Origin of the sequence: Belnapia arida, assembly GCF_016773205.1 — a bacterium.
GTDB classification, from domain to species: domain Bacteria; phylum Pseudomonadota; class Alphaproteobacteria; order Acetobacterales; family Acetobacteraceae; genus Belnapia; species Belnapia arida.
Map to the genome: position 1 here is coordinate 327,732 of NZ_JAETWB010000002.1, position 109,913 is coordinate 437,644.

Here is a 109,913-nt window from a genome sequence, read left to right on the forward strand (position 1 = left end):
AGCGCCTCCGACGCCGCCTCGGCATCGGCGAAGAACAGCTCGAAGAAGTCGCCCATGCGGAAGAAAAGCAGGGCATCGGGATGGTCCGCCTTGGCGGCGAACCATTGCGCCATGGCAGGCGAGGCGCCCTCGGCGGTCGGCGGGCGGGGAGAGGGGTCAGGCAGGCTGTCCATCCCCTCTGTCTAGACCGGCGCCGGCCTCTTCGCAGCCGCAAACCCGCGGACTTCACGAAGCGAGCCATGGCTGCAAGACTGGCTCCTCACAGGGGGCAGGCGGATGCGCCGCCGCAACGGGTTTCGGGGAGAACGGCCATGGACGATGGGCACAAGGGCAGCCTGCCTCCCATTTCGCTGGCGGATGTGCGCACCGCGCGAGTGACGCCGGAGGAGGCGCTGGCGCTGCATGCCGAAGGGCGGCCCGGCAAGCTGGAGATCCGCCTCACCAAGCCGCTGATCACGGCGCGCGACCTCAGCCTGGCCTACAGCCCGGGCGTGGCAGAGCCCTGCCTGCACATCCACCGCGACCCGGCGCTGGCCTACGACTACACCTCGAAGGGCAATTTCGTCGCCGTCGTCTCCAACGGCACGGCGGTGCTGGGCCTCGGCAATCTCGGCGCGCTGGCCTCGAAGCCGGTGATGGAAGGCAAGGTCGCGCTCTTCAAGCGCTTCGCCGATGTGGACGGCATCGACCTCTGCGTCGATACCGAGGAGGTGGATGCCTTCGTCGACGCCGTGAAGCATCTCGGCCCCTCCTTCGGCGGGATCAACCTCGAGGACATCAAGGCGCCGGAATGCTTCGTCATCGAGCAGCGGCTGCGCGAGGTGATGGACATCCCTGTCTTCCATGACGACCAGCACGGCACCGCCATCGTCGCCGCCGCCGGCCTGCTGAACGCCGTCCACCTGACGGGGCGGGAGCTGCGCGACATCACCATCGTCATCAACGGCGCCGGCGCGGCGGCGATCGCCTGTGCCGAGCTGATGAAGGCGATGGGCGTCACGCCGCGCAACGTCATCCTCTGCGACACCAAAGGCGTGGTCTATCGCGGCCGCACGGAAGGCATGAACCAGTGGAAGTCGGCCCATGCGGTCGAGACCCCGAAGCGTACCCTGGCCCAGGCGATGGAGGGGGCAGACTGCTTCTTCGGCCTCTCGGTCAAGGGCGCGGTGACGCCCGAGATGCTGCGCAGCATGGCCGACAAGCCGATCGTCTTCGCCATGGCGAACCCGGACCCGGAGATCACGCCGGAGGAGGCGAAGGCGGTGCGGCCAGACTGCATCATCGCCACGGGCCGCAGCGACTATCCAAACCAGGTGAACAATGTCCTCGGCTTCCCCTTCATCTTCCGCGGCGCGCTGGATGTGCGGGCGAGCACCATCAACGATTCGATGAAGGTCGCCGCCGCGCAGGCGCTGGCGATGCTGGCGCGGGAGGACGTGCCGGAGGAGGTGAACACCGCCGGCGGCGGCCCAGGCAAGTCGCTGCGCTTCGGGCCGGACTACATCATCCCCAACGCATTCGACCCGCGGCTGATCTCGCGCGTGCCGGTCGCCGTCGCCCGTGCGGCGATGGAGAGCGGCGTGGCGCGGAAGCCGCTCACCGACCTCACGCGCTATGCCCGCACGCTGGCCGGGCGGCTGGATGCGACGGCGAATGCGATGGAGCTCATCACCGAGCGGGTGCGCGCCAATCCGCGCACCGTCGTCTTCGCCGAGGGCGAGGAGGAGAAGGTGGTGCGCGCCGCGCTCGCCTTCCACAACGCCGGCTACGGCACGCCGGTGCTGGTGGGGCGGGAGGACCGCATTGCCGCCGTGCTGCGGACGCTCGGCGTGCAGCTGCCGCCCGGCATCACCATCCGCAACGCGCGGAACTCCGACAGCAACCGGCGCTACGCCGAGTTCCTCTATGCGCGGCGGCAGCGCGAGGGCTTCCTGTTCCGCGACTGCCAGCGCCTCGTCAACCAGGACCGCAACGTCTTCGCCGCCTGCATGCTGGCGCTCGGCGATGCGGATGCCGTGGTGACGGGGGTAACGCGGAGCTATGCGGTGGCGTTGGAGGGCATCTCGGCCGCCATCGACCCGGCGCCGGGGGAGGTCACCTTCGGCCTGACGCTGATGCTGGCACGCGTCTCGGGCACCGTCTTCGTCGCCGACACCGCGATCAACGAGCGGCCGGACGCGGCGACGCTGGCCGAGATCGCGGTGCAGTCGGCGGCTGCCGCGCGGCGGCTTGGGCATGAGCCGCGCGTCGCCTTCCTCTCCTTCTCGACCTTCGGCGACCCGAAGGGGCATATCCCGGGGAGTCTCCGCGAAGCGGTGCGGCTGCTCGACGAGCGGAAGGTCGACTTCGAGTATGATGGCGAGATGGCGGCCGACGTGGCGCTCGACCCGGTGCTGCGCGCGCATCTCTATCCCTTCTGCCGCCTGACGGGCCCGGCCAATGTGCTGGTGATGCCGGGGCTGCACGCCGCGCATATCCTCACCAAGGCTGTCCCCCGCCTGACCAGCGCCACGACCATCGGCCCGCTGCTGATGGGCATGTCGCGCCCGGTGCAGATCGTGCCGATGGATGCGAGCGTCACCCAGCTGCTCGACATGGCCTGCCTCGCCGCCCATGCCGCGATCAACCGGTGACGCTCTTCACCATCGGCTATGAGGAGACGGTGCCGGCGCGGCTGATCGAGACGCTGCGCGGCGCCGGCATCACCACCCTGGTCGATGTGCGGGCGCTGGCGAACAGCCGAAAGCCGGGCTTCGCCAAGACCGCGCTCTCCGCCGCGCTGGCGGAGGCGGGCATCGGCTACCGGCATGTGAAGGCGCTCGGCACCCCGGCCGAGGGGCGGGCGGCGGTACGCGCCGGGCGGCCGGGGGAGATGCGGCGGATCTTCGGCGCGCATCTGGCGGGCGTGGAGGCGCAGGCGGCGCTGGCCGCGCTGGCGGACCAGGCAGGACGTGAAACGGTCTGCCTGCTATGCCTGGAAGCCGATCCGGCCCGTTGTCACCGGGCCCTGGTCGCGGAGGCGGTCGCCGCCACGGCCGGGGTGTCCGTCACGCATCTCTATTCGGCCTGAAGAAGGACCCACCGATGTCGCTCTGCCTCGTCCTGCATGACCTCGGCGCCGCCCCGGCCTCGGCCGAGAAGGTGTTCTTCGAGGCAATCTTCGAGATCGCGCCGGAGCACTGGCCGATCACGCCACGGGCGGTGCTGGTCGCCACCGGCGTCTCCCCCGCCTATCTCCGCGACCACCTGCTACGGGCGCTGAAGAAGGAGGATGCGCCGGATGTCGTGCTGACCATCACCCGCGTCCCGGTGGATGCGGCCTGGCACAACCTCTCGCCCGAAGGCGAAGCCTGGCTGCGCGACATGCTGGAGGAGTAAGGGCCCCCGCTTACGCCCGGCCCCGCATGTATCGCCGCTCCGGCCGGTAGGTGAGCCAATGACGGAGACGGGTGAACAAGGTCTGGAACATGACCGATGATCCGGCGAGCTTGTGTTCAGCGAGGGGCGATGGGGTTCACCTATCGTAAGGAAACGGGTCCATCGCTGAAGACACAATCACACGAATGTGTTTCGCGTTCCTTTCCTGAGGCGCGGTTGTGACCTTTTGGGACGGCTTCGAGACGAAGCTCAGCCGAGTGCGGCTGCGATCCTAGCCGCCAGCCGCGCGGCCACTTCCGCCTTCGCCATCTCCGGCCAGTCCTCGACGCCCGAATCGGTGACGAGGTGGATGCGGTTGGCATCGCCGCCCATGACATCGCCGGAGACATCGTTGGCGAGGATCCAATCGCAGCCCTTCCGCGCCCGCTTGGCGATGGCGTGCTCCACCACCTGCTCGGTCTCGGCGGCGAAGCCGATGACGAGGCTGGGCCGGCGGGCATGGCGGGAGATGGTGGCCAGGATGTCGGGATTCAGCGCCATGGTGAGGGAGGGAGCCTCGGCCCCAGGTTCCTTCTTCAGCTTCTGCGTCGCCTCCCGCGCCACGCGCCAGTCGGCGACGGCGGCGGCCATGACCGCGATGTCGGCGGGCAGGGCGGCCTCGCAGGCGGCGAGCATCTCGCGGGCGGTCTCGACATGCAGCGTCGTGACGCCGGGCGGGTCGGGCAGCGTCACCGGCCCGGCGACGAGGGTGACGCGGGCGCCGAGCCTGGCCAGTGCCGCCGCGATCGCATGGCCCTGCTTGCCGCTGCTGCGGTTGGCGATGTAGCGGACCGGGTCGATCGGCTCATGCGTCGGGCCGGAGGTGACGAGGGCGTGGCGACCGGCGAGCGGCCCGGCCTCCGGTGCCAGGATCGCCTCCATGGCGGCGTGGATCTCGGCCGGCTCGGCAAGGCGGCCGGGGCCGCTCTCGGGCTCGGCCATGGCGCCCACCCCCGGGCCGACGACGCGGACGCCTCGGCCCGTCAGCGCCGCCATGTTGGCGCGGGTCGCCGGGTGCTCCCACATCGCCGTGTTCATGGCCGGCGCCACCAGCACCGGGGCACGGGTCGCCAGCAGGATCGTGCCCGCCAGGTCGTCGGCCAGGCCCTGCGCCATCCTCGCCAGCATGTTGGCCGAGGCGGGGGCGACAACGACGAGGTCGGGCAGGCGGGCGAGGCGGATATGGCCGATCTCCGCCTCCGCCGCCCAGAGGTCGTCATGCACGCGCTGCCCGGTGATGCCGGCCAGCGCCTCCCGCGTCACGAAGCGCGCCCCGCCCGCGGTCAGCACGCCGGTGACGGCGGCGCCGGACTTGCGCAGCAGGCGCGTCAGCTCCAGCACCTTGTAGGCGCTGATGCTGCCGGAGACGATCAGCAGGATCCGGCGGTCGGCGAGGCGCATGTCAGACAGGACGCTCGCCCTTGATGGTGACGCGGTTGCCGTAGCGGCGGTGCGGCCAGTAGTCCCACATCGCCCGGTGCTGGGCGCAGCGGTTGTCCCAGAAAGCGACGGAGTTGGGCCGCCAGCGGAAGCGGCACTGGAACAGCGGGTTTTCCATATGCTCGTAGAGATAGCGGAGGATGCCGTCGCTTTCGTCGCGGGGGATGCCCAGGATGCGGGCGGTGAAGCCGCGATTCACGTAGAGCGCCTTCTTGCCCGTCACCGGATGGGTGCGGATGACCGGGTGTTCCGCCCGCGGATAGCTCGCCTTGTCGGCCACGCCGTCCTTGGCGAACATGCCGCGATAGACCGGCTCACCGTCATGCAGGGCGGTGAGGCCCTCGAGATAGGCCTTCATCCGATCCGACAGCGCGTCATAGGCGGCATACATGCTGGCGAAGAGCGTGTCGCCGCCATTGGGCGGGCATTCCTTGATGTAGAGGATGGAGCCCAGCGGCGGCTCCTCGTCGCAGGAGACGTCGGAATGCCAGCCCTCGCCATTGGCGCGGACGGAATTGGCATCGGCCTTGATGACCATCAGCTCCGGGTGGCTCGGCTCGTGCGGCGCGGCGGGATGGAGGTGTAGCGGGCCGAATTGCCGGCCGAAATCGAGGTGCTGCTCCTGCGTCATCGTCTGCTCGCGGAAGAAGATGACGAGGTGTTCCGCGAGCGCCCGCTTGATCTCCTCCATCTGGCGCGGGGCGATGGGGCGGCCGAGATCGACGCCTTCGATCTCGGCGCCGATCACGGGCGTCAACCGGTCGAGGCGGATGGTTTCGTAGGGCTCGCCCGCATTGCTGAGATGGCGGATGCGGGGGCCGTCCAGGGCGTTGAGGGCCATGTTCTCGTTCCTTGGCGGGCCGTGTGGCCGGGGAGGCTAGCCCCCCGCGCTGCCGCCCGCCAAGTCCCGGCTAGTCCTTGGCCGCCGCCTGGCGGATCGCGGCGGCCAGCGCCTCCGGCTGGAAGGGTTTTGCCAGGAAGATCTCTCGCCGCTGCATCCGGCCGCGCATCTCCTCGGACGGCGCGCCGCTGATCAGGATGACGCCGACCTCCGGGTGCCTGGCCCGCGCCACCTCGGCCAGGTCGAAGCCGCTCAGCCCGCCGCCGAGGCGGATATCGGTCACCAGTACGTCCGGCACCTGGCCGGCCCCCAGCAGGATCAGCGCGTCCTCGGCATTGGCGAGGCCCTGCACGTCGATACCGTCCTCGGCCAACCGGTCGGAAAGTACCATGCGCAACAGCGCATCATCCTCGATCAGCAGAACCCGCATCGCCTCCGTCCTGTACAATAGTCCAGCCGCATGACAACGGTTGAGCGGCCCCGGGGATCAGCCAGGCCACAACGGGCCGGTTCATTCCGTCCGTTCAGAGCATGCATGGCGCTCCGGCGGCGTTTCGTCCTGTCACGAAAAGGAGGGTGGATGACGGCGGGTAAGGCTTGGCTCGGGGCGTCGCTCGCCGCGCTGGCGGGGGCGGCGGTGGTGCTGGCGGTCTTCGGCCTCGGCCCGCTCAATCCGCATAACCAGGGCTGGCTGCTGGCCGGGCCGCTGGGGCCCGACCCAGTGCAGCTCTGGCTGGGCTGGAGCTACTTCCGCGCGGCGCCTTGGCTGCTGCCGCCGGGTGCCAATCCGGATTACGGGATGGAACTCGGCACGGCGATCTATTTCGCCGATGCCATCCCGCTGCTCGCCCTGGTGCTGAAGGCGCTGCGGGGAGTGGTGGAGGTACCGCAATATGTCGGGCCCTGGCTGCTGGCCTGCGGGATCTTGCAGGGAGTGCTCGGCTGGCGGCTGGTCGGCCTTGCCACGCGGAACATGCTGGCGCGGGTCTGCGGCGCGGGGCTGCTGGCCTTGCAGCCGATGCTGATCAACCGGATGGCAGGACATACCCCGCTCGCCGGGCAATGGCTGCTGCTCGCGGCGCTGCTGCTGGCGCTGGGGCGAGGGCAGGGGGCGTGGCACGCCCTGCGCTGGGCGGCGCTGCTGGCGGTGACGGCGCTGATCCACTCCTATCTCATCGCCATGGCGATGCCGCTCTGGGCGGCGGACTGGCTGCGGCGGGCCTGGCTGGCGCGCGGCCGCGTGCTGGTCGCCGAGGCGGCGGGCGTGCCGCTGGCGGTGGCGGGGGCGCTCTGGACGGGCGGCTTCTTCCTGCTGCGCGGCGGCTACGACAGCGGGCCGGGAAGCGGGGCCGGCGGCTACGGCACCTGGAATTTCGACCTGCTGGCCTATGCCGATGGCGGGCTCTGGTCCGGCCTGCTGCCGGACCTGCCCGACCCTGGCCATTGGGAGGCGGGGAGCAGCTATCTCGGCCTCGGCGGGTTGCTGCTGCTGGCGGCGGGGCTGGCAGCGCTGCTGCGCCGGCCCGTGGGGCTGCCGCGTCGGCTCTGGCCGCTGGCCGCGGCGCTGCTGGCGCTGCTTGCTTTCGCCATCACCCCGCATGTGACGGTGGGCGGCACGGGAGGGGTGCTCTTCGCCCTGCCCGACCGGGCGATGGCCGTTGCCGGGATGCTGCGCAACGCGGAGCGGATGGTCTGGCCGCTCTCCTATGCATTGATGCTCGGCGCCATCGCCCTGGTGGCGCGGGCCTGGGGCGGCCGGCGCACGGGCTGGCTGCTGCTCGGCCTGCTGGCGCTGCAATGGGTGGATCTGCAGCCGGGGCTGGAGCGGCGGCATTCCTTTGTCGCCGGGGCGCCGGCGGGGGTCCCGCCGCGGCTCTTCGACCCGTTCTGGGCCGAGGCGGCGGGTGCCTATGCGCAGGTGAGGGCGGTGCCGGCCGTCAATATGGGCGAGGGCTGGGAGTCCATCGCCCGCTTCGCCGCGCAGGGGGGGATGCCGACGGATTCCGTCTACATGGCCCGGGTGGACGAGGGCCGGGCCGCGGCGCTGCGCGCCAAGGTGGCGGAGATCCTCCGCTCCGGCGCCTATGAGCCGGGGACGCTCTACATCCTGCGCGATGCGGAGAGCCTGGCGCTGGCCGAGGCCTCGCACGACCCGGCGCGGGATGCGATCCTCACTGCGGATGGCTACCGGGTGCTGGCGCCCGGCTGGCGGGCGAGGCCGCTCGCCAGGCGCTGAAGCGCGGGGAGGATGGACATGGACGTGAAGGGGATTGCGGCGCTTGTCACCGGCGGCGGCTCCGGCCTCGGCGCGGCGACGGCCGAGGCGCTGGCCGCGGCCGGCGCCCACGTCGTGGTGATGGACCTGAAGCAGGAGGCGGCAGAGGCGGTCGCCGCCCGTATCGGCGGGGTGGCCGCGGCCGGCGACGTGGCCGATGAGGCGGCGATGGCAGCGGCGGTGGAGGCTGCCGCGGCGCTCGGGCCGCTGCGCCTTGCCGTGAGCTGCGCAGGCATCGCCCCGGCGGCGCGGGTCTCCGGGCGGCAGGGGCCGCATCCGCTCGGCCTGTTCGAGCAAGTGGTGCGGGTGAACCTCACCGGCACCTTCAACCTGCTGCGCCTGGCCTCGGCGCGGATGGCCTCGCTCGATCCGCTGCCGACGGGGGAGCGCGGCCTCGTCGTCAACACCGCCTCGATCGCTGCCTATGAGGGGCAGATCGGCCAGTGCGCCTATGCGGCGAGCAAGGCGGGGGTCGTCGGCCTTACCCTGCCGGCGGCGCGGGAACTGGCGCGCTTCGGCATCCGGGTGATGACCATCGCGCCGGGGCTGATCGAGACGCCGATGCTGGCGGGCATGCCAGAGGAGGCGCGGGAGGCGCTGGGGCGGCTGCCGCTCTTCCCCAACCGGCTGGGCCGGCCTGAGGAGGTGGCGGCGCTGGTTCTCGCCATCGCCGCCAACCCGCTGCTGAACGGCGAGACGATCCGGCTGGACGGGGCGCTGCGGCTGACCCCGTCGTAGTCAGCCGCCTCGGATCAAGCCCTGGCGCTGTAGGCCGGGGCAGGGATGTGCTGGAGCGGCGGCAGGGTCGAGCCTGGGCGGCGCCAGGCCGGTGCCTCGGCATTGTCGCGCCATTGCGGGGCGCCGAAGCTGTTCTCGGCGCAACCGGGCAAGGCGGCAGCCAGCAGAAAGGCCAGGACCCAATAGCGCATGGCAGCATCCCTGTCAGAGCATTGCAGCCACCCTGACATACCAGCCGGCCGGCTGTCGCTCCCGATTCGTCGCACGAAGTTTTTTCCGGACCGTAACGCACGGCTGGCGGAACCAAATCGGGCGCGCCGCGTAGGGACGCCGCTTCATGGCCGAAGGAGGACCCGATGCGCCAAGCCGTCCTGTTGATCCTAGCCGCCGTCAGCCTTGCCGGCTGCCTCAGCTTCAGCAGCAGCAACCCGAACCCGCCGCCGGCCGGCACGGTAGTCGTGCCCAGCCGCTACTAGGGTGGCCTCCGTTCGCACCGGCTTGCGGACCTCGCCGTAGCGCGTGGCCTGCTAGCGCACATCCTCCGACCGGAGGATGCCATTCCGATCGGAGCTTGCTCCGAGCACCTCGGCCGCTTGGCGGGCCCAGGCCATGGCCTGCCCGGCGAAGACCACGCCGGCGGGATCGATCGGCAGTCCCGCCGCGGCCAGGGCATGGGCGGTCCAGGTGTTGCAGGTATAGCCGGCCGAATAGATGATCGGCGACGCGAGGAAGACGCTGCCGGGATAGGGTCCCTCCGCCAGGGCCTGCCACCGGCCGCCGGGCAGTCTCCGGCCCTGGTCGAGACTGCCCGCCAGGTATTCCTGCAAGCGCTTCATTTGCCCCGCGGTGAGAGGGAGGCGGACGATATGGTCGGGTCCGAAGGCCGCTTCCGGCGGGGCGGCGAGGGCGGTGAGGAGGATGGCCCCGGCCCCCGGCAGCAGGGCCCGCAGCAGTGCGAGCGGCGACCGGTCCCGGTCGAGCAGCCAGCGCCGGTCGCCGAAGCCGAAGACCATAGTCGTCATGCCTGGAAAGTCCGCCGCCAGTGCAGCCAGGGCGGGGTGCAGCGGCGCCGGGCCGACCGGCAGTGCAATGTCGGTATGCCAGTCACGCTCGACGACGGCGATGCCGGCGACGCGCGGGCCTGGATCGGGCAGCGGCAGTGCGGCGCAGCCGGCAAGCGGAAGGCCCAGCAGCAGGGCGCGCCGGCCGATGCCGCCTGAACCCGCCCCGGCAGCGCCCAGACCGGCGCAGCCGACCGACCTCGCCTGGTGCCTGCCGCTGCTGCTCGCCGTCATCCTGTCCGCCGTGGCGACCATGCCTTACTGGTCGGCCGATGGCGCAACCCAGGGCGTCGGCTGGTACTGTGCGGCCATGCTGCTGGCAAGCCTCGGCCTCGTCGGCACGGCAGCGGTCATGGCGCGGCGGATGCGTCAGCTCGGCGCGGAGCTGGAGGCCGGCTCGGCGGCGCTGGCGGCAAGCGAGGCGCATCTGCGCCGGGCGCAACGCATCGGCCGGGTCGGCGGCTTCGAGATCGACCTGCGCTCCGACGTCAACCTCCGCTCCGGCGAGTACATGACCGTCCAGGGGCTGCCCGGCGAGGCGCGGATCGAGCGACACGCCGATTGGGTGGCGCGGCTCCACCCGGAGGACCGGGAGCGGGCGGAGCGGCGCTTCCTCGAGGCCGTGGCCGATGGTACCGGCATCACCGACTACGCGCAGGAATACCGCATCCGCGCCCCCGACGGCGAGGTGCGCTGGATCGCCGCCCGCGCCGAGATCGAGCGCGATGCCGCCGGCCGTGCGCTGCGCATGATCGGTGCGCATGTCGACGTCACCGCGCTGAAGCAGGCCGAGGCGGCGCGGCGGGCGAGCGAGGAGCGGCTGCACCTGGCGCAGGAGGCCGCGGGGATCGGCCTCTGGGAGCGGGACTTGGTGACGGGCGAGGCCATCTGGTCCGCGGAGCAATACGGGCTGACCGGCTTCGACCCGGCGGCCGGGCCGCCGGGACGTGAGGCCTTCGAGGCACGCATCCTCGCCGAGGACCGGCTGCATGCGATTGCGCCGCCCAGCGCGCCGGATGGCGGCTTCCGCCGGGAGTTCCGCATCCGCCATGCGGGCGACGGCAGCACCCGCAGCATCCTGGCCCTCGGCCGGGTGTTCCGCGACGCGGCGGGGCGACCGGTGCGGATAATCGGCGTCAACCTCGACATCACCGACAGGGTCCGCGCGGAGGAGCGCCAGGCGCTGCTGACGCGGGAGCTGGACCACCGGGCTAAGAATGCCCTGGCCGTGGTGCAGGCGGCGCTGCGGCTGACGGCGCGGGAGGATCCGGAGGCCTTCGCCCGCAGCGTCGAGGGCCGTGTCGCCGCGCTGACGCGGGCGCATACGCTGCTGGCCGAAGGCGGCTGGACCGGGGCCGAGCTACGCGTCCTGCTGCAGGGCGAGCTGGCGCCTTTCCTCGCCGGACCGGAGCAGATGCGGCTGGAGGGGCCGCCGGTGACGCTGGCGCCGGTGGCGGCGCAGCCCATCGCCATGGCGGTGCACGAGTTGGCAACGAATGCGATGAAATACGGCGCGCTCTCCACCGCTGCCGGCCGGGTGCGGCTGGGCTGGAGCGAGGAAGGCGATTGGCTGACCATCGACTGGGCGGAGGAGGGGGGCCCTGCCCCGGCCGGCATCCCGGCGCGGCGCGGCTTCGGCACGCGGGTGATCGAGGCGACGCTCGCCGGCCAGCTGGGCGGCGCGGTGGAACGGGACTGGCCGCCGGGCGGGATGCAATGCCGCATCCGCCTGCCGGCCGCCCGGGTCATCGCCCGGTCGCGCCCGACGGCGGAGGCGCCGCAGCTGACCTTCGAGGGGTTGGAGGATTGACCCCCGGGGTTACCGCGCGGCGCTGACCCGCCAGATGCGGTTGCCGACGTCATCGGCCACCAGCAGCCCGCCCTGGCGGTCGATGGCGACGCCGACCGGGCGGCCGAGCGCATGGCCGTCGGCGTCGAGGAAGCCGGTCAGCACATCGACCGGAGGGCCGTTCGGCTTGCCGTCAGCAAAGGGCACGAAGACCACCTTGTAGCCGCTCGGCGGCCGGCGGTTCCAGGAGCCATGCTGGCCAATGAAGGCGCCTTCGCGGAAGGGCGGCGGCAGGCGGCTGCCGGTGGCGAAGGCGAGGCCGAGCGAGGCGGTGTGCGGCCCGAGCGCGTAGTCCGGCACGATGGCACGGGCGACGAGGTCCGGCCGCGGCGGCTGCACCCGGTCATCCACATGCTGGCCGTAATAGCTGTAGGGCCAGCCGTAGAAGCCGCCCTCCTGCACCGAGGTCATGTAGTCCGGCACCAGGTCGCTGCCGATTTCGTCCCGCTCGTTGACCGTGGTCCAGAGCCGCCCCGATTCCGGCTCCCAGGCCATGCCGACCGGGTTGCGGAGGCCGGAGGCGAAGACGCGGCGCCCGCCGGTGCGGATGTCGACCTCGAGGATGGCGGCGCGGTCCGTCTCCGCCTCCATCCCGCGCTCGGCGACGTTGCTGTTGGAGCCGATGCTGGCATAGAGCTTCGTGCCATTGGCGCTGGCGACGATGTTCTTGGTCCAATGGTGATTGATCGGCCCGCCGGGGAGCGGGGCCAGCACCTCGCCGGGCGTGGCGATGCGCGTCTCGCCCGTGCGGTAGGGGAAGCGCACCACCGCATTAGCATTGGCGACGAAGAGATCTTCGCCCACCAGCGCCATGCCGAAGGGCGAGGTCAGCCCCTCCAGGAAAACCGTACGCGTCTCCGCCACGCCGTCGCCATCGGCATCCCGCAGCAGGGTGATGCGGTTGGCGCTCGGCACCCCGGCGCCGGCACGCGCCATCACCTGGCGCATCACCCAGCCGCGGATGCCGCCGCTGCCCTCCGGCTTGGGCGGGGCGTTGCTCTCGGCAACCAGCACGTCGCCGTTCGGCAGGAGGTAGAGCCAGCGCGGATGGTCGAGCCCGGCGGCGAAGGACTGGACCCGCAGGCCCTCGGCCGGCGCGGGTGCGGCGCCTTCGGGCCAGCCGCGGGCAGGGGCGATGTTGACGGTCGGGATCCAGCTCGACCGCGGCGCGGGCAGTTGCGGATTCGGGCCCGTGCCGGCGCCGACCGGCAGGCTCGCCTCCTCGCCGCAGCCGGCGAGGGCAAGGAGGAGGAAGGCGAGGAATGATGCGCGCATGGGGGCGGAACGTCGCCCTCGCTGCCGGGGTTCCCGCTGCCGGCATTCCACCAGGGCGCGAATTCGTCTAGACTGAGGACCTGTGGCCCAGTTCGTCGTCCTTTCCGATCCGACCTTTGCCCAGGATGTGCCCGGCTTCCTGCGGGTGGACGAGTTCCCCTACCTGCATGTCCAGACGGCGACGGCGACGCAGTTCGTCGCCACCACCATGGTGCCGAACCCGTACCCCTATCCCGGCGGGCCGGCGGAGGTGGAGGTCTCGCTTCAGTTCAAGGGCACGGGCCTGACCTTCGACGGCGCGGTCCCGACCGGCGGCACCATTACCGAGATCCTGCGCGTGCAGGCCGGCATGAGCGACGCCTTCCTCTTCATCGACCGCATCGCCGTCTCCGGCGCGGCGCTCGGCGCGCTGATCCGGGCGCGGGACGAGGCGGGCGTGGCGGCGCTGGTGCTCGCCGAGCACGACACCGTCACCACCTCCTTCCATGGCGATCTCGTCAGCGGCTATGCCGGCGACGACACCATCCGCAGCCGCGAGGGGAATGACATCGTCCTTGGCGGCGAGGGACGGGATTCGGTCGAGGCCGGGACGGGCGACGACCTGGTCTTCGGCCAGGCAGGGGACGACACCCTGCTCGGCGAGGCGGGCAAGGACAGGCTCGATGGCGGCGACGGCAGCGACGTCGCCTATGGCGGCGTGGAGGATGACGCCATCCTCGGCGGGCTCGGCGACGATACGCTCTTCGGCGAGGCGGGGCATGACCACCTGCTGGGCGAGGCCGGGGATGACAGCCTGCTGGGCGGCGTCGATGGCGATGTGCTGGAGGGCGGCGCCGGCCGCGACTTCCTCTTCGCCGATGCGGGAGATGACAGCCTGCTAGGTGGGGCGGGGGCGGATACCCTGTTCGGCGATACCGGCGCGGATACGCTCGAGGGCGGTGCCGAGGGCGATACGCTGCATGGCGGCACCGATGGCGACCTCCTGCGCGACGCCGAGGGCAGCAACCTGCTGTTCGGCGAGGAAGGGCAGGACCCGCTGATCGCCGGCGCCGGGCAGGATACGCTGGATGGCGGCGCCAACCCGGACGTGATGAAGGGCGGCGCCGGCGACGATGTCTATTACGCCGACGACGCTGTGGACCAGGTGGCCGAGCGCGCGGGCGAGGGCATCGACGAGGTGCGCGCCTCGGCCAGCTTCACCCTACCCGGCGAGGTGGAGCGGCTGACGCAGGTGCCGAAGACGGGCAACAGCGTCGGCACCGGCAATGCGCTGGCCAACATCGTCACCGGGAACGAGGGCGAGAACCTGCTGATCGGCGCCGGCCGGGGTGACACCATCAGCGGCGGCGCCGGCAAGGATGCGCTGCAGGGCGATGACGGGAATGACAGCCTCGGCGGCGGTGAGGGCAACGACTCGTTCGAAGGCGGCGCCGGGCTGGACCGGCTGCTCGGCGAGACCGGCCAGGACAGCCTGTGGGGCGGCGGCGGGAGTGACGTGCTGGTCGGCGGCGATGCCGAGGACATGCTCGATGGCGGCGCCGGTGCGGATGTGCTGATCGGCGGGGCTGGCGACGATACCTATGTGATCGACATCGCGGCGGATCGCGTGATGGAGGCGCCGTGCGCCGGGCGGGACGTGGTGCTGATCGCCATTGCCGGCGGCGGGGCGGCGATGCCAGCCCATGCCGAGGTCATGGTGCTGCTGGCCGGCAGCGCCTTCGGTCGTGGCGGGGCGAGGGCGGATATCCTCGTCGGCAATGCCGGGGCGAACTGGCTCATGGGCGGTGCGGGGGATGACACGCTGGACGGGGCCGGGGGCAATGACGTGCTGTTCGGCGAGGCGGAAGCGGACGTGTTCAGGTCGGCCCCGGCAGCGGCCGCGACCTGATCGGCGACTTCGTGCCGGGGATAGACCGGCTGCAGCTCACCGGCTTCGGCAGCTTCGAGGCGGTGCAGGCGGCGATGCGCGACGGGCCCGGCGGCGTCAGCATCCTCCTCGACGAGTCGGACGATGCCGTGGTGCTGCGCGGGGTCGCCGCGGCGAGCCTCGCCGCGGCGGATGTCATCCTGGCCTAAGCGCTCTTCTGCGCCAGGTGCGGGAACATCGCCAGCCTTGCCGCCTCGTCCATCTCCGCCTTGAAGGCGTGCCGGTCCTTCAGCGCCAGGGCGCGGCCGGCGGCGGGGCGGGCGTTGATCTCCTCCAGGTGGCGCTTCACGTTCGGCAGGGTGGCGAAGGCGTCCTCGCCGAGGACGAAAGGCACCAGGCGCGACCAGCCCCAGACGGCCATGTCGACGATGCCGTAGTCCGCGCCGAGCATGAAGCGGCGATCGGCAAGGCGGGCGTCGAGGATGCCCCAATGACGCCTGGCCTCGAAGACGTAGCGGCTGACCGCATACTCCTTCGGCTCCGGCGCGAAGCGAGAGAAGTGGACGGCTTGGCCGGAATAGGGGCCGATGCCGCTGGCGACGAACATCAGCCAGGAGAGCATCTGTCCGCGCTCGGCCGCTGGCGGCAGGAACTGCCCTGTCTTCTCGGCGAGGTAGAGCAGGATGGCGTTGCTGTCGAACACCACCTGGTCTCCATCGACGATGGCGGGGACCTTGGCATTCGGGTTGATCGTCAGGAAGTCGGGACCGTGCTGCTCGCCCTTGCGGGTGTCGACCGGCACCGGCTCATAGTCCAGGCCCATCTCCTCGAGGCCGAGGGCGACCTTGGTCGGGTTCGGGGCGAGGTTGTAGTAAAAGCGGATCACGGCCTTATCCTCCCTGTGACTGCGGGAGGATAAGGCGCGCCCCCTTGCGCCGAGGCAAGGGGGCGTGACCTCAGGCCTTGGCCGCCTTGCGCTTCGCCTTCTTCATGCCGGCCAGCGCCGCATCCTTCAGCGAGGGGCTGGCCTTGAAACGGACGGTCGCACCGGCCTTCACCGCCACCTTCTCGCCGGTGCGGGGGTTGAGCGCGGTGCGCTTCGCCGTCTCGCGCACGATGAAGGCGCCAAAATCGGGGATGGTGAACCGGCCGGTTTCGACGATCTCCCCCTTGATGGCGGCGATGATGTCGCTCGCCAGGGCATTGGCCTGGATGGTCGGCATCTCGGTTGACTTGACGATGACGTCGGTCAGGAACTTCTTCGACACGCACTGCACTCCTTTCGATTCGCCGGGAGATAGCGCGATCCGCGCCGTTTGTCAGGCATAACCTTGCATGGAGGGGACGCTTGCGGGGCGCCCCCGGCTCTGGAAGATTTCGCCCTGCACCGAGGGAATTGCCATGAAGCTCGCCTATTCGCCCGCCAGCCCCTATGTCCGCAAGGTCGTGGCCTGTGCCATTGCCCGCGGGCTGGACAGCCGTATCGAGCGCTGGAAAGTCCCGACCACGGACCCGGCCCTTTGGCCAGCGAACCCGCTTTCCAAGGTGCCCGCGCTCGTCACCGGGGAGGGGATGGCGCTCTACGACAGCCCGGTCATCTGCGAATTCCTCGACAGCATCGGCGATGCGCCGAAGCTCTTCCCCGAGGCCGGGCCGGCGCGCTGGGTGGCGCTGCGGCAGCAGGCGCTCGGCGACGGCATCATGGATGCGAGCCAGCCGCGCCGACGCGAGATCGCCCTGCCGCAGGACCAGGGGCGGCAGGAGTACATCGCGTTGCAACAGGGCAAGGTCGCCCGCGCACTGGACGTGCTGGAGGCGGAAGCCGATTCTCTCGGCCAGCTCACGACGATCGGCGAGATCACCATCGGCTGCGCGCTCGGCTATCTCGACTTCCGCTTCCCGCACGAGCCCTGGCGGCCGGGCCACCCGAAGCTGGAGGCCTGGTACGCCAAGGCCGTGGCGCTGCCCCCGCTGGCGCAGACCATGCCAGTCGGCTAGGTCGATGGCCCATTGGCTGGTGAAGAGCGAGCCGGATGCCTTCTCCTGGGACCAGCAGGTGGCGCATGGCGTGGAGCCCTGGACCGGCGTGCGCAACGCGCTCGCGGCCATCAACCTCCGCGCCATGCGCATCGGCGACCGGGCCTTCTTCTACCATTCCAATATCGGCAAGGAGATCGTCGGTATCGTCGAGGTGGTCCGGGAGGCCTATCCGGACCCGACCGACGGGACCGGGCGCTGGGTCTGCGTCGACGTAAAGGCGGTGCGGCCAGTGCCGAAGCCGGTGACGCTCGGCGCCATCAAGGCCGCGCCCGAACTGGCGGAGCTTGCGCTGGTGCGGCAGTCGCGCCTTTCCGTGATGCCGGTCTCCGACCCGCATTGGTCCATCCTCTGCCGCATGGGCGGCGTGGAAAAAGGGTGAGGGGATGCGGCTCGAAGGGTCCTGCCAGTGCGGTGCGGTGCGGTTCCAGCTGGAGAGCCCGCACCCCTATCCCTACCAGCGCTGCTACTGCTCGATCTGTCGCAAGACCCAGGGCGGGGGCGGCTATGCGGTCAACCTGGGCGGCGACAATGCCTCGCTGCGGGTCCAGGGGCGGCAGCATGTCACCGTCTACCATGCCCGGCTGAAGAGCCCCGAGGAGGCCCGTGCGCATCGCAGCCCGGCCGAGCGGCATTTCTGCGGGGCCTGCGGCAGCGCGCTCTGGCTCTATGACGCGCGCTGGCCGGAGCTGGTCCACCCCTTCGCCTCGGCCATCGACACGCCGCTGCCCGAGCCGCCGGAAAGCACGCATATCATGCTGGAGTTCAAGGCCCCCTGGGTGACGGTGGAGGCCGGGCCACGCGACCGCCAGCATGAGCGCTACCCGGAGGAGAGCGTCGCCGACTGGCATGAGCGGCTGGGCCTCGCCAGATGATCGGTCCCAGCGAGCGGGTGCTCTGCGCGGCCGAGGAGATCGAGGAGGGGGCGGCGCGTGGCTTCCCCGCGCCCCCTGGCCGCTTCACCGGGCTCTTCGCCGTCCGCAAGGGCGGTGAGGTCCGGGTCTACGTCAACTCCTGCCCGCATATCGGCCTGCCGCTGGAGCCGCTGCCGAACCGCTTCCTCGATACCCGCAAGGCGCATATCGTCTGCGCCGCCCATGGCGCCCGCTTCCGCATCGAGGACGGGATCTGCATCAGCGGCCCCTGCATCGGCCAGGCACTGGAGATGGTGCCGTGCCGGGTGGAGGAGGGGATGCTGGTGGTGCCGGCGGATGCCGGAGAGTAGCGGCCCTTCGGCAGAACCTGCGGCCTTCAGGCCCACCCCCTTAGCGCTGGCTCCAGCGTGCCATTCCCAGGCGCCGTTCGACCGATGGTGCGCGGCCGCGCCGGGAACGAAACGCCGCAGTCAGGGCACCGCTTGCCCGATTGACGCGGCTCAAGGCGGCATGGCCAAACTACCTCGATAAAGGCCCGCCCGAGGGGAGACGCCAACATGTCCGATGAACAACTGATCGCGGTGAAGCCGGCGGTCGCCGCCGCCGCTCATGTAACGCGCGAGCAGCACGCCGCCATGATCGAGGCCGCCGCCGCCGATCCGGGCGGCTTCTGGGCCAGGGAAGCGGGGCGCGTCGCCTGGATCAGGCCCCCGACCCGCATTAAGAACACCAGCTTCAGCGGCGATGTCTCGATCCGCTGGTTCGAGGACGGGGTGCTGAATGCCTCCGTCTCCTGCCTCGATCGGCACCTCGCCGGCCGCGGCGACCAGGTGGCGATCATCTGGGAGGGCGACGACCCCGACAGCGATGCCAAGGTCACCTACAAAGATTTGCATGCGCGGGTCTGCCGTCTCGCCAATGCGCTGCGCGAGCTGGGGGTGAAGAAGGGCGACCGGGTCTGCATCTACCTGCCGATGATCGTCGAGGCGGCGGTCGCCATGCTGGCCTGCGCGCGGGTCGGCGCCGTTCATTCCATCGTCTTCGGCGGCTTCTCACCGGACAGCCTCGCTTCGCGCATCCAGGACAGCGAGTGCTCCATCCTCATCACTGCCGATGAGGGCCGGCGCGGCGGCCGCAATGTGGCGCTGAAGACCAATGCGGACGAGGCGCTGGCGACCTGCCCGAGCATCAGGTCGGTCGTCGTGGTGAGGAACACCGGCGCCGCCGTGCCGATGCAGGAGGGGCGGGACCACTGGTACGAGGAGATCACCGCGAAGCAGCCGGCCGAATGCGCGCCGGAGCCGATGGAGGCGGAGGACCCGCTCTTCATCCTGTATACTTCGGGCTCGACGGGAAAGCCGAAGGGCGTGCTGCACACGACGGGCGGCTACCTCGTCTGGGCCAGCTACACGCATGAGCTGGTCTTCGATTACAAGCCGGGCGAGATCTACTGGTGCACCGCCGATGTCGGCTGGGTGACCGGCCACACCTATATCGTCTACGGCCCGCTTGCCAATGGCGCGACGACGCTGATGTTCGAGGGCGTGCCGAACTATCCCAGCGTCTCCCGCTTCTGGGAGGTGGTGGACAAGCATCAGGTCAACATCTTCTACACCGCGCCGACCGCCATCCGCGCCCTGATGCGCGACGGCGAGGCGCCGGTGAAGAAGACCAGCCGCAAATCGCTGCGCATCCTCGGTTCCGTGGGTGAGCCGATCAACCCGGAGGCCTGGCTCTGGTACTACCGCGTCGTCGGGGATGAGCGCTGCCCGGTGGTCGATACCTGGTGGCAGACGGAGACGGGCGGCATCCTCATCTCGCCGCTTCCCGGAGCGGTGGCGCAGAAGCCGGGATCGGCAACGCTGCCGCTGCCAGGCGTGCAGCCGGCGCTGGTGGATGGCGAGGGCAAGCTGCTGGAGGGGGCGACGGAGGGCAACCTCGTCATCCTCGACAGCTGGCCGGGGCAGGCGCGCACGGTCTATGGCGACCATGAGCGCTTCATCCAGACCTATTTCTCCACCTTCCCCGGCATGTACTTCACCGGCGACGGCGCGCGGCGGGATGCCGACGGCTACTGGTGGATCACCGGGCGCGTCGATGACGTGATCAACGTCTCCGGCCACCGCATGGGGACGGCGGAGATCGAGAGCGCCCTTGTCGCCCATCCGAAGGTCGCCGAGGCGGCGGTCGTCGGCATGCCGCACGACCTGAAGGGCCAGGGCATCTACTGCTACGTGACGCTGAAGACGGGCGAGGAGCCCTCGGAGGCGCTGCGCAAGGAGCTGGTGGCCTGGGTGCGGAAGGAGATCGGGCCGATCGCCTCGCCGGATGCCATCCAATGGGCGCCGGGCCTGCCGAAGACGCGCTCGGGCAAGATCATGCGGCGCATCCTGCGCAAGATCGCGGCGAACGAGACTGGAGCGCTCGGCGATACCTCGACGCTCGCCGACCCAGGCGTAGTGCAGGAGCTGGTGGCGAACCGCGTCGGCTAGGCACTGGAACAACTGGTGAATCTTGAGTCCAGGGTGCGAAAATTAGATGCCCTGGAATCAAGACCCTGGTTCGAGTCGCGCGAACGAATCGCTGACGGGCGACTCGGAGGGGCGGGAAAGCCTTTCGGCACAAGGGCTTGTGGTTCGCCGGTTCGGCCATCCACAAGCCCGTTCCCGCTCCGGTCAGGGACCGAATCGGGATCAGAAGTCGCTGACGCGGCCCTTCCGCTCCCAGTCGCCATAGCGCGTCGGCTCCGGTCCGGACGGGCCTCCGACCTCCTTCATGCGCAGCGGCTGCTCGGGCGGCGGGTCGCCGGCGGGCGGCATGGTGGGGTCGCCGGGGATCGGCATGTCGGGGCCGGTCGGGTCGGTCACCGGCGGGGGCGGGATCTCGGGGCCGGGCGGCGTCGTGGGGGTCGGCGGCACCGGAGCGGGCGGGTCGCTCGGGGGCAGCGGCGTCGGGTCGGACATCGGCATCTCCTTCTTGTCGCGTGACAGGGTCCAGCCTCATCTGGTGTCCTGCCGTGTGCATGCCAACGCGCAACGGAGAGGAGGGGTGGCACTCGATGGGCGGATATCTGCGCACCGCGATCCTGCTGGCGGGGCTGACGGCGCTGTTCCTCGCCATCGGCTACCTGCTTGGCGGGCGGCAGGGCATGGTCATCGCCTTCCTCGTCGCCTGCGCCACCAATCTCTGGTCCTGGTGGAACAGCGACCGCGTGGTGCTTTCGATGCACAATGCCGAGCCCATCGCGCCGGAGAGCGCGCCGCGGCTCTACCGGCTGGTGGAGGGGCTGGCGCAGCGCGCGGGGTTGCCGATGCCCGCCCTCTACGTGATCCATGAGGACCAGCCGAACGCCTTCGCCACCGGCCGCAACCCGGAGAATGCCGCCGTCGCGGTGAATACCGGCTTGCTCAACCTGATGTCGGAGGAGGAGGTCGCCGGCGTCGTCGCGCATGAGCTGGCGCATATCCGGCACCGCGACACGCTGCTGATGACGCTGACGGCGACGCTCGCCGGCGCCATCGGCATGCTGGCGCAATTCGGCTTCCTCTTCGGCGGACGGTCGGAGGATGGACGGCGCAATCCCTTCGGCCCGATCGGCGCGCTGCTGCTGGTGATCGTCGGCCCGATCGCCGCGATGCTGGTGCAGATGGCGATCAGCCGCAGCCGGGAATACGAGGCGGACCGCCTGGGCGCCGAGATCTGCGGCGATCCGCGCTGGCTGGCGAGCGGGTTGCAGAAGCTGGAGCACTACAAGCAGGGGCTGGTGAACCACACGGCCGAGGCGCACCCCGCCAGCGCCCACATGTTCATCATCAACCCGCTCTCGGGGATGCGGATGGACAGCCTCTTCACCACCCATCCGTCGACCGAGGAGCGCATCCGCCGGCTGCTGGCGATGGCGCCGCCGGCGCCCGCCTGGCGGCAGCCGGCCGCGAGCCCTTGGGGCACCGCGCATCGCCGCAACCCCTGGGGCTGAGCCGCGCTTGGCCCTCCGACCCATCCTTGATCGAGGGAAAGCCCGATGCTCCGCACCGCCCTGCTTGCCGCGCTGATGCTCGCCCCCGCCCTGCCCGCCATGGCGCAGGATGCGGCGGCGGGGCAGCGCGTCTTCAACCAGTGCCGCGCCTGCCACACGATCGAGCAGGGCGGCCGCAACGGCGTCGGTCCCAACCTGCATGGCGCGGTAGGGCGCAAGGCCGGCAGCATCGAGGGCTTCCGCTACTCGGCCAGCATGCGGGAGAAGGCGGGGGGCGGCCTCACCTGGGATGAGGACACGCTCCGCGCCTATCTCGCCAACCCGAAGGCGGTGGTGCCGGCCGGGTCGATGTCCTATCCCGGCTTGCGCAACGAGCAGCAGCTCAATGACCTGATCGCCTATCTCAAGGCGAATGGCTGAGCCTAGCCGATCGTCTTGGCCAGCAGCTCCGCGCTGCGGCCATTGGCGATAGTGGCCGCCCGCGCATCCCAGGAATGGCCGCCCATGCGGGCGAAGGCGTGGTCGACGCCCGGATAGACATGGACCGCGACCTGGCTGTGGCCCGAGAGCCCGGCCAGGATCTTCGCCTGCGCCTCGGGAGGCACGAACTTGTCCCGCTCCGCGATGTGCAGGATCAGCGGCGCCTTGATGCCGCCGGCTTCGCCGAGCAGCCCCTCGAGGCCGACGCCGTAATAGCTGATATTGGCATCCGCATCCGAGCGCGCCGCCATCATGTAGGCGAGCCGGCCGCCGAGGCAGAAGCCCATGGTGGCGGCCTTGCCGTTGCTGCCCGGCAGGGTGCGGGCATGGGCGACGGTGGCCTTCAGGTCCTCCACCGCCTTGTCCTGGTCCATGCCGTTCATCAGGGCGAAGGCGCGGTCCCATTGCGCCTGGCCGGCATCCGGGTCGAGCGAGACGCCCGGCTCCTGGCGCCAGAACAGGTCGGGGCTGATGGCGATGAAGCCCATATCAGCTACCCAGTCGGAAAGCTGCCGCATGGCGTCGTTCACCCCGAAGATCTCCTGGATCATCACCACGGCACCGGCCGGGGTGGTCTTCGGCATCGCCAGGTAGGCGCCGAAGCGCCCGTTGCCATCGGCTGCGGCGATTTCGATCTCGGGCATGGCTTGCTCCTTGTCTCAAACGGTTACGGCGGCATCTAAGCCAAGATGCGCAGGCTTGCCATGCCCCTGGCGATGACACTGGTGGCAGGGGCCGGGCCGGCCACGCCGCCCAATGCCCTGGAGGCCGCCGGCTGGCGCCACGCCGAATGGCATGGCGTGGCCCCGGCGCGCTTCCGCCCGCTGCCCGGGGGCGGCGTGGCGGTGGAGGGGAGGGGCGAGGGCAGCTTCGTCTGGCGCCGCGTGCAGGGCGGGGCGGAATGCCTCTCCTGGCGCTGGCGCGTCGATGCCGGGCCGCCGCCGACCGACCTTACCCGCGCCAGCGGTGACGACCGGGCGCTTGCCATCGCCGTCGGATTCGCCGGCTGGCCGACGCGCGTCACCTTCTGGCAGCGCAGCCAGCATGCCTTCGCCCAGGCGGCGGCGGGCAGCCATCCGCTGCCGCGCAGCGTGCTGCTCTATGTCTGGGGCGGGACGGGGCGGGAGCCGGCCGCCTTCCCCAGCCCGCATATGGCGGGGCTCGGCATGGTGCGGGTACTTCGCCCGGCCGCGACTCCGCCGGGCCGCTGGTTCGAGGAACGGGTGGACCTGGCGGCCGACTGGCGCGCCGCCTTCGGGGGCGAGCCGCCGCCCTTGCAGGAGATCGTGATCGGCACGGATGTGGACGACACCGGCAGCCGGGTCGAGGCGCAGGCAGAGGAGATACGCTTCCGCCCCTGCCGATGAGGCAGCGAAACACCGCGCCATGCGTTGCCCCGCCCGAGGAGACCCAGGCGGCATGCGCGACACCCCCGATTCCGGCCAGTTCAGCACCGACGTCCCAGCACGGCTGGATCGCCTGCCTTGGAGCGGCTTCCATTGGCGCGTCGTCATCGCCCTTGGCATCACCTGGATCCTCGACGGGCTGGAGGTGACGCTGGTCGGCAGCCTGGCCGGCGCCATCCACCAGAGCCCGAGCCTGGCGCTCACCGAGACGCAGATCGGACTGACTGCCTCGGCCTATCTGGTGGGGGCGGTGGTCGGGGCGCTCGGCTTCGGCTGGCTGGCGGACAGGATCGGGCGGCGCCGCCTGTTCTTCATCACCCTCATCGTATACATGCTGGCCAGCATCGCCACCGGCTTCGCCTGGGATTTCTGGACCTTCGCGCTCTGCCGGATGCTGACCGGGGCCGGGATCGGCGGCGAGTACGCCGCGGTCAACTCCGCCATTCAGGAACTCATCCCCGCCCGGTTGCGCGGCCGCGTCGACCTTTTCGTCAACGGCACCTTCTGGGGCGGCGCCGCGATCGGCGCCATCACGTCCCTGGTGGTGCTCGACCCCGCCATCATCGACCCCGAGATCGGCTGGCGCGCCGCCTTCATCGTCGGCGGCGCGCTCTCGCTGGTGGTGCTGCTGCTCCGCCGTCACCTGCCGGAAAGCCCCCGCTGGCTGATGCTGCACGGCAAGCCGGAGGAAGGGGAGCGGATCGTCTCGGCCATCGAGCGGGACGTGGCGGCCGAGAAGGGCCCGCTGCCGCCGACCACCTATGGGCCGACGGTGCTCAACCGCCGCGGCGCCGCCAGCCTCGCCGAGATCTGGCACACCATGTTCCAGACACACCGCGACCGGGCGATCCTCGGCCTGACGCTGATGTCCTGCCAGGCCTTTTGCTACAACGCGGTGTTCTTCACCTATGCGTTGGTGCTGACCAAGTTCTACGCGATCCCGGCCCATCACGTCGGCTGGTTCATGCTGCCCTTCGCCCTCGGCAACCTGGCCGGCCCGCTGATGCTCGGCCGCTTCTTCGACACCATCGGCCGTCGCCAGATGATCACCGCGACCTATGGCCTCGCCGGATTGCTCATGGCGGCGACCGGCATCGCCTTCGCGCAAGGGTGGCTCTCCGCCTGGGAGCAGACGGCGGCCTGGACGCTGATCTTCTTCTTCGCTTCAGCCGCCGCCTCGGCCGCCTACCTGACGGTGGGCGAGAGCTTCCCGCTGGAGATGCGGGCCATGGCCATCGCGCTGTTCTACGCCATCGGCACCGCGGTCGGCGGCGTGGTCGGTCCGACGCTGTTCGGCTGGCTGATCTCGAGTGGGGAGCGGGGCGACATCCTCTGGGGCTACCTGATCGCGGCGGCGCTGATGCTGGTGGCGGCGGCGACCGAATGGCGGCTCGGCTTCGCCGCGGAGGGGCGCTCGCTGGAGGATGTCTCGACACCTCTGTCCGCCTCGGTAAAGAAACTGTAAGGCGAGCATCCTTGGGAGTGGCACAACGTTGTTGAAAGTGGTTAATATCAATTCCACAACCTAAGATTGCGTCTCAGGGAGCAGGCAGTATGGCTGCGAGCATCCAGCCCCGGATGGCTGATGACGAGTGGGAGAGCGTCTGGCAGGACTACGACCGCCGCGCACCCGCGCCCGTTGTGTCCCCTGTGCCTTCCCTGATGCCTAAGGCCGGGGCGCGGCGGCGGAAGCCGGTGCTGCTGCTGGTGCTGGGCCTCAGCCTCGTCCTGGCGCCCCGGCTGGCCTCGTTGCAGGCCGGTACGGCCATGGACGGGATCGATGGGTTGTCGATGGTCGCCTCCTTCTCGCCGGCCGAGGCGGGGTTGCCGCCCCTCTCCACCTCCGTCTCCCGCCTCGCCGCGCATTCGACCGATGCCGCCTGCTGGGTGATGCAGCTCGACCCGCGCCGTCCGGCCTGTCCGTAGCCCGGTTTCTTGCGGCACGGCGCGTGCTTTAATCGGGGCCTTCAGCAAGGCAGGCTCCCTGATGTCCGTGACCAAGCAGGAATTCCGCGACGCCATGGCCCGGCTGGGCGCCGCGGTGAACGTCATCACCACGGGCGGCCCGGCTGGGCGCGGCGGCTTCACCGCCAGTGCCGTCTGCAGCGTGACCGATGAGCCGCCGACCTTGCTTGTCTGCATGAACCGCAATGCCACGGCCGCGCCGGTGCTGAAGGCCAACGGCAATGTCTGCGTCAACGTCGTCGCCGCCGGGCAGAAGGAGGTGGCGATGGTCTTCGCCGGCGTCACCAAATGCACGATGGAGGAGCGGTTCGACGCCGGCACCTGGGCGAGCCTCGCCACCGGGGCGCCGGTGCTGCAGGGGGCCGTCGTCTCCTTCGACTGCCAGGTCGCCGAGATCGTCGAGAAGGGCACGCATTGCGTGGTCTTCGCCGAGGTTGCCGGCATCCGCGGCGGCAGCCATCACGAGCATGGGTTGATTTATTTCGGCCGGGACTACCACCCGGTGGGCAAGGACGCGGGCTAAAAGGGCGATGCCGCCGAGGCCCGAGGAAACGGAGCTCCGCCGGCTCGACCTCAACCTGCTGCCGGTCTTCGCCGCGCTGATGCGGGAGCGCAGCGTGACCCGGGCGGGGGAGGCGCTGTTCCTGTCGCAGCCGGCCACCTCGGCGGCGCTGGCGCGGCTGCGCACGGTCTTTCGTGACGAATTGCTCGTGCGCAACGGCAAGCAGCTGGAGCCGACGGCACGGGCCGAGGCGTTGCTCGCTGCCCTCACCCCCTCGCTCCAAGCGATCGCGGCGACGTTGGCCGGGGCTGTGCCCTTTGACCCGGCGACGGATGAGCGGGTCTTCCGCGTCGGCTGGACCGACGATGTGGGGATGGCGGCGAAGCCGCTGCTGGCCCGCATCTGGCAGCAGGCGCCGCAGTGCCGGCTGGTGATCCGGGCCGCCAACTACCGCACCATCCCGGGGATGCTGGAAAGCGGGGAGATCGGCCTTGCGCTCGGCTTCATGGGGGATGACCTGCCGGCGCTGGCGAAGCAGCGGGTGCTGCGGCGCGGCGGCTTCCAGGTGCTGCGTTGCGCGAGGACGAAGCCGGTCGACCTGGAGGCCTATTGCGCGCGGCCGCATGTGCTGGTGACGCCGCGCGGTGACCTCAGCGGCTTCGCTGATGCGGCGCTGGAGCGGCTGGGGCGGGGCCGGCGGGTGGTGCTCGGCGTGCCGGAATTCGGCCTGCTGCGCCAGGTGCTGCTGGGGACAGAGCTGCTTTGCACCGTTTCCGATGCGCTGGTGGAGGCGCTGATGGCGCCCGAGGCCGGCGGCGGCCTGGCGGCCGACCCTCTGCCCATCGACTCGCCGGATTCGGTGTTGCGCATGGCCTGGCGCACCGCCCTCGACCATGACCCGGCGGAGGAGTGGCTGCGCGCCCAGGTCGTGGCGGTGCTGGCCCGGCGCTGAGGCCTATTCCGCGGCGGCCGCCAGCGGCAACCTTGTACCGTCTTGCGATGTAGGCCGGCGAGGCCGAGGTGGAACCAGGGGCGGGCAGCGACATCGACACCTTCCAGCAGGCTGCCGGTGGCGGCGATGACGCGGCCATCGGCGCTGGTGAAGCCGATCCAGGACAAGGCCCGGAAGCGGGTCTTCAGGTCTTTGAGCAGGCGACGGGCCGTGGCAGGCTCCGGCGGCTGGCGCTCGAAGGCCTCGAAACGGGCGATCAGGCCGACCTCACGCGCCCACTCGGCGAGGCCGTAATCGAGGCGATGCGCCATCACCCGGCGAAATCGGCAAGGCGCGCACCATCCTCCTCGACGAGCCGGTGTCGTTCGGACCGCAGCAGCAGGGCGGAGCCGGCCAGGCCGAGCAGGGCGCACAGGAACCCTATCGCCAGACCGTATCGCCAACCGGGACCGGACCCGCCGAAGAAAGGGCATCACGATCGAACTCAGAGGCTGTACTGGATACTGTTCATCTTTGCGGTCAGCAGCTTCGTCCACAGCCGGAACGAGAGGTTTGGCTGGCGTTTCGTGGTGCGGGATGCTGCTTGATCGGAACGGAAGTGACCGGCAGACATGCGAAAGGCCCGGGGGTATCCCACCCGGGCCTTTCCATTGCTGCAGCCGTTGCCGGCCTAGGCAGGGCTCAGGAAGCCATCTCCGCAGTGGCGGTGACGATGATCCAGGCCGCAGGCAGGGCACGCGGCATATGGCAATGAGACACTGGATCACCTCCTTTCGGTTGTTGACGACAGAGGTCAAGATGGGCCCGCGAGGGGGCCCATTTCAAGCACTACATCTGCACGTAGTCTCCATTCCGCCAGACGTAGAAGACGTAATCGGGAACGGTGACATCGCCCTTCCGGTCGAAGGCGATGTCGCCGAGGACGGTCTGCCAGGGACCGCTCGCCTTCATCGCCTCCGCCACCTTCCTGGCGTCGACGCTGTTGACCTTGGCAACGGCGGCGGCCCAGATCTGCACGGCGGCATAGGTGTAGAGGACATAACCCTCGGGATCGATGTTCTTCGCCTTGAAGGTTTGCACCACCTGGGCGGCGCTGGCGCGCCGGCGCGGGTCGCTGCTGAAGGTCATCAGCGCGCCTTCACCGGCCGCACCAGTGATCTGCCAGAAATCCTTGGTGACCAGGGCGTCGCCGCCGATGAGCGTCACGTTCATCCCCTGCTCCTTGGCCTGGCGCAGGATCAGGCCGGCCTCGGTGTAGTAGCCGCCGACATAGATCACCTCGATGCCGGAACTCTTGAGCCGCGAGACGAGGGCGTTGTAGTCGCGCTCGCCCGGATTGTAGGCGGTGTAGACGGTCTCCTGGATGCCGCCGGCGTTGAGCGCCTTCTTGGTCTCGTCGGCCAGGCCCTTCCCGTAGGCCTGGTTGTCATGGAGGATCGCCACCTTCTTGCCTGGGTAGGTGCGGGCGATGTAGGTGCCGGCGATCTGGCCCTGCTGGTCGTCCCGGCCGCAGACGCGGAAGGTGTTCCAGGCGCCGTCATCGGTGAATTTCGGGTTGGTGCTGGCCGGGCTGATCTGCAGCACGCCCTCCTCGGCATAGACCTTGCTGGCGGGGATGGAGCTGCCCGAGCAGTAGTGGCCGGCAACCATCGCCACCTTGCGGCCGGCGAGCTGGTTGGCGACCGAGACGGCCTGGCGCGGGTCGCAGGCATCGTCGGCGATCTCGAGGGCGAGCTGGCGGCCGAGCACGCCGCCCTTGGCGTTCATGTCGGCGACGACCTGCTGGGCGCCGGTCTTCATCTGCTCGCCGGCAGCGGCGTTGGAGCCGGTCATCGGCCCGGCGCAGGCCAGGCGAATCGGGCTGCCCTGGGCGAAGGCCGGGTGGATCAGGGCCGGGCTGGCGAGCACAATGCCGGCAGTGCCGGCGATCAGTCCCCTGCGATTGAGCATTGTCTGCTTTCCCTGTCGATGCCGCTGCCGTCGGGGCAGCTTGGTTGCGATGTTAGGCGAATGAACACGGCCGCTCCAATGCTCTAGCCGTGGCCCCCGCCGAGATAGGCGTCGCGGATCTCCGGCCGGGCCAGCAGTTCATGCCCGCCGCCCTCCATGGTGATGCGCCCGTTGACCAGCACGTAGCCGCGATGGGCGAGGCGCAGCGCCTGGTTGGCATTCTGTTCGACCAGCAGCACGGTCAGCCCCGTGCTTTCGTTGAGCTGGCGGATGGCGCCGAATATCTGCCGCACGACGAGCGGGGCGAGGCCGAGCGAGGGCTCGTCGAGCAGCAGCAGCCGCGGCTTCGACATCAGCGCCCGGCCGATGGCGAGCATCTGCTGCTCGCCGCCCGAGAGCGTGCCGCCGCGCTGGCCGAGGCGCTCCTTCAGGCGTGGGAAGAGGGCGAAGACCTGTTCCAGCTGCGGCGCCGGGTCACCCTTGAGGAGCGCCTGGGCGCCCATCAGCAGATTCTCCTGCACCGACATGCGCGGGAAGATGCGCCGTCCCTCGGGCGACTGGGCGACGCCGCGGCGCATGGTGAGATGCGTCGCCTCGCCGGTGATGTCCTCGCCGCCGAGGACGATGCGCCCGGCGCGCGGCCTCGGGGAGCCGCAGATGGTCATCAGCAGCGTCGACTTGCCGGCGCCGTTGGCGCCGATCAGCGTGACGATCTCGCCCGGCATGACCTGGAGCGAGACATCGGAGAGCGCCTGCACCGCGCCATAGCCGGCGGAGACGCAATCGACTTCGAGAAGCGGAGTGGTCATGGGTTGCTGCCGCTCCGATTGAGGCCTGCGGCGCTCGCCTGCGGCATCGCCCTCCGGTCATCGGCAGCGGCCACCTCCTCCTCGTCCTCGCCGAGATAGGCGGCGATCACCTTGGCATTGCGGCGCACCTCGGCCGGCGTGCCGTCGGCGATCAGCACGCCATGGTCGAGCACCACGACGCGGTCGCTGATGCGCATGACGACGCCCATGTCGTGCTCGATGAGGAGGATGGAAGTGCCCTCCGCCCGGATGTCGAGCAGCAGTCGCGCCAGCTCGTCCGATTCGCGCGGGTTGAGGCCGGCGGCCGGCTCGTCGAGGCAGAGAAGCGCCGGCTCGGTGCACATGGCCCGCGCGATCTCCAACCGGCGCTGCTGACCATAGGGCAGGGCGCCGGCCGGGTCGTCGGCGCGGTCCATCAGGTCGGTGGCGGTGAGCCAGCGCTTCGCCAGCTCCACCGCCTGCCGCTCCGCCCTGGGATAGCCGGAGAGGCCGAGCACCGCGCCGATGCCCCAGCCGGTGGAGGCCATCAACCTGTTGTGCTGGGCGATCAGCAAGTTCTCCAACGCCGTCATGCCAGGGAAGAGGCGGATGTTCTGGAAGGTGCGGGCGACGCCGGCGCGGGCGATGCGGTGGCCGGCCAGGCGTTGCAGCTCGGTCGGCGGCTCGCCCGGTTTGTGCAGGCGGATGATGCCTTCGCTCGGCCGGTAGAAGCCGGTGACGCAGTTGAAGAGCGTCGTCTTGCCGGCGCCGTTCGGCCCGATCAGCGCGGTGATCTCCCCGCTCCGGGCCGCGAAGGAGACGCCCGAGACGGCGGTGAGGCCGCCGAAGCGCATGGTGAGGCCCTGGACCTCGAGGATCGGGCGGCTCATCCATGCCCCTCCCCGACCAGCTTGCCGTCGATCGCTCGTCGCTTGCCGAGGGCGATGGAGGGGGTGCGCGTCCCCACCAGCCCGCGCGGCCGCAGCACCATGATGACGACCATGGCGCCGCCGAAGACCAGCATCCGCCACTCCTGCAGGTCGCGGAAGATTTCGGTCCCGCCGATCAGCGCCAGCGCGGCGATGGCGACGCCGATCTGGCTGCCGAGCCCGCCGAGGACGACGATCGCCAGGATGATGGCGCTCTCGATGAAGGTGAAGCTCTCCGGGCTGATGAAGGCCTGGCGCGTGGCGAAGAAGGCGCCGGCGAAGCCGCCGAACATGGCGCCGAGCGCGAAGGCCGTGAGCTTGGTGACGGTGACGTTGATCCCAAGGGCCCGGCAGGCGATCTCGTCCTCGCGCAACGCTTCCCAGGCGCGGCCGAGCGGCTGGCGACGCAGCCGGATCGTCACCCAATTGGTCAGCAGGGCGAGCGCCAGGATCAGGTAGTAGAGGAAGATGACGCGGTGGGTGGAGGAGGGCTCCAGCCCGAAGAAGCCGGCGAAGGTGCCCTCGCCGCCCGCCATGCTGAAGGGCAGGCCGAAGAAGGAGGGGCGCGGGATGCCACTGATGCCGTTCGGCCCGCCGGTCAGGCTCACCCAGTTGAGCAGGACGACACGAATGATCTCGCCGAAAGCGAGCGTGACGATGGCGAGGTAGTCGCCCCGCAGCCGCAGCACCGGGAAGCCGAGCAAGATGCCCCAGAAGGCAGCGAGGACGCCGGCCAGCGGCAGGCAGACCCAGAAGGAGAGGCCGAAATACTGCGCCAGCAGCGCATAGGAATAGGCCCCGACGGCGTAGAAGGCGACGTAGCCGAGGTCGAGCAACCCGGCGAGGCCGACAACGATGTTGAGCCCCCAGCCGAGCATCACATAGGTCAGCACCAGGATGCCGAGGTCGAGCCAGTAACGGTCGATGCCCGGGATCGCCGGCAGCACCAAGGCGACGGCGAGGAAGGCCGGCGCCGCCAGCTTGCCAAGGCGTTGCAGCCGCAGCGTCCAGGGCCCGGCGGAAGTGCTGGGGCGCAGGCCGTCGCGCCCCATCCAGAGCACCAGGGCCAGGCGGCCGATGAAGACGAGGCCGATGAGGATCGCGGCATCCGTCCACCGGTAGCGCAGCGTCAGCGCACCAGTGCTGCCGACATCGGTACGAAGCGCCACGAGCGGGACGAAGAGCAGGGCGGCGACCACCGCCCCGACCAAGGCATCCTTCAGGGCCAGTTGCAGCCTCATACCTTCTCCACCTCCTGCCGGCCGAGCAGCCCGGTGGGCAGGAAGATCAGCGTCAGCACGAGGATGGAGAAGGCGGCGACATCCTTGTACTGCACGCTGAAATAGGCCGACCAGAAGGTCTCGATCAGCCCGATCAGCAGCCCGCCGAGCACCGCCCCGGGCAGCGAGCCGATGCCGCCCAGCACCGCCGCGGTGAAGGCCTTCACTCCGGCGAGGAAGCCGATGTAGAAATCGATCACGCCGTAACGCAGCAGGTACATCGTGCCGGCGACGGAGGCGAGCGCGGCGCCGATGACGAAGGTGAGGCTGATGGTCTTGTCGGTGTCGATGCCGAGCAGCGAGGCCATCTTGCGGTCCTGCTCGCAGGCGCGCATGGCGCGGCCGAGCGGCGTCCGCGTTACCAGGATGGTGAAGACGGCGAGCACGGCGAGCGTCACGCCGATGATCATCATCTGCGTATAGGCGAACTGGACAACGAAGCCTTCCTCGCGCATCACCTCGATGCCGCCGGGCACCAGCGTCTCCATCGGCTTCACCCGTGCGCCCTGGCTGACCTGGACGAAATTCTGCAGCACGATGGAGAGACCGATGGCTGAGATCAGCGGCGCCAGGCGGAAGCTGCCGCGCAAGGGCCGGTAGGCGATGCGCTCGATCGCCCAGCCATAGACGCCGGTGATGACGACGGAGAGGAGCAGCACCAGGATGATGCCCGCCGGCCCGCCCATGACCCCGCCCATGGAGAGCAGCAGCACCGCGATCAGCGACAGGAAGGCGCCGATCATGAACACGTCGCCATGGGCGAAATTGATCATGCCGATGATGCCGTAGACCATGGTGTAGCCCACCGCGATCAGGCCGTAGATCATCCCCAGGCTGATCCCGTTGATCAGCTGCTGCAATGCATAGGCCAAGCAGTCCTCCAGCCCGTGTTTCCCTGTTGCCCCGAAGCTAGCCATGCCGGCGGCCCGGGCATAGGGGAAGTTGCCCTCCCGGGACGGCGGGGCGATGATCCCTGCCTGAGCTTTGGGCGGAGGAAACAGGTCAATGGCTTCCGATTCGGCACTCCCACCCGATGACGGCCGCAGCGGCCGGCTGCCGCCGATTCCGGAGGAGCGGCTGACCGAGGCGCAGCGGCGCGTCGCGGCCGGTATTTCGGGTGGGCCACGCGGCGGGCTGCGCGGTCCCTTCCCGGCCCTCCTGCGGAGCCCGGACCTGGCCGACCGCTTCCAGAAGGTCGGCGAGTATCTCCGCTTCAACAGCTCCATCCCGACGGCGCTGAACGAGCTGGCGATCCTGGTCACGGCGCGCAGCTGGTCGGCGCAGTTCGAGTGGTATGCGCACCACCTGCTGGCGATGAAGGCCGGGCTGCCGCCCGCCATCGCCGAGGCCATCGCCGAGGGGCGTCGGCCGGAGGGCATGGATGACGACCAGCGCATCGTCTACGAGTTCTGCACGGAACTGCACAGGAGCCATGCCGTCTCGGACGCCACCTATGCTGCGGCGCGGGAGCGGTTCGGCGAGCAAGGCGTCGTCGATCTGCTCGGCGTCAGCGGCTATTATGTCGCCGTGGCGATGATCCTCAACGTCGCGCAGGTGCCGCTGCCGCCGGGCGTGCCGGAGCCGCTGAAACCCTTGCCCCAGGGTTGACCGGGGCAGGGCCGGGGCTAGGCTGACGCCCGTCCAAGGGAACCGCCGCGAAGGCGGGACAGCAGCGGGAGGGGCGTTTGCAGCACCACGACACGGATGGCCGGGCCGGGCCCGAACCCCTGCGCGACCCAGCCAGCCTGCGCCGACTGCTCTCGCCCCGCAGCGTCGCCGTGGTCGGCGTCTCGGCTGACCCGATCGGCTTCGGCGCGCGCAGCATCGGCAACATGCGGGGCTTCACCGGCCCGGTCTGGGCAGTGAACCCGAAATATGCCGGGCAGGAACTACACGGCTTCCCCTGCGTCGGCAGCATCGCCGACCTGCCGGAGGCGCCTGATTGCGTGCTGCTCGCCCTGCCGCGCACCGGCATCATGCCGGCGGTGGAGGCCTGCATCGAGAAGGGCGCGGGCGGGATCATCGCCTTCGCCTCCGGCTATGGCGAGACCGGCCTCGCCGACCGCGTCGCGGAGGAGGAGGCGCTGCGCGAGCGCTGCCGCGCGGCGGACATGCCCCTCGTCGGTGTCAACTGCCTCGGCATCGTCGACCATGTGCTGAAGGCCGGCGTCACCTTCATGCCGGAATACGTGCGGCTGACGGCGCCGCCCGGCGGCGTCGCCATCACCAGCCAGTCGGGGGCGCTCGGCTATGCGCTGATGCAGGCGGCCGAGCGCGGCTTCTCCGTCTGCCACATGACGACGGCGGGGAACGCGACGGACCTCGATGTCTGCGACCTCGCCGCCTACCAGCTCTCCATGCCGGAATGCCGCGCGGTGGCGCTGGCGGTGGAGGGGTTGCGCGATGGGCGGCGGCTGGCGCTGCTCGGCGAGGCAGCGCGGCAGGCGGGCAAGCCGGTCGTCGTGCTGAAGCTCGGGCGCGGCGAGGCGGGCGCGGCGGCTGCCGTGTCGCATACCGGCTCCCTCGCCGGCAGCGCGGCGGCCTGGTCGGCCGCCTTCCGCCGTGCCGGCATGGTCGAGGTGGAGGATTTCGACGCATTGCTGGAGACGGCGGGGATGTTCGCCAAGGCACCGCCGCCGACGGCGCCGGGCGTTGCGATCATCACCCCCTCGGGCGGCGCCGGCATCATGGCAGCCGACCATGCGGAGGCGCTCGGCCTCGCCATGCCGCAGCCCATGCCGCAGACGGAGGCGGTGCTGCGCCAGGCGATCCCGGATTTCGGCGCGCCGCGCAACCCCTGCGACCTCACCGCGCAGGTCGCCTCCAACCCGGCCAGCTACGATGCCTGCATGGAGGCGATGCTCAGCGACCCGCAATATGGCTGCGCGGTGATGCCGGTGGTCTATTCCCACCACGCCTCGACCCAGGTGCGAATGGAGCAGCTTCGTCCCTATGCGCGGAAATTCGGCAAGCCGCTGTTGATCGCCTGGATTCCCGAGCAGCTGGAGGGGCCGGGCGCCGTCGTCGCGGATTCCGTGCCGGAGCTGATCCTCTTTCGCTCCATGCGCAGGCTGATGAACGCGGTGCGGCTTTGGCTGGAATATTACGGGCAGATGCCGGCTGGCACGCCGGCGCGGCCGCCCGGGCTCGAGGCGGCGCTGGCCGGCCTTCCCGCCGGCGAGGCGGTGCTGATGGAGGCGGAGGCCAAGGCGCTCTTCGCCAAGGTCGGCGTGCCGGTGGTGGAGGAGCGCCGTGCCGCGACGGCCGCCGAGGCGGCGGAGGCCGCCGCCGCGCTCGGCTTCCCCGTGGTGCTGAAGCTCGACAGCCCGGACATCGCCCACAAGACCGAGGTGGGCGGGGTGAAGCTGAACCTCGCCGACCGGGCGGCGGTGGAGGCGGGTTTCGCCGCCATCAAGGCTTCGGCCAGGCAACACGCGCCCGAGGCACGGCTCGACGGCGTGCTGATCCAACGCATGTCCCGCCCGGGGGTGGAGCTGATCCTTGGCGCCCGGCGGGACGGGCAGTTCGGCTCCCTCGTCCTGGTCGGCACCGGCGGGGTGCAGGCGGAGCTCTGGCGCGACGTGGCGCTCGACCTCGCCCCGGTCAGCCCCGAGCGGGCGGAAGAGATGCTGCGGAGCCTGAAGGGCTTCCCGCTGCTGGACGGGTTCCGCGGCGGACCGCGCGCGGACATCCCCGCCATCGCCCGTGCCGTCTCCGCCTTCTCGGTGCTGGTGGCGGAGGCGGGGCCGCGCATCCAGGAGGCGGAGGTCAATCCGTTGATCTGCGGTGATTGGGGCTGCCTTGCCGTCGACGGATTGGTGCGGTGCAGCGGATGACATACCAACCCACCATGGCGTAGCATCCGCCCGCGCCAGCGGGGGAGCCGCACCGGATGAAGGTCTATGAGGGCGGCCGCGGCCTGGCCGGCGCGGAGGTGACGGTCGATGGCGCGCCGCTTGATCCGCGCTTCGACCTGCGCCGCTTCTCCCCGATGGGGTTCGAATGGACCTATGAGGGCGACGGGCCGTGCCAGCTGGCGCTTGCCCTGCTGGCAGACCACCTGGGCGATCCGCAACGCGCCCTGGCGCTGACGGAGCCTTTCATGCGCGAGGTGGTGGCCGGGCTCGACAATGCCTGGCTGCTGACCTCTGAGGATATCGATGCGGCACTGTCGCGCCTATGAGTTCGGCGCTATGCCTTGCGCAAGGGAGCGCACGACTGGCAGCATCGCTGCCAACCGCACGCTCGACCCGCTGGACCACCCTCCCTAAACCCGGCTTTCCGCAGGGCGGATATATCAATGGCGCATTCGACGGGCAGTGACCTGCCGCTGATATGTGGCTTGATATATCTCTTGCATTCAGTGTCGCCGGGCAGCCGTTTCCTGTCAACCGGGCATGTTCTGTCCCTGGCCATATCGCGTAGAAGCTGACCCATGCCCGACCATTCGCCACCCCGCCGTGCCCCCTCGGTCCGCCGCCGGCGCAGCAGCGCCGCCGATGCTGCGGCGACCATGACTGAACAGGCCTACCGCGCCATCGAGGAGGCGATCGTCACCCTTGCGCTCCAACCGGGCGAGGTGGTGAGCGAGGCGCAGCTTTCTGCCAAGTCCGGCTTCGGGCGAACGCCGGTGCGTGAGGCCCTGCAGCGCCTGGCGCGGGAGCGGCTGGTGCGCATCCTGCCCCGGCGGGGGATTGTCGTCGCGCCGGTCGATATCCGCGAGCAGCTGCGGCTGCTGGAAGTCCGGCGGGAGATCGAGCGGCTCACCGCCCGCGCCGCGGCCCGCCGTGCCGATGCCACGCAGCGTGAACGGCTGCGCGCCATCGCCGATGCAATGGAGGTGGCGGCGGCGACCCGGGACGAAACCGGCTTCCTCCGCCTCGACCGCGAGCTGAACCTGCTGCTGCTGGATGCCGCGCATAACGAGTTCGCCGCGGCTGCGATGGCGTTGATGCATGGGTTGTCGCGGCGCTTCTGGTTCATCCATTGGCGGCGGAGTGCCGGGTTGCCGGAGGCTGCGGCGGCGCATGCGCGCCTCGCCCGCAACATCGCCGATGGCCTGGCGGAGGAGGCGGCGGCGGCTTCCGATGCGCTGGTCGACTATATCGAGAGCTTCACCCGGGCGACGGTCGGCCCGGAGCCTTGATGTGTATGCCTTGACCCCAATCTCCGCCGCATGCTGATATATCAGTAATGGACGGAGGAACGGCATGGCGGACAGCGCATCGGGCGCGGCCTTGCGGCGCGAGCGGCTCTCTCGGCGGCAACAAGCCTTCCGCGCCGATTTCCGGGCGAAGATCGGGCGACTTTACCATGGTTGGGCGCATGTCGCGCTGATCTATGCGATCGGCGGCGCGGCCATCTGGTATGCGGCGCGGCAGGTCGTGGCGCCGGCGTGGTACGAATGGCTGGTGGTGCCCGCGGCCTTTCTCGGTGCCAACCTCTTCGAATGGTGGATCCATAAATACGTGATGCACCGGCCGGTGCGAGGCTTCGTGGGTATCTACAAGCGGCACACGCTGGCGCACCACCAGTTCTTCACCGAGACGGAATACACCATCGACGATGCGCGCGACTTCCGCATCGTGTTCTTCCCGCCCTATGCGCTCATCACCTTCCTCGCCCTGTCGCTGGTGCCCTGCCTCGTGCTGCGGGCACTCGGCGTCCCGGAAGCGGGCTGGCTGCTGTTGATCACCAACACGGCGCTTTACCTCAACTACGAACTCTTCCATTTCTGCTGCCATGTGAAGGACGATCGGCTTGTCCGGCACATTCCCTTTATCAACACCATCCGCCGCCATCATGCCGCGCATCACGACACGGCCATCATGATGGAGCGGAATTTCAACCTGACCTACCCGATCGCCGACTGGTTCTTCGGGACCAGCGACCTGCGGCGCGGGCTGCTCGGCCACCTGCTGAACGGCTACGACGCCGCGCATCGGCGTCCGGACCTGAAGCGGGTGCGGCATGGCACCGACGACCCGCAGGCCGGCAAGCCGCGGCTGATGGCGGCGGAGTAGGACGATGGCCGCGCTCACGTCGTTGGATGGCGGACAGATCAAGACATCCCGCGCGTCGCTGGTAGGCGGCATCGCGGTCGGGATCGGCGTCGCGGTGCTTTGGGCGGCGTTGGCGCGCGACCTGGGCGCCGGGCCGCTTGCCGCCTTGCTGCCCGCCATCCTGGCTGGGCTGTTGGCCGGCCTCTGGGTCTGGCGCGCGGATTTGTAGCGGCCAATCTGCAACAGGCGGAACAGTTCCCTCGCCGTCCGCGCAACCGATCCTACCTCTCGTCGTTTCCTGATTGGGCGGAAAGGAACAATCGTGGACCAGGTGGCGCAAGCGGATCCTTTGGCATCCCGGGCCGGGCCGGAACAGCGACTGCTGGCCGCGCTGCCGCCTGGATGGCGGGCAGTAGGGCGCTGTCGCCTCGGCCTTGGCGGACCGGCCGGGGTGGGAATGGGGTGCATGGCGCTCGCCCATCCCGCCGTGGGGCTGGCGCTGATCGACCTCATCCCCAATGCGACACCGAATGCCGAGGCCAGGCTGCGCCGGGCACTGGAAGCGGCAAACTTCCCCGAGCGATGCCCAGGCACGCTGCCGGTCTGGCATGGCCGGGTGGACCCCTCGATGCTGCGCACCTTGCCGAAAGTGGTGGCCGAGGGATTCGATGCGCTGCCGCCGCTCGGCCTAGGTGGCCCGGAGGGCTGGATCGGCGCGGTGCAGGCGGCGCTCGCCAGGGATCCGGCCTGGGAGGTGCCTGGCCGGCCGCGCGCCGCAGCGCCGACACCTTCCGCGCCGGATGTGGCCGAGGAGGATGAACCCGGCCTGGCACCGCGCCGGCGCCGGAGGCGGTGGATCGGGGGTGGCGTGGTCCTGGCCTGCTGCTTGGCAGCCGGCATCGCCTTGCTGCCAGCCGCCCCGGCGCCGACGCCGCCCAGCCCGCAGCCGTTGGCTGCGGCGCCTGCGCCCGAGTCTCAGCCGGTCCTGGCCGCCTTGCCGCCGCTACCGGCGCCGCCCGCGCCCGCGCCCGAGCCCGAGCCACCGGCGGCGCAGAACCTGCCGCCGATCGAGCGGGTGGTGCTGCCGGTACTGCGCCCCGTGGAGCCGCCACCGAAGCCGGCTGCCGAGCCGCCGGCTTCGGAGCCGGTGGTGGAGGAACCCGCGCTGGCCACGCCGCCCCCCGCGCCACCGCCCCCGCCACCGCTGCGCCAGGCTGCGGCGCCAAGGCCGCGCATCGACCCGAATTGCAGCCGCGCCCTGTTTCGTTTCCAGCAGGGCGAGCGGCTGACCGCTGCGGAGGAAGCCTTCGTCAGGACGGGCTGCGCCACCCGCCGCTGACCGGGGCGCCTATCGCAAGCCGGTGTTGATGGCCTCCAGCGCCGCCGCCCCGGGTACCAGCAGCGCATCGCCCAGCCGGTTGAGCGGCCGCGCGACGGTGCCGAGATTGGCATGCAGGTCCCGCGGGTCGGGGTCGATGAAGAGCAGGCCGGTGACGATCTCGCCGGCGGCCTTTCGCTCATGCAGGTGGTGCATGGCGGCGACGCGGTCGGTGGGGTCGTACTCGGCGTGCAGCTTGCGGAGCCGAAGGATGGAGCCGTCATGCTGCTCCACCTCCCGCACCTCGCCCGGCGCATAGTCGGCGGTGATCGGCGCGCGGCTGGTGATCACGTCGAGCCGGTTCATCGCCTCGTTGTGCTCGCGGACGAAGTCGTAGCTCTTGGTCGAGCCCTCGTGGTTGTTGAAGGCGACGCAGGGGCTGATGCAGTCGATGAAGGCCGGCCCGTCATGCCGCATCGCCCCCTTGATGAGGGGGACGAGCTGGTCCTTGTCGCCCGAGAAGCTGCGCGCGACGTAGGTGGCGCCGAGCTGCAGCGCGATGCCGACGAGGTCGATCGCCTCGTCGGTGTTCACCGTGCCCTTCTTCGCCTTGGAGCCCTTGTCCGAGGTTGCTGAGAACTGCCCCTTGGTGAGGCCGTAGACGCCGTTGTTCTCGACGATATAGGCCATGTTCACGCCACGGCGGATGCTGTGGGCGAACTGGCCGAAGCCGATCGAGGCGCTGTCGCCGTCGCCCGAGACGCCGAGATAGAGCAGCTCCCGGTTGGCGAGGTTGGCGCCCGTCAGCACGCTCGGCATCCGGCCATGGACCGAGTTGAAGCCATGCGAGGCGCCGAGGAAGTAGTCCGGCGTCTTCGACGAGCAGCCGATGCCGGACATCTTGGCAACGCGGTGCGGCTCGATATCCAGCTCGAAGCAGGCCTGGATGATGGCGGCGCTGATGCTGTCATGCCCGCAGCCGGCGCAGAGGGTGCTGATCGCCCCCTCGTAGTCGCGCCGGGTGTAGCCGAGCGCATTGGTCGGCAGCTTCGGGTGGTGCAGCTTGGGTTTCGGGAGGAAGCTCATTCCGCGGCTGCTCCGGCGAAGGGAAGGATCTGGGCCAGCACCTTGTCGCCGATGGCGGCGCGGATGAAGCGCGCGGTGATCGGCGTCCCGTCATAGTGCAGCACGGGGATGAGCTGCTGCGGCACGATGCCGCACTCGTTCATCAACAGGGTGCGCAGCTGGGCGTCGCGGTTCTGCTCGACGACGAACACCTGGTCATGGTCGGCGACGAACCGCTCCACTTCCTGGTGGAAGGGGAAGGCGCGGATGCGCAGCGCATCGACATGGATGCCCTCCGCCTCCAGCGCCGACAGCGCCTCGCGCATCGCGGCGGAGGAACTGCCGTAGTAGATCACGCCCGTCCGCGTCGGCTCGGCCGCCTGGCGCAGCACGGGGCGGGGGACGATGCCCTTCGCCGTCTCGAATTTCTGCAGCAGGCGCTGCATGTTGTCGACATAGGCGGCGCCCACCTCGGTGTACTTGGCGAAGCGGTCGCGCGAGGTGCCCCGCGTGAAGAAGGCGCCCTTGCTGGGATGTGTCCCCGGATAGGTACGGTAGGGGATGCCGTCGCCATCGGCGTCGAGGTAGCGGCCGAAGACGCGGCCGGCCTCCAGCTCCTCCGCCGTCATCACCTTGCCGCGGTCCATCCGCCTGCTGTCGTCCCAGGCGAAGGGCTCGCAGAGCCAGTCATTCATGCCGATATCGAGGTCGAGCAGCACGAAAACCGGCTGCTGCAGCCGGTCGGCGATATCGAAGGCATCCGCCCCGAAGGCGAAGCACTCATGCGGATCCTCGGGGAGAAGGACGACGTGCTTGGTGTCGCCATGGCTGGCATAGGCGGCGGCCAGCACGTCCGACTGCTGGGTACGGGTCGGCATGCCGGTGCTGGGGCCGGCGCGCTGCACGTCGAAGATCACCGAGGGAATCTCGGCGAAATAGGAGAGGCCGACGAATTCCTGCATCAGCGAGATGCCCGGGCCCGAGGTTGCGGTGAAGGCCCGTGCCCCGTTCCAGGCAGCGCCAATGACGATGCCGATAGAGGCCAGCTCGTCCTCCGCCTGGACGATGGCGTAACGCTTGCGGCCGTCCGGGTCGGTGCGGAATTTCTTCGCGTAGCGCTCGAACCCCTCGGCCAGCGAGGTCGAGGGGGTGATCGGGTACCAGGCGCAGACCGTCGCGCCACCATAGACGGCGCCGAGCCCGGCCGCGCTGTTGCCATCGACATAGATGCGGTCGCCGACCTTGTCGGCGCGCTCCAGCGTCAGGCCAAGCGGGCAGGGGAGGTTCGCCAAGGCCCAGTCGCGGCCCATCTGGAAGGCCTCCTGGTTCGGCTTCGCCAGCTTCTCCTTGCCCTTGTACTGCTCGGAGAGCAGCGTCTCCACCACCGCCGGGTCGATCTGCAGCAGGGCCGAGAGCGCGCCGACATACATGATGTTCTTGAACAGTTGCCGCTGCCGCGCATCGGTGTAGGCCGCGTTGCACATCGCGGTCAGCGGCACGCCGATGACATGGACGTCCTCGCGGAAGCGGCTCTGCGGCACCGGCCGCGTGCTGTCGTAGAACAGGTAGCCGCCCGGATCGATCTCGGCGACGTCGCGCTCCCAGGTCTGCGGGTTCATCGCCACCATCAGGTCGACGCCGCCGCGCCGGCCGAGATACCCCTCGCCGGAGACGCGCACCTCGAACCAGGTCGGCAGGCCCTGGATGTTCGAGGGAAAGATGTTGCGGGACGCGATGGGGATGCCCATGCGCAGGATCGCCTTGGCGAAGAGCTGGTTGGCGCTGGCCGAGCCCGAGCCGTTCACATTGGCGAATTTGACGACGAAGTCGTTGGTCGCAGTCACCGGGCCGCGCATGCGTGCACCCTTTCGGCCTTGGGCCTCGCGCTTTCGAGGAGGAATTTCTGCATGTCCCAGGCGCCGGTCGGGCAGCGCTCGGCGCACATGCCGCAATGCAGGCAGACATCCTCGTCCTTGGCCATCACGCGGCCGGTCTTCAGCCCGTCCGCGACGTAGATCGCCTGCTCGAGGTTATGCGCCGGCATCTTGAGCCGGTCGCGCAGCTCCATCTCCTCGCCATCGGCGGTGAAGGTGATGCAGTCGACTGGGCAGATGTCGACGCAGGCATCGCATTCGATGCAGAGCTTGGCGCTGAAGACCGTCTGCACGTCGCAGTTCAGGCAGCGCTGCGCCTCCTTGAAGGCCAGCTCCCGGTCGTAGCCGAGCTCCACCTCGGTCTTGATGTCGCGCAGCGCCACCTCGTTCTCGGCATGCGGCACCTTGAAGCGCAGGTCGAGTGAGACCGCGCTGTCGTAGCTCCACTCGTGGATGCCCATCTTCTGGCTGGACATCACCACATCCGGCGGCGGCCGCTGCGCCACGTCCTCGCTGCGGCAGAACAGGTCGATGGAGACGGCGGCCTGGTGGCCATGCGCCACCGCCCAGATGATGTTCTTCGGCCCGAAGGCCGCATCGCCGCCGAAAAAGACCTGCGGCAGCGTCGACTGCAGGGTCTCCTCGTTGAGCGTCGGCAACCCCCAGCGGTCGAACTCGATGCCGAGATCGCCCTCGATCCAGGGGAAGGCATTCTCCTGGCCGATGGCGACCAGCACGTCATCCGCCTCGATGACGACGTCCGGCTCGCCGGAGGGCACGAGCTGGCGGCGGCCCTTCGCATCGCGCTCGGCCTTCACGGCCTCGAAGACCATGCCGGTCAGGCGCCCGTCCTCGTGCAGCACCTCCTTCGGCACCAGCCAGTTGCGAATGGGGATGCCCTCCTTCAGCGCGTCCTCCTTCTCCCAGGGGCTCGCCTTCATCTCCTCGAAGCCGGAGCGGACGACGACCGTCACCTGCTCGCCGCCCAGGCGCCGGGCGGAGCGGCAGCAATCCATCGCCGTGTTGCCGCCGCCGAGCACGATGACGCGCCGGCCGACCTTCTCGATATGCCCGAAGGAGACGGACGAGAGCCAGTCGATGCCGATATGGATATTGGCCGCGGCCTCCTGGCGCCCTGGCACGTCGAGGTCCCGCCCGCGCGGCGCTCCGGCGCCGACGAAGACGGCATCATAGCCTTCAGCGAGCAGTGTCCGCAGGCTGCCGACCCGCTGGTCGTAATAGGTGACGACGCCGCCGCGGCCGGTGATGTAGCCGACTTCCTCGTCGATCACGCTCTCCGGCAGGCGGAAGCGCGGAATCTGGCTGCGGATGAAGCCGCCGCCCTTCGCCTGTTCGTCATAGACATGCACCTCGTAGCCGAGCGGGGCGAGGTCGCGCGCGACGGTCAGGCTCGCCGGCCCGGCGCCGATGCAGGCGATGCGCTTGCCATTGCCGACGGCCGGGATGGGCGGCATCCGCCCCAGCACATCCTCCTTGTTATCGGCGGCGACGCGCTTGAGGCGGCAGATGGCCACCGGCTCCTCCTCCACCCGCCCGCGCCGGCAGGCCGGCTCGCAGGGACGGTCGCAGGTGCGGCCGAGCACGCCGGGGAAGACGTTGGAGTGCCAGTTGACCATGTAGGCGTCGGAATAGCGCCCGGCGGCGATCAGCCGGATGTACTCGGGCACGGGCGTATGGGCCGGGCAGGCCCATTGGCAATCGACGACCTTGTGGAAATAGTCGGGATTGTTGATGTCGGTCGGCGTCACGCGCGCGACTCCCCTGGACGCATTTCGAATTCCTCCTGTCGGCCTCTGCGGGCCCGTGGCAGGGAGCTTGCCCCAAGCCCGGTAGCCCCGCAACGACCTGATCGCAGCCGTGCCGAAGCCCCGCTTGCGGCCCTGCCGGCCCCCGCCGATGATGCGGCATGGGCCAGGGGAGGGGGCAGCGAATGAAGCTCATCAGCTTCGCAATCGGCGGCGAAGCGCGCTATGGCGCGGTGGAAGGGGAGACGGTGATCGACTCACCGCCCGGCTTGGAGGGCGTTTCCCGAGCCTCCTGGCACTGATCGAGGCGGAAGCGCAAGCGGCCCTCGCCGCGCAAGGCCCGCGCCATGCGCTCGCCGACATCACTTGGCGCGAGCCGCTCCCCGAGGCCCACCGCATTTTCTGCGTCGGCGCCAACTGCCCGAAGATCCATCCAACCGGCGGCGTGGTCAGCGGCCCGGAATTCCCCCGCCATCTTCCAGAAGCCGGCCGAGACGCTGGTGCCGCACAAAGCGCCGTTGCGGACGCCGGCCGCCTCTCGCCAATTCGACTATGAGGGGAACTGGCCTTCGTCATCGGCCGCGGCGGAGCCGATATTCCGCCCGGCGAGGCCCTCTCCCACATCGCGGGCTATACTTGCCTGAATGATGGTTCGGTGCGTGACTTCCAGAAGCACAGCGTCTGGGCCGGCAAGAATTTCGTGCGCTCGGCGGCTTCGGCCTCTGGATGGTGACGGCCGACGAGGTGAGCGACCCTGCTGCGCTGACGCTGGTGACGCGGCTGAACGGCGAGGAGGTGCGGCGCACAGGCCTCGACCGCATGTTCTTCAGCGTTCCTGCGATCATCACCTATCTCTCGGCAGTGACGCCGTTGCTGCCAGGCGACGTGGTCGCCACGGCTCACCCGAGGGCAGCGGCGCCACCCGCACCCCGCCACGCTGGCTGGTGCCCGGCGACCGGATCGAAGTGGAGGTGGAAAGGGTCGGGGTGCTGGAGAATATCGTCGGCCGGTAAGCCTACAACTTAAGGTAGAAATTCTGATGGAATATTCGTCGTTCCAGGCAAGGTTCGCACGCCTCCGTCAAACACGGAATAGTTTCAGGATTCGCGCTGTCTCTTCCGCTACATCATCGAACGCTGGCTAGTTGCTCAGGGGCCGGTCTGTTCCACCGATGCGTGATGAAAGAGGAAGGGATGCGTCTCCTGCTCCTGTTGCCGGCGCTTGTCCTCGCCGGCTGCGCCATGTCCGAGGCCGACCGCCAAGCCGAGGCGGAGCTGGCCACCGTCCGCCAGGCGTCGATGTCCGGCCCCTCCCTTACCTGGGAGGAGCTCAACATCCACCCGACGCTCGTTGCCCACCCCTGCTCCGTGGGAACGCTGGTGAATGCCAGCCGCCAGGTCGTCGGCTACTGCCGCGCCGGCCGCCAGTGCCGGACGATGGACTGGCGCCCCGTCGCCGCCGGCTGCACGGAACCGCAAATCCGCCAGACCAGCGCCCCGGCGCGCACCGCCGCTCTCGATACGGGCCGGTAATCTCCATTGCGGCCCGCCCCCGGCGCGGTACACCGGGGGCGTGCTGCACCTCATCAAGCTCTCGGTCGGCCCCAAGGATGTGGGGCAGCTCCGGGCCATCCAGGCCCGGCGGGCGGTGGTCGAGCCTCCGCTCCGCCATCAGACGCGGATGATGCCGAAGCGCGCCGCCGAGATCCTCGCCGGCGGCTCGATCTACTGGGTGGTCGCCGGCTTCTTGCAGGTGCGCCAGCGCATCATCGACATCATTGAGGAGGAATGGGACGACGGCTCCCGCTGCGCCGGTCTGGTGCTGGACCCGGAGCTGGTCGCCGTCGCCGCCCGGCCGGTAAAGCCCTTCCAGGGCTGGCGCTACCTGGAGCCGGAGGCCGCCCCGGCGGATGTCGTCGCCAGCATCGAGGGCGAGGGGGCCGAGGCCATGCCGGAGCGCCTGCGCGCCGAGCTTCGCGCCCTCGGTCTGCTGTAGCCGGATGACGCGGCGGTAAGCCGCTGCGCGCGGGGTCGACGGACTACGCCGGCACCCCTTTGAAGCTTCGCCGAGCCCGCCATCCCGGCGCGTCCCCAAGGTCACCACCATCGCCTCGCAGCAAAGACGGCAGGATGACGGCACCGACAGCGCCTGCTTCTTCAATGCCGAGTTCTTCGTCCCGCCGAAGCTCGAGAAGGACGTCGCCCATGTCGCGCCGCCGCCCGGCTACCGGCTGGAATGGAGTTGGCGATTTCCGCAGATTGCAGGATGCCATCGCCGGGCTGAAGGTGTTGGTGCCGGTGGCCCTCGTCTGCATCGGTGCTCGATGCATGAGGCTTATTCGGCATCACGACGATGGTGGGGACGCCTTGCTCTCGCATTTCCCATGGCCTGCGGGACGAGGGGATGCCCTGGCGCCAGGCGTTTGGCCGGGACGGGCTGGACCGGATGTGGCCGGTGGCGATGACCTGCTTCGCTGCCATGGTCGGCCTGCAGCGTTGCGGCGGCGAGGGCGCGGCTAGGCGCCTCAGCCGCGGAGCAACGCGTTGCGCAGGCGGCTGGCCTCGTCGCGGAGGCGGCTGAGCTCTGCTTCCGTCATCCCGGTCGCGGCCTGCATACAGGCCGGGATGCCCGCCGCCCGGTCGCGGAACGCCCGGCCTTGCGTGGTGAGCGTGATGCTCAGCTGCCGCTCATTCGCCGGGTCGCGCTGCCGGTGCAGCAGGCCCTGTGTTTCCAGCCGCTTCAGCAACGGGGTCAGCGTGCTGGAATCGAGAAAGAGGCGCTCGCCAAGGGCGCCGAGCGTCACCCCATCCTCCTCCCAGAGCGCCACCATGACTAGGTATTGCGGATAGGTCAGGCCCAGCGGCTCCAGTAGCGGCTTGTAGGCGCGGCTCAGCGCATGCCCGGCCGAATGGATGGCGAAGCAGGCGAAATCCTCAAGGGTTGGGCAGGCTTTTGGCATCGGGTCTCCACCCAATAGGATAGATCGCGCACCAAGGGATCGCGCGCCCATAAAATGCATGACGGTCATGCAAGCTTATCCATCGCGCACCAACAAATCGCGTGCAAATGATGCCTTGGTCCAAGGCCACAGGAGCCGCAGATGTCCATCAACGTCCTCTACCGCACCCAAGCCACCGCCACCGGCGGCCGCGACGGCCATGCCGCCACAGCCGATGGCAGCCTTGATGTCCGCCTCGCCACCCCGAAGGAGCTTGGCGGCGCCGGCGGCCCGGGCAACAACCCGGAGCAGCTCTTCGCAGCGGGTTATTCGGCCTGCTTCCTTGGCGCGATGAAGTTCGTGGCGTCCCAGGGCGGCCCCAAGGTGCCGGCCGATGCCAGCGTCACTGCCCAGGTCGGGATCGGCCCGCGTTCCGAGGGCGGCTTCGGCCTCGAGATCGGCTTGACCATCGCCCTCCCCGGCCTGTCGCGCACGGAGGCCGAGGCGCTGGTGCAGAAGGCGCATCAGGTCTGCCCGTATTCCAACGCCACCCGCAACAACATCGACGTCAAGCTGACCGTCGCCTGAGGCTTGACCGCCATGGTGGGTGGCAGACACCCTCCGCCCGCCATGGCTGATGCCTCACCCGACCCGCCCCAGACCCCGGCCGACCGGGCCCGCGCCGAGCGCGAGGCCCGCCTCGCCGCCGCCCTCCGTGCCAATCTCCGCCGCCGCAAGGCTCAGGCTCGCGGCCGGGAGGAGACGCCGGCCCCTCCACCGGCTCTGGAGGACAAGGCCGACTGAGCCCTTCGCCGATCCAGCGCATTCCGCTAGAGGAGGGGCCTTCAGGCCGCCTTCGCGGCGCCTCTGCGTGGGACCTTTCGGCATGAGCATCAAGAACGACCGCTGGATCCGCCGGATGGCTCAAGACCATGGAATGATCGAGCCCTTCGAGCCTGGCCAGGTGCGCGAGGTCGAGGGACGCCGGGTGATCTCCTACGGCCTGTCCTCCTACGGCTACGACATCCGCTGCTCGCGCCACTTCAAGATCTTCACCAATGTCTATTCGGCGATGGTCGATCCCAAGCACTTCGACCCGCGCAGCTTCGTCGACTTCGAGGGCGACGAATGCATCATCCCGCCCAACTCCTTCGCGCTCGCCGCGACGGTCGAGTACTTCCGCATCCCGCGCAACGTGCTGACGATCTGCCTCTCGAAATCGACCTATGCCCGTTGCGGCATCATCGTGAACGTCACGCCCTTCGAGCCGGAATGGGAGGGGCAGGTGACACTGGAATTCTCGAATACGACGAACCTTCCGGCGAAGATCTACGCCAATGAGGGCGTCGCCCAGGTCCTGTTCCTGGAATCCGACGAGGTCTGTGAAACCTCCTACCGCGACCGCCAGGGCAAGTACCAAGGCCAGCGGGGGGTGACCTTGCCTCGGACCTAAACAAGATCCGCAGCCGGGCGTGTCCTGCTTTTGCGATGCATGTGCTGCCGTTGTCTGCCCTGCTATGAACACTGCCGCCAGCCTGGGCTCCGTGGACGCTGCACGACATTGCCCAGGGCATCTTGACCGGGGCGGTGCCAGCATCGACGCCCATATGAGCCTCGAAACTGCGAGCCGCCATGTATCGCTGACGGCTGGCGCATGTCATCGCCCGGGCAGCGGCCGCGACCAGATCACTGACGTCGTGCTCGATAGGCAAGCGGGGTGATGAGGCCGAGAAGCATGTTTTCCGTATGACGCTCGGCCCGACGCATAGGATGCCCCCACGCCAGGACGATCCACAAGGCCCCCGCATACATCGGCGGCTCAACGGTGACGAAAGAAGACGGCGCCCTGTAACGCTTCGCCTGTCTCCGACGATGCTGGTTTCAGCATGGTGGTCCGAGAGCAACCGGCGCCTGAATGCGTCTGATCAGCTCGGGGCCGGGCTTCGGCGGCTTCCGCGCGTCGGAACGAACGCCCGCCACTGTGCAGCGTCAAGGCCACAACCACGAGCAGCTTACCGGCACCGGCGGATGCCCCATGCGGCATCGGGCCCACCTCTTCACCGAACGTGTCTGGCTGGTTGCCTGACACATGGCGTCGTCGCGCACGCATAGCGTGCCAAGAGCCCACCACCATCACGAACGAACTGGGTTTGGCGAAAATCCATCTGATCGCTGCTGGCGCTTCCGCGACGGTCGCCTATATCGTCCCATATCGTACAATCTGGCATCGGTAAAATTCTTTCCGAACTCGGATTAGATTGTGGTCGGCCACGACTGCCCACAATCTATGCTTGTCTAAAAAAACAAAACCACACGCAATGCGCGCAGAAAAAGCACTGGCCCCATTGACACAAGAAAACCAACAACGGGATGTTCTACTTTCGATTAAAATTATCTAACGTATTCGTGTAAAAGACGGCAACAGATTGACGCCAGCCACCGGTTCTCGGTAGCTTTGCGTTACAGAAAAAACGCCCACAGGAACCAAGTGGAGCGTGTTTAGGGAGCGTCAACCACGCATCTTTCATCGATGCGATTTTCACAATCATCCGCCGAGCTTGCGTCTTCGAAGTCATGGGCTTCGTCATGCAAGGTCGGGCTATCAAGCGATCAGGGCTTGCTACGCTGTCTACGTAATGCAGACGGAACTCTGAGATGATTTATGTCGAAGCATCAGTAAGCGCGACGAAATCTTATGGTGACCATATGTCCTTGCCGAGGAAAGATGGTGATGTGGCTTTCGCGCATTACTCTTCCCGGCCTGCTGGGACTTGGCGAGAAGTTCGGCGCTACTTCGGATGTTTCGGGGCTAGCTAAGGGTAAGCCAAAAAAATTGGCCGGTGCGTCCGAAGACGCCCTGCCCAGGAGATGCAGTGCCGCAAGGTATTGCATGTGAGGGCGCATGCCCACTCGCCTCAGATAATGAGGCACAACGAAGGAAGAGACTTATGAGCACCATCACCACGCTGACCTCTGCCGAGCTCGATGCCGTCAATGGCGGTTCTTATGTGAGCATCAAGAAGATCTATGTTGCCGTTGGTGGCAACGGCGGCACCGCGATCACCGGCAGCGTCACCGGCAACACCAAGTTCGGCAAGTCGATCTCCGTCGCGGTCAACACCGGCGATGCCAGCGCCAACGGCGGCAACGCGACTGCCGGCTAAGTAGGCTTTGATGTAGCCTGCGGTTGTGTCAGCAACCGCAGGCTACATCTTTTCATGAGCACCAAGTTCACGCTGACAGTGCCTCAGGTGTGAACTGAACCTGAACCTATCACGGGCAAGGCATTTTTGTCACAAAAATAACGAGGCAGGTTCATGGGGGTTCCATCCACGCGTCCCCTTTTCCGCCAGGAAGTCATCGAGTTTCAGCAGAGCAACCGGCAATGGGGCCGGGTCGTGCCGCTGCAACCCCTGTCGGTTCGGCTGACGGTCTGGTTTGTCATCTTATCTGCCGCTGCCATCATCGCCTTTCTCTTCTCCGCCCATTACGCTCGGAAGGAGACGGTGACGGGCTATCTGATGCCGGCATCCGGCACCGCCAGGGTCGTCGCGCCGCAGCCGGGCACGGTCAGCGCCGTCTATGTCGAGCAGGGCCAGCACGTCGAAGAAGGCCAGCCGCTCCTGGCGGTGACGACCAGCCAGATCGCCACCGATGGCGAAGACGTCCATGCAAGCATCATGAAGAGCCTGCTGCAGCAGAGAGAAGCCCTCACCCGCCAGATCGCCGCGGAGGAGCGCCGCACCGCCTCCGAACGCGAGCGGCTGGCCGCTCAGATGCAGGGGCTGACCACTGAACTGAGCCAGATTGAGGACCAGGCCGCGGTGCAGCGCGACCGCATCCGGGTGGTGGAAAGGTTGGTCAACTCCGGCTCGCAACTGGCCTCGCGCGGCTTGGTGTCGGAGGTCGAGCAGCGGCGACGGGAGGAAGGCCTGCTGGAACAGCGGCAAGCCTTGCTCGCGCTGAGCCAGCAGCTGACCACGCGGCGCAGCCAGTTGGTCGAAACCCGCTTCAACCTTGAGCAACTTCCCTTCGTGCAGGCTGAGAAGATCCAGAGTCTCCAAAACGAGTTGTCCACGACCGAGCAGCGCATCCCGGAGGTGAACGGCCGTCGCGCCTACGTCATCCGCGCTCCGATCACCGGGCGGATTTCCTCCCTGCAAGCTTCGGTCGGCCAACCTGCCGACCCGCAGCGGCTTCAGCTCCAGATCGTGCCGGCCGAGAGCCCCCTGCAGGCGGAGGTCTTCATCCCTGCCCGGGCCATCGGCTTCGTGGACATCGGACAACCCGTCAGACTCCTCTACGACGCCTTCCCGTACCAGCAATTCGGCACCTACCGGGGCCGCATATCCAAGGTCTCGCAGACCATCCTCATCGGCACCGACATCGCAAGCCCCGTCACGCTCAGGGAGCCGGCCTATCGTGCGACCGTCTTGCTTGATCGGCCCGATGTCGATGCCTATGGCAAGAAGGTTCCGTTGCAGGCCGACATGCTGCTGCGCGCCGACATTATCCTCGAGCGCCGCACGCTGGTGGATTGGATCCTCAACCCGTTGCTGAGTGCGAGAATCCAGGGATGATGGAAGGAATTCTCGATTTCCGCGGTGGGCGCCGGCTGCCCAGTATCCTGCAAACGGAGGCGGCGGAATGCGGCCTCGCCTGCCTCGCCATGATCGCCGGTTATCATGGCCATCGCATCGACCTGAACTCGCTTCGGCGCCGGTATCCCGTCTCGATGAACGGCGTGACCTTGCGTGGCCTGATCCAGGTGGCGAACCAGATGCAGCTCGCTAGCCGCCCGCTTCGCTTCGAGATCGACGACCTGTCGCAACTCAGCCTGCCGGCCATCGTGCACTGGGACATGAACCACTTCGTGGTGCTGAAGGGGGTGACGTCGAAGGGGGTCGTCATCATGGATCCCGCTTCGGGGATGAAGACCTACTCCATCGCCGAAGCCTCGAAGCACCTGACCGGTATTGCCCTCGAACTTTCGCCGGCCGAAGGCTTCGTTGCAAGAAACGAGAGGGCGCGCCTGCCGTTCCGGGTGTTCTGGGGACAAATGCCGGGGATGAGCACCCCGCTTGCCCAGATCTTCGCACTCTCGGTGATCCTCGAACTGCTCGTGATCGCTGCACCCTTCTATATGCAGATCACCGTCGATGAGGTGATCGCGCGCGGTGACGTCGACCTCATGCTGGCCTTGGCGCTGGGCTTCGGACTGCTCACGCTCATCAACATCATGACGTCGGCGCTGCGGTCGCACATCGTGCTGGTCGTGCAGAACGCAGTACACTTCCAGATCGGTGCCCGGTTGTTCCACCACTTGATCCGATTGCCGCTCGGCTTCTTCGAGAAGCGGCATATCGGCGATGTCCTTTCGCGCTTCAACTCCATCGAGCCGATCCGCAACGTCCTGGCGGAAGGCCTGATCCTCGCGGTGATCGACGGGATCATGGCCCTCGCCACCTTGACCATGATCTTCATCTACAGCGCCAAGCTTGCGCTCGTCGTACTGGTTGCGCTGCTGCTCTACCTCGTCCTTCGCATTGCTCTGTACCGGCGCTTCCGCGATCTCAGCGAAGCCGCCATTCAGGCCGAGGCACACGAGAATTCGAATTTCATAGAGACCGCCCGCGCGATCCAGAGCGTGAAGTTGTTCAACCGCGAGGCCGACCGGGAAGGACAGTGGCTCAACCGCCATGCCGATACGGTCAATGCCCAGGTTCGCCTCGGCCGGACGCAGATCCAGTTCCGCACCATGAACACGGCGATCTTCGGTATCGAGAACATCGTGACGGTCTATCTCGCTGCCATGCTGGCGGTCGGCAACGACATGACGATCGGGATGATCTTCGCCTTCATGGCCTATAAGATGAACTTCACCGGAAAGGCCTCCACCCTGGTGGAGAAGGTACTTGAGTTCCGGCTGCTCGATCTGCATCTGGAGCGGATCTCGGACATCGCGCTGCATCCGCTGGAGCCAGGCCACGATCGCCCGCTTGCCTTTGCCACTCCGATCCGGGGGACGATTGAACTCCGCAACGTCTCCTTCCGGTATGCCGAAACCGAGCGTTTCATTCTCGAAAACATCAACATAAAGGTGGAGGCCGGACGCTTCATTACCATCATGGGGCCCTCGGGCGGCGGTAAGACGACCCTGCTGAAGATCATGCTCGGATTGCTCGAGCCGACCAGTGGCGAGGTCCTCATCGACGGCATTCCGCTGAAGACGATCGGTGTCCGGGTGTACCGCGAGCAGGTGGCGGCCGTGATGCAGGAGGATCAGCTGCTGTCAGGTTCGATTGCTGATAACATCTGCTTCTTCGACCCGTCCTTCGACCATGATCGAATGGTCAGTTGCGCCCAGATGGCCAGCGTCCATGAGGACATCATGGCCATGCCCATGGCCTACAACAGCCTCATCGGCGATATGGGAAGCTCGCTCTCCGGCGGCCAGAAGCAACGTGTCCTGCTCGCGCGCGCGCTGTACAAAAGCCCAAAAATCCTGTTTCTCGACGAGGGCACCGCGCATCTCGACGTCGAGAAGGAGAAGCAGATCAATGAGCGCCTCCGGCGCCTTTCCATTACCCGCATCAGCGTCGCTCATCGTCCGGAGATGATGAACGGGACTGACACTATCCTCCGTCTGGGGCATGATGCGGATTAGATGACCAAGCCCGTGACCGCACTGACCGGAGCTTGGCCTCTTCTTGACGCGGTAGTTGTATACTCGGATTTCGTGTAAGTTCAGCCTCGGCTGAGGCAGGAAGTGTCATGCGCCACGATCCGGCAGAAGCGGGTATGTTCACCCCGATAGCGGATGTCGGGTCATTCGACCTCCGGGCCGGGAAAGCTGGACCCGTCCCCTCAGGCGATTTTCTTGCCGCGACCCTCGCCGCTGTCGTCGCCGAGATGCAGCCCGGATGGGTTGTCCTGCGGGATTGCCTTCTTGAGGCCGACGGCACCTACGGACCAGGGCTGATCCGCTGCGCACTGCTCCATAACAAGGTTGGGATCGCGTTGCTGGACTTCGTCCCCGGCGACGTGACTCCGGATGCTGGGCTTCGACTGAGGACGATGTTGGATGCCGCCGGCTTCAGGACCAAATTCGGCAGATACCCGCCGATCATCTATCTCTGCATCCCGAAGCGGACGGTGCCCGGCCTCGCCTGGGTGCTTGAGCACGAGTTCAGCAAGCAAGAGTCAAAGGCTGTTCCCCGCGACGGTGCTTGGACCCATTTGGCGCAGCAAGTTCTGGCAGGAGAGTGGAAACACCGACCGCTGGCCCCAGCGGCAGCCTCAGGCGCGGGACAGGACATCATTTCACCGAAGGTCCGGCGGCAGCCTGCAGGCGGTCGCCGCTCCCGTTGGCTCACAGGGTTTGCATGCCTGCTGGCGCTGACGCTTGCGGGCACTGCGGTCCTGCACTTCGAGGCACCAGCAGGAAGCCGCATGGCCATGCCGGGCCCTGGCGCTCCGGATGGCGCTGCTGGTCCGCTTTCCCAGCTCCCGCATACCGACAATGACGGACGCCTGGCGTCGGGTCTGGCCGCCGCTGAACCACCCGGGACTGCGTCCGCCAGCCTCGACGACAGCCTGTTGACGTCACGCATGGCCGAGGAGCCAAGGCTTGCGGCACCCTACACGTCCGGCTTGCAAGAAGACCCGAATGATGGATCATCATCTCCTGCACCATTTAGAGAGGCGGATCCGCAAGCGGCACATGTCGCCGCGTCGGCCTTACCTTTGTGGGAAAGGCCCACAATAGTTGGTCCCGGCGATGATCAGATGAGTGGTGCCGATCCCACCAGGATGGCCGCCTCGGTCCCTGATCTTTCGGATATGCAGGTTCAGGCCGAAACCGTCCAGGCACTAGGAGTCACGCCACCTGCCGACGGCGATGGCGCCAATGCCCCCTCGCCTGCGCCGGTCCCGTCGCCCTATTTGGCCAACCTCGAAGTGTGGCCGGCGCAAGCGGCGGCAACCAACACTGCCGCATCTGAGCCAGCGGAGAGGCCGCAGCCCCCAGATCCATCTGCATCCGGAGGCGCTTCCAACGAAAACGCGGCGGTGGCCGCTGATCGTGCCGTCCTGCCTGCTGGTGACGCGCCACCGGTCGTCGGAACGCCAGTCGAGCGCGTACCCGGCCAAGTGGCGGAGAACCCGACGGCAGCTCCTGCCGATGAACCTGTCGAGAGCAGGGATCAGCCACCAATCCCAACCGCCATGGCGCCGCGCCCGGATGTCCCTACTTCGACCGGTGCCTCCAGCGCTGACCTCGACATTCAGATGCAGTTCGGTGTTTCCACTGCCCGGATGCGCGACGATTCGGCTCCGTTGCCGCCCGCAGATGTATCCGTTGGCATGTCTAAAGCGGAAGGCGTGCTGCCCGGCTCCGCCAGCTTGCGGGGTTCGGGCGACGAAGCCGCTGGCGCCAGTGCCGAAGCGCATCGCAAGCCAGCGGACGGAGCCGAAGTCGGGCCTCCACCGGACTCCCGGACGCCGGAGCGGCAGAGGATCGGTGATGCGCAGCCTCAGCCAGAAGCAGCGCTCTCTCAAGCTTCGCCCCCTATGATCGCATCCACCCCAGCCCGCCACGCCGAGCAGCCGTCAGCGGTTACGGCCGCGATGACAAGCCCCTCGACGACAGAGCCGCAAGCTGCGCCTCCTCCTGGCAACCCAGCACTCGCGAGGGCGATCATTCAACGGGGAGATGCGATGATTCGACTGGGTGACATCTCCGCCGCGCGGCTTTTGTACCAGCGCGCCGCCACGGCAGGCAGCGGGCAAGCCGCGATCGCCATGGGCCGAACCTACGATCCCGCATTTCTGGCCTCGACCCGTGCACAAGGCATCCAGGGCGACCGTGCGCTTGCGGCGACCTGGTACCGCCAGGCGCTTGCGCTTGGCATCACCGAAGCAAAGGACCGGCTTGCAGAGCTTGGGATACACGACTAGCCGGTGCAGCAGGCAGAACGCTGCCCCTTTATCACAGCTGATGGACGGCTTCTTCGCACGCCAACAACTCGGCACCATGCCGTAAGATGCCTGCCATGGAGCTTGGGCCGGTGCCGGCAAGGCAGCCAGTGCAGCCACGGTTCCATGCCGGTATCAGCTCATGGCTCCTTGGCTTCGAAGCCCAGTATTCGGATGCAGTGGCCCAGCCATGTGCGCACAGCGTCGTTCAGGACCCTTTTTAAAGGCGGAATGCGTTTACGAGTAGAATTGCAGCAAAACGCTTTTAAAGTCGCAGCGTCTTGCACGGGAAAAGGGCGCCGGGAACGTCCTGCTCGACCTCGTTCCAAGCCATGAGAAGAGGCTAATGAACCCGACCAAAGAAGCGGAAGCAGGTAGCTGGTTCCCGACATCCTTCGCACAGCGCATGTTCTGGCTGCTGGAGCAGATCGAGCCCGACACCCCTGCCTACAATCTTCCTCGGATGCTGCGGGTCAGAGGCAAGCTCGACACCGAGGCGTTGCGCGGAAGCTTCCTCGGCCTCATCCGCCGCTATGAGGCTTTACGCACGAACTTCATCGAGCAGGACGGCGAGATCTTGCAGGAAGTGCATCGGCACGTTTCCATCGATCTGCCTTGCCGTGACCTTTCCCACCTGCCCGCTGCCGAAGCCAGGGCCGAGGCGCTGCGGCTGGCAGCGGAGGAGGGACGCAAGGTCTTCGACCTCGGACGCGCCCCCTTGCTGCGCCTCCTGCTGCTCCGCCTCGGTCCGGAGGAGCATCTGCTCGTGCTGGTCATCCACCATATCGTCACCGACGGATGGTCGATGAGCATCATTTTTGAGGAGATAGCGGAGTTCTACGAGAGCTGTGCGACAGGCCGCCAGCTCGACCTGCCCTCGCTGCCGCTGCAATACTCCGACTTCGCCCGTTGGCAGCAGGAGCATCTCACCGACGAGACCCTGGCCGCCGACATTGACTATTGGAAAGGCAATCTCCGAGGTTCCCCCGATCTGCTGGAATTGCCGGCCGACCACAGGCGGCCGGCGATCCAGACCCATCGCGGATCGCTGCACAGCTCTTCCATCGCTGCGCCTCTGACTGCCCGCTTGAAGGATGCCTGCACGCGAGAAGGTGCAACGCTTTTCATGGGCCTGCTGGCCACCTTCCAGATGCTGCTATCACGGTACAGCGGCAGCCAGGACATATTGGTGGGCACCCCTGTTGCCGGACGCAACGATCCCGATCTCGCCAAGCTGATCGGATGCTTCGTCAACACCCTGGTCATGCGTACGGACCTGTCAGGCGCCTGCGACTTTCAGCAGGTACTGAAGCGGGTCCGGGAGATGGCCCTCAGCGCCTACGCACATCAAGATTTGCCGTTCGAGCGACTGCTCACGCGCCTCAGGCCGGAGCGCAATCGCAGCCACACTCCGCTCTTCCAGGTGATGTTCATTCTGCAGAACGCGCCGAAGCAGGTCGTGCGCATGCCTGGACTGGAGATCGAGGAACTCGAGTTCGACAGCGGCCTGGCCAAATTCGACCTCACGCTCGAGGTGGTGGAGCAGGAGGACGGGCTCTACTGCCAGTTCGAATACAGCCGGGATCTGTTCGAGCCGCCAACCATCGCGCGGATGGCACAGCACTTCGTCAATCTTCTCTCGGCTGCCCTCGATGCACCGACGGTACCGGTTTCCCAGCTGCCGCTGCTGACCGATGCTGAGCGGGAGCGGATGCTGGTGGAATGGAATCGCACCGAGGCCGATTACCCCCGGGATCTGCGGCTTGAACACGCGTTCGAGGCGCAGCTTCGTCGCACCCCGGACGCTGTCGCGCTGATCGATGCGGGCCGCTCGATCACCTATGCAGAGCTCGATCGCCGCGCCAACAAGATTGCCCATGCACTGCTCAACAAGAACATGCCCTCCGATGCGCCGGTCGGCGTGCATCTGGGCCGATCGGCCGAAGCCTTCGCGGCCATCCTGGGCATCCTGAAAACCGGGCATGCCTATGTGCCGCTCGACGTGTCGCAGCCAGCCGCCAGGCTCCGCCGTCTGGTCGCCGATTGCGGCTGCTGCCAGATCCTGACAATGCGGGATCTGGTCAAGGCGCTGCCCGAAACTGTCGAGACCATCCTGTTGGATCCGGATTCCGCCGTATGGACGGGGCACCGGGAGACGCCGCTGAGTGCCGGTGCGAACAGCGGGCTTGCCTATGTCATCTATACCTCGGGCTCGACCGGTGAGCCCAAGGGCGTCATGGGCACGCATCGCGCGACCATCAACCGGTTCGAATGGATGTACCGCGCCTATCCGTTTGCATCCGGGGAGGTCTGTTGCCAGAAAACGGCGCTCGGCTTCGTCGATTCCATATGGGAAATGTTCGGCCCGCTGCTGCGCGGGGTTCCGAACCTGATCGTGCCGGACGACCACGTCGTCGATCCCGAAAGGTTGCTTGCACTTCTGGCCAGGGAGGGGGTGACGCGCATCGTGCTGGTGCCGACCCTGCTGCGCGTGCTGCTGGAGCATGCGCCGGATCTCGGGGCGCGGGTGCCACGGCTGAAGCTTTGGACCACAAGCGGCGAATACCTCCCCGACGATCTGGCGCGGCGGTTCCGTACCGCCTGCCCAGATGCCGTCCTGCTCAACCTCTATGGCTCCTCCGAAGTAGCCGCCGATGTCACCTGGCATGAGGTGAGGGCATTGGGTCACAACGAGCCCGTGCCCATCGGCAAACCCATCTCCAACACCCAGGTCTATATTCTCGACCAGTATGGCGCGCCGGTGCCGATCGGCGTGACAGGCCAGGTCCATGTCGGCGGCGACTGTCTCTGTGCCGGCTACTGGCGCCGCCCCGACCTGACCGCGGAGCGGTTCCCGCCTAATCCATTCGGCAAGAACTCGTCTGTTCTCTTCGCCACAGGCGATCAGGGCCGCTTCCTGGCGGATGGCAGCATCGAATATCTCGGGCGCCGCGATGGCCAGGTAAAGATCCGTGGTTATCGCATCGAGCTTGGCGAGGTAGAGGCGCATTTGGCCGCGCATCCGGGCGTCCGGCAGGCCGTGCTGGCCGCCTTGGCTGGGCCGGAGGCGGATTCAAGGCAACTCGTGGCCTATGTCGTGGGTCAGGACGGGACCATGCCCGCCGCCGAGGAACTGCGCGCCTTCCTGCGTGGCCGACTACCACAATACATGGTGCCTGCGGTCTTTGTCGACATGCGCGAGCTGCCTCTGCTGCCGAGCGGAAAGATCGACCGTCGCGCGTTGCCGCCGCCCGCCGCCGACGCGACCTCGGCACCCCGGCCTGTCGCGCCACGGAACGAGACGGAGACAAGGTTGGCGGCGATATGGTGCGAGCTGCTGCACCTTCCCGAAGTCGGAGTGACTCAGAATTTCTTCGACCTCGGCGGGCATTCGCTGCTGGCCATGCAGGTTCTGGCGCGGATTCGGAAGCAGTTCGAGGTCGATGTCTCGATCCGCAGCCTGTTCGACGCTGCGACGATCGAGGGCCTTGCGTTGGAGGTCGAGAAGGCGAGGGTCAGCGGCGCCGCGCCGCGCCTGCGTGCGATCCGGCAACGGCATGAGCCGAGGATGGATGCGCTGGCTGCAGAACTGGGCAAGCTTTCGCCAGAGCAGATCGAGATGCTGCTGCAGCAGGTGCGGCGGACTTGAAGCCGTGCCCGCCCGAACGCCTGAAAGCAACAATGCCGGACATGCGCGGTTCAGCCGAGCATCTTGCGCATGAAGCAGCGTTGGCTGCCCCGGGGGTGATCATCGAGCGCCCCGAAGACCTCGTAGCCGCGCCTTTCGTAGAAGCGCCTGGCCTGAAAGCCATAAGTGTCCAACCAGATCCCAACGCAATTGCGCCGGACCGCCTCCGCCTCCGCCTGGCTCAGCAGCTGGGTTCCCCAGCCGGCGTGCCGGACATGCTCGGGCACGAACACCAGTTCCACATAGAACCAGTCGTAAAAGGACATCCCCGCCAGGCCGCCCAACGTCCTTTTTCCGGCTTCCTCCTGCAGGAGGATAACGTAAGGCCTGAAGCCAGACGGTCCCGCTTTGCTTTCATTAAAGGCGACCAGGCGATCCAGGATCCACTGGCGGTCCTTGTCTGGGCTGCCCGACGGGACGACGCTGAGATCGGACGAGTGCGACTGCAAAGCGGTCCAGCGCTTCATCCAAGCCTTCATCGGGCCGCTCCCGTAATTCGCCTGATGGTACGCAGGTTGCGCAGCCATGCAGGCCGAAAACGCACCGCATCCAGACGCGTTGTCCCCAGTGAGGGAACGAAGGCGTCCTTTGGCACCGGACTTGTACAACCCGGAACGGCGACATGGCTGGCAAGGGCCGCATATGCGGTTTGCGCTACGAATGCGACCTCACGGCTTGTCAGGCAGCGGTGCCTTGCCCTTCGCGCTCGGCTTGCCACCGGCTCATGCTAGGAGGACCGCCGATTCTCGAGCATGAAACAGACAGTACTGGGTTTGCTGCCGGACCTGATGCTCCGGAGGCCTTCCCGATGTCTTCCGGGCAGGTCCGAATATGGCTTACCGAGCAGTTCATCGGCGCGTCCGCGGCCAATAATCTCAGTTTCGGCCTGCGCCTCGGCGGCGCGCTGAATATCGCTGCGCTGGAGCTCGGCCTACGGGTCGTCATCGGCCGGCACGAGGCGTTGCGTACCACCTTCGATATTATCGGTGGCGAACCTGTCCAGCTGATCCATCGGGACAGCCCCAAGGTCCTGACTGTCACGGATCTGACCGAAGCGCCCGAGCAAGAGCGAGCGGCCTACGCTGCCGCACGCCAGGCCGCCCATAGTCCTTTTGACCTGAAAGGCGGGCCGCTGCTCCGCGTGCTGCTCATCCGCTTGGGCCCGGAGCACCACGTCCTGCTGGGTACCCTGCACCACATCATCTCGGATGGTTGGTCGCTTGGGGTGTTCGTGCGCGAGCTGGTCGCCTGCTATGCCGCCTTCTGCCAGGGCGTGCGGCCGGAGCTGCAACCCCCGCCCCTGCAATATGCCGATTGTGCCATTTGGGAGCAGGAGTGGCTCGAAAGCGCGGAATTCCAGCAGCAGCTGGCCCGTTATGCCAGCCTGCTGACGGGCATCCCGGCGCGACCCTTCTTGGCTGGCACCTCAGAAGGCGGCAGGCATTCAGCAGCGGGCGCAAGCCGTGCCGTCTGGCTCTCCTCGGACACGATATCGGCACTGAAATCAGCCGCGTCACGGCAAGGCGCGACTGTCTTTGCGCTATCGTTGACGGTCTTCATGATCCTGCTCTGGCAGATGTCCGGTCGGGAAGAGCAGGTGGTCGGGGTTCCGGCGGCGAGGCGCAACCGCGTCGAGTTCGAGGATGTCATCGGGCTCTTCACCAATATCGTCGTCGTACCCGTGGATCTTTCCGACAATCCCGTCTTTGCTGAATTGCTGGGGCGGACGAAGGAGGCCCTGCTCAAGGCGCTGGCGCATGAGGACGTGCCCTTCGATCGGTTGGTGCAGGCGTTGCACCCCGTCCGGAGCGCTGGCGGAAACCCGATTTTCGATACCTTGTTCGCTTCGGTTCCCGCCGCAGCGCCTATGGAATGCTTCGGGCCTTTGACGGCCACTCCTTACGTCGTCGAGGCTGCAGCGGCACCCTTCGCCCTAGGCGTCAGCGTCATCGAGGAGCCATCGGGTGCCGGCTGGGTCCGTGCCGAATACCGGACCGAGATCCTCACGGTCGAGCAGGTTGCCAGCCTGCTGGACCACTACGTCCGATTGCTGACGGAGGTGGCCGCGCTGCCAGAGACGCGGATCGCGGAACTCGGGACTCCATCCGGGCCATGGGCGATGCCGCGGCGGGTGGCACCGCAGCCGCCGGCGGCGTCGCCGCCATGGCGAGCAATCGTCAGGGGCGCTTCGGACCCGGCCCTGGAAGAGACCGTGGCCCGGATCTGGGAGAAGGTGCTGCACCGCCGGCCGCCCGGTTCCGCCGTCGATTTCTTCGACCTGGGTGGCCACTCGCTGCAGGCGATCGCGGTTGCGCATGAGATTGGCCAAGCCTTGGGTCGGCCAGTTCCCGTCTCGCTGCTGTTCCAGGAGCCCACGGTCGAGGGGATGGCGCGCCGGCTTCGCACCGAAGGCCGGCCCCGATCAGCAACGATTCCGGTTTTCGAAGGAGGAACGCGCCCGCCGCTTTTCGTCTGCGGCTCCACGCCGCAATTCCGCGACCTCAGTCGGGCGCTCGAGCCGGAGCAACCCTTCTTCCAGCTCGACATCTTCGCCTTGCAGGAGCAGCGGTTGCTCGCGGGCACAGCGCTGCTGGCGACGATCCCTGACATCGCGGCCGAATGCCTGCGCGATATCCTGCTCATCCAGCCGGAGGGGCCATACCTCCTCGCTGGCCAGTGCGATGGCGGCATCCTGGCGCTCGAGATCGCTTTGCAACTGCAGACAGAAGGGCGGCAGGTCGCATTGCTGGCACAGTTCGACACGCCCGTGAACGGCTACTACGAGCGGGTCCATTGGGCGAGGCGGCTCAGCGGGCGCCTGCGGCGCGGCATCGAGATTACGGTGTCCGGCCAGATCCCTCAGAGGATCCGCCGCCTCCTGCGCGAGCGCCAGGAGAGGAGATTGCCAGCCCCAGCGGAGGAACAACAGTATCTCCACATCTGGTCGGCCATCTGGCACGCGGTGCGGGATTACAGGCAAGCCAGACGTTATGCCGGGGAAATCCAATTTTTCCGTGCCGAGGACCGGATCTGGTTCTACCGTGATGTTGTGCAAGGCTGGGGCAAGCGTGCAGAGCGCGTGCGCGTGCACGACGTACCTGGCGGCCATCTCACCCTTTTTTCCGATCCTGTCAGCCAGTCACGGATTGCGAAGGAAATCGGGCGGGCGCTCAACACCGTGGTCTCCGGCTGAGGACCGCATGCATAGCGACGTGAAGATCCCGAGCGCCATGGGCTCCAGCGATGAGCCTCGCCGCCCCAGGACGGTGATCCGGCCAACGCGGCCTTTTCTCGGTTCCATCCCCGATGATCTAAGGTCCCTGGCTCGCTACACTGGCCTGTTCCGTGCCATGACCGCGACCCGGATGAAGATCCGCTACCGGCAATCGGTGCTGGGCTGGCTCTGGGCCGTCCTGCAACCTCTGGCATTGATGCTGCTGTATGTGGCCATCTTCTCGCATTTTGCCGGCTACAACACGGCTCCGCTGCCTTATCCGCTCTACGTCCTGGCAGGGCTCTTGCCATGGAGTTTCTGCTCGACCGCCATGAGCACGGCCGCGGGTGGAATGCTGTCGCACCAGCCGCTGATGGCGAAGGTCTATTTCCCGCGCGAGATCGTGCCGCTCTCCTATGTCGCGGCGGCACTGTTCGACTTGGTCATCGCCCTTCTCGTAATGCTGGTCATGGTGCTGGCCTACGGCCTGCCGGTATCGCTCTGGGCGCTGTCCGCCATACCGGTCGTCGCAATCCTCACCCTTCACGTCGCCGCGCTCTGCCTGCTGATCTCAGCGATGCAGGTGCGCATCCGCGACATCAATGTCGCCTTGCCGCTGCTGCTGCAGATCTTGATGTTCACGGCGCCGGTCGTGTATCCCGCCACGGCGGTGCCCGAATGGCTCCGTTCGGCCTATTGGGCCAATCCCCTTGCCATCCTGGTGAACGACTTCCGGCATGCGGTACTGGAGGGTCGCCTGCCGGGGGCCAGCGGCTTGGTGTATTGCGGGGTCACGGGCGGCGTGTTTTTCCTGCTCGCCTACTGGTCGTTCAAGCGGCTGGAGGCCAAGATCGTTGACGAGATGTAGCCGGCGGCCGGAACCAGGATGCGGGGCATGATCGATGTGCGCGTCAGGGACGTCTCCAAGCGCTTCCGGATGCCGGATCACAGCGAAGGGCGGCGGCGCCTGTTCGGCCTTCTGCCAGGGCATGAGTTGTTCTGGGCCCTCCGGAACGTGAGCTTCGAGATAAAGCGCGGCGAGGCACTCGGGATCATCGGCCCGAACGGGTCGGGCAAGACCACCCTGATCAAGCTGCTCTCGGGCATCACGGCGCCGACGGAGGGGGAGATCGAGATCACCGGCCGGCTTGCCTCGCTGGTGGAAGTCGGCGCCGGTTTCCAGCCGGACCTCACCGGCCGTGAGAACATCTTCCTCAACGGCGCGATTCTCGGCATGAGTTATCGCGAGATCGCGCGCAAGTTGGCAAGCATCGTCGACTTCGCGGAGATGGGACCCTTCCTGGACGTGCCGGTAAAGCGGTACTCCTCCGGCATGTTCGTGCGGCTCGGCTTTTCCATCGCCGCTCACCTCGATGCGGACATCCTGCTGCTCGACGAGGTCCTCGCAGTTGGCGATGTGTCCTTCCAGGCGCGCTGCTTCGAGCGCATCGAGGAATTGCGGCAGGCAGGAAAGACCGTGCTCCTGATCTCGCATGATCTCGCGGCCATCGAGCGGATCTGCAGTCGGGCCATCCTCCTCAGCGGCGGGCATATTCTGGAGGAAGGCGACCCGCGCGACGTGATCGAAGCTTATCAGGCTTCAGTCCAGGGATTGCTCGCGCAGGCCCAAGGCGAGGCGCCGGGCCCTGTCGTCGCCACCGGACTAGCCTTTGACGCTGCAGGGGCCGGGCCGGTCGCCACCGGCAACCCCTTCCGGTGCTGCCTGTCCTATGAGGCGAAGGAAGCGCTGGACGATGCCGTGGTGCGGCTGTCGTTCAACTGGCCGAGCGGGTACCTCTGCACCGAGCTATCCACCGAGCCGGGGTTTCGGCTGGAGCAAGGGCCAGGACAACTCGAGTTCGAATGCCCCATGCTAACCATGCAGCGTGGCCTCTACAGCGTCGATCTCTGCATCGAGCGGCGGGGTGAGATCCTCCTGTGGCGACCTCGCTGCGTCATGCTGCGCGTGGGCGCCGGGAAGGTCCTTCGCGGAGATTTCTACCTCGAGCACAGCACTCGCGTCCGCACCCCGCCGCTTGCGGCATCGGGCTGATGCACGTGCAAGCCTGCCCGAACCCGGCGGCGTTGCCCGTGGCGCCGAACCGTGCGGTGCAGCTCTGGACTGCAAGCCTCGACTGTCCAGCCTGGAAGGGGTTGCTTCCCTTGCTCTCGGCGGACGAGGTGGATCGCCTGAACCGCTTCTCTTTCGAGCGTGATGCGCGGCGGTTTGCAGTAAGCCATGCAGTTTTGCGATGGCTACTGGGACATCTCCTGAACAGACCGCCGGAAGATGTGGCGCTACGAGTCGAGGCCCATGGCAAGCCTGTGTTGAAAGACGGCGTCAGAGCGCTGCATTTCAGTCTCTCACGCTCGGCGGAGCGTACTCTGGTCGGGGTCGCCGCGCAGCCCCTTGGGGTGGACATCGAATGTCTGGCGACGCCGCTCGATGTCGAGGCTCTGGCTGAGCCAGTCTTCTCGTCGCGTGAGCGCGAAGTCTTCGAGCAGACGAGGCCTGAAACCCGACGGGAGGTTTTTTTCCGCAGTTGGACGCGCAAGGAAGCGGTCCTGAAGGCGACCGGGCAGGGGCTGTCCATCCCACCTGCGGCAGTCGAGGTGCTGCTTGCTTCGGGCGATGGCATGGCGCGCCAAGCCGCTGTCACCTGCCTTGGATCACGCTGGCAGGTGGATACCTTGCTGCCGGAGCCCGGCTATGTCGGTGCCGTGGCCACTGCCTTTTCGCATGAGGCGCCACGCGCGCTGGCCGAAGCTGGACTCCAACCGCGGATTGCGACGCTGTGCTTGGAGGCTATCCTCCCGTCACCTCCGCCGGGTTCCTGAAGCGGCGAGGCTGCTGCTGAGGCTGCGGGCGCGGCGGCTGGGTGCCGAATTTTGTCCATCCAGGCACAGTTGCCGCGAGGTTCACGTCGCGCCATTTCGGATGCCGCGGAGGCCGCAGGAATGTGTCGAACTTCAGGGCCAAAGCGCGGGAAAACCGCGTGAGCCTGTCGCGGCGCTCGGCATTCTGGTGGTTGTAGGCTGCCAGCACCGCGCCCACCGCGATGGTTTCCACCGTCTGCCCGGGCGGCACCACATTCGGATAGTCCGCCGAGGTGAAATTCGCCGGAAGATAGGTTTCCAGCAGCGCATCGGATAACGGAACGGACAGAAGGCGCGCGCCCTCGGGCAATGGCGTGGTGAAGCGCGCCGGCTTGCCTGTGACGCGAACCATGGCGGCAATTTCGCCGCGACGGAGCCTTTCGGTCGCATCCACCGTCGCATCATAGACAGGCTGGATCGCAACGCCGAGCAGGGAGAACAGCAGCGTCGCGGTCATGGCCGTGCCCGAGCTCCGGTTGTCCATGCTGACCAGCTTGCCGGCAAGATCCTCGAGCCGCTCGATGCCCGGCCCGGCAAAGACGTGGACTTCCTCGTCATAGAGCTTGGTGACGTACTGGACCTGCTGTTCGATGCCGGGGAAGGCCTTCTGCTGTGCGGCCGCGGCCAGGACATCCGACTGGACGATAGCGAGATCCACGCCTCGCAGGTAAAGGAGGTCGGAAATGTTCTGAAGCGATCCCTTGCCGATGATCGGCAGGATGCGGAGGCTGTCGACGCCATCCAGCACCGCGGCAAGGTCGGCCGCGAAGCGCGTGTAGGTCCCGTCCAGGCCGCCGGAGATCACGCCGAGCGTGTTGGCATTCGCCGCATTGACCGAGTTGGAAACCAGCTGCGCCCTGGCAATTCCAGGGGCCGAAAGGCCGACGGTGGCGGCAGCGAGACCAACAAGCAGATCGCGGCGAACCATGTGAATGCTCCTCAATCCTATTAAGCCCCAGCGTTACCGAAGTGCCGCGAGGAGTGCGGCGGCGGCAGGATCGCCGAGGGCGCGTGCGCGCTGGTACCATTCGCCGGCCTTCACGGGGTCGGCCAGGCTATTGCTGCTGCCGAAGATCGGCAGGAAGTTCGGATCGTAGGTCTTGCCTGCCGCGATAAGCGCCGCCGACGAGCCAGGATGGATCGTCGCCGCGCGCTCGTACAAGGCACGAGCCCGCATGACGTCTCCGCGCACCATTGCCGTGTCTCCCATTTGCATCAGGGATGCAAACATCGGCGGTGCGGTTGAGGTACTTGGAGGCAGGTCGAGTAAGGGCAACCTCGCTGTCGGGGCACTCTGGGCAAGAAGGAATGGCTGGCCAGCAAGGCTTTGTGTGCCGGCCCGACCGATAATGCCGGCATCGAGCGTTGGCAGCACCCCATACGGGGTCTCCGCGGACGGTCCGAAGCCTTGATGCTCCGTGAGCCATGACGCCTGGGCCAGCGCGCCGGAAAACATGATGGCAAGCAGGGCGGAACATGCCCGAGCCGGGATAGAGAGCGAGCTTCGGGTCGGGCGCACTGCCGGTGTCGGCGCGTGGGACAGGATGCCACGCATGTGCGGCGGACCGGTCATGGCTCGCCCGACGATGGCGGCAGCGAGGCGCCATGAAACTCCAACGCTCGGCTGTTCCGCACCGAAGCCTCCGCGTACGAGAAGCGAGGCCCTGACGCCCGTTGAATGACGAGGCCGGACCACATTCCCCGTGACCATAGCTTGTCATTTCCGTGGAGGGCGTCGTGAATATAGCCTCTTTCGCTCACGAGAGCTTGTGGCAGCGAAGCCTTGCGCGGAGCTTATTGCGCCCTGTCCGGCATGCGAAGCTTCGGGATTAGGAGAATGCCAGGAGTTCATATGCGCATAACACGTCGAGTCTTGGCGCTCTCGCTTGGTTCTGCGGCGCTCCCCGCGACGAAAGCATCTGCACAGCAGCGCGCCGCCAGACCGAAAGATTGGCCAAGTCAGACGGTACGCCTGGTGGTGCCCTTCGCGGCAGGCGGCTCCACCGATGTTGCAGCGCGCATTCTTGCCGAAAGGTTGGGCCAGACGCTTGGTCAATCCGTCGTGGTTGAAAACCGCAGCGGCTCCGCCGGCTTCATCGGTGCCGAATCCGTGGCAAAGGCACCGCCGGACGGATACACGCTGCTGATGGCGACGACCGGGCTGCTGTCGATCGCTCCGCATCTCTATGCACAGATGCCATTCGATCCGGCACGGGATCTCACTCCGGTCTCCCTCGCCTTTGCAACCGACCTCGTCATCGCCGTGACCAACGGCGTGCCGGTGAGGACGCTGCAGGAACTGGTGGGCTATGCCAAGGAGCGGCCCGGTTCCATCTCCTACGCATCGTCCGGCGCAGGCACGACCACGCATGTCGCCACGGAGCTCTTCCGCCTTACGGCAAATGTCGATCTCCTGCACGTTCCCTACCGCGGTAGCGGTCCGGCGATGAATGACCTGGTTGCCGGAAATGTCCAGATGATGGTTGACCAGATCGCAAGCTCGATCGGCCAGATCAACGACGGCCGGATCCGTGCCCTCGCGGTCACCGGAGCCAAACGGCACCCCCTGTTGCCGAATGTGCCAACCGTCGCGGAGGCGGGACTTGCAGGTGCCCAGGCGACGTCCTGGGGCGGCATCATGGCGCCAGCCGGCACCGCCAGCTCGGTTGTCGACAAACTCAATGACGCCATCCGCGAGGCTTTGGCGCAGCCCACAGTCCGGCAACGCATGGCAGGCGCGGGCGCCGATCCCGCAGCCTCAAGCCCCGGCGAGTTCATGAGCTTCGTCAAGTCGGAAAGCGAGAAGTGGGGCAGGGTGGTCAGGGAGGCGCGCATCACCGTCGGTTAGCCGAACCGCCGATAGAGCCGGAAACGGCAGCGCGCTCGGTCGTTGGTGGGCGACCCTTGGCATTGTTGGTGTCCGGCGAGCTATGCTGCCATGTCCCGCCGAGGTTCGCTTCGAAGGTGAGCTTCGCCGGCCGGGTGACCCTGCCGTTTGGCCAGGGTCCCCGCCGCTAGTCCCAGCACCAATCAGTGGGAAGTAGCGGCGAGAACCCGAGCCGGTCACGTCAAAGGCTTGCCGGCTGAGGAGACCGGCTCATGACTACGCCCAGATCGTGTCACCAACATAGATGGTGCCATAGTTGTGCAAGATATCGATCTTGCTCAAATCCGTCCCGATGCTGAAGTAGATCTGGCCCCAATTGTCCTCGATCTGAAAATCGCCGCAGTCCATGACGTCGTCAAAGCGGATGATGCCGTGGTTATCCTCCACCTCGAACCTGCCGTAGTTCGTCAGGTCGCCGAAAGTGACGGTTCCGCAGTTTTCCTCGATTTCGAAGAACCCTTTGAACAGATGCGAGTAGGTTTCGCCGACAACGGCGCCCAGCCCTCCGGTAATGTCACCGATATGGATTGAGCCGACGTTGTCGTCGATCTCGAAAGCTCCTTCGAACAAATGCCCGTATGCGTCGCCGCCGGTATGGCCGCTGCCGCCGGTCACATTGCCGAACAGGATGGTGCCCCGGTTGTCGTCGATATTGGAGAAGCCGGTGAAATAGTGGCCATAGGCGTCGCCGCCAAAGCTTCCCGCACCGCCGGTCACGGACCCGAAGGAGATGTTGCCGAGGTTACCACCGATCGAGACTCCGTCTGCGATCAGATGTCCATAGGCGTCTCCTCCGATCCCGGCCCAGGCATGGCCATTCGCTCCACTGGCGCCACCGTCGCCGCCGTCGCCGCCGTCGGCGGTAGCGTCCCCACTGGCGTCGACGAAGAGCTTGATGTTGGACGCCACGTTGTCGCCGGCGAGGATGCCGCTGACCGCGGTGCCACCGTCACCCCCATTGCCGCCGTTCCCGCCGGCGGCATGGCTCGTGGCGGTCTTGGCGGCACCGCCGGCGCCGCCGGTGACGTCGCCCAGTTGGACCAGGCCATGATTGCCATGGATGACCAGGCCGCCCTTGATGGCATGGCCGAAGGCGTCGCCGCCGTCGCCGGCCCAGGCATTGCCCCCTGCGCCGCCATGTCCGCCGCCGCCGCCATCGCCGCCTATTGCATTGGCGTCTCCGGTATGGAAGGCGGCGAGGATGGCGGTGGAGCTTTTTGCGTCGCCGCCCACGATGCCGCTGATCGCGGTGCCGCCATCGCCGCCATTGCCGCCGGCACCTCCTGCGCCACCCGCGCCGGCGATGCCGGTGCCGCCGGCCCCGCCCGTGACGTTACCCAGATGGATCTGACCCCAGTTGCCGTTGATGGCCAAGCCACCCGCGACGAGGTGGCCATAAGCGTCGCCGCCATCACCGGCCCGGGCATCACCACCCGCGCCGCCATGGCCGCCATCGCCTCCGTTGCCGGCCGAGGCCTCCGCGTGGCCTGTCTGCTGAACTGTCAACTTCACCTGGGAGTTGCGCATGTCGTCGGCGAGGATGCCGCTGATGGCAGCGCCGCCCGCGCCGCCCGCACCGCCGGCGCCGCCCGCACCGCCCGCGCCGGCAATCCCCGCGCCGCCCGTGCCGCCGGTGACATTACCCAGATGGATCAGGCCTCGATTGTAGTTGATGTCCAAGCCACCCAGGATGGCGTGGCCATAGGCGTCACCGCCGTCGCCGGCCCGGGCATCGCCACCTGCGCCGCCGCTGCCGCCATTGCCACCCTCGCCGCCGCTGGCAATGGCTTTCCCGCTACGGCCGGCGGCAATGGTGACGAAGGAGTTGACCATCTGGCCGGTAAGGATGCCGCTGATGGCGAGGCCGCCATCGCCGCCCGCACCGCCGGCCCTGCCGGCGCCACCAGCACCGGCCATGCCCGTGCCGCCGACGCCACCGGTGACATTGCCGAAGTATATCGAACCGCAGTTGTTGCCGATGGCGACGTTGCTTGTGAAAAGGTGGCCATAGGCGTCGCCACCATCTCCGGCCCGGGCATTATTGCCGACATTGCCCTGCCCGCCGTGGCCGCCCGAGCCACCCATGGCGCTTGCGTCGCCGGTACGGCTGACCGTGACACTGACGCGGGAATAGGCCGCATCACCTATCAGGGCGCCACTGATGGCGGTGCCGCCGTCCCCGCCTGCGCCACCGGTTCCGCCATGGCCGCCCGCGCCGGCGCTTTTCGCACCGCCCGCACCGCCGGCGACGTTGCCGAATGAAAAGAGGCCGTGGTTGGCGTTGATGGCGACATCAGGGGAGATGTGACGCCCATAGGCGTCGGTCCCGGCGCGGCCCAGGCGTCCGTCGTCGGTGAAGGTCGGCCTCGAATCGGAAAAGGAATCCTTCGATTGAAAACCCGTTTCGTTGCCGAGCAAAGCGCCTCCCCTCGCGCCGTTCGACGAAGAATTCGAGTTTGCAGATGGCGAGGAGTACTGAGGGAATTTTGAAGCCGTTTCTGCGATAGCCATTGTTTCTGCTCCCAGCAATGCGAAGGCGGCAAAGCAGTTTGGCTACTCATCGAGCACGCGGGCGCAGGCCAATGCTTGGGCCATCTGCTGATGTGCCCAGCAAAACCATAGCGATATCCGCGGGATCTGCGTGATCTAGCCAGTTGCTGGTTCGAACCTAACTGGTAAGACATCCAGCTTGGAATACGCGCAAGAAACAAGAATACGTTACGATTTGATTGTATACGATCTACTTCACATGCAACTGAGAACAAGCCTTTTAGTATATTTATTTCTACTTATAATATACCATAAGTTGAGAAAATGGGTATGGCCTTGGGGTGCAGCTATCTTCCTGACCGTCTGCGGGAGGTCAGGGCTGTGCGACGGGCTGAAGAGAAGCGCATCCACCTCGAGGCGCGTCGGCCTCGCTGACGTGCTGGTCGGCGCTCAGGGTCCTCGCCACCGCCTGGCGGCAAGGCAGGCATCAGGACCAGCAGGGCGTGACCTTCCTGCGCGGCGGAGCGGGAACTCGCGGCCTCGCCACAGGGTTGCCCCCGCAGCAGGACGGGACGCACCCAATGACCAAGGCCGTGATCTTCGATGTCGACGGCACGCTCGTCGACACCAACGACCTGCACGCCGCCTCCTGGGCCGAGGCATTCCGCCGCTTCGGCCATGCCGTGCCGGAGGCCGAGATCCGCGGCCAGATCGGCAAGGGCAGCGACCAGCTCATGCCCGTCTTCCTGCCGCCGGAGGTAGTGGAGCGCGAGGGCAAGGCGATCGCCGAAGCTCGCAGCGCGCTGTTCATGCAGGACTATATCGGCCGGGCACGGGCCTTTCCCGGCGTGCGCCCGCTGTTCGAGCGGCTGCGCGCGGAGGGCCAGCGCATCCTCCTCGCCAGCTCCGCGAAAGGCGAGGAGCTGGAGCGCTACAAGGAGATCGCTGCGATCGGCGACCTGATCGACGGCGCCACCAGCGCCGACGATGCCGAACATTCCAAGCCCTACCCGGACATCTTCGACGCCGCGCTCGCCCAGCTTAAGCCGCTGCCGGCCGCGGCGGCGATCGTGGTCGGCGACTCGCCCTATGATGCCGAGGCGGCCGGCAAGGCCGGGCTGCGCTGCGTCGGCCTGCTCTGCGGCGGGTTTCCCGAGGCAGTGCTGCGGGAGGCCGGCTGCATCGCCCTCTACCGCGACCCGGCGGCGCTGCTGGCGGATTATGCGCGCTCACCCCTGACGACCGGCTGAGGGTGGCCGTCCGCGGGCGCATTATCGTCTCTCCATGGCATCGGTTTTGCGGCTATCCTTTCCGCACCAAGGGGAAGGATGGGGGGCATGGGCAGGCAGGCGGCGTTGCTTCTCCTGCTGCTGGCGCTCGGCGGCTGCGCGGGCGGGCAGCAGGCTTCGGTCTGGGACGGCAGGCGCGGCTATGACGGCAATGGCGACTACGGCTACGACCCGGCCGCCTCCCGGGCCGAAGCGCGGGGCTACCGCGCCGTGGCGGCGCCGGCCTATGCCGCCCCCGGCACGCCGCAGGACCCCTGGGGCCCCTACATCCGCGAGGCGGCGACGCGCTTCGGCCTGCCGGAGCGCTGGATCCGCGAGGTGATGCGCCAGGAGAGCGGCGGACGGCTGACCGGCGCGGACGGGCTGCCGATCACCTCGCCGGTTGGGGCGATGGGGCTGATGCAGGTGATGCCGCGCACCTACGACATCCTGCGGCCGCGCTACGGTCTGGGCCCCGACCCCTATGCGCCGCGCGACAACATCCTCGCCGGCGCGGCCTATCTGCGCGAGATGCATGACCGCTTCGGCGCGCCGGCCTTCCTCGCCGCCTACAATGCCGGGCCGGACCGGGTGGCCGATTTCCTCATCGGCACGCGTATCCTGCCGGACGAGACGATGCGCTACGTCGCGGGGATCGCGCCGCGGCTCGGCATGCCGTCCTATGGCGGCGGCGCAGTCGCCGAGGCCGACCGGGCCTATGCGGGCGGCGGGCTGCGGGGCGACGCCTATGCCGCCGGGCCGCAGCTTGCGCTGATGCCGGCCGACCCGGCGGACCGCGCCTTCGACGGCGGCGGCCTCGTCACGCCCGATGCGCCGACCGGCCGGCTGACCCGGCGCTGAGGCCGGGGCTCAACCCCCGGTCCGGTTCCAGCCGCGCCCGGCATCGCCCATGGCCTCGTAGCCGGTGGCGGTGACGGCGACGGTGTCCTCGAGCTTGATGAAGCCGCGGCGGGGATGCAGCAGCGTCGTCTCGACCGAGAGCACCATGTCGGCCTCGAGCGGCCGCTCCGCGTCATGCGCCTGGTAGGGGATAGGGCCGGTCGCGGTCAGCCAGGGCGCCTCGTGCTGCACCAGCCCCATGCCATGGGCGAGGAATTCGATGTGCTGCGCATGCGGCGAGGCCGCCGCCGCCCGCTCGCCCGCCGCCTGGACCTCGCCGCCTGGCACGCCGGCCCGCACCCGCTGGCGCGCGGCCTGCTGGATCGCCTCGACCTCGGCCAGAAGCTCGGTCAGCTCGGCATCCGGCTCGCCGACGATGCCCATGCGGCAGAGGTCGCCGATATAGCCGCGGTAGCGCCCACCTGAGTCGAGCGAGAGGATGTCGCCCGGCGCGATCCGCTGGTCGGAGGCGGCGCGGTTCAGCCCGGTGCCGGCGGTGATCAGGCAATACTCGAAGGTGAGGCCGCGGCGCACCTCCTCCTGGCGGAGCCGCTCCACCAGCTCCGCCTTGGTGACGCCCGGCTCGCAGGTGGCGAAGGTGGCGAGCATCGAGGCCACCACGCGCTCCGAGGCCTCGCGCAAGAGGGCAAGCTCGGCTGGGCTCTTCCGCGCCCGCAGCCGTTCGAGCGGCTGTGCCACATCGACCAGCGCCGCATTCGGCAGCCCGTCGCGTAGCACGGCGGCGGCGTCGGAGGGCAGGAAGGCCGGCTCTACGCCGATCCGCCGCAGCAGGATGCCGATCCGCTGGAGGTGCCGCACCGCATGGCCGACCGCATCGGTGGAGGTGCCGGAGACGGTCTCCACCACCGGCGTCCAGAAGCGGCCGAGCTGGTGCTCGTGCTTCTCCAGCCGGTGCGCGACATAGGCGCTGAGTTCCGGCTTGCCCGGCACGTAGACCATCACCGGCAGGTAGCGGCTGAGGCCGATGGCGTCGCGGTGGTCGAAGAAGGGAAAGCTGTAGCCGCCGAGCATGTAGTGGGAAGCTTGGCGCGAAGTGGTGACCACCGCATCGACATCCGCCTCGGCCAGCAGCCGGTCGAGCCGCGCGGTGTCGAAGGGCGGGCGTTGGGTGGAGGCGGGGCTTCCCTCAGGCGCTGGCGCGGCGGTCGACATGGCTCGTCTCCTTGGTTCTTCTCGCCCGGACGGCCGCCATCAAAGCATGGCCCGCGGGCGCGGTCTGTGCCGTTCCGCCGCCCGCTTGCCAACTTCCCGGGACTGGTCAGGGCGTGGCGGGCAGGGGCTGCCGCGCCGGCTCATGCGCCACCTTCCGCAGCAGCCAGCCCGCGGCCAGCAGGCCGGCGCCGAGGTTGCCGATCAGCAAGCCGGCGAAGGTCCCCGCCTCCCCACCGAGACGCCCACCGATCCAGGCCAGCGGCACGCCGAGCACGAAGGTCCGCACCAGCGAGATCGCCACCGCGGACATCGGCCGTTCCAGCCCGTTGAAGGCGGCGCAGGCCACCGCGATGGCGCCGATCGCCCCATACCCCCAGGGCAGGATGCGCAGATAGAGCGTGGTCGACGCCGCCACCGCCGGATCGGCCGTGAAGGCCGCCGCCACCCAGGGTGCTGCGACCACCAGCGGCAGCGCGACCGCCAGCCCATAGGCCAGGCAAAAGCTCATGGAGGCCCGCATCCCCGTCTGCAACCGGTCGAGCCGCCCCGCCCCGGCATTCTGTGCGGCGAAGGGATTGACCACGGCGGAGAGGGCGAAGAGCGCCGTCATCGCCATGCTCTCGACCCGGGAGCCGAGGCCGAACCCCGCCACCGCCGCGCTTCCCTGCACCGCCAGCATGGCGGTGAAGAGGCCGTTGGCGACCGGGATGATCGCATTCGTCCCGGCCGCCGGCAGCCCGACCCGCAGCACCCGCCGCGTGGAGGCAAGGAAGCCGTCCATCACGGCCCCGCCCGTGCCGAGCAGGCCGAACCGGCGCAGCCGCTGCAAGGAGACCAGGAGCATCGCCAGCCAGGAAAGGTCGGCCGCCACCGCCAGCCCCGGCAGGCCGAGTCCCGGCACCACCCCCGGCAGGCCGAAGGCCAGCGGCCAGTCGAGCAGGAAGCCGAGGATGCCCGCCCCCGCCAGGGCGGAGCCGCCGAAGCGCATGTCGCCCGCCGCCCGGACGATGCCGAGCGCGACCATTCCCGTCAGCAGCGGCACCGCCCCCAGCAGCCAGCTTCGCAGGTAGGCCAGCGCCAGGAGCCGCGTCTCTCCCTCCGCCCCGAGCCAGCGGAGCAGAGCCTCCGCCCCGAACCAGCAGGGCAGGGCGAGGCCGAAGGCCACGGCGGCCGCCAGCAGCAGCGCGTGCAGCGAGAGCCGCCCGGCTTCCTCCCCCGCCCCGAGCGCCCGTGCCACCACCGCCGTCGCCCCGGCGCCGAGGCCGATGCCGAAGCTCATCACCGTCATCGCCACGGGGAGGACGAAGCCCAGCGCCGCCAGCGCATGCGGGCCGAGCAGGCCGGTCAGCCAGGCTTCGGCCAGTTGGATGCCGAACATGACGACCAGTGCCATGGCGAGCGGGGCGGTGGCGACGGCCAGGCCCCGCGCCACCGGCCCCTCGGACAAGGTCGCGCGGTTCCCCTGGCGGGTGGCCCCTGCCGGGGTGGTCTGCTGTCTCGGCATCGGCCCTCAATCGGTGTGCGGCGGCACCCTGGCACGGCCGCGCGGGGGCCGCCACGCCTTCCCAAAGCTGGCATGCGCCCCATAACAGCAGGGTCCTTATGTGAAATTCCCGATGCCAGCCGGTTCCGCCAGTTCTTCGCTCGTCTCGCTGCCGCAGGCTTTCGCCCGCCCGATCAGGCAGCGGATCGCCGCCGAGGTCGCCGCCATCTTCAACGACCGCGCCCGCGGCGAGCAGCCCGTCGTGCCGCGGCCTGACGGGCTTTTCGGCCCTCGGGCCGTTGCCTGGCGGGTCCATGGCGACGTGACCTCGATGATGGTCGGCGGCATCGCCGGCCTCATGCTGCAGATGCTGCACCCCGCCGTGCTGGCGGGCGTCTGGGACCATTCGAATTTCCGCGCCGACATGCTTGGCCGCCTGCGCCGCACTGCGCGGTTCATCGCCCTCACCACCTATGGCGGGCGCGCCGAGGCCGAGGCGGTGCTTGCCCGCATCCGCGGGATTCACGAGCAGGTACGGGGGACCCTGCCCAACGGGCGGCCCTACGCCGCCAACGACCCGTCCCTGCTGGCCTGGGTGCATGTGACCGAGGCGACCAGCTTCCTCGCCGGCTGGATCCGCTATGCCGAGCCGCGCATGCCCGGCGCCGACCAGGACCGCTACTTCGCCGAGATGGCGCGGATCGCCGAGGCGCTCGGCGCCGATCCCATCCCGCGCAGCCGGGCCGAGGCGCAGCGCCTGCTCCAGGCGATGCGGCCGCAATTGCGTTACGACGCGCGCACCGCGGAGGTCGCCCGGATCCTGTTCAACCAAAAGGCGCCGAGCCTGGCGGCCGAGCCTTTGCAGGCCCTCACCATGCAGGCCGGCATCGACCTCCTGCCAGCCTGGGCGCAGCGGATGCACGGCATGGAAAGCCCATTCGGCGCCCGCCCGCTGGTCCGCGCCGGCACGCTCGGCATCGCCCGCACCCTGCGCTGGGCCTTTGACCGGAGCGCCGGCTAGGCACGGCGCCGCCTGGCGATGCCTGATTGCATCCCTGGAAAACTCCCTGTATCCCGCCCCGACCGTTTTCCGGACGGCCCGGCTCAGGGGTAAGGCTCGAGGGTCCTATGCATCTTCGGCCCCGCCCGGCGGCTGGCCGTAAGAAGCTGGCAGGCAAATCCGGGCACCAAATCGGCTTCCCTTTGCCGATATCGTAAGGAATAGCCGCGATCATGGACCGCATCCGCATCCGCGGCGGCCAGCCGCTCCAGGGCAGCATCCCGATCAGCGGCGCCAAGAACGCCACCCTGCCGCTGATGGCCGCCGGCCTGCTCGCCAGCGGCCCGCTGGTGCTGCGCAACGCGCCCGACCTGGCCGACATCGCCACCATGCGGGCCCTGTTGATCCAGCACGGGCTGACGGTGGAGCATGACCGCGAGGCCCGGACGCTGACCATCGCCGGGGAGGCCACCAGCCTCGAGGCGCCGTATGACCTGGTGCGGAAGATGCGCGCCTCGGTCCTTGTCCTCGGCCCGATCGTCGCCCGCCATGGCAAGGCCCGCGTCTCGCTGCCCGGCGGCTGCTCCATCGGCACCCGGCCGGTGGACCTGCACCTCAAGGGGCTGGAGGCGATGGGTGCCACCATTACCCTCGATGCCGGCTATATCGAGGCGGAAGCACCGCACGGTCTCAAGGGCGCCCGCATCATCTTCCCCGTCGTCTCGGTCGGCGCCACCGAGAACCTGCTGATGGCCGCCTGCCTCGCCGATGGCGAGACGGAACTGGTCAACGCCGCTCGTGAGCCGGAGATCGAGGACCTCGCCCGCTGCCTGGTCGCCATGGGCGCCGAGATCGAGGGCATCGGCACCGACCGGCTGCATGTGGTCGGGCGCCGCAGCCTCGGCGGTGCGGTGCACGACATCGTCCCCGACCGGATCGAGGCCGGGACCTATGCCTGCGCCGCCGCCATCACCGGCGGCTCCGTCCTGCTCCAGGGCGCGCGGGCCGAGCATCTCGGCTCGGTCGCCCGCACCCTGCGCGAGGCCGGCGTCGCCGTGGAGCCGGAGGGCGATGCGCTCCGCATCTCCCGCCTCAACGGGTTGCACGGGGTCGATGTGATGACGGAGCCTTTCCCCGGCTTCGCCACCGACATGCAGGCCCAGTTCATGGCGCTGATGGCCGTCGCCGAGGGCGCCTCGATGATTACCGAGACGATCTTCGAGAACCGCTTCATGCATGTGCCGGAGCTGAACCGCATGGGAGCCCGCATCAACGCCCATGGCGCCTCGGCCATCGTCCGCGGCGTGCCGAAGCTGTCAGGCGCGCCGGTGATGGCGACCGACCTGCGCGCCTCCGTCTCCCTCATCCTCGCGGGGCTGGCGGCAGAGGGGGAAACTATCGTCAACCGCGTCTATCACCTCGACCGCGGCTATGAGCGGGTGGAACAGAAACTCGCCGCTGTCGGGGCCGATATAGAACGGCTTCCGGGCTGAGCTGCATGGACCTTCCGATCCCCGACTCCAACCCCGCCACGGCCGCCGGTGCCGCCCCCATCATCCTCGCCGTGCCCAAGGGCCGCATCCTCGCGGAACTCGGCCCGGTGCTGGCGCGCGCCGGCATCCAGCCCGCGGCCGACTATACGGACGAGGACAGCCGGCGCCTGCGCTTCGAGACCAGCGACCCGAGCCTCGACGTGGTGCGCGTCCGCCCCTTCGACGTCGCCACCTTCGTCGCCCATGGCGCGGCGCAGATCGGCATCTGCGGCGCCGACGTGCTGATGGAATTCGACTACCCCGAGATCTACGCGCCGCTCGACCTCGGCATCGGCCGCTGCCGCATCAGCGTGGCCGAGCCCGCCGCGACCGCCGGCCAGGACGACCCGAGCCGCTGGTCGCGCATCGCGGTCGCCAGCAAGTACCCGAACGTGGCCGGCCGCCACTACGCCGCCCGCGGCATCCAGGCCGAGATCGTCCACCTGAACGGCGCGATGGAGCTGGCCCCCTCGCTCGGCCTCGCCCGCGTCATCGTCGACCTGGTGCAGACCGGCAGCACGCTGAAGGCGAACGGCCTGGTCGAGACGGAGGTGATTGCCCATGTCACCTCGCGCCTCATCGTCAACCGCACGGCGCTGAAGACCATGCCGGAGCGGATCGGCGCCTGGATCGCCCGCTTCCGCGCGGCGCTCGCCTGATGCTGCGGCTCGATACCAGCGCGCCGGACTTCGAGTCCGGCTTCGCCGCCCTGCTCGACATGGCCCGGGAAACCACGGCGCAGGTCGACGACGCCGTCGCCGGCATCATCGCCGAGGTGCGGGCCGGGGGCGATGCCGCCCTGCTGCGGCTGACCACCCGCTTCGATGGCTGGGCGCCGATCGATGCCGGGGCGCTGCGCGTCACCGCCGAGGAGATCGAGGCGGCGGCCGCCGGCATCCCGCCCGCGCTGCTGGCCGCCCTCGACCTCGCCGCCGAACGCATCGAGCGTTTCCACGCAGCCCAGCGCCCGGCGAACCTCGAACTGCCGGACCCGGCGGGGCTGACCCTCGGCATGCGCTGGACGCCGCTGGATGCGGTCGGCCTCTATGTCCCGGGCGGCAAGGCGGCCTATCCTTCCTCCGTGCTGATGAATGCGCTGCCGGCGCGCGTCGCCGGCGTCCGGCGCATCGCCATGGTGGTGCCGACGCCGGGCGGGCAGCTCAACCCGCTGGTGCTGGCTGCGGCGCGGCGGGCGGGGGTCAGCGAGATCTACCGCATCGGCGGCGCGCAGGCGGTGGCGGCGCTCGCCCATGGCACCGCCTCCATCGCCGCGGTCGACCGCATCGTCGGGCCGGGCAATGCTTATGTCGCGGCGGCCAAGCGCCAGGTCTTTGGCCGCGTCGGCATCGATTCCATTGCCGGCCCTTCCGAGGTGGTGGTGGTCGCCGATGCGTCGAACGACCCGCATCTGGTCGCCATCGACCTGCTGGCCCAGGCCGAGCACGACGAAAGCGCGCAGGCAATCCTCATCACCGACGACGCGGGCTTCGCCGCGGCGGTCGCCGCGGCGGTCGAAGCCGAACTTGAGACGCTGCCCCGCGGCGCCATCGCCGGCGAGAGCTGGCGGCGGCATGGCGCCACCATCCTGGTGCGCGACTGGGCGGAGGCGCAGGCCGTCACCAACCGCCTCGCGCCCGAGCACCTTCAGGTGATGCTGCCCGACCCGCGCGGCTGGTTCGCCGGCATCCGCCATGCCGGCGCCGCCTTCCTCGGCCGCTGGTGCCCGGAGGCGCTCGGCGACTACGTGGCCGGCCCCAACCATGTCCTGCCGACCGGGCGGACGGCGCGCTTCGCCTCCGGCCTCTCGGTCTTCGACTTCCTGAAGCGCACCACCTGGGTGGAGGCGAGCCAGGCCGGCCTCGCCGCCATCGGCCCCGCCGCGGTGGCGCTGGCCGAGGCGGAAGGGCTGCAGGCTCATGGGCTCAGCGTTGCGCGTCGCCTGGGTTGACCCGGCCCCTGCCGACCATCATCTTGCCCGGAAGAAAATAGGTTATCGAAGTCAACCCCCCAGCGCGTGCCCAAGGGCCTGACGCCGTCCGATCCGGACAGGGCGCGGCCCCGGCACGCCGTTTCAGCATGAAGGTTCCTGATGTCAAAAGAGGACATGATCGAGTTCAGCGGCACCGTACAGGAGCTGCTGCCCAATGCGATGTTCCGCGTGAAGCTCGACAACGAGCACATGGTCCTGGCCCACACCAGCGGGAAGATGCGCAAGAACCGCATCCGCGTCCTCGCCGGGGACCGGGTGAATGTCGAGATGACGCCCTATGACCTGACCAAGGGCCGCATCACCTTCCGCTTCAAGTAACACTTGAGCACAGGCAAACCGCCCCTGGTGCTGGCTTCCGCCAGCCCGCGGCGGCTCGATCTGTTGGCGCGCATCGGCATCGCTCCGGACCGGGTGCAGCCCACCGATATCGACGAGGCACCATTGAAGGCGGAGCTGCCGCGCCTGCTTGCTGCCCGGCTTTCCGCCGCCAAGGCCGAGGCAGCCGGGGCGGTGGCGCCTGGGGCCCTGGTGCTGGCGGCCGATACGGTGGTGGGCGTCGGGCGCCGCATCCTCGGCAAGCCGGCGGATGCCGCGGAGGCGCGGCGCTTCCTCGCCCTGCTCTCCGGCCGGCGGCACCATGTCTATACCGGGGTGGCCCTCCGCACGCCGGACGGCAAGCTCCGCACCCGGCTGGTCGATACCATCCTCGCCTTCCAGCGCCTGACAGAGGCGCAGATCGAGGACTACGTCGCCGGCGAGGAATGGCGCGGCAAGGCGGGCGGCTATGCCATCCAGGGCCGGGCCGAGGTTTTCGTCCGGTTTCTTTCCGGCTCCCATTCCAATGTCGTCGGCCTGCCGCTGTTCGAGACGGCGCAACTGCTGCGGGGCGTCGGCTGGCTGGCACCGTGAGGATCCTGGTTTCCGTCTCCCCGGGTGAGGTCCGCACCGCATTGCTGCGCGGCGACCGGTTGGACGAGGCCTGGATCGAGCGTCCTGCCCGCCCCGATGGCGTCGGCGATCTGCACCGTGCCCGCGTCACCGCCCTCGCCCCCGCCATGGCCGGCGCCTTCCTGGTGCTGACCGGCGGCGAGACCGGCTTCCTTCCCGAATCCGAGGCCAGTGCCACGCGCCAACCCATCGCCCGCTCGGTGCAGGAGGGGCTGGTCCTGCCCGTCCGCGTCACCCGCGCCCCGCAGGGTGGCAAGGGCGCCCGCCTCACCGCTCGCCTCACCCCTGCCGAGCAGGCCCGTGCCGCTGCCGCCCCGCCCGGCAACGCACCCCTGCTGCTGGCCCGCGGCCCAGACGCCGCACTGCGCCTCGCCCGCGCCCATCCTGCCGCCGAGTTGGTGACCGATGGCGCTGGCCTCGCCGCCCGGCTGCGCGGCACCTATTCACCCCGCCCGGTCTTCGACGAGGCGGTGGAGGCCGAGTTCGACGCGCTCGCCAGCCCCGAGGTGCCGCTCCCCGGCGGCGGCCGCATCCTCATCCACCCGACGCCGGCGCTGACCGCCCTTGATGTCGATGCCGGAAGCGCCGCCGGCGCGCGCGACCCGGAGGCGCAGCGCCGCGTCAACGAGGCGGCCGTGGCCGAGGCTGCCCGACAGATTCGCCTCCGTCAGCTTGCCGGCCCCATCCTACTCGACCTGGCCGGGATGACGGCGAAGCGCCGCGCCGCCCTCGCCGAGCCTCTGGCCCAAGCCCTGGCGCCCGACCGGCTGGCCCGGCTGCTCGGCCTTGGCCCGCTTGGCCTGTTCGAGATCCTCCGCCAGCGCATCCACCCGCCGCTGCATGAGGTGCTGGCCGGACCGCTCACGCCCGGCCTCGCCGCCTTGCGCCAAGCGGTGCGCGAGGCCGCCTCTCGCCCCAGCCGGCGCCTGGCCCTCGTCGCCGCCCCGGCCGTGCTGGCAGCCCTGGAGACGTTCCCCGGTGCGCTCGGCGAAGCCTCCGAGGCGATCGGCCAGCTCCTGCAACTCCGGCCCGATCCTGCACGTCCCTGGTCGCACTGGACCATCGAGGAGGCCCCCCATGGCGGATAAGCCCCCCGCACCCCGCTGCGCAGTCTGCGGCAAGCCGGTGGAGCCGCCTGCGCCGCATCGGCCCTTCTGTTCGGCCCGCTGCCGGCAGGTCGATCTCGGCCGCTGGCTGGCTGGCGACTACGTCATCCCGGGCGAGGATCTCGACCGACAGGAAGATGACACGGAAGACCGCTGAACGGGTGGACAGGCGCCCGGGCTTCCGCTACATCCCCGGCCCTCTGCCGCGCCCCCGATGCGGGGGCTGCTTGGGCCCAGGTAGCTCAGTTGGTAGAGCATGCGACTGAAAATCGCAGTGTCGGTGGTTCGATTCCGCCCCTGGGCACCATTTCTTTCAAATGACTCTTACAGACGCTTTCTCGGGGGCACTTCGCTCCGCGTGGGCGGCCACAAATTGGGAGACGTCTTGGCAAACTCCCCGCTACCGTAGGTGCTGCTATCGCTGGTGGCGGATGGCGATCGATAGGTCCTGCTGCTTCCCAGTAAGCACCGAGCACGAAATCACCCCACCTCGATCGGCAGCGTCTCATCCTTTGCCCATTCACTCATTGAAGCGTCGTAAACAGCGATGTCCTGATAGCCAAGCTGATGTAGGAGAAAGGCGTCGAGCGTTGCCGCGATGCCGCCGCCGCAATAAAGTATGATCCGTTTCGACAGGTCCGCGCCTACACTGGTGAAGATCGCAGCAACTGACTTGGGCGTCTTGAGGGTCAGTGACGCTGAATCTATCACTTCTGACACGGGCACGTTGACGCTTCCCGGAATACGCCCAGGCCTGCCATATCGCGGGGTATCTCCGCGGTGAAGGTCCGGCGCGAGTGCATTAATCGTGCAGGCGCCTGGATCGCCGATGGCGGCCTTGACCTCCTGTTTTCCAACAAAAAGGCCCGAGCGAGGCGCGGCCGCCAGCTTCGCCGCTGGATAGCGCGCCTCTGCCGCCTCGACCGGCCGAGCTTCGGCGCTCCATTTGTCGAAGCCACCATCCAGCACCGCCGCATTATCGAAGCCGACGGCGCGCAGCATCCACCAGACCCGTGTGGCCCACTGAATGTTTTTGCGGGAATAGAGAATGGCGCGTGTGCCCTCACCAATGCCCTTCGCTGCGAACCGCGCGGCCAGATCCTCTGGCGCTGGCATCATGAAGTTGGTCGGGGCTGAGATGTCGGATAGCTCGCCCTGCAAGTCGAGGAAGGCGGAGCCCGGGATATGGCCCTGCTCGTAGTCGGCGCGGCCGCTCTCCACCCGATAAGGCCGGCCAGTGCCGGTCTCGTAGCGAAGGTATGTCGTGCAATCGAAGATGCGCAGCGCCGGATCGTCGAGGTGCTCAGCCAGCCAGGCAGTGGTGACGATCGCCTCCGGGTGGACGTAACGCGGTGTCGCGGTCATTGGGGCTTTCCTCCAGCTCGGCGTTCTATCTTCAGCCTTCATGCCTAGGTAGAAGCTGCACTCTCCGACCTGGATAATAAAGGGTTGGTTGCCAGCGAGGTTGGGGCTTGCTGGCGCCTGCAGCCGAGCATCGGCCTGCGCTATAAAGAACTCGGCCGCAACCAGCTGACCGAGAGCGGGGGCGGTGCCCTGGCCCTCGCGGTGCGCAGCGACGAATTGTCGAGCCTGCGCAGCATGGCCGGTGCACGGATCGAGCGGCGCTTCGATCTTGGCAACGGCTATCGCCTGACCCCGGCCGGCCGCCTGTTCTGGACGCATGAGCTGTCGGACGTGACGACGTCCACGACGGCTGCCTTCGTCAACAGAGGTGCCGCCATGCGGACGACCAGCGCAAAGAGCGGCCGTGACGGAGCCGTTGTCGGCATCGGCACGAACCTCGAACTGCCTAACGGCCTAGTTGCCTATGCCAACTACGGTGCCCAGGTCCGTGACAACACCACGGCGCAGGCGATCACGGCTGGCCTTCGCTTCGCTTGGTAAGGAGAGGACAGAAGCCGTAAGCGGGCCATCCGGTTTGGCCTGCTTGCTGACACCAAATGCATGGGCTCTGGCCCCGTTCGGGGCCAAAGCTTTTTTATGGATGAGAAGTCGCACCCGAGTCACGGTGCCGGATTGAACGCGGCTTCCGTGCAGACTACGGCAAAGGTCGCCTCGGCCGTGAACCTTGGGCTTCGCCTTACCAAGAGGAACCTGCCCAGTTGCGGGACTCGCGCAACAGGGCAAGGCATCCCTTAGCCCTTGTCCGACCCCGTTCCGAAGTTCAGCACCAGCTCGTGGATGCGGGCCGGGTCGGACTGCTCCATCACCCGCCGGGCGAAGCGGGCACAATCGGCAATGTCGAGGGCGCGGATCGCCTGCTTCACGCGGGGGATCGCGCTGGCATTCATCGACAGGCAGCGGATACCGAGGCCCAGCAGCAGCGGCACCAGCCGCGGATTGCCGGCCATCTCGCCGCAGACGGAGACGGGCATGCGAAGGCGGAGCGCCGCTTCCGTTGCGAACTGCATGAGGCGCAGCACGGCCGGGTGCAGGCTATCGTAGAGGTGGCTGACCTCGGCCTCGGCGCGGTCCACCGCCAGGGTGTACATGGCGAGGTCGTTGGTGCCGATGGCGAAGAAGTCCGCCTCCAGCGCGATGGCATCGGCGGCCAGCGCGGCGCCCGGCGTCTCAATCATCACGCCGAGCTCGGGCAGCTTCTCCGGCAGCGTCACGCCCTTGCGCCGGAGGCGACGGGCGACGCGCTCGTAGATCTCGCGTGCGGCCTGCACCTCGGACGGGTTGGTCACCATCGGGAGCAGGATGCGGACCTTGCCGCGCTCGGCGACGCGGAGGATCGCGGCGAACTGCGCCTCCAGCAACTCCGGCCGCTTCAGCAGCAGGCGCAGCCCGCGCAGCCCGAGCGCCGGATTCGGCCCGGAATGCGTCGGCGCTACGCCCTCGCTGAGCGCCTGCATATCCTTCTCGCCGCCCCAGTCCAGCACGCGGATGGTGACCGGGTCGCCGCCCATCGCATCCACCACCACGGTATAGGCGGCGAGCTGGGCCTCCTCGTCGGGGAGGTCCTCGCGGTTCATGAAAAGGAATTCGGTGCGCAGCAGGCCGATGCCTTGGGCGCCGGCCTGGGCGATCAGCGGCAGCTCGGCGGGAATCTCGAGATTGGCCTGGAGCTCCACATGCTCGCCATCGGTGGTGATGGCGGGGAGGCGGCGGAGCTTCGCCAGCTTCGACCGTTCCTTGGCGAAGGCAGCCAGCGCGGCGCGGCCCTTCTCCGTCGCCTTGTCGCCAGGGCGAAGGACAATGGTGCCGGCGGCACCGTCGAGCACGGCCATGTCGCCGCGCTCGGCACTCTCGCTGAGGCCGGTCGCGCCGAGGATTGCGGGAATGCCGAGCGCGCGCAGCATGATGGCGGTATGTCCGTCGGCGCCGCCCTCATCCGTTGCCACGCCGGCGATGCGGGTCGGGTCCAGCAGCGCGGCATCAGCCGGGGTCAGTTCCTCGGCGATGAGGATGGCGCCCTCGGGCACGCCCTTCAGGCTGCGGAAGGGGGTCGCGGTCAGGTTGCGCGTCAGGCGGCGGGCGATCTCGCGCACCTCGCCGGCCCGGCGCTGGAGGCCGGGCTTGTCATCATCGCGGGCGGCGAGGATCAGGGTGGCGATCGACTCCGCCTCGTCCTGCACGGCGGTCTCGGCGGCCAGCAGCTCGGTCTCGATCCGCTTACGGGCGCCGCGCAGCAGGCGGGAGTTGCCCAGCATCAGCACATAGGCGTCGAGCAGCGGCGCCAGCTCCTCCTGCGCCTCCTCGGGCAGGACGGAGAGGCGCGTCTTCAGCTTGCCCAGCTGCTTGCGGGAAAGGCTGACGGCTTCCGCCAGGCGGGCCTTCTCGGCCTCGGCCTGGTTGGGCGTGATGGCGCGGCGCGGTGCCTCGGTCGGCACCTCGGTGGTGTCGTAGACGGTGCCGATGGCGATGCCTGGGGAGACCGGGATGCCGCGGATGGCGTGCTCGCGGCCGCGGCGGGGGCCGGGCTTGCGGAGGATGTCGGCCGGCTTCGCCTCCGACCGCTCGCCCCGCTCAGTCTTCATGGAAGCCGGCTTCGACCAGGCCGGCGACGGCGTCCAGCGCCTCCCGCGCGTCCCAGCCTTCGGCCTCGATGGTCACCTGGCTGCCCCGGCCGGCACCGAGCATCATCAGCCCCATGATCGAGCAGGCAGGCACCTTCTGCCCATCACGCGAGACACTGAGGCAGGCGGAGTAGCGCTCGGCGAGCGTCACCAGCTTCGCCGCGGCGCGGGCATGCAGGCCGCGGCTGTTGCGGATGGTGAGACATTGGCGCAGCACCAAGTCCTCGCCACCGGACGCGCTGTGGGTGGCGGCTTCGCTGCTGGTCTGGCTCATGGCTTGTTTCCACCACTTCCATTGGCGCTGCCATTGACCCGCGCGATCCCGTTCGGGATGTCGCCGGCGGCGGCGATGTATTTGCGGCCTGCGGCGGCGGCATGGTCCACCGCCTCGGCCAGGGGTTCCGACGAGCGGATCTTGGCGAGCTTCACCAACAGGGGAAGGTTCACCCCGGCGATGACCTCGACATGGTTGTGATCGGCGAGCGAGACGGCGAGGTTGCAGGGGGTGCCGCCCATGATGTCGGTCAGCACCACCACCCCGTCGCCCTGCTCCACCGCCGCGATGCTCTCGCGGATATCCTGCCGGCGGCGCTCCATGTCGTCGTCGGGGCCGATGCAGACGGTCGCGACCGCACGCTGCGGCCCGACCACATGTTCCATGGCGAGGCGGAGCTCGTCGGCCAGCCGGCCATGGGTAACCAGGACCAATCCGATCATGGGGACGGTGAAAGGGCCTCCCGACCCCCTAAGCGGGCTTCAGATGCGGCGGGATTACGTGCTGCCTCATCGAGTTCTCGATGCGTCACGTCCGCGCGCCAGCCCAGTGTGCGGAGATGGTCAGCCAGGCGCTCCGCGACAAGGACCGAGCGATGCCGGCCCCCGGTGCAGCCCAGCGCGACCGTGAGGTACTTCTTGCCCTCGGCCACGTAGCGCGGCAAGAGCGGATCGACAAAGCCAACGAGCCGGCTCCAGAAGCTGGGAAAGTCCGGGTCCGCTTCGACATAGGCGGCGACGGCGGCGTCCCGTCCGGTCTGCGGCTTCAGCTCCGGCACGTAGTGCGGGTTGCGCAGGAAGCGCACGTCGAAGACCAGGTCCGCCTCGCGCGGCAGGCCGCGGGGGAAGGCGAAGGACTGGACGTGGATGAGGAGGCCGGGCGCCCCTTCACGGCGGAAGCGGCGCTCGATCGTCTGGCGCAGTGAGGGCAGCGGCAGGTCCGAGGTATCGACCACCATGTCGGCGGCGTCGCGCAGCGGGGCCATCAGCGCCTGCTCGCGGGCGATGCCGTCGGCGACGCGGCTGCCGAGCGAGCCGCCGGGCGCCAGCGGGTGGCGCCGCCGGGTCTCGCTGTAGCGGCGGAGCAGCACGGCATCCTCCGCCGTGGCATAGACCAAGGTGACGGTGATGTCGGGCCGCAGGCGGAGGCGGGAGAGGGTGCGGAGCACCCCCTCCGGGTCGAAGCCGCGGCTGCGGGTGTCGACGCCGGCGGCCAGCGGCTGGTCGCCATCGCCCACCAGCTCCTCCAGCAGGTCGAGGGGCGGGTTGTCCACCGTCTCGAAGCCGAGATCCTCCAAATGCCGGAGGATGGAAGCGCGGCCCGCGCCCGACAGTCCCGTGACGAGGACGACCGGGCGCGCGGCCATCATTTCATGCCCTTGGCGAAGGCGCCGGCCGGCTGGGCGATACGGCCAAGGGCGGCATCCAGCGCCAGCGCCAGCTTGGCCGGGGCCGAGGCGTCGAAGGCATGGAGGCGGATGGCGGGCAGGGTCACGCCCTCGGCCGACCAGGCTTCCGGCTCCGGCAGGCGGGTGATCCCGGCACGGGGCAGCAACCGGGCCACCAGGCGAAGCACCGGGGCGGCGGCGCGGGGGAAGGGGCCGAACAGGCCGAGGCCGCGCACCTCCAGCAGCCCGGCTAGGGGCGCGGGCGCGTCCGGGCGCAACTCGCCCGCCTCCACCCGGAGCGCGACCTGGTCATCGGCGACCAGGGACCATCCCGATTGCATCAGGCGCAGCACCAGATCGGACTTCCCTGACCCCGATGGACCGAGGAGGAGGACGGCATCCTCTCCCCGGGCGACGGAACTGGCATGGAGCAGCATCATGGCCGCCACCCAACATAGCGTCCACATTGGCAGAAAGCCGAGATCGTTCCAAGGGCACCATCGGTTGCACCATAGGGCGGGTCGTGCCACCGATGACGCATCATGAACGAGACTCCTTCCATCGACCGGGACGCGATCCGTGCGGCGGCGCGGCGCATCACGCCATACCTGCGCCGGACGCCTGTGCTGCGGCTGGCCGGGCCCGACCTCGGCCTGCCGCATGACGTGATTCTGAAGCTGGAGCTGCAGCAGGCGAGCGGCAGCTTCAAGCCACGCGGAGCCTTCAACGCGCTGATCTCGGCCGGGGTGCCGGCGGCGGGGGTGGTGGCGGCCTCGGGCGGCAACCATGGGGCGGCCGTGGCCTATGCGGCACGGGCGCTCGGCGTGCCGGCCGAGATCTTCGTCCCCGAGATCACCGGGGCGGCGAAGCGCGCGCTGATCGAGGCCTACGGCGCGCGGCTGGTGGTCGGCGGCGCGGCTTATGACGCAGCGCGCCAGGCGAGCGAGGCCCGCGCGGCGGAGACGGGGGCGTTGCTCGTCCATGCCTACGACCAGCGCGAGGTGCTGGAAGGCCAGGGGACCGTCGCCCTGGAATTCGAGGAGGATGCGCCCGGGCTCCGCCATGTGCTCGTGGCCACCGGCGGCGGCGGGCTGATCGGCGGCATGGCCGGCTGGTACGGCACGGAGGGGCCGCGGCTGGTCAGCGTGGAGCCGGAGGGGTGCCCGACGCTGGCGACGGCGCTGCGCGACGGACGGCCGGTACCGGCGCCGGTTGGCGGGGTGGCGGCGGACAGCCTCGGCGCGCGGCAGGTGGGAGCGCTGATGTTCCCGCTGGCGCAGCGGGCAGCCGTGGCGGCGGCGCTGGTGCCGGATGGCGCGATCCGTCAGGCGCAGCGTCTGCTGTGGGAGGCGGCACGGGTGGTGGCGGAGCCCGGCGGGGCGACGGCGCTGGCCGCGCTGCTCAGCGGGGCCTGGGTGGCACCGGCGGGAGCGCGCGTCGGCATCGTCGTCTGCGGCGGGAATTGCGAGCCGGGAAGCGTGCTCGGCTAGCTGTCACTGCTACGGAGGTCGTCTCCGCGGGTCTCGATTGGTTGGGTGTGGTTGCAAGGCCGGTATCCGGCCACCTCGAGCCCTGGATGGACGGCCATCGGAAAGCCGTACGACGCGGCGTGGCGGAATGCCGATCGTGCAGAGGCTGGCCGGGGGCCGACCGGTTGATGCGGCCGTCGCGGCCATGGGGAGGAACAAGCAATGAAGGCATTCATCGGGAGGGTGCTGCTGGGCGCCGCCCTGCTGGCCGGGCCCACCATGGCGCAACCCGCCGACCGGCCCCTCCGCATCGTTGCAGGCTATGCCCCGGGAGGAACCTCCGACATCGTGGCCCGCATCGTCGCGGAGAGCGTGTCGGCCAGGCTGGGCCAGCCGGTGGTGGTCGAGAACCGGACCGGCGCCAACGGCTTCATCGCCGCGGAGACGGTAGCGCGTGGCCCGGCCGACGGCTCGGCCGTGCTGCAATGCCCGATGGGCAACATGACCATCAGCCCGGAAATCCCCGGCATGCACCTTCCGATCGACGTGGCGCGGGACCTTGTCCCGGTCGCCAATGTCGCCCGCTCAAGCTATGCGGTGGTGGTCGGCGCACGCAGCCCGTATCGCAGCATGGCGGATGTCCTGGCGGCGGCGCGGGCCAGGCCGGGTGCGCTGACCTATGGCAGCGCCGGCATCGGTACGGCCCAGCACCTCTCGGCCGAACGGCTGAAGCGCATGGCGGGGATCGACCTGCTGCACGTGCCCTATCGCGGCGCGGCACTGGCCGCGCTCGATGTGATCGCCGGCCGGACCGACCTGCTGATCACCAACCTGGGCGATGTCATCCGCCAGATCCAGGGCGACGAGCTGCGGCTCCTGGCCCTGGCCGATGCCGAGGGATGGCCCGACTTCCCGGATGCGCCCCGCCTGCCGCAGCTGGTGCCCGGGCTGGAAGTCGCGGGCTGGTTCGGCATCTGCGGGCCGCGCGGCATGCCGGAGGCGGCGATCGGCAAATGGGCCGAGGCGATCCGTCAGGCCCTTGAGGAACCGGTCCTGCGCAAGCGCCTGCTCGACAATGGCCTCACCCCGCATTTCGAGGATGCCGCCTCCTTTTCCCGGACCATCGCGCGCGACCGGCAAGCCTGGGGCGAGGCGGTGCGGGCCGCGAATGTGCGGGCGGAGTAGGGCCGGGACGGCGCTCCGTCACCGCCGGGGCCGGAAGCCCAGTTGGACTCGCTTGCCGGGGCAACCCCGTCGCCGCGCCTCGCGTTCGCCCCGGCAAGAACGAGGAGGCAGGCATGCGGATGAAGATCTTGCTGGTGGCGGCGATGCTGGCCGGGATGGCGCCCGGGGCCTGGGCACAGCCCGCGGGCCAGACCGCGGCGCCCGGCGCGGCGGCGGCGCCGGACCTTTCCTCCTATGCGCGCCTCCTTGAGGATGCCGAGACCAAGCTGCGGCAGGCGGAGCAGGCAGCGTCCCGGGCACCGGTCCAGCATCAGGGCGGCGCCATTTCAGGGTCTCGGATCGAGCTGATGCAGGTGATGCGGTCGGCGCAGGACAGCGTGCAGCGCGTGCCGACGAGCTTCGCCGGGAACGAGGCCTACCGGAACGCTGACCGGGAGCTGCGGGAGACGCTTTCGGGCATCGTCACCGCGCAGCGTGGGGGCGGCGAGGGCAGCATGCAGGCGGCGGAGAAGGCGGTGCAGATCATCGCCGGGCTGCGGCAGCAGGTGATGCAGGCGGCAGGCGGCACCGGCGCCTCGGCGCCGGCGCAGCCTGCCTCCGGAAGCGGCCGCTAGTGTAGCGCCAGCCAGGCGAGCATCAGCGTGCCGATGGCAATGCGGTACCAGCCGAAGGGCGTGAAGCCGATGCGGCTGATGACGGTGAGCACCCAGCGCACCGTCAGCAGCGCGACGACGAAGGCCGTCACGAAGCCGATGCCGACCTGGCCCAGCCCATCGGCCGAGATTTCGTGCCGGACCTTCAGCAGGCTGTAGGCGCTGGCCGCCAGCATGGTCGGGATGGCGAGGACGAAGCTGAACTCCGCCGCCACCTTGCGGTCGACGCCCAGCAGCAGCGCGGTGATGATGGTGGCCCCCGAGCGGGAGGTGCCGGGGATCATCGCCAGCGCCTGGCCGAAGCCCACCAGCAGGGCGGAGACCGGGCCGATCTCCGGCACGGAATGGATGCTGGGCGAGGGCCGGGTGCGCTCGATCAGGATGATGGCGATGCCGCCGACGATCAGCGCCACGGAGACGACCCAGGGGTTGAACAGGCTCTCGGTGATCGTCTTGTGCAGCGTTGCGCCGATGATCGCGGCCGGGACGAAGGCAAGGATCAGGTTGACCGCGTAGTAGCGCTCCTGCCCCGGGCGCCAGAGGCCCGAGACGAGACGCAGCAGCAGGTCGCGGTAGATCCAGATCACCGCGCAGATGGCGCCGAGCTGGATGCCGACCTCGAAGACCTTGCCGGGCGGGCCCTCGAAGCCGATCAGCGAGCCGAGCAGGATCAGGTGGCCGGTGGAAGAGATGGGCAGGAATTCAGTCAGTCCTTCCAGCACGCCCATGGCGAGGGCGGAGAGGATCGCGGCGAGGTCCATGGGCAGTGAGCGCTCCGGGAAGGATGCGGCGCCTATACCGGGCGGGGCGGGAGCGGGATAGTTGTGACGGGTGCGTGCTCGCCGGAGGTTGAGGCATGGAAAGAGCGGAGCTGCCGGCGGAAGTGGTCTACCTGCCCTTCGAGGATGGGCCCTTCCGCATGGCGATGGGGCTGGTCGCCTGCCCCGAGGCGGCCTGGATCGAGATCGACGAGCGCTACCCGGCCGAGATGGCGGAGCGTCGGGCCCTGCTGGCGACCCGGCGAGCGGATGTCCTGGCTACCCGACCGGGCTCCGAGACCGCGCAGGCGGAGGTCCTGGCGCTGCTCGCGGCGCATCTGCCGGCGCGCTTCCCTTCCTGGTTCCGGCGCGAGGGCGACCGGCTGCGGAACGGGCTGACGGGGGAGGAGTGGGACCTCACGGCGCCTAGCTGCGACCCGCTGGAGCTGGCGGCGCGGCTGGTGCAGGAGGATCTCTGCATCATCCGCCCCGCCGAGGATGGGGCGGTGCTGGAGGCAGGCGTCGTCTGCGCGCCGACGCGCTGGCGCATCACCGAGAAGATCGGCAGGCTGCTGATGGCGGTGCATGCGGCGGTGCCCTTCTACGGCGAGCGGCTGGGGACGCCGGTCGACCGCTTCATGGCGCAGATCAAGCCGGGGCGGGTCGCCATGCGGGTGAACTGGTCGGTGGTGGACAGCCCGGCGCTGTTCCAGCTCGAAGGCAAGCACCGGGGGGAGCGGGACCCGAGCTTCACCGCCGAGAATGCGGGACAGCGGCTGCACCTGCGGACGGAGCGGCAGACCTTCCGGCGGCTGCCGCAGTCGGGCGCGGTGCTCTTCACCATCCGCGTCCACAGCTACCCGCTGACGCGGGTGGCTGCGCTGCCGGGCGTTGCGTCGCGGCTGGCCGGCGCGGTCCGGGCGCTGCCGGAGGAGATGGGACGCTACAAGAGCCTGCCGGTCTACCGGGAGGCGCTGCTGGCCTGGCTCGATACCGCCTCCCGCGCTTGATCCGCAGGGCCGTTCGAGTCGAGGATCCCGGCCTCGTCCCGGAGACCAGCCATGATCCGTCTCGCTGCAGGCCTCGCGCTCCTTCTCGCCGGCCCGGCCTTCGCCCAGACCGCCCATCAGCCCTATGCCGTGTTGCACGCCCGCCCGGTCAAGGCGCTCTCGGAGCAGCAGCTGTCGGACCTGCGGGCCGGGCGCGGCATGGGGCTGGCGCTGCCGGCCGAGCTGAACGGCTATCCCGGCCCCTTGCACGTCCTTGAGCATGCCGAGGCGCTCGCCCTGACGCCCGGCCAGCGGGCACGCACCGAGGCCCTGTTCGCGGCGATAAAGGCGGAGGCCGTGCCTCTGGGCGAGCAGCTGATCCGCGAGGAAACGGAGCTTGAGCGCCTGTTCGCCAGCCGGATGGTGCAGCCCGCGAGCCTGGAGGCAGCGACGGATGCGGTCGGGATGACGCAGGGGCGGCTTCGGGCCGCGCATCTCTGCTACCATCTCGTCATGATGGATGTGCTAACGCCCGATCAGCTGCGCCGCTACGGGGAACTGCGCGGCTACGGGACCATGGGCGGCCATGGCCAGCACGGGCATGGGGCGCACCGGCCCTGAGCAGCCTTGCCCGGCAGGACGTCAACCCGCGTCCAGCCGCCGGCAGAATTCGGCGAAGCCGGCAGCATCGGCAAAGGCCTTCTGCGTGCCGGGACGGGTGATGGAATCGGCAGCATAGCGCACGCCCTGGCGCATCGACGCCTCGATGTCACGCGTTGCAGCGTAATGCCGGGCGAAAGCACCGATGAAGGCATCGCCAGCGCCGGTGGTGTCGGTGGGCGTGACCGGAACGGCAGGGACATGCGCCGTCCGCTCGCTCTGGACGAGGAGCGCGCCGTCGCCGCCGAGGGTGACGATCACCGCCTTCAGGCCGCGCCCGACCAGCAGGCGGGCGGCCTCCTCGGCCTCGGCGCGGGTGCCTGTCGGCTGGCCGGTCAGGATGGCGAGCTCGGTCTGGTTGGGGACGAGGAAGGTTGCCGGCAGGATGCGCTCGAGCGCGAGGCCGGGCGTCGCCGGCGCCGGGTTGAGCAGCACCTCGATGCCCTCCCGCGCCGCCCAGTCGATGACGTGGTAGATCGTCTCCAACGGGATCTCGAGCTGGAGGAGGATCAGGCCGCACTGACGGAGGTCGTCCGCCGCGGCATCGACATCGGCGGGGAGCAGGTGGTCGTTGGCGCCCTTGACGATCAGAATGCGGTTCTCGCCCGTGGGATCGACAAAGATCGGCGCGACGCCGCTCGGCGTGCCGGGGATGGCGCGGACATGGCGCGTGTCGATGCCGAGCGTCTCGAAATTGCGGATGGTGTTGCCGCCGAAGAGGTCGTCGCCGACGCGGCTGACGAGCAGCACATCGGCGCCGAGCTTCGCCGCGGCGACGGCCTGGTTGGCGCCCTTGCCGCCATGGCCCATGGCGAAGGACTGCGCCTCCAGCGTCTCCCCGGCCTCCGGCATCCGCGCCGTGTAGGTCACCAGGTCGACCATGTTGCTGCCGACAACCCCGATGCGTGCGCTCATGGCGATGGGTCCTGCGGGAGGGAGGCGATGAGGCTGTCCATCCGCGCCGTCGCGGCGCGGTCGAGATAGCCGGTGCGGACGGCGAAGCGCGCCTCCTCGCCCGGTGCCAGCATGCGCACATGGCCCTTGCGCTTCTCCGCCGTGTAGCCCTCGGGCTGGCAGGTGGAGGGGAGGGCGAAGGCGGCGACCTTCTGGTCCGGGTCGTTGAGGATCCAGCGGACGGTCTGGGGGAAGGCGGCGGGCGAATAGGACATGCCGAAGCCGTCGCCCTCGGGCCGGGCGAGCATCAGATGCGTCTCGCCGCGGGCGTCGGTGCCGAGGCCGTGCAGGTAGAAGACCTGCTCCGGGTCGTAGAGGGTGGGCTCGGCGAGCGTCGCCATGCGGGAGGGGTCCGTGGCTAGGGACTCGATCAGGGCGAGGTAGGAGGGATTGGGCGTCACATGGGCGGGGACGGCGCGGCGTACCTCCGTGCGCTCTGGCGTGAAGGGGGCGGGCTGGACGCAGCGCCCACCGGGGGTGAAGGCGAAGTTGATGTGCGCCATGTACATCAGCTCCATCGGCTTGCCGGAAAGGTTGCGCACGGCGAGGCCGATCTCGAAGAGCGTGGCGCCGGGGCGGAGCGTGACCGAGGGCTGGGCGAGGTAGTGGGGACCGAAGCCCATGACGTGGTCGCGCAGGCTGACGACGCGGAGGACGGGCTCGCCTTCCTCCTCGCCGAGTTCGAGCCAGGCGCGGTCCATCGGGGCGCAGGGGAATTCGCCGTGCGGGGCATGGTCGTCCTCGGGGCCGGGGACGCCGTTGCGCAGGAGGCCGCTGTGGAAGGCGAAGCAGCCATAGGTCTCGGCGATGGTCCAGGCCGGGCGGGGCGCGTCGAAGCCGCTCTGCATGGCGAGGGGGACGCCGTCGAAGCGGGCGGACCAGATCATGCCGCCCATCCAGGGCAGCACCACCACTTCGCCCCGCGCGTTGCGCAGGCGGAGCGCCGCGATGCCGGTGTGGAAGCGGAAGAGGCTCGCCGAGAACTCGCCGGCGGTGAGGATGCGGCGCTCCGCCTCGCCGGCCAGGGCCTCGTGGAGGGGGATGGTGGCGGTCATGTCAGCGGGTCCGGTTGCGCCAGGCGGCGAGCGCGATGGAGAGCAGCAGGAAGCCGCCCCAGATCAAGTCCACCAGGAAATTGCTGAAGCGCATGATCTGCAGGCCGGAGGAGAGCAGCATCAGCGCCGCCAGCGCCAGCACGATGCCGGGCACGCTGGCGCGGCCACCGGCCGGGTTGGTGCCGGCGAGCACGGCGATCAGCACGGCCTGGAGCAGGTAGGAGACGCCGTAGTCCGACTTCGCCGCATTGGTCCGGCCCGAGAGCAGGATGCCGGCGATGCTCGCCAGCCCGCCGGTCAGCACGTAGGAGAGGAAGACCGTCCGCCCCGTCCGCAGCCCGGCGAAGGCGGCGGCGCGGGCATTGGTGCCGATCAGCGCCAGGGTGATGCCGAAGGCGGTGCGCGCCAGCACGAACCAGACCAGCGCCGCGACGGCGAGGAAGACGATGAGCGGCACGGCGATGCCGAAGGCGGTGCCGTTGCCGATCAGGCCCCAGAGCTTCGGGAAGCCGACCACCGCCGGGCCGCCGGTCAACACGAGGCAGATACCCGTAAAAACCTGGCCGGTGCCGATGGTGGCGAGGATCGGCGTGACGCGGAGCCGGGTGATGAGGAGGCCGTTGATCGCCCCGGCCAGCAGGCCGGTGCCGAGGGCGAGGCCGATGCCGGCGGCGACCAGCGGCCAGGACAGGTTGGCGAGGTCCGGGCCGCGCGGGGCGCCGACAGCGTGGAAGAAGAGCCCGGCCAGGATGCAGGAGAGGTTGGCGATGCCGATGACGGAGAGGTCGATCCCCCCCGTCAGCATCGCCACCATCATGGCGATGGCCAGCAGCCCGAGTTCCGGCGCGACGAAGGTGATCGACTCGAAGACATAGGGACGGAGGAAGCGCTCCGGGTTCAGCGCGGCCATGCCGGCGAAGATGAGCACCGTCAGCAGGGCGAGCTGGAGCAGGTTGGTGTCGAGGCGGCGGAGGCGCTGGGCGATGGCGGTCATGCGGCTCTCCCCTCAGGCGATGCGCTTGCGGTCGCGCCAGGCGGTCGCCGCCGTCGCCGCGATGACGATCAGCCCGACCACCACGCGCTGCCAAGTGGTGTCGATGCCGAGGATGATGAGGCTGTTGGTGATGACCACCAGCGTCAGCCCGCCGAGGATGGTGCCGATGACCGAGCCGCGCCCGCCGAAGATGCTGGCGCCGCCGAGCACCACGGCGGCGATGACGTCGAGCTCGAGGCCCACCATGTCGCGCGGGTTGGCCGTCCAGATCATCGCGCCGTGCAGCAGGCCGGCGAAGCCGGCGATGGCGCCGGCGAGGCCGTAGATCAGGAAGGTGGTCTGGCGGATGTTGAAGCCGACGCGGCGCGCCGCCTCCTCGCCGCCGCCCAGGGCGTAGATGCCGCGGCCCAGCATCGTGTAGCGCAGCAGCAGGTGGATCAGCAGGGCGATGACGGCATAGACCAGCACCATGGCGGAGAGGCCTGTCTCGCTGCCAGCCGCCTGGGTGACGCTGAAGAGCTGGGTGCGGCCGAACTCGATCAGCTTCGGCGGCATCTGGTCGATGTTGATCTGGCTGGTGCCGACCACGCCGAGGATGAAGCCGCGCACCGCCGTGCCGGTGCCGAGCGTCACGATCAGCGGGATCATCCGGAGGTAGTGGACGAAGACGGCGTTCACCAGGCCGAGCAGCAGGCCGATGCCGGTCGCCATGGCGAAGGCGGGGAGGATACTGTCGAACCCCCAGGCGATCATCGCCTTCACCGTCAGGTACATGGCGGCGATGGCGAAGGCGGGGAAGGAGACGTCGATGCCGCCGGAGAGCATCACCAGCAGCACGGCGAGGCCGAGGATGCCGGTGATGACGCTCGCCCGCAGCAGGCTGAAGAGGTTGGAGGGCTGCCAGAAGACCGGGTTGACGAGGCCGATGGTGACGACCGTCAGGACGAGGACGGCCGCGACCATCAGCTCCGGATGGCGGCGGAAGGCCTGGGCGATGCCGCTCATGCCAGGGCCGCCAGCTGCTCGCCGAGGGCGGTCTCGCTCGTCGCCTCGACCGGCGTGTCGGAGACGAGGCGGCCGCGATGCAGCACGAGGATGCGGTTGCAGTTCTCCACCAGCTCGGGGAGGTCGTCGGAGATCATCAGCACTCCCAGGCCGCGGGCGCGGGCGAGCTCGCGGATCTTGCGGTGGATGCCGGATTTGGAGCCGACATCGACGCCGACGGTGGGCCCGTTCAGGATCAGCAGGCGCGGGTCGTTGAGCAGCCAGCGGCCGATCACCACGCGCTGCTGGTTGCCGCCGGAGAGCTGGGTGACGGGGCGATCGCCGGTCGGGGTGGCGATGGTCATCTCGCGGATCATCCCCGCCGCGTCGCGGGCGGCGCGGCCGGACTGCACCACGCCGGCGCGGCTGAGGCGGCCGAGCGAGGTGGCCAGCATGTTGCGGTCGATGGTCTGGGCGAGGAAGAGGCCTTCGGTCAGGCGGTCCTCCGGGACGTAGGCGATGCCGTGGTCGATGGCGCGCTGCACGCTGTCGAGCCGCACCTCCTGGCCGGTGATGCGGATGCGCCCGGCATAGCCAGGGCGCATGCCGAAGAGGGCGAGGGCGAGTTCCGTGCGGCCGGAGCCGAGCAGGCCGGAGACACCGATGATCTCGCCTGGCATGACGCGGAGCGAGACGTCCTCGAGCTGGCCGGGGATGGTGAGGTTCTCGACCTCAAGCAGCGGGGCCGCATTCGGCGCGGGCTCCCAGTGGTAGCCTTCGGCGGCGATCTCCTGGCCGGTCATGGCGCGGGTGATAGCGGCCTCGTCGAACTCGGCGATGGGGCCGGCGGCGACGACGCGGCCGCTGCGGATGACGGTGAGGCGCTCGCTGATCTCCAGCATCTCGCGCATCTTGTGGCTGACGAAGAGCACGGCGATGCCCCTCGACTGGATGTCGCGCACCACGCGGAACAGCGCCGCTACCTCGCGCCCCGTCAGCGCCGTGGTCGGCTCGTCCATGATGAGCAGGCGTGGGTCCGACATCAGGGCGCGGGCGATGGCGACGAGCTGCTTGCCGGAGGTCGGCAGGGTCTCGACCAGCGCATCCAGCGGCAGGTCGACGCCGAGGCGGTCGATGGCGCGGCGGGCGATCTCGCGGACGCGGCGCCAGGAGACGAGCTTGCGGCCCTCCTGCAATTCGCTGCTGAGAGCCAGGTTCTCGGCGACCGAAAGATTCCCGAAGAGCGAGAAGTCCTGGTAGATCACCTGCACGCCATGGGCGATGGCAGCGCGCGGCGTCATGCCGTCGATCCGCTGCCCATCGATCAGCAGCTCGCCCTGGTCGGGCTGCCAGACGCCCGAGATGACCTTGATGAGCGTCGACTTGCCGGAGCCGTTCTCCCCGGCCAGGCAATGGATCTCGCCCCGCCCGATCGAGAGCGACACGTCCTCGAGGGCGCGCACGGCGGCAAAGCTCTTGCCGACATGCCGCAATTCGATGAGCGGGGCGGACATCGGACTAGAAGTTGTACTGGGCCATGTTGTCCTTGGTCACCCCGACCCAGCCCTGGCCGACGAGGATGTTCGGCCGCTTCGGGTCCGGCGCCTGAAGGCTGTTGTAGCCGGCGAGGCCGAGGTCGAGCCCGGCCTTCACCGGCTTCTTCGCCAGCGCCATGACGGCGAGGATGTTCATGGCATAGCCGGCGGCCGCCGGGTCCCAGAACTGGATGTAGTTGATGTCACCGTTGCGGAGATACTGCCCGGCGACGGAGACGAGGCCGGTGCCGGAGAAGAACAGCTTGCCCGCCAGCTTGCGCTCGGCGATCAGCCGGCCGGCGCCCGCCGAGGTCGGCATCGGCGCGCCGAGGATGCCCTTCAGGTCCGGATAGGCGGTGAGGACTTCCTTCAGCTTGTTGTAGTCGGTCGTCGCGTCGTCATAGGTCTCGATGCGGCGCGTCGCCTCCTGCATCTTCGGGAAGTGCTGCTTCTGGTAGGCGACGGCGCCGTCGATCCACTCCATCTGCGACTGCGAGGTGAGGCTGCCGACCGTTGCGACATACTTGCCCTCGCCGCCCATATCGCGCCCGAGCACTTCCATCAGCTTGGCGCCGTAGGCGTGGTTGTCGAAGGCCTCGATGTCGTAGTCGATGTTCTCGAGCCCCGAGGCCTCGTGCGAGATGACGGTGATGCCCTGGCGCCGCGCCTTCCGCAGCACCGGCTCCACCGCCTCGACGGAGAAGGGGACGATGCAGATGGCGTCCACGCCCTGGGCGATCAGGCCCTCGACGAGCTGGACCTGCGCCGCGGCATCGGCGGCGCTCGGCCCGACCATCCAGGTGTCGTGGCCCTGGTCGGCGCCGAACTGCTTCACGCCGACGCGCATGCGGTCGAACCAGGCGATGCCGTCGACCTTCACCACGGTGGCGATGCTGTACTTCTTCGTCGCGCGGGCGCTGATGTCCTTCGAGACCTTGCTGGCGTCCACCGCCGCGCCCTGGGCCCAGGCCGGACGGCCGAGGGTTGCCGCCATGAGGCCGCCCGCCGTGAGGGCGCCGAGGCTCCGCCTGTCGATTCCATTCATTGGTGTCTCTCCCTGTTGCTTCGTCTCAGTAGCCGCTGGATGCTGGCGCGCCGGTGAGCAGGGCGACGCCGGAACTCGCGCCGATCCGCGTGGCGCCGGCGGCGATCATCGCCTCCGCCGCCGCGCGGGTCCGTATCCCGCCGGAGGCCTTCACCCCCAACGCATCGCCGACCACTTCGCGCATCAGCGCCACGTCGGCGACGGTCGCGCCGCCGGTGGAGAAGCCGGTCGAGGTCTTGACGAAATCCGCCCCGGCCTCGGCGGCGAGGCGGCAGGCGAGGCGCTTCTGCGCGTCGTCGAGCAGGCAGGTCTCGATGATGACCTTCAGCACGCGGCCGGGGCAGGCGGCGCGGACGGCGGCGATGTCCTCGCGCACCGCATCCGCCCGGCCCTCGCGCAGGGCGCCGATGGCCATGACCATGTCGATCTCGTCGGCCCCGTTGCGGATGGCATTCGCCGTCTCGGCCGCCTTGTCGGCCGGGGTCGTGGCGCCGAGCGGGAAGGCAACGACGGAGCAGGTGCGAACCTCGCTGCCGCGCAGCAGCTTGGTGACGAGCGGCACATGCACCGGGTTCACGCAGACCGAGGCGAAGCCATGCTCGCGGGCCTCGGCGCAATAGCGGCGCAGTTCCGCCTCGCTCGCCTCCGGCTTCAGCAGGGTGTGGTCGATCAGTGGCGCCAGCGCGATCGGAGCCTGGGTCATGCGGTGAGCGTCCCCGGTATTGTTAGAATTTTAACTCTTGTGATAAATCTCACATTCATGGTCCGAGCGTCAAGCATACCGGCCCGGGAGGGGCGATGACGGACGGCACACGGCGCAGCGCGCGGCTGGCATGGCTACAGGCGATGGTCTCGTCCGAAGGCCCGGTGCGGCTGGAGGCCGCGGCGACGGCGCTCGGAGTCTCCTCCATGACCCTGCGGCGGGACTTGGCGCGGCCCGGCCTCGGCATCAGTCTGCTCGGCGGGCATGTGGTGCCGCTCGGCGCCGGCCAGGGATATGCGTTGGAGCGGGAGGAAACCAGCCATCTCGCCGCCAAGCGGCAGGCGGCGCGCCACGCGGCGGCGCTGGTGGAGGCGGGCGACACGCTTTTCATCGATTGCGGCACGACCATGCCGCATCTGGCGGAGGCGCTGCGGTCGGGCATCTTCCTTACCGTCCTCTGCTATGCGCTCAACATCGCAACGCTGCTCAGCCGGCGGCCGCAGACGCAGCTCATCCTGCTCGGCGGGCTGTTCCACCCTGCTTCCGCGACCTTCGCCTCGGATGAAGCGCTCGCCAGCCTCCGGCGAATCCGCATCAACAAGGCCTTTCTCTCGGCGGGCGGGGTACATCCGGAGGGCGGCGTCACCTGCACCAATTTCAACGAGGTGCCGGTGAAGCAGGCCGCCATGGCCGCCGCCGCGCAGTCCATCCTGGTGGTGGATGCGAGCAAGCTGGGACGGCTGAAGCCAGCCCATTTCGCCGCCATCACCGCCTTTGACCGCATTGTGACCAGCCCGATCGCCGACCCCGACGCCGCTGCGCCCCTACGCAGTGCCGGAATTCTGGTGGACGAAGCAGACTGAACCCCGAAGCACAGGCGAGGCCGGCATGCAGGACATCGTCATCGGCGTAGATGTGGGCACCGGCAGCGCCCGCGCGGGCGCCTTCACCGCGGATGGCGGGAGGCTCGGCCAGGCGAGCCATCCCATCCGGCTGTGGCAACCCCGTCCGGGCTTCGCCCAGCAATCCTCGGCGGATATCTGGGCGGCTGTCTGCGCGGCGGTGCGCGGCGCCATGGTCAGGCTCAACCCGGTACGGGTCCGGGGCATCGGCTTCGACGCCACCTGCTCGCTGGTGGCGCTGGATGCGACGGGCGCGCCCGTCTCCATCAGCCCCGATGGTGCGGCGGAGCAGGACATCATCGTTTGGATGGACCACCGCGCCGTGGCGGAGGCGGATGCCATCAATGCCGGCGGCCACGACGTGCTGCGCTATGTCGGCGGGCGCATCTCGCTCGAGATGCAGGTGCCGAAGCTGCTCTGGCTGAAGCGGCACCTGCCCGCCGCCTGGGCGCGCGCCGCGCACCTCTTTGACCTGCCGGATTTCCTCACCTGGCGCGCCACCGGCAACACGGCGCGCTCGCTCTGCTCCACCGTCTGCAAATGGACCTATCTGGGCCAGGAAGGGCGATGGGATGCCGCCTTCTTCCGCACTATCGGCCTCGCCGAACTGGCGGAGGAAGGGTTCCGGCGGATCGGGACGGAGATCCTGCCGGTCGGGCAGGCGATCCCCGACGGGTTGCGGCCGGAGGCGGCGGCGGAGCTTGGCCTGCCGCCTGGCATCGCGGTCGGCGCCTCGGCTATCGATGCCCATGCCGGCGGGCTCGGGACGATCGGCGCGGCGCTCGACGGCAGGGCGCCGGATGCGGAGGCGTTGCGCCGCCGCCTGGCGCTGATCGGCGGCACGTCGAGCTGCCACATGGCCGTCTCCGCCGAGCCGCGCTTCGTCCCCGGCATCTGGGGCCCCTACTTCTCGGCCATGCAGCCGGGGCTCTGGCTGAACGAGGGCGGCCAATCGGCGACGGGCGCGCTGATCGACCATGTCATCACCACCCATGCCGTCTATCCCGCGCTGGCCGAGGAGGCGCGGCAGGCGGGCGAGATGGTCTATGCCCGGCTCAATGCCCGCCTCGCGGCGCTCGCCGCAGCGCTGCCCTTCCCGGCGTTGCTGACCGAGGGGCTGCACCTCCTGCCGGATTTCCACGGCAACCGCTCACCCCTGGCCGATGCGGGGATGCGGGGGATGGCCTCCGGCCTCACCCTCTCGGCGACGGCCGACGACCTGGCGCGTCTCTACCTCGCCACGCTCCAGGCCATCGCCTATGGCACGCGGCACATCGTCGAGGCGCTCGATGCCGAGGGCTATGCCATCGACACCATGCTCGCCAGCGGCGGCGCGACGAAGAATCCGGTCTTCCTCCGCGAACATGCGGATGCCACTGGCTGCCGCATCGTGCTGCCGGAGGAGCCGGAGGCGGTGCTGCTCGGTGCGGCGATGCTGGGGGCAGTGGCCGCCGGGTTGCATCCCGGTCTGCCGGCCGCGATGGCGGCAATGAGCCGGGCGGGCAGCATCCTGCGGCCCGACCCGGCCACGCGGCGCTACCACGAGGCCAAATACGCGGTGTTCCGGCGCATGCAGTCCGACCAGCTGGCCTATCGCGGGCTCATGGCCGGGGCGTGAGGGGGGGCAAACCCCCTCCAGCCGTTCAGCGCTGCGCCGCCGCCGGGAAGGCGAAGTTGTCGAAGCTGCTCTCGGCGATGCGGAACCACTGGTACTCCTCCTGCCGATAGGCGCGGTAGGCGGTCCAGATCTTCTTGAAGCGTTCGTTCTTGCCGGAGAGCTCGTCGTACATCGCATTCGCCTCGGTCCAGGCGGCCTGGAGGATCTCGCGCGGCCAGGGGCGAAGCTGGGCGCCGGCGGCGACCAGGCGGCGCAGCGCCTGCGGGTTCAGGTGGTCGTACTGGGCGAGCATGTTGGCATTCGCCTCGCCGCAGGCGACCTCCAGCGCGGCCTTGTAGCTGTCCGGCAGCTTCGCCAGCGCCTCCTTGTTGGCGATGAAGTGGAGATGCGCGCCGGCCTCCCAGAAGCCCGGGTAGTAGTAGTAGCGGGCGACGCGGACGAAGCCGAGCTTCTCGTCGTCATGCGGGCCGACGAATTCCACCGCATCCAGCGCCCCGCGCTCGAGCGAGGGGTAGATGTCGGCCGGGGCAATGGCCTGCGGCACGGCGCCGAGCCGGGCGAAGAGCTGGCCGTTCAGGCCCGGGGTGCGGAATTTGAGCCCCTTCAGCTCGGCGAGCGTCTTCACCTCGTTGCGGAACCAGCCGCCCATCTGCGCGCCGGTATCGCCGGCGGGGAAGCCGACGCAATTGAACTCGGCCAGCATCTCGTCGCAGAGCGCCTGGCCGCCGCCATAGTGCAGCCAGGCGAGGTTCTGCCGGGCATTCAGCCCAAAGGGCACGCCGGTGAAGAAGCTGAGCGCCGGGTCCTTGCCGGCGAAGTAGTAGAGCGGGGCATGGCCGCCCTCGAGCGAGCCGGACTGCACCGCATCCAGCACCTGCGGGCCCGGGACGACCTCGCCGGCGGGGAAGAAGCGGATGCGGAAGCGGTTGTCGGTGAGCTGCGCGACGCGTTTGGCGATGGTATCGCCAGTGCCGAACAGCACGTCGAGATTGCGCGGGAAGGCGGAGGAGACGCGCCAGTTCACCTCGGGCGTGGACTGGGCCAGGGCCGGCGCGGCCAGGGCGGGTGTGGCCAGGGCTGCGCCCAGGATCAGGCGGCGGTTCATCGGTGGCGGTTCCTCCCGGAGGGGACCGAACATTGCGTCCGGCCCAGGCGATAGGGCGCATGGAAAAGCCTGAACGGGCCCCGGAGGCAATACCCTAACGAAGGAAACGGACGGCATGGCGGATGCGGGCGGGTTGCAGCGGTCCTGGCTGGCGGTGCCGCTGGTGGCGATCGGCGGCTGCGTGGATGCGATCGGTTGGCTGCGGCTGCAAGAGCTCTTCGTCAGCTTCATGAGCGGGACGAGCACGCTGCTCGGCGTGGCGGTGGCGGAGCGGCACCCGGACCGGGCTGCGGAACTGGCCGTGGTGGTGGCGCTCTTCGCCCTCGGTGCGGTGGTGGGGGCGGCGCTGGCGCGGCTGGCCGGGCGGTGGCGTACGGCGGCGGTGCTGGCCGTAGTGGCGGCGCTGATCGGGTGTGGATGCCAGCTTCCCTCGGTGGGCGAGGCGGGGTTGCCGCCGATGGCCTTCGCGGTGGTGCCGGCGATGGGGGCGTTGAACCTTGCTCTGCCAGGGGTGGGCGGGATCACCTTCGTCACCGGCTCACTCACGCGCTTTGCCGATGCGCTGGTGGCGGCGCTGGCCGGGGCAGGGCGGCATGGGGCCTGGGTTGTGCAGGCCGCAGCCTGGGCGGCGCTGGTGGTCGGCGCCACGTCCGGCGCATGGCTGGAGACGCGGATGGGGCAGGACGCGCTGGCGGTGCCGGCCCTGGCTGCCGCTGTGGCGGCGGTGGCGGCGATCCGGCTGGCCTGAGGTTCGGCAGGGCGGGACCTACCGGGCCATACTTGCCCTGGATGTGGTGGCCGGCTTGCCGATGCGGCCGGTCTCAGCGACGCCCTCCCGCCTGGGGCAGGACGCCTCGCCGGCAGTAATGCTCCGGCTGCGTTCAATGAAACCCTAAGCTGCGGCGAGTTCTGCCCGCATGAGTTGTGGCGGGCGCCCAACGCTCGCGGCACCAAGCAGGCCAAATTCGGCGACGTGCGGCAGGCGCCAGGCTTCGACCAGATCCGGGTCCGACCAGGGCAGTGGCAGATCCTGCCCCGGCTCGGCAGCGGAGCGGAGCGGAACGATAAAGGCACAGTTGGCGAATTTCCGTGCCTGATCAATAGTTTCAGCAACGATATAGCATGGCGTGCTGTGCCAGCTGATGGCCCAGGCGGGGTGGTCGAGGGTCGCCAAGCGGGGCTGGAGGCGGAAGACGGCCATCACATGGTGTCCATGTTGCAATACGGTGAGTAAATTTCCCGTTCTGGGCGATTTGATCCACTCGCGTTATCGTCATCGCCATCACAACGCCGCGTTCAAAAAGTTAGATAATTTTTCTATTATAAGTATGCCTGCCGACAATCAGGACAATGGGTCGACACCCCGCAGCAATACTGCGGCCGCCAGGACCAGTTGGGCGAAGTTCAGCAGCACCGAGAGGCGATGGGCGCGGTCGAAGCGAGGCTTCGCCGCCGCATCCCCGGCCTGGGCGGCATCCGACAGCCGGTTGATGCGCGGCATCAGCCCCTGGCGGAGCCAGATCGTCAGCGCCGCGACCAATGCCATGGCCAACGCATCGACCGGGCGGCCCGGGGCGAGAGCGAGGGCAGCGATGCCAGCGGTGGCGATCAGCCAGAGATAGTAGACGGGGAAGAGCTGGCGGATGAAGCGCCCGGCCCATTCGGGCGGCAGCCTGGTGAAGACCAGCGGCGCGACCACCGCGGCGAAGAACGCCATGCCGCCGAGCAGCAGGGCAAGGCTGAGCGATGCGAGTGCGGAGAGGATCATGCGGCGGCGGAGATGGCCCCGCCGCCGCGCTTGGCAAGCCTCAGTAGCGGTACTGCTCGGCCTTGAAGGGGCCCTGCTCCGGCACGCCGATATAGGCGGCCTGCTGCGTTGAGAGCTTGGTCAGCTTGGCGCCGACCTTCTCGAGGTGCAGCGCGGCGACCTTCTCGTCGAGGTGCTTCGGCAGGACGTAGACCTTCTTCTCGTACTTGCCGGGATTCACCCAGAGCTCGATCTGCGCCAGCGTCTGGTTGGTGAAGCTGGCCGACATGACGAAGCTCGGATGGCCGGTGGCGTTGCCGAGATTCACCAGCCGCCCCTCGGAGAGCAGGATGATGCGCTTGCCGTCTGGGAACTCCACCTCGTCCACCTGCGGCTTCACGTTCTGCCACTTCAGGTTCTTCAGCGCGGCGACCTGGATCTCGCTGTCGAAGTGCCCGATGTTGCAGACGATGGCGCGGTGCTTCATCGCCCGCATGTGGTCGATGGTGATGACGTCCACATTGCCCGTGGCGGTGACGAAGATGTCGGCGCGCGGCGCGGCATCCTCCATGGTCACCACCTCGTAGCCCTCCATCGCGGCCTGAAGCGCGCAGATCGGGTCGGCCTCGGAGACCATGACGCGGCAGCCGGCATTGCGCAGCGAGGCGGCGCTGCCCTTGCCGACATCGCCGAAGCCCGCGACCATCGCCACCTTGCCCGACATCATCACATCCGTGCCGCGGCGGATGCCGTCGACCAGGCTCTCGCGGCAACCGTAGAGGTTGTCGAATTTCGACTTGGTGACGCTGTCGTTCACGTTGATGGCGGGAAAGAGCAGCTTGCCCTCCTTCGCCATCATGTAGAGGCGGTGGACGCCCGTCGTCGTCTCCTCGGAGACGCCGCGGATGCTGGCGGCCAGCTTGGCGAACCAGCCCGGCTTGGTCTTCAGCAGGTTCTGGATGAGGGCGAAGAAGACCTCCTCCTCCTCGTTGGTCGGCTTGCCGAGGAAAGCCGTGTCGCCCTGCTCGGCGCGCAGGCCGTAATGGACGAGCAGCGTCATGTCGCCGCCGTCGTCGAGCAGCATGTTCGGCTCGCCGCCGTCCGCCCATTCCAGCGTCTTCTGCACGTAGGACCAGTATTCCGGCAGGGTCTCGCCCTTCACCGCGAAGACCGGCGTGCCGGCGGCGGCGATGGCGGCCGCGGCGTGGTCCTGGGTCGAGAAGATGTTGCACGACGACCAGCGGACATCGGCGCCGAGGGCCTTCAGCGTCTCGATCAGCACGGCGGTCTGGATGGTCATGTGCAGGCAGCCGGCGATGCGGGCGCCCTTCAGCGGCTGCGAGGGGCCGTATTCGCGCCGGACCGCCATCAGGCCAGGCATCTCATCCTCGGCCATGGCGATCTCCTTCCGGCCCCAATCGGCCAGGCTGAGATCCTTCACGATGCTGTCGGTCATCTGCACTTTCCCTGACATGAGACGGTTCGGCGGGGCGCGTAGCATGGGCACGCGACACTGGCCAGGGGTTTGCGGCGAGACATAAGGATATCTTTATGTCTGATGCGGAAATGAAGCCGTTGGAGTGCATCCTTTCCGGGGCTGGGCCGTTTCTCCTCCAAGGTCGCATGAGGCGGCCCCACAGGAGGACGCCATGATCGATATGAGCAAGATCGCCGAACACATGGAGGTCGTCGGCTCGGACGGCGAGCATGTAGGCACCATCGATTCCGTCGATTCGACCCGGCTGAAGCTGACCAAGCAGGACCCGGCTTCGGGTGGGCAGCACCGCTACCTGCCCTTCGGCGCCATCGCCCGGATCGAGGAGAACGTCGTGCACCTCTCCATCCCCGCCAGCGAGGCTCGCGGGATGACGGAGACGCGGGGCAACGACCCGGTTTAGCCGGGGCGGCGGGCCCCGGTCCGATGGCCGCGCCTCCCGCCTAGTTCCGCTCCGCTGGCGTCGGCAGGACCGCGCCAGTGCTGCTCGTCACGGGCGGTCCAAGGCGGTTGTCGATATCTGCTTGCCGGCGCTGCCGGTAGGCGCTGCGGTAGGTGACATAGGGGTCGAGCGAGCTGCGCCGCATCTCGTCGACGGGATCGATCAGCGCCTCCCGCGTATCGACCAGGCTGAGGCCCGCTCGGGAATAGCGGAAGGCGCTGGCGGCGGCGCCGGAGCCGAGCAGGGTGGCGACGCTTGCTGCGCCATCGACGCCGGAGCCGGCCAGGTCGCGCGGATTGCTCGGGCCAAGCACGGGCAGGACGAGATAGGGGCCCTCGCCGACGCCCCAGCTGGCCAGGGTCTGGCCGAAATCCTCGGTATGGCGCGGGACGCCGAACCAGTCCTGCGCCACGTCAAAGATGCCGGCCACGCCCACCGTGCTGTTCAGCACGAAGCGGCCGAGCGTGTCGCCGGCCCGGCGGGACTGGCCTTGCAGCATGTCATTGGCCAGCACGATCGGGCTGCGCAGGTTGTTCAGCAGGTTGCGGATGCCGGTCCGCACCGGGCGGGGGATGCGGGTGCGGTACTCGACCGCGACGGGGCGGGCCAGCTTGCGGTCCAGCCACTCATTCGCCTCGTAGACGCGGCGGTTGGCCGGCTCCAGCGGGTCGTTGGCGGCGCGGTACTCGGCCAGCGCCTCCGGGTCCGAGGCGGATGGCGCGGTAGCGCAGCCGGTGAGGAAAAGGACAGCGAGGGCAGGCACCAGCCGCCGTAGGCATGCGATGTGCGGTATCATCCTTCGGGTCCTCCGCGCTGGCCAGGCGGAAGAATGCCGCCGACCGGCAGCGGCGCAAAGCCCCGTTCCGCCACCACCCGCCTCGCCTCCCCTGCCGTGACTGGAGTATGAAGCGCCACGCCATGGCGGCGTCCGAACGGCGAGTGGAGGGATAGCGACCGGCATGGCGGTTGAGGACAGCCCGCGGGCCACATCCGGCGAAGCGATGCGCATCCAGGCCCAGATGAAGGCCCTGGCGGAGGCTGCTGGCCGGGTGATGCGCGCGCCCAGCCTCCAGGCCACGCTTCAGGCGATCACCGACGCGGCGCGGAACATTGTAGGAGCCCATCAGTCGGTGTGCAGCCTGACCCGGGGGAGGGACTGGTCGCAGTCGATCAGCGCCATCTCGCTTTCGGCGAAATACGCCGCCTGGCAGGATTATGCGACGGGCCCGGACGGTTCCGGCATCTATGCCTGGGCCTGCGAGGAGAACCGCCCGGTGCGGATGACACAGGCGGAGCTGGAGGCGCATCCGCGCTGGCGCGGCTTCGGTGCGAGGTCCCTTGAGCATCCGCCGATGCGCGGCTGGCTGGCGGCGCCGCTGGTCGGCAATGACGGGCGCAACCTCGGCCTCATTCAGCTTTCCGACAAGATCGGGGGCGAGTTCGACGAGGCGGACGAGGCGATCGTCATGCAGCTCGCGCAATTTGCCGCCTCCGCCATCGAGCGGGCGGAAGTCGAGT

110 protein-coding genes, 1 tRNA gene and 1 pseudogene (2 of these 112 cut by a window edge) are annotated in these 109,913 nt (G+C 68.8%); 67 read left to right on the top strand and 45 right to left on the bottom strand.

The window, feature by feature from the left end; genetic code table 11:
* Positions 1-173, bottom strand: the 5' portion of a protein-coding gene (gene mutS, locus JMJ56_RS08560) for a DNA mismatch repair protein MutS (protein WP_202831203.1). 2,470 nt of this gene lie to the left of the window's left edge; 173 of the gene's 2,643 nt are visible here — the first part of the coding sequence; its start codon is at positions 171-173; the stop codon falls past the left edge of the window.
* A 138-nt stretch (positions 174-311) separates the two neighbouring features.
* Between mutS and JMJ56_RS08565 the strand changes: the two genes are divergently transcribed.
* The 3 genes from JMJ56_RS08565 to JMJ56_RS08575 are packed head-to-tail and all read left to right on the top strand — an operon-like array spanning position 312 to position 3,378.
* A complete protein-coding gene (locus JMJ56_RS08565; protein ID WP_202831204.1) occupies positions 312-2,633 on the top strand; it encodes an NADP-dependent malic enzyme in 2,322 nt (773 codons plus the stop codon).
* Complete coding sequence (locus JMJ56_RS08570) at positions 2,630-3,070, top strand: DUF488 domain-containing protein (protein ID WP_202831205.1); 441 nt, start codon at positions 2,630-2,632, stop codon at positions 3,068-3,070. Before JMJ56_RS08565 ends, JMJ56_RS08570 begins: the two co-directional genes overlap by 4 nt.
* Before the next feature lie 14 nt (positions 3,071-3,084).
* Complete coding sequence (locus tag JMJ56_RS08575) at positions 3,085-3,378, top strand: hypothetical protein (RefSeq protein ID WP_202831206.1); 294 nt, start codon at positions 3,085-3,087, stop codon at positions 3,376-3,378.
* Between the two features lie 249 nt (positions 3,379-3,627).
* Here JMJ56_RS08575 and coaBC read toward each other — a convergent pair whose 3' ends face one another.
* The 3 genes from coaBC to JMJ56_RS08590 form a co-directional block, all read right to left on the bottom strand.
* A complete protein-coding gene (gene coaBC, locus JMJ56_RS08580) occupies positions 3,628-4,818 on the bottom strand; it encodes a bifunctional phosphopantothenoylcysteine decarboxylase/phosphopantothenate--cysteine ligase CoaBC (protein ID WP_202831207.1) in 1,191 nt (396 codons plus the stop codon).
* 1 nt (position 4,819) lies between these two features.
* Positions 4,820-5,698 carry a TauD/TfdA dioxygenase family protein gene (locus JMJ56_RS08585; protein ID WP_202831208.1) on the bottom strand — a complete coding sequence of 293 codons (879 nt, stop codon included), beginning with the start codon at positions 5,696-5,698 and terminating at the stop codon, positions 4,820-4,822.
* A gap of 70 nt (positions 5,699-5,768) precedes the next feature.
* The gene (locus tag JMJ56_RS08590) at positions 5,769-6,128 is read right to left on the bottom strand and encodes a response regulator (RefSeq protein WP_202831209.1); all 360 of its coding nucleotides are present in this window, start codon (positions 6,126-6,128) and stop codon (positions 5,769-5,771) included.
* Between the two features lie 150 nt (positions 6,129-6,278).
* On the opposite strand from JMJ56_RS08590, the gene JMJ56_RS08595 reads away from it, so the two are divergent.
* Complete coding sequence (locus tag JMJ56_RS08595; RefSeq protein ID WP_202831210.1) at positions 6,279-7,934, top strand: DUF6311 domain-containing protein; 1,656 nt, start codon at positions 6,279-6,281, stop codon at positions 7,932-7,934.
* Between the two features lie 18 nt (positions 7,935-7,952).
* Positions 7,953-8,711, top strand: coding sequence for an SDR family NAD(P)-dependent oxidoreductase (locus tag JMJ56_RS08600; protein ID WP_202831211.1), 759 nt, complete (start codon positions 7,953-7,955; stop codon positions 8,709-8,711).
* Between the two features lie 14 nt (positions 8,712-8,725).
* Here the strand turns inward: JMJ56_RS08600 and JMJ56_RS08605 are convergent, their stop codons facing one another.
* Positions 8,726-8,902 carry a hypothetical protein gene (locus JMJ56_RS08605; RefSeq protein ID WP_202831212.1) on the bottom strand — a complete coding sequence of 59 codons (177 nt, stop codon included), beginning with the start codon at positions 8,900-8,902 and terminating at the stop codon, positions 8,726-8,728.
* A gap of 336 nt (positions 8,903-9,238) precedes the next feature.
* Positions 9,239-10,006: a DUF2459 domain-containing protein gene (locus JMJ56_RS08610; protein WP_202831213.1), complete on the bottom strand. Its 768-nt coding sequence runs from the start codon at positions 10,004-10,006 to the stop codon at positions 9,239-9,241.
* Between JMJ56_RS08610 and JMJ56_RS08615 the strand changes: the two genes are divergently transcribed.
* Positions 9,921-11,582 carry a PAS domain-containing protein gene (locus JMJ56_RS08615; protein ID WP_202831214.1) on the top strand — a complete coding sequence of 554 codons (1,662 nt, stop codon included), beginning with the start codon at positions 9,921-9,923 and terminating at the stop codon, positions 11,580-11,582. The two genes, JMJ56_RS08610 and JMJ56_RS08615, sit on opposite strands and share 86 nt — an antisense overlap.
* Before the next feature lie 9 nt (positions 11,583-11,591).
* Here the strand turns inward: JMJ56_RS08615 and JMJ56_RS08620 are convergent, their stop codons facing one another.
* Positions 11,592-12,896 carry a PQQ-dependent sugar dehydrogenase gene (locus JMJ56_RS08620; RefSeq protein WP_202831215.1) on the bottom strand — a complete coding sequence of 435 codons (1,305 nt, stop codon included), beginning with the start codon at positions 12,894-12,896 and terminating at the stop codon, positions 11,592-11,594.
* 82 nt (positions 12,897-12,978) lie between these two features.
* Here JMJ56_RS08620 and JMJ56_RS08625 point away from each other — a divergent pair, with 82 nt between their 5' ends.
* Positions 12,979-14,784 (top strand): calcium-binding protein, encoded by a 1,806-nt coding sequence (locus JMJ56_RS08625; RefSeq protein ID WP_202831216.1) that lies wholly within the window; start codon positions 12,979-12,981, stop codon positions 14,782-14,784.
* Between the two features lie 11 nt (positions 14,785-14,795).
* The gene (locus tag JMJ56_RS08630; protein ID WP_202831217.1) at positions 14,796-14,972 is read left to right on the top strand and encodes an HU family DNA-binding protein; all 177 of its coding nucleotides are present in this window, start codon (positions 14,796-14,798) and stop codon (positions 14,970-14,972) included.
* On the opposite strand, the gene JMJ56_RS08635 is transcribed toward JMJ56_RS08630, so the two are convergent.
* Complete coding sequence (locus tag JMJ56_RS08635; RefSeq protein WP_202831218.1) at positions 14,969-15,649, bottom strand: glutathione S-transferase family protein; 681 nt, start codon at positions 15,647-15,649, stop codon at positions 14,969-14,971. The two genes, JMJ56_RS08630 and JMJ56_RS08635, sit on opposite strands and share 4 nt — an antisense overlap.
* A gap of 70 nt (positions 15,650-15,719) precedes the next feature.
* Entirely contained in the window at positions 15,720-16,031 is a 312-nt protein-coding gene (locus tag JMJ56_RS08640; RefSeq protein WP_202831219.1) for an HU family DNA-binding protein, read from the bottom strand.
* Positions 16,032-16,098: 67 nt separating this feature from the next.
* On the opposite strand from JMJ56_RS08640, the gene JMJ56_RS08645 reads away from it, so the two are divergent.
* The 5 genes from JMJ56_RS08645 (at position 16,099) to acs (ending at position 20,167) form a co-directional block, all read left to right on the top strand.
* On the top strand, positions 16,099-16,761 hold the full coding sequence (locus JMJ56_RS08645; RefSeq protein WP_328702318.1) for a glutathione S-transferase family protein: 663 nt from the start codon (positions 16,099-16,101) through the stop codon (positions 16,759-16,761).
* A gap of 4 nt (positions 16,762-16,765) precedes the next feature.
* Positions 16,766-17,182: an EVE domain-containing protein gene (locus tag JMJ56_RS08650; protein WP_202831220.1), complete on the top strand. Its 417-nt coding sequence runs from the start codon at positions 16,766-16,768 to the stop codon at positions 17,180-17,182.
* 4 nt (positions 17,183-17,186) lie between these two features.
* Positions 17,187-17,675 carry a GFA family protein gene (locus tag JMJ56_RS08655; protein ID WP_202831221.1) on the top strand — a complete coding sequence of 163 codons (489 nt, stop codon included), beginning with the start codon at positions 17,187-17,189 and terminating at the stop codon, positions 17,673-17,675.
* Positions 17,672-18,025, top strand: a complete 354-nt coding sequence (locus JMJ56_RS08660; protein ID WP_202831222.1) for a Rieske (2Fe-2S) protein — start codon at positions 17,672-17,674, stop codon at positions 18,023-18,025. Before JMJ56_RS08655 ends, JMJ56_RS08660 begins: the two co-directional genes overlap by 4 nt.
* Before the next feature lie 207 nt (positions 18,026-18,232).
* A complete protein-coding gene (gene acs / locus JMJ56_RS08665; RefSeq protein ID WP_202831223.1) occupies positions 18,233-20,167 on the top strand; it encodes an acetate--CoA ligase in 1,935 nt (644 codons plus the stop codon).
* Between the two features lie 201 nt (positions 20,168-20,368).
* On the opposite strand, the gene JMJ56_RS33720 is transcribed toward acs, so the two are convergent.
* Positions 20,369-20,638 carry a succinate dehydrogenase assembly factor 4 gene (locus tag JMJ56_RS33720; RefSeq protein WP_236037563.1) on the bottom strand — a complete coding sequence of 90 codons (270 nt, stop codon included), beginning with the start codon at positions 20,636-20,638 and terminating at the stop codon, positions 20,369-20,371.
* Positions 20,639-20,733: 95 nt separating this feature from the next.
* Here JMJ56_RS33720 and htpX point away from each other — a divergent pair, with 95 nt between their 5' ends.
* Positions 20,734-21,651 carry a zinc metalloprotease HtpX gene (gene htpX, locus JMJ56_RS08675; RefSeq protein WP_202831224.1) on the top strand — a complete coding sequence of 306 codons (918 nt, stop codon included), beginning with the start codon at positions 20,734-20,736 and terminating at the stop codon, positions 21,649-21,651.
* Between the two features lie 45 nt (positions 21,652-21,696).
* Complete coding sequence (locus tag JMJ56_RS08680; protein WP_202831225.1) at positions 21,697-22,071, top strand: c-type cytochrome; 375 nt, start codon at positions 21,697-21,699, stop codon at positions 22,069-22,071.
* 2 nt (positions 22,072-22,073) lie between these two features.
* Here the strand turns inward: JMJ56_RS08680 and JMJ56_RS08685 are convergent, their stop codons facing one another.
* On the bottom strand, positions 22,074-22,775 hold the full coding sequence (locus JMJ56_RS08685; protein WP_202831226.1) for a dienelactone hydrolase family protein: 702 nt from the start codon (positions 22,773-22,775) through the stop codon (positions 22,074-22,076).
* Between the two features lie 60 nt (positions 22,776-22,835).
* On the opposite strand from JMJ56_RS08685, the gene JMJ56_RS08690 reads away from it, so the two are divergent.
* The 6 genes from JMJ56_RS08690 (at position 22,836) to JMJ56_RS08715 (ending at position 27,543) form a co-directional block, all read left to right on the top strand.
* Positions 22,836-23,498 carry a DUF3047 domain-containing protein gene (locus tag JMJ56_RS08690; protein WP_202831227.1) on the top strand — a complete coding sequence of 221 codons (663 nt, stop codon included), beginning with the start codon at positions 22,836-22,838 and terminating at the stop codon, positions 23,496-23,498.
* Between the two features lie 52 nt (positions 23,499-23,550).
* A complete protein-coding gene (locus tag JMJ56_RS08695) occupies positions 23,551-25,002 on the top strand; it encodes an MFS transporter (RefSeq protein WP_202831228.1) in 1,452 nt (483 codons plus the stop codon).
* Between the two features lie 89 nt (positions 25,003-25,091).
* A complete protein-coding gene (locus JMJ56_RS08700; protein WP_202831229.1) occupies positions 25,092-25,463 on the top strand; it encodes a hypothetical protein in 372 nt (123 codons plus the stop codon).
* 61 nt (positions 25,464-25,524) lie between these two features.
* The gene (locus JMJ56_RS08705; protein ID WP_202831230.1) at positions 25,525-26,025 is read left to right on the top strand and encodes a flavin reductase; all 501 of its coding nucleotides are present in this window, start codon (positions 25,525-25,527) and stop codon (positions 26,023-26,025) included.
* Positions 26,026-26,032: 7 nt separating this feature from the next.
* Positions 26,033-26,956 carry a LysR family transcriptional regulator gene (locus tag JMJ56_RS08710; RefSeq protein ID WP_202831231.1) on the top strand — a complete coding sequence of 308 codons (924 nt, stop codon included), beginning with the start codon at positions 26,033-26,035 and terminating at the stop codon, positions 26,954-26,956.
* Between the two features lie 68 nt (positions 26,957-27,024).
* Positions 27,025-27,543: a hypothetical protein gene (locus tag JMJ56_RS08715; RefSeq protein WP_202831232.1), complete on the top strand. Its 519-nt coding sequence runs from the start codon at positions 27,025-27,027 to the stop codon at positions 27,541-27,543.
* Positions 27,544-27,784: 241 nt separating this feature from the next.
* On the opposite strand, the gene JMJ56_RS08720 is transcribed toward JMJ56_RS08715, so the two are convergent.
* From JMJ56_RS08720 to JMJ56_RS08740, 5 genes are all read right to left on the bottom strand, one after another.
* Positions 27,785-28,906 carry a branched-chain amino acid ABC transporter substrate-binding protein gene (locus JMJ56_RS08720; protein ID WP_202831233.1) on the bottom strand — a complete coding sequence of 374 codons (1,122 nt, stop codon included), beginning with the start codon at positions 28,904-28,906 and terminating at the stop codon, positions 27,785-27,787.
* A gap of 83 nt (positions 28,907-28,989) precedes the next feature.
* Positions 28,990-29,715, bottom strand: coding sequence for an ABC transporter ATP-binding protein (locus JMJ56_RS08725; protein WP_202831234.1), 726 nt, complete (start codon positions 29,713-29,715; stop codon positions 28,990-28,992).
* Positions 29,712-30,584, bottom strand: coding sequence for an ABC transporter ATP-binding protein (locus tag JMJ56_RS08730; protein ID WP_202831235.1), 873 nt, complete (start codon positions 30,582-30,584; stop codon positions 29,712-29,714). Before JMJ56_RS08730 ends, JMJ56_RS08725 begins: the two co-directional genes overlap by 4 nt.
* On the bottom strand, positions 30,581-31,864 hold the full coding sequence (livM, locus tag JMJ56_RS08735) for a high-affinity branched-chain amino acid ABC transporter permease LivM (protein ID WP_202831236.1): 1,284 nt from the start codon (positions 31,862-31,864) through the stop codon (positions 30,581-30,583). Before livM ends, JMJ56_RS08730 begins: the two co-directional genes overlap by 4 nt.
* On the bottom strand, positions 31,861-32,775 hold the full coding sequence (locus JMJ56_RS08740) for an ABC transporter permease subunit (RefSeq protein WP_202831237.1): 915 nt from the start codon (positions 32,773-32,775) through the stop codon (positions 31,861-31,863). The genes livM and JMJ56_RS08740 overlap by 4 nt, the downstream gene beginning before the upstream one ends.
* Positions 32,776-32,908: 133 nt before the next feature.
* On the opposite strand from JMJ56_RS08740, the gene JMJ56_RS08745 reads away from it, so the two are divergent.
* The 7 genes from JMJ56_RS08745 to JMJ56_RS08775 all read left to right on the top strand — a co-directional run bounded on the left by JMJ56_RS08745 (position 32,909) and on the right by JMJ56_RS08775 (position 39,244).
* Positions 32,909-33,511: a carboxymuconolactone decarboxylase family protein gene (locus tag JMJ56_RS08745; protein WP_202831238.1), complete on the top strand. Its 603-nt coding sequence runs from the start codon at positions 32,909-32,911 to the stop codon at positions 33,509-33,511.
* Positions 33,512-33,588: 77 nt separating this feature from the next.
* Positions 33,589-35,739 carry an acetate--CoA ligase family protein gene (locus JMJ56_RS08750; protein ID WP_202831239.1) on the top strand — a complete coding sequence of 717 codons (2,151 nt, stop codon included), beginning with the start codon at positions 33,589-33,591 and terminating at the stop codon, positions 35,737-35,739.
* A gap of 56 nt (positions 35,740-35,795) precedes the next feature.
* The gene (locus tag JMJ56_RS08755) at positions 35,796-36,086 is read left to right on the top strand and encodes a DUF6166 domain-containing protein (protein ID WP_202831240.1); all 291 of its coding nucleotides are present in this window, start codon (positions 35,796-35,798) and stop codon (positions 36,084-36,086) included.
* Between the two features lie 252 nt (positions 36,087-36,338).
* A complete protein-coding gene (locus tag JMJ56_RS08760; RefSeq protein WP_202831241.1) occupies positions 36,339-37,049 on the top strand; it encodes a GntR family transcriptional regulator in 711 nt (236 codons plus the stop codon).
* 64 nt (positions 37,050-37,113) lie between these two features.
* On the top strand, positions 37,114-37,926 hold the full coding sequence (locus JMJ56_RS08765; RefSeq protein ID WP_202831242.1) for a sterol desaturase family protein: 813 nt from the start codon (positions 37,114-37,116) through the stop codon (positions 37,924-37,926).
* A gap of 4 nt (positions 37,927-37,930) precedes the next feature.
* Positions 37,931-38,134 (top strand): hypothetical protein, encoded by a 204-nt coding sequence (locus JMJ56_RS08770; protein ID WP_202831243.1) that lies wholly within the window; start codon positions 37,931-37,933, stop codon positions 38,132-38,134.
* 237 nt (positions 38,135-38,371) lie between these two features.
* Positions 38,372-39,244, top strand: a complete 873-nt coding sequence (locus JMJ56_RS08775) for a hypothetical protein (RefSeq protein WP_202831244.1) — start codon at positions 38,372-38,374, stop codon at positions 39,242-39,244.
* Between the two features lie 9 nt (positions 39,245-39,253).
* Here JMJ56_RS08775 and JMJ56_RS08780 read toward each other — a convergent pair whose 3' ends face one another.
* From JMJ56_RS08780 to JMJ56_RS08790, 3 genes are read right to left on the bottom strand one after another with little or no spacing between them, the layout of a single operon-like run.
* Entirely contained in the window at positions 39,254-40,309 is a 1,056-nt protein-coding gene (locus JMJ56_RS08780; protein ID WP_202831245.1) for a 2-oxoacid:ferredoxin oxidoreductase subunit beta, read from the bottom strand.
* Entirely contained in the window at positions 40,306-42,144 is a 1,839-nt protein-coding gene (locus tag JMJ56_RS08785) for a 2-oxoacid:acceptor oxidoreductase subunit alpha (RefSeq protein ID WP_202831246.1), read from the bottom strand. The genes JMJ56_RS08780 and JMJ56_RS08785 overlap by 4 nt, the downstream gene beginning before the upstream one ends.
* A complete protein-coding gene (locus JMJ56_RS08790) occupies positions 42,129-43,931 on the bottom strand; it encodes an FAD-dependent oxidoreductase (RefSeq protein ID WP_202831247.1) in 1,803 nt (600 codons plus the stop codon). Before JMJ56_RS08790 ends, JMJ56_RS08785 begins: the two co-directional genes overlap by 16 nt.
* Before the next feature lie 182 nt (positions 43,932-44,113).
* Here JMJ56_RS08790 and JMJ56_RS33725 point away from each other — a divergent pair, with 182 nt between their 5' ends.
* From JMJ56_RS33725 to JMJ56_RS08810, 4 genes and pseudogenes are all read left to right on the top strand, one after another.
* Positions 44,114-44,230, top strand: a complete 117-nt coding sequence (locus JMJ56_RS33725; protein ID WP_236037565.1) for an Rv2993c-like domain-containing protein — start codon at positions 44,114-44,116, stop codon at positions 44,228-44,230.
* A 45-nt stretch (positions 44,231-44,275) separates the two neighbouring features.
* Positions 44,276-44,954: pseudogene (locus JMJ56_RS35465) on the top strand (fumarylacetoacetate hydrolase family protein).
* Positions 44,955-45,121: 167 nt separating this feature from the next.
* Entirely contained in the window at positions 45,122-45,460 is a 339-nt protein-coding gene (locus JMJ56_RS33730; protein ID WP_236037566.1) for a hypothetical protein, read from the top strand.
* Between the two features lie 40 nt (positions 45,461-45,500).
* Positions 45,501-45,923, top strand: a complete 423-nt coding sequence (locus JMJ56_RS08810; RefSeq protein WP_328702319.1) for a DUF1489 family protein — start codon at positions 45,501-45,503, stop codon at positions 45,921-45,923.
* Positions 45,924-46,452: 529 nt separating this feature from the next.
* Here JMJ56_RS08810 and JMJ56_RS08815 read toward each other — a convergent pair.
* Positions 46,453-46,887: a MarR family winged helix-turn-helix transcriptional regulator gene (locus JMJ56_RS08815; RefSeq protein WP_202831251.1), complete on the bottom strand. Its 435-nt coding sequence runs from the start codon at positions 46,885-46,887 to the stop codon at positions 46,453-46,455.
* Positions 46,888-47,028: 141 nt separating this feature from the next.
* Between JMJ56_RS08815 and JMJ56_RS08820 the strand changes: the two genes are divergently transcribed.
* The 8 genes from JMJ56_RS08820 to JMJ56_RS08855 all read left to right on the top strand — a co-directional run bounded on the left by JMJ56_RS08820 (position 47,029) and on the right by JMJ56_RS08855 (position 59,491).
* Complete coding sequence (locus JMJ56_RS08820) at positions 47,029-47,454, top strand: organic hydroperoxide resistance protein (RefSeq protein WP_202831252.1); 426 nt, start codon at positions 47,029-47,031, stop codon at positions 47,452-47,454.
* Between the two features lie 42 nt (positions 47,455-47,496).
* Positions 47,497-47,670, top strand: a complete 174-nt coding sequence (locus JMJ56_RS08825; protein ID WP_202831253.1) for a hypothetical protein — start codon at positions 47,497-47,499, stop codon at positions 47,668-47,670.
* A gap of 82 nt (positions 47,671-47,752) precedes the next feature.
* Positions 47,753-48,319 carry a dCTP deaminase gene (gene dcd / locus JMJ56_RS08830; protein WP_202831254.1) on the top strand — a complete coding sequence of 189 codons (567 nt, stop codon included), beginning with the start codon at positions 47,753-47,755 and terminating at the stop codon, positions 48,317-48,319.
* Between the two features lie 1,495 nt (positions 48,320-49,814).
* Positions 49,815-50,030 (top strand): hypothetical protein, encoded by a 216-nt coding sequence (locus JMJ56_RS08835; RefSeq protein ID WP_202831255.1) that lies wholly within the window; start codon positions 49,815-49,817, stop codon positions 50,028-50,030.
* A gap of 153 nt (positions 50,031-50,183) precedes the next feature.
* Positions 50,184-51,446: an HlyD family efflux transporter periplasmic adaptor subunit gene (locus JMJ56_RS08840; protein WP_202831256.1), complete on the top strand. Its 1,263-nt coding sequence runs from the start codon at positions 50,184-50,186 to the stop codon at positions 51,444-51,446.
* Positions 51,443-53,533 carry a peptidase domain-containing ABC transporter gene (locus tag JMJ56_RS08845; protein WP_202831257.1) on the top strand — a complete coding sequence of 697 codons (2,091 nt, stop codon included), beginning with the start codon at positions 51,443-51,445 and terminating at the stop codon, positions 53,531-53,533. Before JMJ56_RS08840 ends, JMJ56_RS08845 begins: the two co-directional genes overlap by 4 nt.
* 107 nt (positions 53,534-53,640) lie before the next feature.
* Positions 53,641-55,824, top strand: coding sequence for an SEL1-like repeat protein (locus JMJ56_RS08850; RefSeq protein ID WP_202831258.1), 2,184 nt, complete (start codon positions 53,641-53,643; stop codon positions 55,822-55,824).
* A 364-nt stretch (positions 55,825-56,188) separates the two neighbouring features.
* Positions 56,189-59,491: a non-ribosomal peptide synthetase gene (locus tag JMJ56_RS08855; protein WP_202831259.1), complete on the top strand. Its 3,303-nt coding sequence runs from the start codon at positions 56,189-56,191 to the stop codon at positions 59,489-59,491.
* 50 nt (positions 59,492-59,541) lie between these two features.
* Here the strand turns inward: JMJ56_RS08855 and JMJ56_RS08860 are convergent, their stop codons facing one another.
* Positions 59,542-60,009 (bottom strand): GNAT family N-acetyltransferase, encoded by a 468-nt coding sequence (locus JMJ56_RS08860; protein WP_202831260.1) that lies wholly within the window; start codon positions 60,007-60,009, stop codon positions 59,542-59,544.
* Positions 60,010-60,338: 329 nt separating this feature from the next.
* Between JMJ56_RS08860 and JMJ56_RS08865 the strand changes: the two genes are divergently transcribed.
* The 4 genes from JMJ56_RS08865 to JMJ56_RS08880 are packed head-to-tail and all read left to right on the top strand — an operon-like array spanning position 60,339 to position 65,582.
* Positions 60,339-62,723: a condensation domain-containing protein gene (locus JMJ56_RS08865; RefSeq protein WP_202831261.1), complete on the top strand. Its 2,385-nt coding sequence runs from the start codon at positions 60,339-60,341 to the stop codon at positions 62,721-62,723.
* Between the two features lie 7 nt (positions 62,724-62,730).
* Positions 62,731-63,612 carry an ABC transporter permease gene (locus JMJ56_RS08870; RefSeq protein ID WP_202831262.1) on the top strand — a complete coding sequence of 294 codons (882 nt, stop codon included), beginning with the start codon at positions 62,731-62,733 and terminating at the stop codon, positions 63,610-63,612.
* Positions 63,613-63,639: 27 nt separating this feature from the next.
* Positions 63,640-64,797, top strand: a complete 1,158-nt coding sequence (locus JMJ56_RS08875; protein ID WP_202831263.1) for an ABC transporter ATP-binding protein — start codon at positions 63,640-63,642, stop codon at positions 64,795-64,797.
* Positions 64,797-65,582 carry a 4'-phosphopantetheinyl transferase family protein gene (locus JMJ56_RS08880; RefSeq protein WP_202831264.1) on the top strand — a complete coding sequence of 262 codons (786 nt, stop codon included), beginning with the start codon at positions 64,797-64,799 and terminating at the stop codon, positions 65,580-65,582. The genes JMJ56_RS08875 and JMJ56_RS08880 overlap by 1 nt, the downstream gene beginning before the upstream one ends.
* Here JMJ56_RS08880 and JMJ56_RS08885 read toward each other — a convergent pair.
* Positions 65,551-66,549 (bottom strand): TAXI family TRAP transporter solute-binding subunit, encoded by a 999-nt coding sequence (locus tag JMJ56_RS08885; protein WP_202831265.1) that lies wholly within the window; start codon positions 66,547-66,549, stop codon positions 65,551-65,553. The two genes, JMJ56_RS08880 and JMJ56_RS08885, sit on opposite strands and share 32 nt — an antisense overlap.
* A gap of 33 nt (positions 66,550-66,582) precedes the next feature.
* Positions 66,583-66,816, bottom strand: a complete 234-nt coding sequence (locus JMJ56_RS08890) for a hypothetical protein (RefSeq protein ID WP_202831266.1) — start codon at positions 66,814-66,816, stop codon at positions 66,583-66,585.
* 780 nt (positions 66,817-67,596) lie between these two features.
* On the opposite strand from JMJ56_RS08890, the gene JMJ56_RS08895 reads away from it, so the two are divergent.
* Positions 67,597-68,469, top strand: coding sequence for a Bug family tripartite tricarboxylate transporter substrate binding protein (locus JMJ56_RS08895; protein ID WP_328702321.1), 873 nt, complete (start codon positions 67,597-67,599; stop codon positions 68,467-68,469).
* A 255-nt stretch (positions 68,470-68,724) separates the two neighbouring features.
* Here JMJ56_RS08895 and JMJ56_RS34795 read toward each other — a convergent pair whose 3' ends face one another.
* A complete protein-coding gene (locus JMJ56_RS34795) occupies positions 68,725-70,926 on the bottom strand; it encodes a hypothetical protein (protein ID WP_202831268.1) in 2,202 nt (733 codons plus the stop codon).
* Between the two features lie 653 nt (positions 70,927-71,579).
* Here JMJ56_RS34795 and JMJ56_RS08905 point away from each other — a divergent pair.
* Complete coding sequence (locus tag JMJ56_RS08905; protein ID WP_202831269.1) at positions 71,580-72,248, top strand: HAD family hydrolase; 669 nt, start codon at positions 71,580-71,582, stop codon at positions 72,246-72,248.
* An 87-nt stretch (positions 72,249-72,335) separates the two neighbouring features.
* Positions 72,336-73,127, top strand: coding sequence for a lytic transglycosylase domain-containing protein (locus JMJ56_RS35470; RefSeq protein ID WP_407927893.1), 792 nt, complete (start codon positions 72,336-72,338; stop codon positions 73,125-73,127).
* Between the two features lie 9 nt (positions 73,128-73,136).
* Here JMJ56_RS35470 and JMJ56_RS08915 read toward each other — a convergent pair whose 3' ends face one another.
* Together JMJ56_RS08915 and JMJ56_RS08920 are read right to left on the bottom strand one after the other, a co-directional pair.
* Positions 73,137-74,339: a M24 family metallopeptidase gene (locus tag JMJ56_RS08915; protein ID WP_202831271.1), complete on the bottom strand. Its 1,203-nt coding sequence runs from the start codon at positions 74,337-74,339 to the stop codon at positions 73,137-73,139.
* A 106-nt stretch (positions 74,340-74,445) separates the two neighbouring features.
* Positions 74,446-75,843: an MATE family efflux transporter gene (locus JMJ56_RS08920; protein WP_202831272.1), complete on the bottom strand. Its 1,398-nt coding sequence runs from the start codon at positions 75,841-75,843 to the stop codon at positions 74,446-74,448.
* Between the two features lie 112 nt (positions 75,844-75,955).
* Here JMJ56_RS08920 and JMJ56_RS08925 point away from each other — a divergent pair, with 112 nt between their 5' ends.
* From JMJ56_RS08925 to JMJ56_RS08965, 9 genes are all read left to right on the top strand, one after another.
* Positions 75,956-76,843, top strand: a complete 888-nt coding sequence (locus JMJ56_RS08925) for an oxygenase MpaB family protein (RefSeq protein WP_202831273.1) — start codon at positions 75,956-75,958, stop codon at positions 76,841-76,843.
* Between the two features lie 212 nt (positions 76,844-77,055).
* Entirely contained in the window at positions 77,056-78,315 is a 1,260-nt protein-coding gene (gene murA, locus JMJ56_RS08930) for a UDP-N-acetylglucosamine 1-carboxyvinyltransferase (RefSeq protein ID WP_202831274.1), read from the top strand.
* Positions 78,316-78,320: 5 nt separating this feature from the next.
* Positions 78,321-79,013 carry an ATP phosphoribosyltransferase gene (gene hisG, locus JMJ56_RS08935; protein ID WP_202831275.1) on the top strand — a complete coding sequence of 231 codons (693 nt, stop codon included), beginning with the start codon at positions 78,321-78,323 and terminating at the stop codon, positions 79,011-79,013.
* Positions 79,013-80,302 (top strand): histidinol dehydrogenase, encoded by a 1,290-nt coding sequence (gene hisD, locus JMJ56_RS08940; protein ID WP_202831276.1) that lies wholly within the window; start codon positions 79,013-79,015, stop codon positions 80,300-80,302. Before hisG ends, hisD begins: the two co-directional genes overlap by 1 nt.
* A gap of 141 nt (positions 80,303-80,443) precedes the next feature.
* Positions 80,444-80,662: a translation initiation factor IF-1 gene (infA, locus tag JMJ56_RS08945; protein WP_043336856.1), complete on the top strand. Its 219-nt coding sequence runs from the start codon at positions 80,444-80,446 to the stop codon at positions 80,660-80,662.
* A 24-nt stretch (positions 80,663-80,686) separates the two neighbouring features.
* Positions 80,687-81,253 carry a Maf family nucleotide pyrophosphatase gene (locus JMJ56_RS08950; RefSeq protein WP_236037612.1) on the top strand — a complete coding sequence of 189 codons (567 nt, stop codon included), beginning with the start codon at positions 80,687-80,689 and terminating at the stop codon, positions 81,251-81,253.
* Positions 81,250-82,380, top strand: a complete 1,131-nt coding sequence (locus tag JMJ56_RS08955) for a ribonuclease E/G (RefSeq protein ID WP_202831278.1) — start codon at positions 81,250-81,252, stop codon at positions 82,378-82,380. The genes JMJ56_RS08950 and JMJ56_RS08955 overlap by 4 nt, the downstream gene beginning before the upstream one ends.
* Complete coding sequence (locus JMJ56_RS08960) at positions 82,370-82,555, top strand: DNA gyrase inhibitor YacG (RefSeq protein WP_202831279.1); 186 nt, start codon at positions 82,370-82,372, stop codon at positions 82,553-82,555. Before JMJ56_RS08955 ends, JMJ56_RS08960 begins: the two co-directional genes overlap by 11 nt.
* Positions 82,556-82,629: 74 nt before the next feature.
* A tRNA-Phe gene (locus tag JMJ56_RS08965) sits at positions 82,630-82,705 on the top strand.
* A gap of 173 nt (positions 82,706-82,878) precedes the next feature.
* Here the strand turns inward: JMJ56_RS08965 and JMJ56_RS08970 are convergent.
* Positions 82,879-83,763: a sulfurtransferase gene (locus JMJ56_RS08970; protein ID WP_202831280.1), complete on the bottom strand. Its 885-nt coding sequence runs from the start codon at positions 83,761-83,763 to the stop codon at positions 82,879-82,881.
* 84 nt (positions 83,764-83,847) lie between these two features.
* Between JMJ56_RS08970 and JMJ56_RS08975 the strand changes: the two genes are divergently transcribed.
* The gene (locus JMJ56_RS08975) at positions 83,848-84,303 is read left to right on the top strand and encodes an autotransporter outer membrane beta-barrel domain-containing protein (RefSeq protein ID WP_202831281.1); all 456 of its coding nucleotides are present in this window, start codon (positions 83,848-83,850) and stop codon (positions 84,301-84,303) included.
* 251 nt (positions 84,304-84,554) lie between these two features.
* Here JMJ56_RS08975 and ptsP read toward each other — a convergent pair whose 3' ends face one another.
* The 5 genes from ptsP to JMJ56_RS09000 are packed head-to-tail and all read right to left on the bottom strand — an operon-like array spanning position 84,555 to position 88,542.
* Positions 84,555-86,402 (bottom strand): phosphoenolpyruvate--protein phosphotransferase, encoded by a 1,848-nt coding sequence (ptsP, locus tag JMJ56_RS08980; RefSeq protein WP_202831282.1) that lies wholly within the window; start codon positions 86,400-86,402, stop codon positions 84,555-84,557.
* Positions 86,392-86,715, bottom strand: coding sequence for an HPr family phosphocarrier protein (locus JMJ56_RS08985; protein ID WP_043360623.1), 324 nt, complete (start codon positions 86,713-86,715; stop codon positions 86,392-86,394). The genes ptsP and JMJ56_RS08985 overlap by 11 nt, the downstream gene beginning before the upstream one ends.
* On the bottom strand, positions 86,712-87,158 hold the full coding sequence (locus tag JMJ56_RS08990; protein ID WP_202831283.1) for a PTS sugar transporter subunit IIA: 447 nt from the start codon (positions 87,156-87,158) through the stop codon (positions 86,712-86,714). The genes JMJ56_RS08985 and JMJ56_RS08990 overlap by 4 nt, the downstream gene beginning before the upstream one ends.
* Positions 87,155-88,081 (bottom strand): RNase adapter RapZ, encoded by a 927-nt coding sequence (rapZ, locus tag JMJ56_RS08995; protein ID WP_236037569.1) that lies wholly within the window; start codon positions 88,079-88,081, stop codon positions 87,155-87,157. The genes JMJ56_RS08990 and rapZ overlap by 4 nt, the downstream gene beginning before the upstream one ends.
* Positions 88,081-88,542, bottom strand: coding sequence for an HPr kinase/phosphorylase (locus tag JMJ56_RS09000; protein WP_202831285.1), 462 nt, complete (start codon positions 88,540-88,542; stop codon positions 88,081-88,083). The genes rapZ and JMJ56_RS09000 overlap by 1 nt, the downstream gene beginning before the upstream one ends.
* Before the next feature lie 102 nt (positions 88,543-88,644).
* Here JMJ56_RS09000 and JMJ56_RS09005 point away from each other — a divergent pair, with 102 nt between their 5' ends.
* From JMJ56_RS09005 to JMJ56_RS09015, 3 genes are all read left to right on the top strand, one after another.
* On the top strand, positions 88,645-89,592 hold the full coding sequence (locus JMJ56_RS09005; protein ID WP_202831286.1) for a serine/threonine dehydratase: 948 nt from the start codon (positions 88,645-88,647) through the stop codon (positions 89,590-89,592).
* Positions 89,593-89,793: 201 nt separating this feature from the next.
* Positions 89,794-90,756, top strand: coding sequence for a Bug family tripartite tricarboxylate transporter substrate binding protein (locus JMJ56_RS09010; protein ID WP_202831287.1), 963 nt, complete (start codon positions 89,794-89,796; stop codon positions 90,754-90,756).
* Positions 90,757-90,869: 113 nt separating this feature from the next.
* The gene (locus JMJ56_RS09015; RefSeq protein WP_202831288.1) at positions 90,870-91,370 is read left to right on the top strand and encodes a hypothetical protein; all 501 of its coding nucleotides are present in this window, start codon (positions 90,870-90,872) and stop codon (positions 91,368-91,370) included.
* Here JMJ56_RS09015 and JMJ56_RS09020 read toward each other — a convergent pair.
* Positions 91,367-92,170, bottom strand: coding sequence for an undecaprenyl-diphosphate phosphatase (locus JMJ56_RS09020; RefSeq protein WP_202831289.1), 804 nt, complete (start codon positions 92,168-92,170; stop codon positions 91,367-91,369). The two genes, JMJ56_RS09015 and JMJ56_RS09020, sit on opposite strands and share 4 nt — an antisense overlap.
* Before the next feature lie 95 nt (positions 92,171-92,265).
* Here JMJ56_RS09020 and JMJ56_RS09025 point away from each other — a divergent pair, with 95 nt between their 5' ends.
* Both JMJ56_RS09025 and JMJ56_RS09030 read left to right on the top strand, forming a co-directional pair.
* Positions 92,266-93,177: a heme-dependent oxidative N-demethylase family protein gene (locus JMJ56_RS09025; RefSeq protein ID WP_236037570.1), complete on the top strand. Its 912-nt coding sequence runs from the start codon at positions 92,266-92,268 to the stop codon at positions 93,175-93,177.
* 51 nt (positions 93,178-93,228) lie between these two features.
* Positions 93,229-93,777 carry a hypothetical protein gene (locus tag JMJ56_RS09030; protein ID WP_202831290.1) on the top strand — a complete coding sequence of 183 codons (549 nt, stop codon included), beginning with the start codon at positions 93,229-93,231 and terminating at the stop codon, positions 93,775-93,777.
* A 21-nt stretch (positions 93,778-93,798) separates the two neighbouring features.
* Here JMJ56_RS09030 and rbsK read toward each other — a convergent pair whose 3' ends face one another.
* The 7 genes from rbsK to deoC are packed head-to-tail and all read right to left on the bottom strand — an operon-like array spanning position 93,799 to position 101,086.
* The gene (gene rbsK, locus JMJ56_RS09035; RefSeq protein ID WP_202831291.1) at positions 93,799-94,731 is read right to left on the bottom strand and encodes a ribokinase; all 933 of its coding nucleotides are present in this window, start codon (positions 94,729-94,731) and stop codon (positions 93,799-93,801) included.
* Positions 94,728-95,825 carry an aldose 1-epimerase family protein gene (locus tag JMJ56_RS09040; RefSeq protein WP_202831292.1) on the bottom strand — a complete coding sequence of 366 codons (1,098 nt, stop codon included), beginning with the start codon at positions 95,823-95,825 and terminating at the stop codon, positions 94,728-94,730. The genes rbsK and JMJ56_RS09040 overlap by 4 nt, the downstream gene beginning before the upstream one ends.
* Before the next feature lies 1 nt (position 95,826).
* Positions 95,827-96,819 carry an ABC transporter permease gene (locus JMJ56_RS09045; protein ID WP_202831293.1) on the bottom strand — a complete coding sequence of 331 codons (993 nt, stop codon included), beginning with the start codon at positions 96,817-96,819 and terminating at the stop codon, positions 95,827-95,829.
* 12 nt (positions 96,820-96,831) lie between these two features.
* A complete protein-coding gene (locus JMJ56_RS09050) occupies positions 96,832-97,824 on the bottom strand; it encodes an ABC transporter permease (protein ID WP_202831294.1) in 993 nt (330 codons plus the stop codon).
* Positions 97,821-99,317 carry a sugar ABC transporter ATP-binding protein gene (locus tag JMJ56_RS09055; RefSeq protein WP_202831295.1) on the bottom strand — a complete coding sequence of 499 codons (1,497 nt, stop codon included), beginning with the start codon at positions 99,315-99,317 and terminating at the stop codon, positions 97,821-97,823. The genes JMJ56_RS09050 and JMJ56_RS09055 overlap by 4 nt, the downstream gene beginning before the upstream one ends.
* 4 nt (positions 99,318-99,321) lie before the next feature.
* A complete protein-coding gene (locus JMJ56_RS09060; RefSeq protein WP_202831296.1) occupies positions 99,322-100,383 on the bottom strand; it encodes an autoinducer 2 ABC transporter substrate-binding protein in 1,062 nt (353 codons plus the stop codon).
* 25 nt (positions 100,384-100,408) lie between these two features.
* Positions 100,409-101,086, bottom strand: coding sequence for a deoxyribose-phosphate aldolase (gene deoC / locus JMJ56_RS09065; protein ID WP_202831297.1), 678 nt, complete (start codon positions 101,084-101,086; stop codon positions 100,409-100,411).
* Positions 101,087-101,181: 95 nt separating this feature from the next.
* Between deoC and JMJ56_RS09070 the strand changes: the two genes are divergently transcribed.
* Together JMJ56_RS09070 and JMJ56_RS09075 are read left to right on the top strand one after the other, a co-directional pair.
* Positions 101,182-101,949, top strand: a complete 768-nt coding sequence (locus JMJ56_RS09070; protein ID WP_202831298.1) for a DeoR/GlpR family DNA-binding transcription regulator — start codon at positions 101,182-101,184, stop codon at positions 101,947-101,949.
* Positions 101,950-101,974: 25 nt separating this feature from the next.
* The gene (locus JMJ56_RS09075) at positions 101,975-103,606 is read left to right on the top strand and encodes an FGGY-family carbohydrate kinase (protein WP_202831299.1); all 1,632 of its coding nucleotides are present in this window, start codon (positions 101,975-101,977) and stop codon (positions 103,604-103,606) included.
* Positions 103,607-103,631: 25 nt separating this feature from the next.
* Here the strand turns inward: JMJ56_RS09075 and JMJ56_RS09080 are convergent, their stop codons facing one another.
* Complete coding sequence (locus JMJ56_RS09080) at positions 103,632-104,711, bottom strand: TRAP transporter substrate-binding protein (protein ID WP_202831300.1); 1,080 nt, start codon at positions 104,709-104,711, stop codon at positions 103,632-103,634.
* Between the two features lie 115 nt (positions 104,712-104,826).
* Between JMJ56_RS09080 and JMJ56_RS09085 the strand changes: the two genes are divergently transcribed.
* The gene (locus tag JMJ56_RS09085; protein WP_202831301.1) at positions 104,827-105,459 is read left to right on the top strand and encodes a DUF1275 family protein; all 633 of its coding nucleotides are present in this window, start codon (positions 104,827-104,829) and stop codon (positions 105,457-105,459) included.
* Positions 105,460-105,603: 144 nt separating this feature from the next.
* On the opposite strand, the gene JMJ56_RS09090 is transcribed toward JMJ56_RS09085, so the two are convergent.
* The 3 genes from JMJ56_RS09090 to ahcY all read right to left on the bottom strand — a co-directional run bounded on the left by JMJ56_RS09090 (position 105,604) and on the right by ahcY (position 107,914).
* Positions 105,604-105,912, bottom strand: coding sequence for a hypothetical protein (locus JMJ56_RS09090; RefSeq protein WP_202831302.1), 309 nt, complete (start codon positions 105,910-105,912; stop codon positions 105,604-105,606).
* A gap of 141 nt (positions 105,913-106,053) precedes the next feature.
* Positions 106,054-106,479, bottom strand: coding sequence for a DUF4149 domain-containing protein (locus tag JMJ56_RS09095; protein ID WP_202831303.1), 426 nt, complete (start codon positions 106,477-106,479; stop codon positions 106,054-106,056).
* A 40-nt stretch (positions 106,480-106,519) separates the two neighbouring features.
* Entirely contained in the window at positions 106,520-107,914 is a 1,395-nt protein-coding gene (ahcY, locus tag JMJ56_RS09100; RefSeq protein WP_202831304.1) for an adenosylhomocysteinase, read from the bottom strand.
* Between the two features lie 193 nt (positions 107,915-108,107).
* Between ahcY and JMJ56_RS09105 the strand changes: the two genes are divergently transcribed.
* Complete coding sequence (locus JMJ56_RS09105; RefSeq protein WP_202831305.1) at positions 108,108-108,356, top strand: DUF2171 domain-containing protein; 249 nt, start codon at positions 108,108-108,110, stop codon at positions 108,354-108,356.
* 40 nt (positions 108,357-108,396) lie between these two features.
* On the opposite strand, the gene JMJ56_RS09110 is transcribed toward JMJ56_RS09105, so the two are convergent.
* Positions 108,397-109,191, bottom strand: coding sequence for an MlaA family lipoprotein (locus JMJ56_RS09110; protein ID WP_202831306.1), 795 nt, complete (start codon positions 109,189-109,191; stop codon positions 108,397-108,399).
* Between the two features lie 163 nt (positions 109,192-109,354).
* Between JMJ56_RS09110 and JMJ56_RS09115 the strand changes: the two genes are divergently transcribed.
* Positions 109,355-109,913 carry the 5' portion of a PAS domain S-box protein gene (locus JMJ56_RS09115; RefSeq protein WP_202831307.1) on the top strand. Its footprint extends 1,985 nt past the window's final position, so the window shows 559 of its 2,544 coding nt (coding positions 1-559); its start codon is at positions 109,355-109,357; the stop codon falls past the right edge of the window.

Bases quoted from the DNA above. Each gene is read 5' to 3' on its own strand.
- JMJ56_RS08565 (WP_202831204.1), top strand. From the start codon at position 312: ATGGACGATGGGCACAAGGGCAGCCTGCCTCCCATTTCGCTGGCGGAT.
- JMJ56_RS08575 (WP_202831206.1), top strand. From the start codon at position 3,085: ATGTCGCTCTGCCTCGTCCTGCATGACCTCGGCGCCGCCCCGGCCTCG.
- coaBC (WP_202831207.1), bottom strand. From the start codon at position 4,818: ATGCGCCTCGCCGACCGCCGGATCCTGCTGATCGTCTCCGGCAGCATC.
- JMJ56_RS08585 (WP_202831208.1), bottom strand. From the start codon at position 5,698: ATGGCCCTCAACGCCCTGGACGGCCCCCGCATCCGCCATCTCAGCAAT.
- JMJ56_RS08590 (WP_202831209.1), bottom strand. From the start codon at position 6,128: ATGCGGGTTCTGCTGATCGAGGATGATGCGCTGTTGCGCATGGTACTT.
- JMJ56_RS08595 (WP_202831210.1), top strand. From the start codon at position 6,279: ATGACGGCGGGTAAGGCTTGGCTCGGGGCGTCGCTCGCCGCGCTGGCG.
- JMJ56_RS08600 (WP_202831211.1), top strand. From the start codon at position 7,953: ATGGACGTGAAGGGGATTGCGGCGCTTGTCACCGGCGGCGGCTCCGGC.
- JMJ56_RS08605 (WP_202831212.1), bottom strand. From the start codon at position 8,902: ATGCGCTATTGGGTCCTGGCCTTTCTGCTGGCTGCCGCCTTGCCCGGT.
- JMJ56_RS08615 (WP_202831214.1), top strand. From the start codon at position 9,921: ATGCCGCCTGAACCCGCCCCGGCAGCGCCCAGACCGGCGCAGCCGACC.
- JMJ56_RS08610 (WP_202831213.1), bottom strand. From the start codon at position 10,006: ATGACGGCGAGCAGCAGCGGCAGGCACCAGGCGAGGTCGGTCGGCTGC.
- JMJ56_RS08620 (WP_202831215.1), bottom strand. From the start codon at position 12,896: ATGCGCGCATCATTCCTCGCCTTCCTCCTCCTTGCCCTCGCCGGCTGC.
- JMJ56_RS08645 (WP_328702318.1), top strand. From the start codon at position 16,099: ATGGAGGGGACGCTTGCGGGGCGCCCCCGGCTCTGGAAGATTTCGCCC.
- JMJ56_RS08650 (WP_202831220.1), top strand. From the start codon at position 16,766: ATGGCCCATTGGCTGGTGAAGAGCGAGCCGGATGCCTTCTCCTGGGAC.
- JMJ56_RS08655 (WP_202831221.1), top strand. From the start codon at position 17,187: ATGCGGCTCGAAGGGTCCTGCCAGTGCGGTGCGGTGCGGTTCCAGCTG.
- JMJ56_RS08660 (WP_202831222.1), top strand. From the start codon at position 17,672: ATGATCGGTCCCAGCGAGCGGGTGCTCTGCGCGGCCGAGGAGATCGAG.
- acs (WP_202831223.1), top strand. From the start codon at position 18,233: ATGTCCGATGAACAACTGATCGCGGTGAAGCCGGCGGTCGCCGCCGCC.
- JMJ56_RS33720 (WP_236037563.1), bottom strand. From the start codon at position 20,638: ATGTCCGACCCGACGCCGCTGCCCCCGAGCGACCCGCCCGCTCCGGTG.
- htpX (WP_202831224.1), top strand. From the start codon at position 20,734: ATGGGCGGATATCTGCGCACCGCGATCCTGCTGGCGGGGCTGACGGCG.
- JMJ56_RS08680 (WP_202831225.1), top strand. From the start codon at position 21,697: ATGCTCCGCACCGCCCTGCTTGCCGCGCTGATGCTCGCCCCCGCCCTG.
- JMJ56_RS08685 (WP_202831226.1), bottom strand. From the start codon at position 22,775: ATGCCCGAGATCGAAATCGCCGCAGCCGATGGCAACGGGCGCTTCGGC.
- JMJ56_RS08690 (WP_202831227.1), top strand. From the start codon at position 22,836: ATGCCCCTGGCGATGACACTGGTGGCAGGGGCCGGGCCGGCCACGCCG.
- JMJ56_RS08695 (WP_202831228.1), top strand. From the start codon at position 23,551: ATGCGCGACACCCCCGATTCCGGCCAGTTCAGCACCGACGTCCCAGCA.
- JMJ56_RS08700 (WP_202831229.1), top strand. From the start codon at position 25,092: ATGGCTGCGAGCATCCAGCCCCGGATGGCTGATGACGAGTGGGAGAGC.
- JMJ56_RS08705 (WP_202831230.1), top strand. From the start codon at position 25,525: ATGTCCGTGACCAAGCAGGAATTCCGCGACGCCATGGCCCGGCTGGGC.
- JMJ56_RS08710 (WP_202831231.1), top strand. From the start codon at position 26,033: ATGCCGCCGAGGCCCGAGGAAACGGAGCTCCGCCGGCTCGACCTCAAC.
- JMJ56_RS08720 (WP_202831233.1), bottom strand. From the start codon at position 28,906: ATGCTCAATCGCAGGGGACTGATCGCCGGCACTGCCGGCATTGTGCTC.
- JMJ56_RS08725 (WP_202831234.1), bottom strand. From the start codon at position 29,715: ATGACCACTCCGCTTCTCGAAGTCGATTGCGTCTCCGCCGGCTATGGC.
- JMJ56_RS08730 (WP_202831235.1), bottom strand. From the start codon at position 30,584: ATGAGCCGCCCGATCCTCGAGGTCCAGGGCCTCACCATGCGCTTCGGC.
- livM (WP_202831236.1), bottom strand. From the start codon at position 31,864: ATGAGGCTGCAACTGGCCCTGAAGGATGCCTTGGTCGGGGCGGTGGTC.
- JMJ56_RS08745 (WP_202831238.1), top strand. From the start codon at position 32,909: ATGGCTTCCGATTCGGCACTCCCACCCGATGACGGCCGCAGCGGCCGG.
- JMJ56_RS08755 (WP_202831240.1), top strand. From the start codon at position 35,796: ATGAAGGTCTATGAGGGCGGCCGCGGCCTGGCCGGCGCGGAGGTGACG.
- JMJ56_RS08760 (WP_202831241.1), top strand. From the start codon at position 36,339: ATGCCCGACCATTCGCCACCCCGCCGTGCCCCCTCGGTCCGCCGCCGG.
- JMJ56_RS08765 (WP_202831242.1), top strand. From the start codon at position 37,114: ATGGCGGACAGCGCATCGGGCGCGGCCTTGCGGCGCGAGCGGCTCTCT.
- JMJ56_RS08770 (WP_202831243.1), top strand. From the start codon at position 37,931: ATGGCCGCGCTCACGTCGTTGGATGGCGGACAGATCAAGACATCCCGC.
- JMJ56_RS08775 (WP_202831244.1), top strand. From the start codon at position 38,372: ATGGCGCTCGCCCATCCCGCCGTGGGGCTGGCGCTGATCGACCTCATC.
- JMJ56_RS08780 (WP_202831245.1), bottom strand. From the start codon at position 40,309: ATGAGCTTCCTCCCGAAACCCAAGCTGCACCACCCGAAGCTGCCGACC.
- JMJ56_RS08785 (WP_202831246.1), bottom strand. From the start codon at position 42,144: ATGCGCGGCCCGGTGACTGCGACCAACGACTTCGTCGTCAAATTCGCC.
- JMJ56_RS33725 (WP_236037565.1), top strand. From the start codon at position 44,114: ATGAAGCTCATCAGCTTCGCAATCGGCGGCGAAGCGCGCTATGGCGCG.
- JMJ56_RS33730 (WP_236037566.1), top strand. From the start codon at position 45,122: ATGCGTCTCCTGCTCCTGTTGCCGGCGCTTGTCCTCGCCGGCTGCGCC.
- JMJ56_RS08815 (WP_202831251.1), bottom strand. From the start codon at position 46,887: ATGCCAAAAGCCTGCCCAACCCTTGAGGATTTCGCCTGCTTCGCCATC.
- JMJ56_RS08820 (WP_202831252.1), top strand. From the start codon at position 47,029: ATGTCCATCAACGTCCTCTACCGCACCCAAGCCACCGCCACCGGCGGC.
- JMJ56_RS08825 (WP_202831253.1), top strand. From the start codon at position 47,497: ATGGCTGATGCCTCACCCGACCCGCCCCAGACCCCGGCCGACCGGGCC.
- dcd (WP_202831254.1), top strand. From the start codon at position 47,753: ATGAGCATCAAGAACGACCGCTGGATCCGCCGGATGGCTCAAGACCAT.
- JMJ56_RS08835 (WP_202831255.1), top strand. From the start codon at position 49,815: ATGAGCACCATCACCACGCTGACCTCTGCCGAGCTCGATGCCGTCAAT.
- JMJ56_RS08840 (WP_202831256.1), top strand. From the start codon at position 50,184: ATGGGGGTTCCATCCACGCGTCCCCTTTTCCGCCAGGAAGTCATCGAG.
- JMJ56_RS08845 (WP_202831257.1), top strand. From the start codon at position 51,443: ATGATGGAAGGAATTCTCGATTTCCGCGGTGGGCGCCGGCTGCCCAGT.
- JMJ56_RS08850 (WP_202831258.1), top strand. From the start codon at position 53,641: ATGCGCCACGATCCGGCAGAAGCGGGTATGTTCACCCCGATAGCGGAT.
- JMJ56_RS08855 (WP_202831259.1), top strand. From the start codon at position 56,189: ATGAACCCGACCAAAGAAGCGGAAGCAGGTAGCTGGTTCCCGACATCC.
- JMJ56_RS08860 (WP_202831260.1), bottom strand. From the start codon at position 60,009: ATGAAGGCTTGGATGAAGCGCTGGACCGCTTTGCAGTCGCACTCGTCC.
- JMJ56_RS08865 (WP_202831261.1), top strand. From the start codon at position 60,339: ATGTCTTCCGGGCAGGTCCGAATATGGCTTACCGAGCAGTTCATCGGC.
- JMJ56_RS08870 (WP_202831262.1), top strand. From the start codon at position 62,731: ATGCATAGCGACGTGAAGATCCCGAGCGCCATGGGCTCCAGCGATGAG.
- JMJ56_RS08875 (WP_202831263.1), top strand. From the start codon at position 63,640: ATGATCGATGTGCGCGTCAGGGACGTCTCCAAGCGCTTCCGGATGCCG.
- JMJ56_RS08880 (WP_202831264.1), top strand. From the start codon at position 64,797: ATGCACGTGCAAGCCTGCCCGAACCCGGCGGCGTTGCCCGTGGCGCCG.
- JMJ56_RS08885 (WP_202831265.1), bottom strand. From the start codon at position 66,549: ATGGTTCGCCGCGATCTGCTTGTTGGTCTCGCTGCCGCCACCGTCGGC.
- JMJ56_RS08890 (WP_202831266.1), bottom strand. From the start codon at position 66,816: ATGGTGCGCGGAGACGTCATGCGGGCTCGTGCCTTGTACGAGCGCGCG.
- JMJ56_RS08905 (WP_202831269.1), top strand. From the start codon at position 71,580: ATGACCAAGGCCGTGATCTTCGATGTCGACGGCACGCTCGTCGACACC.
- JMJ56_RS35470 (WP_407927893.1), top strand. From the start codon at position 72,336: ATGGGCAGGCAGGCGGCGTTGCTTCTCCTGCTGCTGGCGCTCGGCGGC.
- JMJ56_RS08915 (WP_202831271.1), bottom strand. From the start codon at position 74,339: ATGTCGACCGCCGCGCCAGCGCCTGAGGGAAGCCCCGCCTCCACCCAA.
- JMJ56_RS08920 (WP_202831272.1), bottom strand. From the start codon at position 75,843: ATGCCGAGACAGCAGACCACCCCGGCAGGGGCCACCCGCCAGGGGAAC.
- JMJ56_RS08925 (WP_202831273.1), top strand. From the start codon at position 75,956: ATGCCAGCCGGTTCCGCCAGTTCTTCGCTCGTCTCGCTGCCGCAGGCT.
- murA (WP_202831274.1), top strand. From the start codon at position 77,056: ATGGACCGCATCCGCATCCGCGGCGGCCAGCCGCTCCAGGGCAGCATC.
- hisG (WP_202831275.1), top strand. From the start codon at position 78,321: ATGGACCTTCCGATCCCCGACTCCAACCCCGCCACGGCCGCCGGTGCC.
- hisD (WP_202831276.1), top strand. From the start codon at position 79,013: ATGCTGCGGCTCGATACCAGCGCGCCGGACTTCGAGTCCGGCTTCGCC.
- infA (WP_043336856.1), top strand. From the start codon at position 80,444: ATGTCAAAAGAGGACATGATCGAGTTCAGCGGCACCGTACAGGAGCTG.
- JMJ56_RS08960 (WP_202831279.1), top strand. From the start codon at position 82,370: ATGGCGGATAAGCCCCCCGCACCCCGCTGCGCAGTCTGCGGCAAGCCG.
- JMJ56_RS08970 (WP_202831280.1), bottom strand. From the start codon at position 83,763: ATGACCGCGACACCGCGTTACGTCCACCCGGAGGCGATCGTCACCACT.
- ptsP (WP_202831282.1), bottom strand. From the start codon at position 86,402: ATGAAGACTGAGCGGGGCGAGCGGTCGGAGGCGAAGCCGGCCGACATC.
- JMJ56_RS08985 (WP_043360623.1), bottom strand. From the start codon at position 86,715: ATGAGCCAGACCAGCAGCGAAGCCGCCACCCACAGCGCGTCCGGTGGC.
- JMJ56_RS08990 (WP_202831283.1), bottom strand. From the start codon at position 87,158: ATGATCGGATTGGTCCTGGTTACCCATGGCCGGCTGGCCGACGAGCTC.
- rapZ (WP_236037569.1), bottom strand. From the start codon at position 88,081: ATGGCCGCGCGCCCGGTCGTCCTCGTCACGGGACTGTCGGGCGCGGGC.
- JMJ56_RS09000 (WP_202831285.1), bottom strand. From the start codon at position 88,542: ATGATGCTGCTCCATGCCAGTTCCGTCGCCCGGGGAGAGGATGCCGTC.
- JMJ56_RS09005 (WP_202831286.1), top strand. From the start codon at position 88,645: ATGAACGAGACTCCTTCCATCGACCGGGACGCGATCCGTGCGGCGGCG.
- JMJ56_RS09010 (WP_202831287.1), top strand. From the start codon at position 89,794: ATGAAGGCATTCATCGGGAGGGTGCTGCTGGGCGCCGCCCTGCTGGCC.
- JMJ56_RS09015 (WP_202831288.1), top strand. From the start codon at position 90,870: ATGCGGATGAAGATCTTGCTGGTGGCGGCGATGCTGGCCGGGATGGCG.
- JMJ56_RS09020 (WP_202831289.1), bottom strand. From the start codon at position 92,170: ATGGACCTCGCCGCGATCCTCTCCGCCCTCGCCATGGGCGTGCTGGAA.
- JMJ56_RS09025 (WP_236037570.1), top strand. From the start codon at position 92,266: ATGGAAAGAGCGGAGCTGCCGGCGGAAGTGGTCTACCTGCCCTTCGAG.
- JMJ56_RS09030 (WP_202831290.1), top strand. From the start codon at position 93,229: ATGATCCGTCTCGCTGCAGGCCTCGCGCTCCTTCTCGCCGGCCCGGCC.
- rbsK (WP_202831291.1), bottom strand. From the start codon at position 94,731: ATGAGCGCACGCATCGGGGTTGTCGGCAGCAACATGGTCGACCTGGTG.
- JMJ56_RS09040 (WP_202831292.1), bottom strand. From the start codon at position 95,825: ATGACCGCCACCATCCCCCTCCACGAGGCCCTGGCCGGCGAGGCGGAG.
- JMJ56_RS09045 (WP_202831293.1), bottom strand. From the start codon at position 96,819: ATGACCGCCATCGCCCAGCGCCTCCGCCGCCTCGACACCAACCTGCTC.
- JMJ56_RS09050 (WP_202831294.1), bottom strand. From the start codon at position 97,824: ATGAGCGGCATCGCCCAGGCCTTCCGCCGCCATCCGGAGCTGATGGTC.
- JMJ56_RS09055 (WP_202831295.1), bottom strand. From the start codon at position 99,317: ATGTCCGCCCCGCTCATCGAATTGCGGCATGTCGGCAAGAGCTTTGCC.
- JMJ56_RS09060 (WP_202831296.1), bottom strand. From the start codon at position 100,383: ATGAATGGAATCGACAGGCGGAGCCTCGGCGCCCTCACGGCGGGCGGC.
- deoC (WP_202831297.1), bottom strand. From the start codon at position 101,086: ATGACCCAGGCTCCGATCGCGCTGGCGCCACTGATCGACCACACCCTG.
- JMJ56_RS09070 (WP_202831298.1), top strand. From the start codon at position 101,182: ATGACGGACGGCACACGGCGCAGCGCGCGGCTGGCATGGCTACAGGCG.
- JMJ56_RS09075 (WP_202831299.1), top strand. From the start codon at position 101,975: ATGCAGGACATCGTCATCGGCGTAGATGTGGGCACCGGCAGCGCCCGC.
- JMJ56_RS09080 (WP_202831300.1), bottom strand. From the start codon at position 104,711: ATGAACCGCCGCCTGATCCTGGGCGCAGCCCTGGCCACACCCGCCCTG.
- JMJ56_RS09085 (WP_202831301.1), top strand. From the start codon at position 104,827: ATGGCGGATGCGGGCGGGTTGCAGCGGTCCTGGCTGGCGGTGCCGCTG.
- JMJ56_RS09090 (WP_202831302.1), bottom strand. From the start codon at position 105,912: ATGGCCGTCTTCCGCCTCCAGCCCCGCTTGGCGACCCTCGACCACCCC.
- JMJ56_RS09095 (WP_202831303.1), bottom strand. From the start codon at position 106,479: ATGATCCTCTCCGCACTCGCATCGCTCAGCCTTGCCCTGCTGCTCGGC.
- ahcY (WP_202831304.1), bottom strand. From the start codon at position 107,914: ATGACCGACAGCATCGTGAAGGATCTCAGCCTGGCCGATTGGGGCCGG.
- JMJ56_RS09105 (WP_202831305.1), top strand. From the start codon at position 108,108: ATGATCGATATGAGCAAGATCGCCGAACACATGGAGGTCGTCGGCTCG.
- JMJ56_RS09110 (WP_202831306.1), bottom strand. From the start codon at position 109,191: ATGATACCGCACATCGCATGCCTACGGCGGCTGGTGCCTGCCCTCGCT.